General features: G+C 71.3%; 101 protein-coding genes (1 of these 101 cut by a window edge). 46 read left to right on the top strand and 55 right to left on the bottom strand.

Translation table 11 applies throughout. From position 1 onward, the window contains the following. Positions 1-132: 132 nt before the first annotated feature. Complete coding sequence (locus tag FHU34_RS11790) at positions 133-765, top strand: DUF3159 domain-containing protein (protein WP_244311933.1); 633 nt, start codon at positions 133-135, stop codon at positions 763-765. Positions 766-1,087: 322 nt separating this feature from the next. Here the strand turns inward: FHU34_RS11790 and FHU34_RS11785 are convergent, their stop codons facing one another. After that, entirely contained in the window at positions 1,088-3,994 is a 2,907-nt protein-coding gene (locus FHU34_RS11785; RefSeq protein ID WP_145779991.1) for a glycoside hydrolase family 48 protein, read from the bottom strand. Between the two features lie 832 nt (positions 3,995-4,826). Between FHU34_RS11785 and FHU34_RS11780 the strand changes: the two genes are divergently transcribed. Next, the gene (locus FHU34_RS11780) at positions 4,827-6,170 is read left to right on the top strand and encodes a GH1 family beta-glucosidase (protein WP_145779990.1); all 1,344 of its coding nucleotides are present in this window, start codon (positions 4,827-4,829) and stop codon (positions 6,168-6,170) included. An 81-nt stretch (positions 6,171-6,251) separates the two neighbouring features. Here the strand turns inward: FHU34_RS11780 and FHU34_RS11775 are convergent, their stop codons facing one another. The 3 genes from FHU34_RS11775 to FHU34_RS11765 all read right to left on the bottom strand — a co-directional run bounded on the left by FHU34_RS11775 (position 6,252) and on the right by FHU34_RS11765 (position 10,726). Beyond that, a complete protein-coding gene (locus FHU34_RS11775; protein ID WP_088988684.1) occupies positions 6,252-6,674 on the bottom strand; it encodes a roadblock/LC7 domain-containing protein in 423 nt (140 codons plus the stop codon). After that, entirely contained in the window at positions 6,671-9,214 is a 2,544-nt protein-coding gene (locus FHU34_RS11770) for a sensor histidine kinase (RefSeq protein WP_167524801.1), read from the bottom strand. The genes FHU34_RS11775 and FHU34_RS11770 overlap by 4 nt, the downstream gene beginning before the upstream one ends. Positions 9,215-9,313: 99 nt before the next feature. Next, on the bottom strand, positions 9,314-10,726 hold the full coding sequence (locus FHU34_RS11765; RefSeq protein ID WP_145779989.1) for an FGGY family carbohydrate kinase: 1,413 nt from the start codon (positions 10,724-10,726) through the stop codon (positions 9,314-9,316). Positions 10,727-10,932: 206 nt separating this feature from the next. Here FHU34_RS11765 and FHU34_RS11760 point away from each other — a divergent pair, with 206 nt between their 5' ends. Further along, on the top strand, positions 10,933-12,855 hold the full coding sequence (locus FHU34_RS11760; RefSeq protein WP_145779988.1) for a chorismate-binding protein: 1,923 nt from the start codon (positions 10,933-10,935) through the stop codon (positions 12,853-12,855). Between the two features lie 85 nt (positions 12,856-12,940). Here FHU34_RS11760 and wrbA read toward each other — a convergent pair whose 3' ends face one another. The 4 genes from wrbA to FHU34_RS11740 all read right to left on the bottom strand — a co-directional run bounded on the left by wrbA (position 12,941) and on the right by FHU34_RS11740 (position 15,608). Further along, positions 12,941-13,558 carry an NAD(P)H:quinone oxidoreductase gene (gene wrbA, locus FHU34_RS11755; protein ID WP_145779987.1) on the bottom strand — a complete coding sequence of 206 codons (618 nt, stop codon included), beginning with the start codon at positions 13,556-13,558 and terminating at the stop codon, positions 12,941-12,943. Between the two features lie 299 nt (positions 13,559-13,857). Next, positions 13,858-14,226, bottom strand: a complete 369-nt coding sequence (locus FHU34_RS11750) for a DUF3037 domain-containing protein (protein ID WP_145779986.1) — start codon at positions 14,224-14,226, stop codon at positions 13,858-13,860. Further along, complete coding sequence (locus FHU34_RS11745; protein WP_145779985.1) at positions 14,223-14,984, bottom strand: HipA family kinase; 762 nt, start codon at positions 14,982-14,984, stop codon at positions 14,223-14,225. Before FHU34_RS11745 ends, FHU34_RS11750 begins: the two co-directional genes overlap by 4 nt. A 33-nt stretch (positions 14,985-15,017) precedes the next feature. Continuing rightward, a complete protein-coding gene (locus FHU34_RS11740) occupies positions 15,018-15,608 on the bottom strand; it encodes a TetR/AcrR family transcriptional regulator (RefSeq protein WP_145779984.1) in 591 nt (196 codons plus the stop codon). Between the two features lie 150 nt (positions 15,609-15,758). Here FHU34_RS11740 and FHU34_RS11735 point away from each other — a divergent pair, with 150 nt between their 5' ends. Continuing rightward, on the top strand, positions 15,759-16,709 hold the full coding sequence (locus FHU34_RS11735) for an alpha/beta hydrolase family protein (RefSeq protein WP_145779983.1): 951 nt from the start codon (positions 15,759-15,761) through the stop codon (positions 16,707-16,709). A gap of 54 nt (positions 16,710-16,763) precedes the next feature. Here FHU34_RS11735 and FHU34_RS11730 read toward each other — a convergent pair whose 3' ends face one another. Beyond that, positions 16,764-17,156, bottom strand: a complete 393-nt coding sequence (locus tag FHU34_RS11730) for a hypothetical protein (RefSeq protein WP_088988677.1) — start codon at positions 17,154-17,156, stop codon at positions 16,764-16,766. A gap of 169 nt (positions 17,157-17,325) precedes the next feature. Between FHU34_RS11730 and FHU34_RS11725 the strand changes: the two genes are divergently transcribed. Beyond that, complete coding sequence (locus FHU34_RS11725; RefSeq protein WP_145779982.1) at positions 17,326-18,435, top strand: winged helix DNA-binding domain-containing protein; 1,110 nt, start codon at positions 17,326-17,328, stop codon at positions 18,433-18,435. A gap of 11 nt (positions 18,436-18,446) precedes the next feature. Here the strand turns inward: FHU34_RS11725 and malQ are convergent, their stop codons facing one another. The 6 genes from malQ to FHU34_RS11695 form a co-directional block, all read right to left on the bottom strand. Beyond that, entirely contained in the window at positions 18,447-20,396 is a 1,950-nt protein-coding gene (gene malQ / locus FHU34_RS11720; RefSeq protein WP_145779981.1) for a 4-alpha-glucanotransferase, read from the bottom strand. 115 nt (positions 20,397-20,511) lie between these two features. Next, on the bottom strand, positions 20,512-21,720 hold the full coding sequence (locus FHU34_RS11715; protein WP_145779980.1) for an ABC transporter ATP-binding protein: 1,209 nt from the start codon (positions 21,718-21,720) through the stop codon (positions 20,512-20,514). Positions 21,721-21,730: 10 nt separating this feature from the next. Beyond that, a complete protein-coding gene (locus FHU34_RS11710) occupies positions 21,731-22,567 on the bottom strand; it encodes a carbohydrate ABC transporter permease (protein ID WP_088988673.1) in 837 nt (278 codons plus the stop codon). A 1-nt stretch (position 22,568) separates the two neighbouring features. Next, complete coding sequence (locus FHU34_RS11705; protein ID WP_145779979.1) at positions 22,569-23,525, bottom strand: carbohydrate ABC transporter permease; 957 nt, start codon at positions 23,523-23,525, stop codon at positions 22,569-22,571. Further along, positions 23,522-24,811, bottom strand: a complete 1,290-nt coding sequence (locus FHU34_RS11700) for an ABC transporter substrate-binding protein (RefSeq protein WP_145779978.1) — start codon at positions 24,809-24,811, stop codon at positions 23,522-23,524. Before FHU34_RS11700 ends, FHU34_RS11705 begins: the two co-directional genes overlap by 4 nt. A 379-nt stretch (positions 24,812-25,190) precedes the next feature. Then, positions 25,191-25,445: a flavin reductase gene (locus FHU34_RS11695; RefSeq protein WP_145785548.1), complete on the bottom strand. Its 255-nt coding sequence runs from the start codon at positions 25,443-25,445 to the stop codon at positions 25,191-25,193. A 278-nt stretch (positions 25,446-25,723) separates the two neighbouring features. Between FHU34_RS11695 and FHU34_RS11690 the strand changes: the two genes are divergently transcribed. Both FHU34_RS11690 and FHU34_RS11685 read left to right on the top strand, forming a co-directional pair. Beyond that, positions 25,724-26,524 (top strand): helix-turn-helix domain-containing protein, encoded by an 801-nt coding sequence (locus FHU34_RS11690; RefSeq protein ID WP_145779977.1) that lies wholly within the window; start codon positions 25,724-25,726, stop codon positions 26,522-26,524. Then, positions 26,518-26,700, top strand: coding sequence for a DUF397 domain-containing protein (locus FHU34_RS11685; protein ID WP_145785547.1), 183 nt, complete (start codon positions 26,518-26,520; stop codon positions 26,698-26,700). The genes FHU34_RS11690 and FHU34_RS11685 overlap by 7 nt, the downstream gene beginning before the upstream one ends. A 102-nt stretch (positions 26,701-26,802) precedes the next feature. Here FHU34_RS11685 and FHU34_RS11680 read toward each other — a convergent pair whose 3' ends face one another. Together FHU34_RS11680 and FHU34_RS11675 are read right to left on the bottom strand one after the other, a co-directional pair. Beyond that, a complete protein-coding gene (locus FHU34_RS11680) occupies positions 26,803-27,876 on the bottom strand; it encodes a hypothetical protein (RefSeq protein WP_145779976.1) in 1,074 nt (357 codons plus the stop codon). Next, entirely contained in the window at positions 27,873-28,214 is a 342-nt protein-coding gene (locus tag FHU34_RS11675) for a PadR family transcriptional regulator (RefSeq protein ID WP_145779975.1), read from the bottom strand. The genes FHU34_RS11680 and FHU34_RS11675 overlap by 4 nt, the downstream gene beginning before the upstream one ends. A gap of 37 nt (positions 28,215-28,251) precedes the next feature. Here FHU34_RS11675 and FHU34_RS11670 point away from each other — a divergent pair, with 37 nt between their 5' ends. From FHU34_RS11670 to FHU34_RS11660, 3 genes are all read left to right on the top strand, one after another. Next, on the top strand, positions 28,252-29,025 hold the full coding sequence (locus FHU34_RS11670; protein ID WP_145779974.1) for a VOC family protein: 774 nt from the start codon (positions 28,252-28,254) through the stop codon (positions 29,023-29,025). A 184-nt stretch (positions 29,026-29,209) separates the two neighbouring features. Then, positions 29,210-29,641, top strand: a complete 432-nt coding sequence (locus FHU34_RS11665) for a RusA family crossover junction endodeoxyribonuclease (protein WP_145779973.1) — start codon at positions 29,210-29,212, stop codon at positions 29,639-29,641. A gap of 47 nt (positions 29,642-29,688) precedes the next feature. After that, positions 29,689-29,964: a hypothetical protein gene (locus FHU34_RS11660; RefSeq protein ID WP_145779972.1), complete on the top strand. Its 276-nt coding sequence runs from the start codon at positions 29,689-29,691 to the stop codon at positions 29,962-29,964. A gap of 14 nt (positions 29,965-29,978) precedes the next feature. Here the strand turns inward: FHU34_RS11660 and FHU34_RS11655 are convergent, their stop codons facing one another. Next, the gene (locus FHU34_RS11655) at positions 29,979-30,770 is read right to left on the bottom strand and encodes a L,D-transpeptidase family protein (protein WP_145779971.1); all 792 of its coding nucleotides are present in this window, start codon (positions 30,768-30,770) and stop codon (positions 29,979-29,981) included. A 393-nt stretch (positions 30,771-31,163) separates the two neighbouring features. Next, positions 31,164-31,874, bottom strand: a complete 711-nt coding sequence (locus FHU34_RS11650; RefSeq protein WP_145779970.1) for an HAD family hydrolase — start codon at positions 31,872-31,874, stop codon at positions 31,164-31,166. Positions 31,875-32,043: 169 nt separating this feature from the next. On the opposite strand from FHU34_RS11650, the gene FHU34_RS11645 reads away from it, so the two are divergent. Then, entirely contained in the window at positions 32,044-32,667 is a 624-nt protein-coding gene (locus FHU34_RS11645; protein ID WP_145779969.1) for a hypothetical protein, read from the top strand. Positions 32,668-32,678: 11 nt separating this feature from the next. Here the strand turns inward: FHU34_RS11645 and FHU34_RS11640 are convergent, their stop codons facing one another. Beyond that, complete coding sequence (locus FHU34_RS11640) at positions 32,679-33,257, bottom strand: TetR/AcrR family transcriptional regulator (RefSeq protein WP_244311618.1); 579 nt, start codon at positions 33,255-33,257, stop codon at positions 32,679-32,681. Between the two features lie 210 nt (positions 33,258-33,467). Here FHU34_RS11640 and FHU34_RS11635 point away from each other — a divergent pair, with 210 nt between their 5' ends. Then, positions 33,468-34,652, top strand: coding sequence for a low temperature requirement protein A (locus FHU34_RS11635; protein WP_167524800.1), 1,185 nt, complete (start codon positions 33,468-33,470; stop codon positions 34,650-34,652). 10 nt (positions 34,653-34,662) lie between these two features. Here the strand turns inward: FHU34_RS11635 and FHU34_RS11630 are convergent, their stop codons facing one another. Beyond that, entirely contained in the window at positions 34,663-35,556 is an 894-nt protein-coding gene (locus FHU34_RS11630; RefSeq protein ID WP_145779966.1) for an RNA polymerase sigma-70 factor, read from the bottom strand. A gap of 195 nt (positions 35,557-35,751) precedes the next feature. Here FHU34_RS11630 and FHU34_RS11625 point away from each other — a divergent pair, with 195 nt between their 5' ends. Beyond that, positions 35,752-36,135, top strand: a complete 384-nt coding sequence (locus FHU34_RS11625; RefSeq protein ID WP_145779965.1) for a DoxX family protein — start codon at positions 35,752-35,754, stop codon at positions 36,133-36,135. Between the two features lie 20 nt (positions 36,136-36,155). Next, on the top strand, positions 36,156-36,458 hold the full coding sequence (locus tag FHU34_RS11620; RefSeq protein WP_145779964.1) for a hypothetical protein: 303 nt from the start codon (positions 36,156-36,158) through the stop codon (positions 36,456-36,458). A 21-nt stretch (positions 36,459-36,479) separates the two neighbouring features. On the opposite strand, the gene FHU34_RS34010 is transcribed toward FHU34_RS11620, so the two are convergent. Continuing rightward, on the bottom strand, positions 36,480-36,614 hold the full coding sequence (locus tag FHU34_RS34010; RefSeq protein ID WP_280116477.1) for a hypothetical protein: 135 nt from the start codon (positions 36,612-36,614) through the stop codon (positions 36,480-36,482). Positions 36,615-36,801: 187 nt separating this feature from the next. Between FHU34_RS34010 and FHU34_RS11615 the strand changes: the two genes are divergently transcribed. Further along, on the top strand, positions 36,802-37,206 hold the full coding sequence (locus FHU34_RS11615; protein ID WP_244311617.1) for a MerR family transcriptional regulator: 405 nt from the start codon (positions 36,802-36,804) through the stop codon (positions 37,204-37,206). An 18-nt stretch (positions 37,207-37,224) separates the two neighbouring features. After that, positions 37,225-38,277: an NAD-dependent epimerase/dehydratase family protein gene (locus FHU34_RS11610; protein WP_145779962.1), complete on the top strand. Its 1,053-nt coding sequence runs from the start codon at positions 37,225-37,227 to the stop codon at positions 38,275-38,277. 177 nt (positions 38,278-38,454) lie between these two features. Here the strand turns inward: FHU34_RS11610 and FHU34_RS11605 are convergent, their stop codons facing one another. Then, complete coding sequence (locus FHU34_RS11605; RefSeq protein ID WP_145779961.1) at positions 38,455-41,160, bottom strand: MGH1-like glycoside hydrolase domain-containing protein; 2,706 nt, start codon at positions 41,158-41,160, stop codon at positions 38,455-38,457. A gap of 42 nt (positions 41,161-41,202) precedes the next feature. Here FHU34_RS11605 and FHU34_RS11600 point away from each other — a divergent pair, with 42 nt between their 5' ends. The 12 genes from FHU34_RS11600 to FHU34_RS11545 all read left to right on the top strand — a co-directional run bounded on the left by FHU34_RS11600 (position 41,203) and on the right by FHU34_RS11545 (position 58,217). Continuing rightward, complete coding sequence (locus tag FHU34_RS11600) at positions 41,203-43,146, top strand: amylo-alpha-1,6-glucosidase (RefSeq protein ID WP_145779960.1); 1,944 nt, start codon at positions 41,203-41,205, stop codon at positions 43,144-43,146. A gap of 137 nt (positions 43,147-43,283) precedes the next feature. Continuing rightward, complete coding sequence (locus FHU34_RS11595; protein WP_208744964.1) at positions 43,284-44,618, top strand: glycosyltransferase family 4 protein; 1,335 nt, start codon at positions 43,284-43,286, stop codon at positions 44,616-44,618. A gap of 83 nt (positions 44,619-44,701) precedes the next feature. Then, positions 44,702-46,420 carry a serine/threonine-protein kinase gene (locus FHU34_RS11590; protein WP_244311616.1) on the top strand — a complete coding sequence of 573 codons (1,719 nt, stop codon included), beginning with the start codon at positions 44,702-44,704 and terminating at the stop codon, positions 46,418-46,420. A gap of 119 nt (positions 46,421-46,539) precedes the next feature. Continuing rightward, positions 46,540-48,177, top strand: coding sequence for a serine/threonine-protein kinase (locus tag FHU34_RS11585; protein WP_145779959.1), 1,638 nt, complete (start codon positions 46,540-46,542; stop codon positions 48,175-48,177). Between the two features lie 103 nt (positions 48,178-48,280). After that, a complete protein-coding gene (locus FHU34_RS11580) occupies positions 48,281-49,090 on the top strand; it encodes a metal-dependent hydrolase (RefSeq protein ID WP_145779958.1) in 810 nt (269 codons plus the stop codon). Then, a complete protein-coding gene (locus FHU34_RS11575; RefSeq protein ID WP_145779957.1) occupies positions 49,087-49,995 on the top strand; it encodes an amidohydrolase family protein in 909 nt (302 codons plus the stop codon). The genes FHU34_RS11580 and FHU34_RS11575 overlap by 4 nt, the downstream gene beginning before the upstream one ends. Before the next feature lie 229 nt (positions 49,996-50,224). Further along, positions 50,225-51,283: a LacI family DNA-binding transcriptional regulator gene (locus tag FHU34_RS11570; protein WP_244311931.1), complete on the top strand. Its 1,059-nt coding sequence runs from the start codon at positions 50,225-50,227 to the stop codon at positions 51,281-51,283. Positions 51,284-51,359: 76 nt separating this feature from the next. Beyond that, positions 51,360-52,664, top strand: coding sequence for an ABC transporter substrate-binding protein (locus FHU34_RS11565; protein WP_145779955.1), 1,305 nt, complete (start codon positions 51,360-51,362; stop codon positions 52,662-52,664). 67 nt (positions 52,665-52,731) lie between these two features. Further along, entirely contained in the window at positions 52,732-53,700 is a 969-nt protein-coding gene (locus FHU34_RS11560) for a carbohydrate ABC transporter permease (protein WP_145779954.1), read from the top strand. 1 nt (position 53,701) lies between these two features. Then, positions 53,702-54,589, top strand: coding sequence for a carbohydrate ABC transporter permease (locus tag FHU34_RS11555; RefSeq protein ID WP_145779953.1), 888 nt, complete (start codon positions 53,702-53,704; stop codon positions 54,587-54,589). Beyond that, positions 54,586-56,817 carry an alpha-xylosidase gene (gene yicI / locus FHU34_RS11550; protein ID WP_145779952.1) on the top strand — a complete coding sequence of 744 codons (2,232 nt, stop codon included), beginning with the start codon at positions 54,586-54,588 and terminating at the stop codon, positions 56,815-56,817. The genes FHU34_RS11555 and yicI overlap by 4 nt, the downstream gene beginning before the upstream one ends. Continuing rightward, positions 56,814-58,217, top strand: a complete 1,404-nt coding sequence (locus tag FHU34_RS11545) for a GH1 family beta-glucosidase (RefSeq protein ID WP_145779951.1) — start codon at positions 56,814-56,816, stop codon at positions 58,215-58,217. Before yicI ends, FHU34_RS11545 begins: the two co-directional genes overlap by 4 nt. Positions 58,218-58,312: 95 nt before the next feature. Here the strand turns inward: FHU34_RS11545 and FHU34_RS11540 are convergent, their stop codons facing one another. The 3 genes from FHU34_RS11540 to FHU34_RS11530 form a co-directional block, all read right to left on the bottom strand. Next, positions 58,313-58,792, bottom strand: coding sequence for a hypothetical protein (locus FHU34_RS11540; protein ID WP_145779950.1), 480 nt, complete (start codon positions 58,790-58,792; stop codon positions 58,313-58,315). A 108-nt stretch (positions 58,793-58,900) separates the two neighbouring features. Next, on the bottom strand, positions 58,901-59,494 hold the full coding sequence (locus tag FHU34_RS11535) for a nucleotidyltransferase family protein (protein ID WP_145779949.1): 594 nt from the start codon (positions 59,492-59,494) through the stop codon (positions 58,901-58,903). A 287-nt stretch (positions 59,495-59,781) separates the two neighbouring features. Next, complete coding sequence (locus FHU34_RS11530; RefSeq protein WP_145785545.1) at positions 59,782-61,449, bottom strand: bifunctional 3'-5' exonuclease/DNA polymerase; 1,668 nt, start codon at positions 61,447-61,449, stop codon at positions 59,782-59,784. A gap of 162 nt (positions 61,450-61,611) precedes the next feature. Between FHU34_RS11530 and FHU34_RS11525 the strand changes: the two genes are divergently transcribed. Further along, on the top strand, positions 61,612-63,342 hold the full coding sequence (locus FHU34_RS11525) for an ABC transporter ATP-binding protein (RefSeq protein ID WP_167524939.1): 1,731 nt from the start codon (positions 61,612-61,614) through the stop codon (positions 63,340-63,342). A gap of 50 nt (positions 63,343-63,392) precedes the next feature. After that, positions 63,393-65,090 carry an ABC transporter ATP-binding protein gene (locus tag FHU34_RS11520; RefSeq protein ID WP_244311929.1) on the top strand — a complete coding sequence of 566 codons (1,698 nt, stop codon included), beginning with the start codon at positions 63,393-63,395 and terminating at the stop codon, positions 65,088-65,090. A gap of 46 nt (positions 65,091-65,136) precedes the next feature. On the opposite strand, the gene FHU34_RS11515 is transcribed toward FHU34_RS11520, so the two are convergent. From FHU34_RS11515 to FHU34_RS11495, 5 genes are read right to left on the bottom strand one after another with little or no spacing between them, the layout of a single operon-like run. After that, on the bottom strand, positions 65,137-66,093 hold the full coding sequence (locus tag FHU34_RS11515; protein ID WP_145779946.1) for a carbohydrate ABC transporter permease: 957 nt from the start codon (positions 66,091-66,093) through the stop codon (positions 65,137-65,139). A gap of 12 nt (positions 66,094-66,105) precedes the next feature. Then, a complete protein-coding gene (locus FHU34_RS11510; protein WP_145779945.1) occupies positions 66,106-67,047 on the bottom strand; it encodes a carbohydrate ABC transporter permease in 942 nt (313 codons plus the stop codon). 32 nt (positions 67,048-67,079) lie between these two features. After that, on the bottom strand, positions 67,080-68,492 hold the full coding sequence (gene ngcE / locus FHU34_RS11505; RefSeq protein ID WP_145779944.1) for an N-acetylglucosamine/diacetylchitobiose ABC transporter substrate-binding protein: 1,413 nt from the start codon (positions 68,490-68,492) through the stop codon (positions 67,080-67,082). Positions 68,493-68,517: 25 nt separating this feature from the next. Continuing rightward, entirely contained in the window at positions 68,518-69,267 is a 750-nt protein-coding gene (locus FHU34_RS11500) for a sugar isomerase domain-containing protein (protein WP_091403970.1), read from the bottom strand. Beyond that, positions 69,264-70,217: a MurR/RpiR family transcriptional regulator gene (locus FHU34_RS11495; RefSeq protein ID WP_145779943.1), complete on the bottom strand. Its 954-nt coding sequence runs from the start codon at positions 70,215-70,217 to the stop codon at positions 69,264-69,266. Before FHU34_RS11495 ends, FHU34_RS11500 begins: the two co-directional genes overlap by 4 nt. A 206-nt stretch (positions 70,218-70,423) precedes the next feature. On the opposite strand from FHU34_RS11495, the gene FHU34_RS11490 reads away from it, so the two are divergent. Next, positions 70,424-71,410 carry an N-acetylglucosamine kinase gene (locus FHU34_RS11490; RefSeq protein ID WP_145779942.1) on the top strand — a complete coding sequence of 329 codons (987 nt, stop codon included), beginning with the start codon at positions 70,424-70,426 and terminating at the stop codon, positions 71,408-71,410. Positions 71,411-71,694: 284 nt separating this feature from the next. On the opposite strand, the gene FHU34_RS11485 is transcribed toward FHU34_RS11490, so the two are convergent. The 5 genes from FHU34_RS11485 to FHU34_RS11465 form a co-directional block, all read right to left on the bottom strand. Then, positions 71,695-72,600: a carbohydrate ABC transporter permease gene (locus FHU34_RS11485; RefSeq protein WP_145779941.1), complete on the bottom strand. Its 906-nt coding sequence runs from the start codon at positions 72,598-72,600 to the stop codon at positions 71,695-71,697. Beyond that, positions 72,597-73,505: a carbohydrate ABC transporter permease gene (locus FHU34_RS11480; protein WP_145779940.1), complete on the bottom strand. Its 909-nt coding sequence runs from the start codon at positions 73,503-73,505 to the stop codon at positions 72,597-72,599. Before FHU34_RS11480 ends, FHU34_RS11485 begins: the two co-directional genes overlap by 4 nt. A 68-nt stretch (positions 73,506-73,573) precedes the next feature. Then, positions 73,574-74,989, bottom strand: a complete 1,416-nt coding sequence (ngcE, locus tag FHU34_RS11475) for an N-acetylglucosamine/diacetylchitobiose ABC transporter substrate-binding protein (RefSeq protein WP_145779939.1) — start codon at positions 74,987-74,989, stop codon at positions 73,574-73,576. 330 nt (positions 74,990-75,319) lie between these two features. After that, the gene (locus tag FHU34_RS11470; protein ID WP_145779938.1) at positions 75,320-76,072 is read right to left on the bottom strand and encodes a hypothetical protein; all 753 of its coding nucleotides are present in this window, start codon (positions 76,070-76,072) and stop codon (positions 75,320-75,322) included. A 30-nt stretch (positions 76,073-76,102) separates the two neighbouring features. Beyond that, the gene (locus tag FHU34_RS11465) at positions 76,103-76,972 is read right to left on the bottom strand and encodes a hypothetical protein (protein WP_145779937.1); all 870 of its coding nucleotides are present in this window, start codon (positions 76,970-76,972) and stop codon (positions 76,103-76,105) included. 82 nt (positions 76,973-77,054) lie between these two features. Between FHU34_RS11465 and FHU34_RS11460 the strand changes: the two genes are divergently transcribed. Then, positions 77,055-78,008: a hypothetical protein gene (locus FHU34_RS11460; RefSeq protein ID WP_145779936.1), complete on the top strand. Its 954-nt coding sequence runs from the start codon at positions 77,055-77,057 to the stop codon at positions 78,006-78,008. 48 nt (positions 78,009-78,056) lie between these two features. On the opposite strand, the gene FHU34_RS11455 is transcribed toward FHU34_RS11460, so the two are convergent. Both FHU34_RS11455 and murD read right to left on the bottom strand, forming a co-directional pair. Further along, positions 78,057-78,875, bottom strand: coding sequence for a poly-gamma-glutamate hydrolase family protein (locus tag FHU34_RS11455; protein WP_145779935.1), 819 nt, complete (start codon positions 78,873-78,875; stop codon positions 78,057-78,059). A gap of 90 nt (positions 78,876-78,965) precedes the next feature. Next, positions 78,966-80,312 (bottom strand): UDP-N-acetylmuramoyl-L-alanine--D-glutamate ligase, encoded by a 1,347-nt coding sequence (gene murD, locus FHU34_RS11450; RefSeq protein WP_145779934.1) that lies wholly within the window; start codon positions 80,310-80,312, stop codon positions 78,966-78,968. 82 nt (positions 80,313-80,394) lie between these two features. On the opposite strand from murD, the gene FHU34_RS11445 reads away from it, so the two are divergent. Continuing rightward, complete coding sequence (locus FHU34_RS11445) at positions 80,395-81,738, top strand: MurL-like N-terminal domain-containing (protein WP_145779933.1); 1,344 nt, start codon at positions 80,395-80,397, stop codon at positions 81,736-81,738. Positions 81,739-81,834: 96 nt separating this feature from the next. On the opposite strand, the gene FHU34_RS11440 is transcribed toward FHU34_RS11445, so the two are convergent. From FHU34_RS11440 to FHU34_RS11430, 3 genes are all read right to left on the bottom strand, one after another. Then, complete coding sequence (locus tag FHU34_RS11440; RefSeq protein WP_450011817.1) at positions 81,835-83,550, bottom strand: PucR family transcriptional regulator; 1,716 nt, start codon at positions 83,548-83,550, stop codon at positions 81,835-81,837. Positions 83,551-83,657: 107 nt separating this feature from the next. Next, entirely contained in the window at positions 83,658-85,109 is a 1,452-nt protein-coding gene (gene argG, locus FHU34_RS11435) for an argininosuccinate synthase (protein WP_145779931.1), read from the bottom strand. Positions 85,110-85,155: 46 nt separating this feature from the next. Next, on the bottom strand, positions 85,156-85,977 hold the full coding sequence (locus FHU34_RS11430; RefSeq protein ID WP_145779930.1) for a TrmH family RNA methyltransferase: 822 nt from the start codon (positions 85,975-85,977) through the stop codon (positions 85,156-85,158). A gap of 118 nt (positions 85,978-86,095) precedes the next feature. On the opposite strand from FHU34_RS11430, the gene FHU34_RS11425 reads away from it, so the two are divergent. Next, positions 86,096-87,946 (top strand): thiamine pyrophosphate-requiring protein, encoded by a 1,851-nt coding sequence (locus tag FHU34_RS11425; RefSeq protein WP_145779929.1) that lies wholly within the window; start codon positions 86,096-86,098, stop codon positions 87,944-87,946. 13 nt (positions 87,947-87,959) lie between these two features. Here FHU34_RS11425 and FHU34_RS11420 read toward each other — a convergent pair whose 3' ends face one another. From FHU34_RS11420 to FHU34_RS11405, 4 genes are all read right to left on the bottom strand, one after another. Then, positions 87,960-90,158, bottom strand: coding sequence for a transglycosylase domain-containing protein (locus tag FHU34_RS11420; RefSeq protein WP_244311615.1), 2,199 nt, complete (start codon positions 90,156-90,158; stop codon positions 87,960-87,962). A 176-nt stretch (positions 90,159-90,334) separates the two neighbouring features. After that, entirely contained in the window at positions 90,335-91,102 is a 768-nt protein-coding gene (locus tag FHU34_RS11415; RefSeq protein ID WP_145779927.1) for a hypothetical protein, read from the bottom strand. 153 nt (positions 91,103-91,255) lie between these two features. Next, positions 91,256-92,362 carry an SPFH domain-containing protein gene (locus FHU34_RS11410; protein WP_145779926.1) on the bottom strand — a complete coding sequence of 369 codons (1,107 nt, stop codon included), beginning with the start codon at positions 92,360-92,362 and terminating at the stop codon, positions 91,256-91,258. 5 nt (positions 92,363-92,367) lie between these two features. Next, positions 92,368-92,841, bottom strand: coding sequence for an NfeD family protein (locus tag FHU34_RS11405; RefSeq protein WP_145779925.1), 474 nt, complete (start codon positions 92,839-92,841; stop codon positions 92,368-92,370). 112 nt (positions 92,842-92,953) lie between these two features. Between FHU34_RS11405 and FHU34_RS11400 the strand changes: the two genes are divergently transcribed. Next, entirely contained in the window at positions 92,954-94,267 is a 1,314-nt protein-coding gene (locus tag FHU34_RS11400) for a serine hydrolase domain-containing protein (RefSeq protein WP_145779924.1), read from the top strand. A gap of 155 nt (positions 94,268-94,422) precedes the next feature. Here FHU34_RS11400 and FHU34_RS11395 read toward each other — a convergent pair whose 3' ends face one another. Next, positions 94,423-95,235 (bottom strand): DUF3097 domain-containing protein, encoded by an 813-nt coding sequence (locus FHU34_RS11395; protein ID WP_145779923.1) that lies wholly within the window; start codon positions 95,233-95,235, stop codon positions 94,423-94,425. Between the two features lie 317 nt (positions 95,236-95,552). On the opposite strand from FHU34_RS11395, the gene FHU34_RS11390 reads away from it, so the two are divergent. Further along, positions 95,553-96,347: a hypothetical protein gene (locus tag FHU34_RS11390; RefSeq protein ID WP_145779922.1), complete on the top strand. Its 795-nt coding sequence runs from the start codon at positions 95,553-95,555 to the stop codon at positions 96,345-96,347. A gap of 266 nt (positions 96,348-96,613) precedes the next feature. Here the strand turns inward: FHU34_RS11390 and FHU34_RS11385 are convergent, their stop codons facing one another. The 4 genes from FHU34_RS11385 to fabG all read right to left on the bottom strand — a co-directional run bounded on the left by FHU34_RS11385 (position 96,614) and on the right by fabG (position 100,037). After that, a complete protein-coding gene (locus FHU34_RS11385; RefSeq protein ID WP_088988620.1) occupies positions 96,614-97,393 on the bottom strand; it encodes an HAD-IIA family hydrolase in 780 nt (259 codons plus the stop codon). Then, positions 97,386-98,438, bottom strand: coding sequence for a ferrochelatase (locus tag FHU34_RS11380; protein WP_145779921.1), 1,053 nt, complete (start codon positions 98,436-98,438; stop codon positions 97,386-97,388). Before FHU34_RS11380 ends, FHU34_RS11385 begins: the two co-directional genes overlap by 8 nt. A gap of 97 nt (positions 98,439-98,535) precedes the next feature. Next, positions 98,536-99,303: an enoyl-ACP reductase FabI gene (gene fabI, locus FHU34_RS11375; protein WP_088988618.1), complete on the bottom strand. Its 768-nt coding sequence runs from the start codon at positions 99,301-99,303 to the stop codon at positions 98,536-98,538. 29 nt (positions 99,304-99,332) lie between these two features. Beyond that, positions 99,333-100,037, bottom strand: coding sequence for a 3-oxoacyl-ACP reductase FabG (gene fabG / locus FHU34_RS11370; protein WP_145779920.1), 705 nt, complete (start codon positions 100,035-100,037; stop codon positions 99,333-99,335). Between the two features lie 154 nt (positions 100,038-100,191). On the opposite strand from fabG, the gene FHU34_RS11365 reads away from it, so the two are divergent. The 5 genes from FHU34_RS11365 (at position 100,192) to FHU34_RS32940 (ending at position 104,616) form a co-directional block, all read left to right on the top strand. Next, on the top strand, positions 100,192-101,421 hold the full coding sequence (locus FHU34_RS11365) for a sensor histidine kinase (protein ID WP_145779919.1): 1,230 nt from the start codon (positions 100,192-100,194) through the stop codon (positions 101,419-101,421). Then, positions 101,418-102,080 carry a response regulator gene (locus FHU34_RS11360; protein ID WP_145779918.1) on the top strand — a complete coding sequence of 221 codons (663 nt, stop codon included), beginning with the start codon at positions 101,418-101,420 and terminating at the stop codon, positions 102,078-102,080. Before FHU34_RS11365 ends, FHU34_RS11360 begins: the two co-directional genes overlap by 4 nt. A 99-nt stretch (positions 102,081-102,179) precedes the next feature. After that, positions 102,180-103,109, top strand: coding sequence for an alpha/beta hydrolase (locus tag FHU34_RS11355; protein ID WP_145779917.1), 930 nt, complete (start codon positions 102,180-102,182; stop codon positions 103,107-103,109). After that, positions 103,106-104,338, top strand: a complete 1,233-nt coding sequence (locus FHU34_RS11350; protein ID WP_145779916.1) for an acyltransferase family protein — start codon at positions 103,106-103,108, stop codon at positions 104,336-104,338. Before FHU34_RS11355 ends, FHU34_RS11350 begins: the two co-directional genes overlap by 4 nt. A 122-nt stretch (positions 104,339-104,460) precedes the next feature. Beyond that, on the top strand, positions 104,461-104,616 hold the full coding sequence (locus tag FHU34_RS32940) for a hypothetical protein (protein WP_167524799.1): 156 nt from the start codon (positions 104,461-104,463) through the stop codon (positions 104,614-104,616). A 69-nt stretch (positions 104,617-104,685) separates the two neighbouring features. On the opposite strand, the gene FHU34_RS11345 is transcribed toward FHU34_RS32940, so the two are convergent. Genes FHU34_RS11345 through FHU34_RS11335 form a run of 3 tightly spaced genes read right to left on the bottom strand, consistent with a single transcriptional unit; the run spans position 104,686 to position 107,719 of the window. Further along, positions 104,686-105,636 (bottom strand): VWA domain-containing protein, encoded by a 951-nt coding sequence (locus FHU34_RS11345; RefSeq protein WP_145779915.1) that lies wholly within the window; start codon positions 105,634-105,636, stop codon positions 104,686-104,688. Continuing rightward, positions 105,633-106,634 carry a DUF58 domain-containing protein gene (locus FHU34_RS11340; RefSeq protein ID WP_145785544.1) on the bottom strand — a complete coding sequence of 334 codons (1,002 nt, stop codon included), beginning with the start codon at positions 106,632-106,634 and terminating at the stop codon, positions 105,633-105,635. Before FHU34_RS11340 ends, FHU34_RS11345 begins: the two co-directional genes overlap by 4 nt. After that, positions 106,613-107,719, bottom strand: coding sequence for an AAA family ATPase (locus FHU34_RS11335; RefSeq protein WP_145779914.1), 1,107 nt, complete (start codon positions 107,717-107,719; stop codon positions 106,613-106,615). The genes FHU34_RS11340 and FHU34_RS11335 overlap by 22 nt, the downstream gene beginning before the upstream one ends. 241 nt (positions 107,720-107,960) lie before the next feature. Between FHU34_RS11335 and FHU34_RS11330 the strand changes: the two genes are divergently transcribed. From FHU34_RS11330 to FHU34_RS11320, 3 genes are all read left to right on the top strand, one after another. Next, positions 107,961-108,191, top strand: coding sequence for a hypothetical protein (locus tag FHU34_RS11330; protein ID WP_145779913.1), 231 nt, complete (start codon positions 107,961-107,963; stop codon positions 108,189-108,191). Positions 108,192-108,436: 245 nt separating this feature from the next. After that, positions 108,437-108,970 (top strand): PH domain-containing protein, encoded by a 534-nt coding sequence (locus FHU34_RS11325; protein ID WP_145785543.1) that lies wholly within the window; start codon positions 108,437-108,439, stop codon positions 108,968-108,970. A gap of 157 nt (positions 108,971-109,127) precedes the next feature. Beyond that, positions 109,128-110,552 carry a PH domain-containing protein gene (locus FHU34_RS11320; RefSeq protein WP_145779912.1) on the top strand — a complete coding sequence of 475 codons (1,425 nt, stop codon included), beginning with the start codon at positions 109,128-109,130 and terminating at the stop codon, positions 110,550-110,552. A gap of 127 nt (positions 110,553-110,679) precedes the next feature. On the opposite strand, the gene FHU34_RS11315 is transcribed toward FHU34_RS11320, so the two are convergent. After that, positions 110,680-111,747, bottom strand: a complete 1,068-nt coding sequence (locus FHU34_RS11315) for a phosphatase PAP2 family protein (protein ID WP_244311614.1) — start codon at positions 111,745-111,747, stop codon at positions 110,680-110,682. A gap of 138 nt (positions 111,748-111,885) precedes the next feature. On the opposite strand from FHU34_RS11315, the gene FHU34_RS11310 reads away from it, so the two are divergent. Both FHU34_RS11310 and FHU34_RS11305 read left to right on the top strand, forming a co-directional pair. Next, entirely contained in the window at positions 111,886-112,290 is a 405-nt protein-coding gene (locus tag FHU34_RS11310) for a thioesterase family protein (protein ID WP_145779911.1), read from the top strand. Further along, positions 112,287-113,117: an MBL fold metallo-hydrolase gene (locus FHU34_RS11305; protein WP_145779910.1), complete on the top strand. Its 831-nt coding sequence runs from the start codon at positions 112,287-112,289 to the stop codon at positions 113,115-113,117. Before FHU34_RS11310 ends, FHU34_RS11305 begins: the two co-directional genes overlap by 4 nt. A 5-nt stretch (positions 113,118-113,122) precedes the next feature. Here the strand turns inward: FHU34_RS11305 and FHU34_RS11300 are convergent, their stop codons facing one another. Continuing rightward, positions 113,123-113,354 carry the final stretch of an alpha-galactosidase gene (locus FHU34_RS11300; protein ID WP_145779909.1) on the bottom strand. Its footprint extends 1,595 nt past the window's final position, so 232 of the gene's 1,827 nt are visible here — the last part of the coding sequence; the start codon falls outside the window, past its right edge — the gene reads right to left on this strand; the stop codon is at positions 113,123-113,125.

Here is a 113,354-nt window from a genome sequence, read left to right as displayed (position 1 = left end):
GTGGGCGGAACACCGGAACGCGACAGCGGGCAGGCCGAGCCCGATCCGGAGCAGCGCGAGAGCGCCGGTCCGGGGCCGGCAGGGCCGACCGGGGCCGACACCGACCCGGGAGGGCCGGCGCGGGCCGAGTCGCTGACGGATCTGCTGGGCGGGCGACGCGGCGCCATCGACGCCACCCTGCCGCCGGTGGCGTTCGCCGCGGGCTGGTTGCTGGGCGGCGAGTCGCTGTGGGGTGGTGTCGGCGCGGCGCTGGCCGTGGGCGCGGTGGTGGCCGGCGTACGGCTGCGTCGGGGTGACCGGCCGCGATCGGTGTTGATCGGGCTGCTGGCGGTCTGCGTCGCGGCGTTGATCGCGGTGCGCACGGGCCGGGCCGAGAATTTCTTCCTGATCCAGGTGCTGTCCAACGCCGCGAGCGCTCTGGCGTGGGCGGTCAGCATCGTCGTGCGTTGGCCGCTGCTCGGCGTGCTGGTCGGCGCGGTGCTCGGCCAGCGCGCCCGGTGGCGACGCGACCCGGCGCTGCTGCGGGGGTACGGCCGGGCCAGTTGGGTGTGGACGGCTACCTACCTGCTGCGGGTCGCCGTGTTCGTGCCGCTCTATCTGGGTGGGCAGGTGCTCGCGCTGGTGGTGGCCCGGGTGGCGTTGACCTGGCCGCTGGTCGCGGCGGCGCTGGCGCTGAGTTGGGTGGTGCTGCGGCGCTCGCTGCCGACCGGGCACCCGGGTCTGCGTCATCCGGTCGCATCGGACCCGGTCGCGCCGCCTCGTTGACCCGAACCTGGCTCACGGAGCCGGGCGAATGGCGGGAAAGAAAGTGGAGAGGCCGCCACGGGGGGAGCGGCCTCTCCGGTGACGTACGTTACTCCGTCGTGGACTTCGGTGTGATCCCGTGAGGGCCCGAATTTCTGGGCTTTTTTGCAACTGGCTCCAGTCCGGGCGGTGGGGTGGGCCAGCCGATCCGCTGCGTCGGCCAGATGGCCGGCCCACCCCGGCCTGACCGTGGGTGTCAGGCCGTCCCCCGGTCGGGTCCGTCGTTCCCCGGACCCCGACCGAATCCCGGGGTGGGCGGTCCACGCCGCCCACCCCGGGTCGCTCAGCCGTTCGGGAACATGCTGCCGTAGTCGGCGTACGCCATGGCGACGTCAGCCTGTGCCCAGAACCGGTGGTAGTTGAACTCGGGCTCCGGACCACCGTTCAGGTACGCCTGCACCTTGGGCCAGTCCGGGTCGTTCTTGTAGAAGGACCGGATGTCGAGGAAGCTCTTGCCGGCGGCGATGGCGTCGCCGTTCGGCATCTTCCCGGTCCACCCCGACGGGACGTAGAGGCCCTGCCCGGTGGACGCGTTGTAGACGTCGTCGAAGCGCCGGTAGTCGCCACGCTTCTCGGTGGTGGAGACACCCTTGGCGTCACTGGCGGCCGACAGCGCGTCGAGCAGCCCCTTGGCGGTGTCCTTCGCCGCCACGTTGCCCGACTTGGCCGCGTACGCGATCAGGATCCGGGCGTAGGCGGCGGTGACACCGACGTCCTGGCCCTTGCTGATGACCTCGACGTGCAGGCCCGTGTTGGGCTGCGGGTTGGACGGGTTCCAGGTGGTCGGCTGACCGGTCCACGCCATGTCCGACGGGATCGACCAGTTGGTGCCGAGGGTGGTGTTGGCGATCGCCCAGGGCACCCACTTGTCCAGCAGCGCCTTGGCCTTCGCGTTGCCGGTCTGCTGGTACAGCTCGGCGATGCGCTGCATCGACCAGGCCTGCATGCCGAACCACTGGTTCGACGGCGGGTCGTTGTAGACCGGGTCGACGTCGTAGAACATGCCGTAGAAGGTGCTGGTGCCGGCCGGCGGCTGGGCATAGCTACCGTCCCAGCTGTTGGTGGCGCCACCGGCGATGCCGCCCTCGGCGGACTGCAACCAGGTGTAGAACTCCAGCTGCCGCTCGAAGCTCTTGGTCCAGTCGGCGACCGCTGTCGACGACTGCGGCTTGAGCTCCGGGGTGTTGGTCAGCGCCCAGGCCGCGAACGGGTTCTGGTAGCCGAAGTGGTTGTGGCTGGAGCCGATCCGCCAGGACCAGTTCTGGCTGGCGTCGTACGCGCCGCCCCAGGCGTAGTACCAGGACAGCAGGTAGTGCGCCGAGTCCTTGCCACTGCCGGCGGGGCAGGTGCTGGCCCCGACGCAGTTGCCGATCTTCTTGAAGTACTTGTCGAACATCGCGTACCGCAGGTAATCGCCCATCTTGGCGGCCTTGGTGATGGTGGCCGCGACGTCGGCCTGCTTGTTCTGCGCCTTCGACCAGGTCAGCGCCCAGTACGCGGCCTGCACGGCGCGGGCGTCGGCGTCCGGGGCGTTGGTGTACTTCCACTGCTTGGCGGGGGCGCCGGTGTCCTTGACGAACAGGTCGAGGTAGCCGTACTGACCGCCGTGCTTGAAGGTGTCGCAGGAGGGCTGCGGAATGGTTTCCCACACCGACTCCTGGGTGCCCCGCTGGAAGGTGTTGATGTAGGCCGGCTTGGTGGTGCCGTCACCGCAGCGGCCGAAGCCGTAGGTGTTGTCGACGTCCATCAGCCAGTGCATGCCGTAGATGTCGCCGGTGCCGTAGGTGGACTGCAACTCCGAGCGGAGCGGGTCCTGGCCGACCGAGACGTTCGGGTTCAGCGCCGATGGGTACTGGCTGGGCAGGTTGTACTCCGCGGCGTACTGCGGCGTCCCCGCGGAGCCGGCGGTCGGCTGGTCGGCGTGCGTGGGGATGATGTACTTCTCCATCACCGTCCAGGCGTTGTTGAACGGCGCCCAGTTCTGGGTGACCTTGCCGTAGTAGGCCTCCAGCCAGAGCCAGAAGCTGAACGCCTCCGAGGTGGTCTCGTGGCCGTGGTCGGGCGCCTCGACGATCAGCGTCTCCACCGAGTGGTACGGCACGCCCTCGGGGCTGAAGTAGCCCGAGTTCTTGATCTTGCCGTACTGCTCGAGGAACTTCGCGGTGTAGGCGTTGTCGCCGCCGGGGGTGTCATTGTCGATCTCGGTGGCGGTGACCGCCAGCGAGGCCAGACCGGTGGCGGCGGCGGTGATGGTGGCGGTGCCGCCGGCGGTGTCGGCGTCCTCCGCCGCGGCGACCGTGACGGTGACCCCGGTGTTCCAGTTGCTCGAGGTGAGCGTGGCGGTGGCCGGCGAGACGGTGATGTCGGTGTCGCCGGTGCGGGTGAGGGTGACCGGCACGCTGGCCGTCGGCGCGGCGCTGAGCTTCAGGTTGAAGGTGGCGGTGCCACCCTCGCTGACACTCACCGCGGACGGGGTGGCGACGAGCGTCGGGCCGGTGGCGGTGCCGACGGTGAACGCCTTCTCGTCGACCCCGATGCCGTTGGCGTTGTCGTACGCCTTGGCCTGGACGGTGTAGCTGCCGGCCGGCAGGTCCTCCTGCGTGTAGGCGTACGGCGCGGAGGTGTCCGTGTTGACCAGCAGGCCGTTGCGGTAGAACTCGACCTTGCTGATCGTCCCGTCCGGGTCGCTGGCGGTGGCGGTCAGCGGCACGTCGGCCGGCGCGGTGAACGGCCCGGTCGGCAGGCCGAGCGAGACGGTCGGCGGCTGGTTGGCCGGGGTGCCGTTGCAGGGGGTGCCGTTCAGGGTGAACGCGGTGGGCTTCGGGTTGCTCCCCGTGTGGGCGCCGTTGAAGCCGATGGTGGTGGAGGCCCCGGTGCCGAGGTTGCCGTTGTACGACTCGTTGGTCGCGGTGACCTGAGTGCCGGACTGGCTGTACCTCGCCGACCAGCCCTGGGTGACCCGCTGGCCGCTGTTCGGGAAGGTCCACTTGAGCGTCCAGTTGCTGATCGGATCGCCCAGGTTCTTGATGGTGACGTTGGCGGTGAAGCCGGTGTTCCAGTCGTTGGTCGCGTAGACCACGTCGCAGGCCGGGGCGGCCTGCGCGGCACCGGCGGGCAGGGTCACCCCGCCGACGGCGAGCAACGCGGCGGCGGCGATCGCCACGCGACGGCGTATTGCCAGTTGTCTCATGTGCGCGGTGTCTCCTCGGGCGAGGCCGGGATGATCCCGGCGAAGGCGCCGGCCCGCGAGGGTGGTGGTCCGCGGGGGTTGAGAGGCGCCGGGAAGGTGGTCTCCCCGGGCCCGGCCGGGGTGGGTCGGTGCGGCCCGCACGGGAAGGGGTCCCGCTGGCCGCGATGGGGTGACCGTGACCGGACGTGGTGCTGCCGGCTGCCCTCGGTGGACCCGCACTGACGCGATGTGGCTCCTGCCGCGTTGAATCGACAGTGTGCCATGGAAGCGCTCCCACAACAAGCCGGATCGGCTCCTTGTTTCGATCTTGTTTTGGGTCTTTCACAAAGGCGTGACGGGCGTTACAGTCGCAACATCGGTCGATGGGAGCGCTTCCATCGACAAGGTTCCAACTAGAAGATCACCGGCGTCGCCTCCGGGCGGGGCCGGGGAACCCGACCGATGGCCGACGACGGGCCAGCCCGGACGCCGTCGTCAGCCATCGTCCCGCCACATGGAGGGAGGTGGAACCAGAGCCACTCGCGTGGCCCGGCTCCCGCGCGACACGCATGGCAGGACCCAAATTCCGCTTGCGTGTGTGCAGTTACGGTGGGGACGGGGGTTGCCCTCCCCCGTCCCCACACTAAACCCCCGTACACGATAGGAAAAGAGGCCGACGGGACAGGCGCGGTGCGCCGCCCGGACGGCCTCGTTCGCTGCTCGGGGCCATACCCGCCGCCACCCCGCCAGCCCCGGCCGCCACGACGGTCGGATGACCGGCAGGCCGCGTCTGCCCTATCATGGGAGCGCTCCCGAATCTTCGGCGGTGGCCCCGTATCCATGAGGAGAATCCATGTCGATACCTAATGGGCCCGCCGGCCCGCTGCGCTTCCCGGACGACTTCGGCTGGGGCGCGGCCACCTCCGCGTACCAGATCGAAGGCGCCGCCAAGGAAGACGGGCGCGGCGAATCGGTCTGGGACACTTTCAGCCGCGTCCCGGGGCGCACCCGCAACGGCGACACCGGCGACGTGGCCATCGACCACTACCACCGGTACGCCGAGGACCTCGACCTCATGCGCGACCTCGGGTTGCGCAGCTACCGCTTCTCCATCTCCTGGCCCCGGATCCAGCCCGACGGCACCGGGACGCCCAACCAACGCGGCCTCGACTTCTACCGACGCCTGCTCGACGGCCTCCACGAACGCGGCATCACCCCAATGGCCACCCTGTTCCACTGGGACCTCCCCCAGGCACTTCAGGACGCCGGCGGCTGGGAGTCCCGCGACACCTCCCAGCGCTTCGCCGACTACGCGGACCTGGTCTTCCACGCCCTCGGTGACCGGGTGCCGGCCTGGCTCACCGTCAACGAACCCAAGACCGTGGTGCAGAACGGCTACCTCACCGGCCACCACGCCCCCGGCCGGCAGGACCCGGACGCCGCCTACCTGGTCGCCCACCACCTGCAGCTCGCGCACGGGCTCGCCGTCGCCGCGCTGCGGGCAAGCGGCAGCGACAGCCGGATCGGCCCCGCGTTCAACCTGCACCCCTGCTACCCCGCCGACGACTCCCCGCAGGCTGCCGCGGCCGCCCACCTCTACGACGGCTACGAGAACCGCCTCTACCTCGACTCCCTACTCAAGGGCAGTTACCCGGAGGACGTGCTGACCGACCTGGGCCCGCAGAGCCGGATGGCCCGGGGCATCCGCGACGGCGACCTGGCGATCATCTCCGCGCCCGTCGACCTGCTGGCCGTGCAGTACTACACGCCGATCTACGTCACCGCCGACGGCGGCACCGAACACCGCTGGGCGACCTCGGAGGCCACGTGGCAGCAGATCTACCCCGAGGGGTTGTACGACCTCCTGACCCGGATCACCCGCGAGTACGGCCCGATCCCGCTCACCATCACCGAGAACGGGCTCCCCACGCCGGACACGCTGGCCGCTGACGACACCGTCCAGGACACAGGTCGGATCAGCTTCCTGCGCGACCACCTCGCCGCCGCACACCGGGCCATCGCCGACGGCGTGCCGCTGGAGAGCTTCCACGTCTGGTCGCTGCTGGACAACTTCGAGTGGGACGCGGGATACGACCAACGCTGGGGCCTGGTCTACGTGGACTACGCGACCCAGCGGCGGGTGCTCAAGAGCAGCGCCACCTGGTACCGCTCCGTCATCGCCGACGGCGGCTTCTGAACGCACCGGCACCCGGACGACCGGGCCCGGACGGCTCGACTCGAGATGAGCCGGCGACCGTCCGGGCCTCGGCCACCGCACTCAGCGAGGCAGTGCCTGCTGCAACTCCGCCCGCAACGCCGGGGTGAGCATCTCCCCCGCCTGCTTGGCCAGCCGGGCCATCTCGTAGCCCACCACGCCGATGTCCGCGTCACCGGCGGCCAACGTCGCCAGGATCGAACCGTCGCGGATCTGCATCACCAGGAAGTAGCCGCGGCCCATCTCGACCACCGTCTGCTTGACGACGTCCCCGTCGAACATCGAGGCCGCGCCTGCGGTGATGCTCATCAGCCCGGAGGTCACCGCAGCGAGCTTGTCCGCGTTGTCACGCGGCAGATGGTCGGAGATCGCCACCAACAACCCGTCGGACGAGACCACCACCGCGTGCGCCACACCCGGCACCCGCTCCGCGAACGCGCTCACCAGCCAGCTCAGGTCACGCGCCTCCTGGCTCAACGTCGTCACTGTCGTCGTCCCCCTTCGTCGTGCCCCCCGGACGGTGGCACGGGTATCTCGGTGGTGTCCTCGGCCTCGGCGCGCCGCACTCCGCTGTAGAGCCGGGAGAGCATGCCGCCGACCGCCTCCGGGTCCGGGTCGGTGCGGGTCGGTGCCACCGTCGGTTGCGCCGAGCGGGTGACAGCGCTCAACTGTGCCATCGGCACCCGCACCGGCAGCCCTCGCTCGTTCGTACCGGCCGTGACCGGCACGGTCGGTGGCATCCCCGACGCGGGGACGATCGGCGCGGACGGGCCGGGGCCCTGCCGCGACCACCAGCCCCCGCCGACGTCCCGGCCGCCGGCCGGGGTCAAGACGTCCTCGGCGCGCACCGGCACCGGACGGGCCTGACGCGGCACGGCGGCGGCCGGTGGCCGACCGGCAACCGGCAGGTCCCGCGCCGCCATGCCCAGCCCGGAGGCGTGCGCCTCGGCGACGGCCCCGGGCTGCCGGACCACGCCCCGCGCCGCGCCCGTCGCCAGCATGCGGGCCGGCGCGGGCAGATCCGCCTGCACCGCGCCGGCCGGGGCGAGCATCGCCGCGGGCAACGCGAGCCGGGCGACCAGACCGCCCTGGTGGTCGTCCAACCTGACCCGTACGCCGAGCCGTGCGGCCAGGTGGCTGACCACGAAGAGGCCCATCCGCTCCACCGTCGCGACGTCCGCTGCCGGAGGGCTGGCCAGCACCGCGTTCGCCTCGGTCAGCGCGGTCGGGCTCATCCCCAGGCCACGGTCGGCGATCTCGACCAGAGCGGTGGCGGCGTCGACCCTCGCCGTCACCACCACCGTCGTGTCCGGACGCGAGAAGGCGGTGGCGTTCTCCAACAGCTCCGCCAGCATGTGCACCAACTCGCCGACGGCGTGCCCGACCACGTACACGTCGGCCACCGCGTCGATCCGGACCCGCTGGTACTGCTCGATCTCCGCGGCGGCGGCCAGCAGCACCGCGCCGAGGCCGACGGGCCGGTTCCACCGGCGGGTGGAGTCCGTGCCGGCGAGCACCAGCAGGCTCTCGTCGTTACGGCGCATCCGGGCGGCCAGGTGGTCGAGCTTGAACAGGTTCTCCAGCTGGTCCGGGTCGCTCTCCTCGCGCTCCAGGTCGTCCAGCAGCTCCAGCTGCCGCTCCACCAGCACCTGGCTGCGGCGGGCCAGGTTGACGAACATGGCGTTGACGTTGCGCCGCATGAGTGCCTGCTCGACGGCGACAGTGACGGCGCTGCGGTGCACCGCGACGAACGCCTCCGCCAGCTCGCCGATCTCGTCGAGCGAGCGGACCACCGCCGGCGCGACCTCGATGCCCGGCACACCGCCGGTGACGGCCTTCAGGCGGTCCAGGGCGTCCGGCAGCTCCACCTGCGCGATCCGGAGCGCCTGGCTCCGCAGCAACCGCATCGACCGGGCAACCGACCGGCCGACGAGCAGGGAGATCAGCAGGGCGACCAGCAGGACCGCGACGACACCGCCGACCACCAGCAGGGTGGTCCGTAGCTGCTCGCTGCTGGCGTCGTCGGCCTGTCGCACGGCGTCGTCCAGCACACCCGCCTCGAGCTGGCGCAGCAGCTCCTGACGCTGCTCGCTGGCCGACCACCACTGCTCCGAGGGCAGCACCTCCGGCGACGCGGTCCCGCCGGGCAGGCTGCGCTCCTCCAACCCGGTGGCGACCAGGAACGTCGGAGTGACGGAGGTTTCGTCGTACCGGCGGATCTGGTCGGATGTGGCAGCCACCCGGAACGCGCTGAGCGCGGTCAGCTGCTGGCCACGCAGATCACTGAGGATCACCCGGTCCTCGGTGCCGTACGTGCCGGCGCGACCGGCGGCGTAGAGCTGGGCTCGCACCCGGGAGGAGAGTTCCTTGACCCGGGCCAGTTGGACGTAGCGCAGCACCGCGTCGTTCAACGCCGACTGGCCCTGACCAGGGGTCGGCTCGGCGAGCAGGTCGAGCATCGCGCCGACAGCCCGGTGGTAGTTGCTCAGGATGGTCTCGTTGCTGAGCACCGCCGGCGGGATCGCCGGGCGAATGTCGATCACCTGGTCGTACGCCTCCAGTGCCTCGGAGAACGCGACCCGCCAGGAAGCGTCGGCGTCGGCCAGCGGCTCGGCCGCCCGGCTCAGGTCCACGATGGCCCGGTCGGTGGCCGTCTGCAACGGCTTCAGGTTGGCCGAGGCGGCCGCCCGGTCGCCGCCCCTGCGCAGTTCACCCAACTCGCCCGCCGTACGGTCGCGCTCCTGCTGGAGCTGGTGCACCGCCGCAGTGATCTGTCGGCCGATGCCGACCTGACGGGAGAAGTCGTTGAGCGCTGTCGTCCGCCCCACCAGGGCGCTGGTCTGCACACCGGCGAGCAGCAGGAACGCCATCGACGGAACCACCAGCACGGTGGCGAGCTTCGTGCTCATCCGCCAGTCGCGCAGCCGGAACGGAGACCGTCGCCGATGCGGCACCACCCGGACATCGAAGCGGCGCCGGCGATGGTTCGACACCGCGCCGTTCGCCGGCTCGGGACCTGCCGCCACCCTGCCTCCTCCGTGCTACCGCGTCCGCCGCGGTCCGGGGAGCGCAGTCCATCCAACCAGGCTTGGTTGGACTGTCAACGGTTTGGGCTGAGCGGTGGTTCAGGAAGGATACTGCGGGTGGGAACGTCCTGCCGTGGTCGGTAGTACCAGCTCGTCCGTCCGGCCGATGTCGGCGAGGCCGATCGCGTCACCGAACCGGCCGAGCGCCACCAGCGCCGCTCCGGTGGCACCGATTTCCGGGTTGCGTTGGTGCGAGACCGGTCGCGGTGCGAGCGCGGCGGCGAAAGCTTGCCGCCACCACACCGACGCCGCCACCGCACCCCCACCGAGCACCACACCCACCGGTTTGTCGATGGTGGACTCCAGCACCCCGAGATCCTCGGCGACCAGCTCGCACAGCCCCTGCATGAGCCCGGCCAGGATGTCCACCGCTGTGGTGCTGAAGCTGAGGCCGCGCAGCTCACCGGTGCCCGCCGGCGCCAGGCCGGGTGCCCGGTCACCGCCGAACCGGGGGTCTGCCGGTCGGCCACCGCCGGTGGGCACCAGCGCCAGCGCCGCGTCCAGCTCCGCACCCTGGGGCAACCGCAGCTCCCGGTCCGCCCAGGCGAACAGGTTGCCGCCACAGGCGTACGCCGCCCCCGTCACGACGTGGTCATGGTCGACCCGGTAACGCCAGAGCCGTTCGGGGAGCCGGGGCATCGGCTCACCGGCCGGGATCCGCTGCATGAGCCGTACGGCGGCGGAGGTGCCGACGGTGACGGCGGCCCGGCTCGGGTCGACGCAGCCCGACCCGACGTTCGACGCACCGCCGTCGCCGACCGGTGGCGACCAGCGGGCCTGGGCCAGCTGCGGCCAGCGCCCGGCCAGGTCGGCCCGGAGCCGGCCGTGCCAGTCCAGCGCGCCGAGGGACGGCAGGTCCTGCGGACGCGCCCCGGCCAGCGTCAGCGCCTCCTCGTCCCAGCGCAGGGTGCGCAGATCCAGCAGACCGGTCCCGGAGGCCTGGGAGATCGACATGGGCGCCGAGTCGAGCAGCTCGCCCAGCAGGTACTCGGGCAGACCGACGAACCGGGAGATCGAGGTGCCGGACCGCTCGCGCAACCAGGGCAGCCGCATCGACCAGTAGGAGCGGTGCCACCAGCAGCCGGTGCGCTGGTGGAAGCCGTCCGGGTCGGCCGGGCCCGCCGTACCGCCCACCGGCGCGGGCCGGGTGTCCAGCCACGTGATCACCGGGCCCAGCGGCGCGCCGTCGTGGGCCAGCGGGAGCACCGAGTGCCACTGCGCGGAGACCGCCACCAGGTCCACGTCGTGCAGGTGGCCCGCCTCGGCCAACTCGTCCAGGCACTCGACCAGCGAGGCGAGATAGTCGGGAGCGGAGAGCGTGCCGGTCCCGTCGTCGCCGATGGCGAGTTCGACCTTGCGCCGGGCCAGGGCGCCGGGCAGCGGTCGGGTGTCCCCGTCCAGCACCAGCCCTCGGACCGAGGAGGTGCCCAGATCGAGCGCGAGAATGTTCATCGCCGGTCAAGTTACCCGGTGCGAACCGGGCGACGGGCGCGTAAGGTGGATCACATGCTCGCGCATCTGACTAGTTGGTGGCCCGCCGACCCGGCGGCCACCTCCCGCGCGTAGCTCCATCCACGCGGCCGCCCTCCAGGCGGCTGCCGGATCTCCCGGCCGGATGACCGCCACAACGGCGGCGCCGAGCCCGACGGAGACTCCCGATGACCCACCTGACCGACCTGCTCACCGCCATCGGCCGCGGTGTCGACCCCGGCCCTTTCGCCCTGCTACGCCGTGAGGGCGCGGACGACCTGGAGCTGTTCACCGGCACTGTCGACACTGTCGAACGGCTCGCGGACATCCCGCTGACGCCGGGCACGTCGGGGCCGCAGACGCTGGCCCTGGTGCCGTACCGGCAGATCTCCGAGCGCGGCTTCGCCTGCGTCGACGACGGTGCCCCGTTGGAGTGCCTCCGGATCCGCGACCACGGACGGATCGCCCTGGCCGACGCCCTGGCCGTGCTGCCCGACGAGCAGGTCCGCACCGCCGACGCCGCGTTCGACATCACCGACGAGGACTACTCGCGGACCGTGCACCGGGTGCTCGCCGAGGAGATCGGCCGGGGCGAGGGCGCGAACTTCGTCATCCACCGCACCATGCACGCCACCGTGCAGGGTCCACCGCTGGTGGCGGCGCTGGCCGCGCTGCGCCGGCTGCTGGTCGCCGAACGCGGCGCGTACTGGACGTTCGTGGTGCACACCGGCTCCCGGACATTGGTCGGCGCGAGTCCCGAACGGCACGTCAGTGTCGACGACGGGCTGGTGATGATGAACCCGATCAGCGGCACCTTCCGGCGCGCCGGCGACACCCCGGACCGGGAGGCGCTGCTGCGTTTCCTCGCCGACCCGAAGGAGGTCGAGGAGCTGTACATGGTCCTCGACGAGGAGCTGAAGATGATGGCCACCGTCGCCGAACACGGCGGCCAGGTGATCGGCCCGTACCTGAAGGAGATGTCACACCTGGCGCACACCGAGTACCTGCTCGCCGGGCAGAGCACCCGGGACGTGCGGGAGGTGCTGCGCGAGACGATGTTCGCGCCGACCGTCACGGGCAGCCCGATGGAGAACGCCTGCCGGGTGATCGCCCGACACGAACGCCGGGGCCGGGGCTACTACTCGGGCGTGCTCGCCCTGGTCGGTCACGACGAGGCCGGCCGGCAGACACTCGACGCCCCGATCCTGATCCGTACCGCCGAGATCTCCCCCGCCGGTCGGCTGCGGGTGCCGGTGGGCGCCACGCTGGTGCGGCATTCGACGGCGGCCGGTGAGGTGGCCGAGACGCACGCCAAGGCCGCCGGTGTGCTGGCCGCCCTCGGCCTCGGCCCGGCGGCGCCCGACCGCGGGCGCGAGCCGGTCGCGCGGCTGGCCGACGACCCGGAGGTACGCGACGCGCTGGCCAGGCGCAACGCGCCGCTGGCACGGTTCTGGCTGGACCAGCGGTCACCGGACGCACCCAAGCTTCCCGGGTTGGTGGGTCGGCGCGCGTTGATCGTGGACAACGAGGACACCTTCACCGGGATGCTGGCCCACCAGCTGGGCGCGTTGGGTCTGGAGGTGACCACACGGCCGTGGCACGCCAGCGGCTCCGTCGACGGGTACGACCTGGTGGTGGCCGGCCCCGGGCCGGGTGACCCGGGCAGTCCCGACGAGCCGAAGATGATGGCGGTACGCGAACTGCTGAACGGGTTGCTGGCGACCGGTCGTCCCACCCTCGCGGTGTGCCTCGGGCACCAGGTGCTGTCCGGGTTGTTGGGGCTGCCGCTGCACCGCAGGGACGCGCCTTATCAGGGGTTGCAGCGGGAGGTGCCGCTGTTCGGCGGGACCCGGCGGGTCGGGTTCTACTCGACGTTCACCGCGCTTGCGGAGGCCGACCGGCTGGACACCGCGTACGGGCCGGTGGAGCTGGCCCGGGACCTGGGTGACGGTGCTGTGCACGCCCTGCGGGGGCGCGGCTTCGCCGGGGTGCAGTTCCACCCCGAGTCGGTGCTCAGCCCGGACGGGCTCGCTGTGCTGACCGAGTTGTTGAGTGATCTGCTGCCGGCGCCGCGCCCGGACGAGCTGTCCGCGACGGGCGGACGCGCATAGTCGTTCCGCCTCGGGGTAGGGCTGGATCGACCGGTGGCACGGACGGGCCGAGAGCCCCCGCCCGCGCCACCGGTCGCTTCCGCCGTCAGCTGCCCAGGCCCGCCTTCAACGCGGCCCCGAGCTGCACCGCCCGCCGGGCGGTGAGCGCACAGGCGCCCAGCGCCACGGCGTCCGGGGCGATCTCGCCGTTGTTGCTCGTGTGCGAGGGGCCGTAGGGGTTGCCGGCGATGAACTGGCTGGTGTCGGTGTAGCCGGGGGTCACCACGACACCGCCCCAGTGGTAGAAGACGTTGAACAGCGAGGTCAACGTGGTCTCCTGCCCGCCGTGCGAGGTCGCCGTCGAGGTGAAGGCGGAGTAGACCTTGTTGGCCAGCGCGCCCTGGGCCCAGAGCGGGCCGGTGGTGTCGATGAACTGCTTCAGCTGGGCGGCGATCATGCCGTACCGGGTCGGCGCTCCGAGGATCACCACGTCGGCCCAGGCCAGGTCGTCGATCATTGCCTCGGGTACGTCCTGGGTTTCCAGGTGGTGGGCCTGCCAGCCGGAGTTGGAGCGGATCGCCTCGTCCGGCGCCAGCTCGCGAACCTTACGCAGCCGCACTTCGGCTCCAGCATCCCCGGCGGCCTCGCACACGGCCTGCGCCATCTGGTACGTGATGCCGGTAGCGCTGTAGTAGATCACCGCTACCTTGGTCTGGGCAGCCATCAGATGTTTCCCCTAACTCGTCTCGGGTCAGCTCCCGCGACTACCCGATGCGCGCGCTCTCTAACGACAACGCGCGAGGGTTCTCACCGATCGATCCGCCGGGCTCAAGTTTTCCGCAACTTCCGGGTGGTTACGGCCCCGCGCCGCACGCGGGCAGCGATCCTGATGTCATCGGTGCCGGCGGCAACGAGCCGCCGCCCCGCACCGAGCACCTGAACGGGGGATCGCGCTCCGCCGGCAACGGCGCTGGCGTAGCGCGATCAGGGGTCGTCGGATGTGCTCGGTGCCGCGAACGGCAGTCAGTGGACCAGGGTCGCCATCAGCCGCTCCAGCTCGGCCGCCGGGTCGGCGGTGAGCCCGGTGTGCACCGGCCCCGCCTGAATCATCGTGCTGCGCGGTGCCACCAGCCAGTGGAACCGCTCGCCGAGTCGCATTCGGGTCGCCGGCCCGTCACCGGAGCAGGTCCGGTCCCAGGAGCCGAGCGCGGCGGCCACCGCGGGCAGGTCGACGTCGGGGGCCAGTGCGCGCACCCGGTCGGCGTCCAGGTGCGTACGCGCCCCCAGGAAGTCGCGCTGCTGGCAGTAGAGCAGCACCCCGACGTTGATCTGCTCACCGCGCTCGATGCGGGGCACCAGCCGGATCAGCGCGTACTCGAAGGGTTGCCTCATGCCGCACCTCCCTGCGGCAGCCAGTCGGCCGTGTTGGCGACCCGGGCGGACAGGTGGTTGCGGTAGGCGGCTCGCGCCTCGTCGGCCGTCTCGAAGTCGGCAGCCGTCAGCCACTCGTCGGGCACCAGGGCCAGTACCTCGGTGAGCAGGTCCGGGGTGACCCGCGGGGCCAGGTCGGCGTCGGCTTCGGCGAGCCCGTCGGCGTACGGGGCGAGCACGTGGTCCTCGGCGCCACGGTAGGCACGGTGCACGGCGGCTTCGGCGCGCGGCCAGTTGTGGTGGAAGTAGAGCGAGGCGCCGTGGTCGATGAGCCACAGCTCCCGATGCCACACCAGCAGGTTGGGGTTGCGCCAGCTCCGGTCGACGTTCTCCACGTACGCGTCGAACCAGAGCACTCGCGACGCCAGCTCCGGGTCGACGGGGTGCGCCACCGGGTCGAAGCCCAGCGCCCCGGGAAGGAAGTCCATCCCCAGGTTCGCGCCGCCGCTGTTGCGCAGCAGTTCCTGCACCTCCTGGTCGGGTTCGGCCCGCCCGATCACCGGGTCGATGTCGAGCACCACCAGCGGCGGTACGCGAAGCTCCAGACGGCGGGCCAGCTCACCGCAGATCACCTCGGCGACGAGCGCTTTGGGCCCCTGCCCGGCGCCCCGGAACTTCGCCACGTACGTGCCGAGGTCGTCGGCCTCCACGACGCCCGGCAGCGAGCCGCCCTCGCGTAGCGGGGTGACGTAGCGGATCGCGGTGACCTGGCGGAGCACGTGATCAACCCTACTGTGAGCGTCGTTGTCGGATCACCGTGGTTGCTGGAGACCGCGTAGGAGCAGGTCGACGAGCCGGCGGGGGTCGTACGCCGGGTCGTTGTTCCGGCCGATGCAGAGGTTGCCGATGCCGCGCATCAGCTCGTAGGGGCCCGTGCCGGGGACGATCTCGCCCGAATCGACAGAGGCGTCGAGCAGTTGCGCACAGACCGGCACGAGCCGGTCGACGAAGTAGGTGTGCAGCGCGTCGAAGCCGCCGGTGTCCGATTGCAGCGCGTTGGCCAGCCCGTGCTTCGTCACCAGGAAGTCGGTGAAGAGGTCGACCCACTGGCGGAGTGCGGCCAGGGGTGAGGCGGCGTTCGCCAGCAGGGTCGGGCCGGCCTCGGCGCAGGCCTCGACCTGGTGGCGGTAGACGGCGACGACGAGGTCGGCCCGGGTCGGGAAGTGCCGGTAGATCGTCCCGATGCCGACTCCGGCCCGGGCCGCGATCTCCCGGATCGGCGCTTCGACACCGGAGGTGACGAACACCGCGGCGGCGGCGGCGAGGAGCGTCTGCTGGTTGCGCAGCGCGTCGGCCCGTTTGCCACGGGCCGGCACCTCCGGGGACTGACTCGTCGCCGACACCAGCTCTCCTTCACCCAGGCGATTGGAAAACGGATCAGCGTTCCGTATATTAGTGGAACAGCGATCCGATTCGACTGTAGCGGAAGCCTGCGGCTCAGTGCCCGGCGCCAGCCGCCCCGACACCACATCAGCAACCCGGGAAGGCAACCCATGAACGCACCGACTCTCGCCGCCGACACCGTCGGCACCCCGGTCCTCTCCGTCAGCCCGATCGTGCTGCCGACCCCCGACCGCCCCGTGGACCTGCGGGTACGCGTCTCCGCGCCGATGACCGGCACCGAACTGCCCATCATCCTGCTCTCGCACGGCCACGGACTCTCGAACAACCTCTCCTCGCTCAACGGCTACGGGCCCCTCGCAAACCACTGGGCGGCACACGGCTTCGTGGTGATCCAGCCCACCCACCTGGACTCGAAGACCTTGAGCCTCGATCCCGGTGACCCCGAGGCCCCGCTCTACTGGCGATCGCGCGCTCGGGACATGACGCGCATCCTCGACCAGTTGGACACGATCGAGGCGGCCGCGCCACACCTGCGCGGGCGCCTGGATCGGGGCAGGGTCGCCGTGGTCGGGCACTCGATGGGCGGGCACACCGCCGCCCTGTTGCTGGGCGCTCGGCTCACCGACCCCCGGGACGGGACGCCCGTCGACCTGGCCGAGCCCCGGATCAGCGCCGGGGTGCTCCTCGCCGCGCCGGGTGGAGGCGGCAACGCGCTCAGCGACGTGGCAAGGAGCTACGGATTCTTCGAAACCACGGACTTCTCCACGATGACGACACCCGCACTCGTCGTGGCCGGCGACAAGGACACCTCCGAACACCTGACAGTGCGGGGCGCGCAGTGGCACGCCGATCCGTACGTCCTGTCGCCCGGCCCCAAGGCGTTGCTGACCCTCTTCGACGCAGAGCACTGTCTCGGCGGGATCTCCGGATACGACGCGGCCGAGACCACCGACGAGAACCCACGGCGGGTAGCAGCGGTCGCCGCGCTCGCCGGGGCGTACCTGCGCAGCACGCTCTACCCCGGGGACCCCGTGTGGCAGGCCACGTGTGACGCGCTGACCTCGGGAGCCGACGCGGTCGGAAGGGTCGAGTCGAAGTAGGGCACCGGGTGGGGGCCAGCGGCACGCCCTGGCCCCCACCTCACCGGGTCGATGTCAGTCGAGCTTGTCGCGCAGCTTGTCGACCTGGGTCTGAAGGCGGTCCACCGCGTTCTCGTTGTTGACGAACGTGGTGATCCCCGCGGCCAGACCCAGCCCGATCAGCACGGCCAGGATGCTGAGCACCAAGCCTCCGATCGACACGCCACGACCGGTGACCCCGGGTCGGCGCGCCATCTTGAGGCCGACGATGCCGAGGATGATCCCGATGATGCCGAGCACCAGCCCCAGCCAGGCGAGGATCGCCGTCAACACGCTGAACAGACCGGCCACCCCGAACACCAGGGCGAAGGTCGCCGCGGCGCTCGTCTTCGCGTGGGCGTCCCCCCGATGGCTCCGGGACCCGGCCGTTACGCCGGCGCCCCGGGCCGGCTCGCTTGCGGCAGTCATGAGGCTCCCCTCCGTACGCGCGGCGCGCGCACTGTCGGGTGACCGCCTTCCCACCGGTTCGGCCGTTATGCCACCCCACCGGGGCGTGCTGCTGACGGAGTGCCGCCACGGGGACGCCGCTGTCGGACGGTTGTCCTACCCTGGCGCGACGGCCCGGGAGAGGAGTTCGATGAGCGGGGAACTCACGGCATCCGAAGCGCTCGGTCTACGGATGACGAGCCTGCTGCTACGCCCGCACCCGAGCATCCGACCCGGCACCGTCGCCGACGTGGTGCAGTGGTTCGGCGCGATGCAGGCGCAGGACCTGGCGAGCGGCCTGTGGTCGCTGGGTGCCCGGCTGCCCGGGCAGAGCGTCGCCGACGTGCAGGCGGCGTTGGAGCGGCGCGAGGCGCTGCGCACCTGGCCGATGCGGGGCACCGTGCACCTCGTCCCGCCCGCCGACGCCCGCTGGATGCTGGAGCTGACCGGCGTACGCTCGCTCTCCGGCTCGGCGACCCGGCGGGCGCAACTCGGTCTCACCGAGGCCGACGAGGGCCGCGCGATGGACGTGCTCGGCGAGGCGCTGGCCGGCGGCGGCCGACTCACCCGCGCCCAGTGCCTCGCCACCCTGCGCGAGGCCGGCATCGGCACCGACGGGCAGCGCGGTTACCACCTGCTGTGGTCCGCCAGCGTGCGCGGGGTGACCTGCGTGGCCCCGAACGTCGGCACCGAACAGACCTTCGCCCTGCTCGACGAGTGGGCGCCCGAGTCACGCCAGCTGCAACGGGACGAGGCACTGGCAGTGCTCGCCCACCGGTACGTCCGTGGCCACGGGCCGGTCACCGCCCGCGAGTTCGCCGGCTGGAGCGGCCTCACGCTGACCGACGCGCGGCGCGGCCTGGCCGCCGCCGAGAGCGCACTGACCACCGTACGGGTCGACGGCGAGCCGATGTACGTCGAAGCGGCACTGGCCGACCTGCCGCGTGTTCCGCTGGACGACCTGCTGGTGCTGCCCGGCTTCGACGAGTACCTGCTCGGCTACCGGGACCGCCGGCTGATGCTCGACAGTGCCCACCAGCAGGCCGTCGTGCCGGGCAACAACGGCATCTTCCAGGCCACTGTGGTCCGTGCGGGTCGGGTCGTCGGTGTGTGGAAGCGCAAGATCGGCCGCACCGCGGTAACCGTGACCGTCCAGCCCCTCACGACGCTCGACGCCGCCGCGCGGGCCCGGGTGGAGGAGGCGCTGGGGCGGTACGCGGACTTCCTCGGGCTGCCTGCGCGCGTCGACTGGCTGGCGTGACCTGAGCGACGTCAGTCCTGGTCGGCCCGTTGCGGGCGGGCGGTGGTGAGCAGGTCGACGATCCGGGCCACCCGGGGGTCCGTGCGGATCTCCGCGACGGTCGCCGGCAGCGGCAGCCGCCAGTTCGGGTACTCGTCCACGGTGCCCGGCATGTTGGGCTGGCGCACCTCGCCCAGCACGTCGTAGAGGGAGACGCCGAGCAGCCGGGTGGGGCTGGCCGCGAGCGCCGCGTGCATCGCCACCACCACGTCGTCGTCGGATGTCGCCGCCGGGTCGGGCAGCAGATTCTCCGCGCGCAGCATGTCCAGCAAGCGCTTCCGGTCCGTGGCGGCCCGAGCCCGTTCCACCGCCACGTCGGTGTCGAGCAGCTTCAACTCGTCGCGCACCCGCACGTGTTCACCGGTCAGGAAGCCCGGCGCGGTGGGCAGGTCGTGCGTCGAGATCGTGGCCAGCGCGTTGCGCGGCCAACGGGCCGGCGGGACGAACGCGCCGTCGTCGTCGCGGGCGAACCACAGCACCGTCGATCCGAGCATGTTGCGCCCGCGCAGCCCTCGGGTCACCGCCGGTTGGACGGTGCCGAGGTCCTCACCGACCACCACCGCGCCGGCCCGGTGCGCCTCCAACGCGAGGATGCCGAGCATCGCGTCGGCGTCGTAGCGCACGTAGGTGCCCTCCGCCGCCCCGGCGCCCGGCGGCACCCACCACAGCCGCCACAGACCGGCGACGTGGTCGACCCGCAGGCCACCCGCGTGCCGCAGGGTGCGGCGCAGCATGTCCCGATAGGCGGCGTACCCGGTGGCGGCGAGCCGATCCGGCCGCCACGCGGCGAGCCCCCAGTCCTGGCCGAGCTGGTTGAAGTCGTCCGGTGGCGCGCCGACCCGCACGCCCTGGGCCAGGACGTCGGCGAGCTGCCAACCGTCCGCACCGCCGGGGTCGATGCCGACTGCCAGGTCGTGCACCACGCCAACCGGCATCCCGGCCGCCCGGGCCGCCGCCGTGACGGCGTCGAGCTGCTCGTCGCACAGGTGCTGCAACCAGGCGTGGAAGTCGACCCGGTCGGCGAGCTGCCGGCGCTGCTCGGCGACCGCCGGGGAATCCGGGTGGTGCAGGTCCTCCGGCCAGGCACGCCAGTCTTTGCCGTGCCGCTCGGCGAGCGCGCACCAGGTGGCGAAGCTGGCCAGCGCCGGGTCCGCGCCGAGGTCGACCGGCTGGGCGTACGGGTGCAGCAACTCCAGTGCGTGCCGCTTGGCGTCCCACACCTGGTCGTAGTCGATCAGCTCGCCGCGGTCGGGGCGCAGGGCGTCCACCACCGCACGGGTCGCCGGGTCGGCCGCCCGGTACGCGGCGGTGTCGCTGACCCGCAGGTAGAGCGGGTTGACGAAGCGTCGACTGGCCGGCGAGTAGGGCGATGCGGCGACCGGGTGCGCCGGCCCGACGGCGTGCAGCGGGTTGAGCAGCACCAGCCCCGCACCGGTCTCACCGGCCCAGGTGGTGACGTCGGCGAGGTCACCGAGGTCACCCATGCCCCAGGAGCGTTCCGAGGTGAGCGCGTAGAGCTGGAGCATCCAGCCCCAGGTGAGCGGGGGCACCGGCAACCGGCGGGGCACCACCACGAGCGTCACCTCCCGGTCGGCGCAGGCCAGCCGGTGCCAGCCCAGTGGCAGGTCCCCCGGCAGCTCGCCGTCGACAGCGCGTCGACCGCCGTCCTCAAGGGTCACCACGCCTGCGCCGGGCAGCGCCCGGGTCCTGCCGTGGGCGAGCACCACCGTCGGCGGCAGCGCGTCCCGGTCGACCGCGCGGGCTGCGGCGAGCGCGTCCGCGATGGCCGTCGGGCTGGTGGCGTCCACGCCGAGCACACCCACAACGGTCTCCGGTGCGACATCGACGCGGCGGTGCCGCCAGTCCTCGTACCAGGTGGACACGCCGTGCGCGTTTGCCAGCGCGGCCAGTCGTCGGTTCATCCCGCTCCCCCGCCTTACGACGCGACCTCCGACCACCTTGCCACGACCGGGCCTGCGGCGCAGGACAGGGCGAGGGCCGGCGGGTGAACCCGCCGGCCCGTCGGTCTGGACGCCGTCAGTCGCCGAGCGCCCCGGCAGCCCGACCCTCGCGCAGGGTCAGGTTCCGTCCGGTGGACGGGTCGAACAGGTGAATCTTCTCCAGGTTGAACCAGACCCGCCGCGACTGCCCCTCGGCGACAGCGGACTCCGCAGACAGCCGGGTCACCAGGTTGCCACCAGCACCGGCGAAGTCGGCGGCACCGGCGTCGGCGGCCAGTTCCTCCAACTCGGCGGCGCTGGCCTTCTCCCCCTCGACGGTGAAGTAGACGTACTTGTCCGAGCCCATCGACTCGACGATGTCGACAGGCGCCTCGAACTCCATGCCCCGACGGCGGGTGTCGTCGTCGACCAGTTCGGCGTCCTCGAAGTGCTCGGGGCGGATGCCGAGGATCAGCTCGCGGGGCGCGTCGGCGGCCTCCAACTCCCGGCGGACCCGGTCGCCGAGCGGCACGTCCCCCAGGGCGGTGTGCAGGCTGCCGTCCTGGACGGCGGCGTGCAGGAAGTTCATCGACGGGGAGCCGATGAAGCCGGCAACGAAGAGGTTGCGGGGGTGGTCGTACAGCTCCTGTGGCGGCCCGACCTGCTGCACCGCACCACCCCGCATGATCACCACGCGGTCGCCGAGGGTCATCGCCTCGGTCTGGTCGTGGGTGACGTAGACGGTGGTGGTGCCGAGCTGCTTCTGCAACCGGGACACCACTGTGCGCATCTGCACCCGCAGCTTGGCGTCGAGGTTGGACAGCGGCTCGTCCATCAGGAACGCCTTCGGCTGACGGACGATCGCCCGACCCATCGCGACCCGCTGACGCTGGCCACCGGACAGGTTCGCCGGCTTGCGGTCCAGCAGTGCTGTCAACTCCAGCACCTTGGCCGCCTCGTCGACCTTCTGGTTGATGGTCTCCTTGTCCATCTTCGCCAGCCGCAGCGGGAACGCCATGTTCTCCCGCACCGTCATGTTCGGGTACAGGGCGTACGACTGGAACACCATGGCGATGTCCCGGTCCCGGGGAGCCTTGTCGTTGACCCGCTGCCCGGCGATGCGCAGCTCGCCGGAGCTGATGTCCTCCAACCCGGCGATCATGTTGAGGGTGGTGGACTTTCCGCAGCCCGAGGGGCCGACCAGGATCACGAACTCACCGTCGGCGATCTCCAGGTCGACGTCCTGCACGGCGACGGTCCCGTCCGGGAAGCTCTTGCTCACCTTGTCCAGCACGATGTCAGCCATGACTACTCACCTATCCCTTGACTGCGCCGGAGGTCAGACCGGACACGATGCGACGCTGGAAGAAGAGGACGAACAGGATGATCGGCACGGTGATCACCACGGCGGCGGCGCAGATCGCCCCGGTGGGGTCCTCGAACTGCGACGCGCCGGTGAAGAACGACAACGCTGCCGGCACCGTGCGGGACCGCTCGGTGGAGGTCAGCGAGATGGCGAACAGGAAGTCGTTCCAGCAGAAGATGAAGACCAGGATCGCCGTGGTGAACAGCCCGGGCGCGGCCAGTGGCGCGATCACCCGCCGGAACGCCTGCCCCTGGGTGGCGCCGTCCATCTTCGCTGCCTTCTCCAGGTCCCACGGGATCTGTTTGAAGAACGCCGACAGGGTGTAGATCGCCAGCGGCAGCGCGAAGGTGATGTACGGCAGGATCAGCCCGGGCCAGGTGTCGAAGATCCCCAGCTGTCGCTCGATCTCGAACAACGGCGACACCAGTGACACCTGCGGGAACATCGCGATCAGCAGGGAGATGCCGACCAGCAGTTTCTTGCCGGGGAAGTCCAGCCGACTGATCGCGTACGCGGCCATCGCACCGAGCACCACCGCGATCAGCGTGGCGATCAGGGCGATGCCGATGGAGTTGACGAGGGCCCGGACGAACTGGTCGGTGTCGAAGATCGTCCGGTAGTTGTCGAGCGTCCACTCTCGTGGGATGAAGTTCCCGTCGGTGAGGGTGGCCGGCGTCTTGAACGACAGCGACGCGATCCACAGCACCGGGACGAGCGCGAAGACGACCACGAGGACGTCGAGCAGACCCCAGCGCAGCTTCGCCCTGCCAGTGGTTTCGACAGACATGTCAGCGCCTCTCCCCGTCGTCGCTGCCGGGGGCAGCGGTGCCGAACAGCTTCACGAAGACGAACGCGATGATCGCCACGGTGATGAAGATCAGGACCGACATCGTCGAGCCGATGCCGAGGTTGAGGCCCCGGAGCAGGTTGTTGTAGGCGAGCATCGACACCGACGACGTCTCGTTGCCTCCGGCGGTGAGCACGTAGATGTTGTCGAAGACCCGGAACGCGTCCAGGGTGCGGAAGAGCAGGGCGACCAGGATCGCCGGCTTCATCACCGGCAGCATCACCTTGGTGAACTTCTGCCAGGCTGTCGCACCGTCGGTCGAGGCGGCCTTGAGCAGGTCCTCCGGCACCAACGCCAGCCCGGCCATCAGCAGCAGCGCCATGAACGGCGTGGTCTTCCAGATCTCGGCGAGCATGATGATCGCCAGCGAGCTGGCCCGCTCGGTCAGCGGGGCGCCGTCGCTGAACAGGTCGGCGAGGTAGCCGGTGCCGGGCGTCCAGGCGTACCGCCAGGAGAACGCGGCGACCACTGTGACGATCCCGTACGGGATGAGCGCCGAGGTCCGGACCAGGCCGCGCCCGACCAGGGTGCGGTGCATGATGATCGCCAGGCCCATCCCGAGCACCAGTTCCACGGCCACGGTGACCACCGTGATCAGCGTCGTCACCCCGAACGCGGTCCACCAGAACTCGTTGGTGAGCACCGTGACGTAGTTCTCCAGCCCGATGAACTCCCGTTGGTCGGGGAAGCGCAGGTCGAAGCGCTGCAACGACAGCCAGACCGAGTAGATGATCGGGTACGCGGTCACCAGGACCATGACCAGAGCGGCGGGCGCGCAGAGCAGCCAGCCGAGCCGTCGTTCGGCCTTCTTGTTCGCGCTCAGCGGCGCCTTGCGACGGCTGCCGCGTTGGGCGGGCACTGTGGGTGTCGTGGTCTTCTCGACGGTGTCCGCGCTCACGGCAGCACCCCCTTCGACTGGAGGGCGTCGGCGATGGCCTTGCGCAGCTCGTCGGCGGTCTGCTGCGGGCGGATCCCCGACGGCGGCGACAGGATCGCCGACATCACTGTGGAGATGCTCTGGTAGGCGGGGGTGAGGGGACGCGTCGCCGGGTCCTTCAGCTCCTCCAGGATGGTGTCCTTCATCGGGTACGCCTCGGTCATCTCCGGGTCGTCGTAGACGGCCTCGATGGTGGGCGGCACGCCGTCGTTGATGGCGGAGAACTTCTGGTGTTCGGCGCTGCGGATGCACCGGGCCGCCTCGAAGGACAGCTCAGGATGCTTGGAGTAGGAGCTGACCGCCAGGTTGACGCCACCGATGGTGACCTTGCTGGGGGTGCCCTCGTCGATGCCGGGGATCCGCGCCCAGCCGACCTGCTTGGCCAGGTCCGGGTTCGCCTCCTGAAGCGCCGGGTAGACGAACGGCCAGTTCACCTGGAACGCGCCGGCGCCGGACTGGAACTCCAGCCGGACCGGGTCCTCGGTGGCGTTGCTGAACGACGGCGAGGTCACGCCCGACGTGGCGAAGCGCTTGAGCTGCTCCAACGCCCGGACCGCGCCCTCGTCCATCGCCGCCTTCGAGCCGTCGTCGGTGAGGATCTTCCCGCCGGCGCTCTCGGCCAGGGTGTTGTAGAGGACGACCAGGCCCTCGTACTGGGCGCCCATGGTGAGCACCTGGTACGGCTTGCCCTGGTCCTTGAGCTGCTGGGCCGCGCTGATCATCTGGTCCCAGGTGGTCGGCGGCTGCGGCACCAGGTCCTTGCGATACCAGAGCAGCTGGACGTTCGTGTTCTTCGGGGCCGCGTACAGCTTGTCCTTGTAGCGGGCGGTCTCCAGCGGCCCGGCGAGGGTGCCCTGCTCGGCCTCGGCCTTGTCCTGGCCGGTCCACTCCCGGATCCACTTGGCGCTGGCGAACTCCTGGGTCCAGGTCACGTCCAGGCCGAGCACGTCCATGCCGGTGTCCTCGGCGGCGAGCCGGCGCACCATCTGCACCCGCTGGTCGTCGGCCTGCCGGGGCAGCACCCGGTAGGCGATCTCGTACCGTCCCTGGGCCTGCGCGTTGCAGTCGTCGACGACCTTCTGCAGGTTCTGCTCGGGCGGGTAGTACAGGTTGATGGTCGGTGTGCCGACACCACCGTCGTCGCTGCCGCACGCGGCCAGCGGTGCGGCGAGCGCCAGCGCGGCGGCCGCCGCCCCGAGCCGCACAGTCGGCCGGCGTCGGTGTCGAGCCGCTTCGGGGTCCGTCATCGCCCTCCCCCTCTCTTCGGCGAAACCGGGGAGGGGCATCCGTGCCCCGGCGCACGGCGAGACGGTTCCGAGCCGGTGAGCTGCGAAAACTCCGGCGCGGACGCTCTGTAACGGCTACTCTGCCCCGCCCGTGAAGTCGCGAAACCTGGCTGTCACAGCGAGCATGCGCACCGCCACCGGCCCTCTGTGCCCCACGCCCCGACGCCGCTTGATCGACTCGGCCGCCCTGGGCCGGCCACACCACGAGGGCATGATCAACTCGACTTCCTGGAAGGCGCGCTATCACCGTGCTAAGGAGGCCCGCCTTGCAGAAAGCGGAGTCGATCAGACCCGCCTGACGGTTGATCCATTGCTGGGATCGTCCACGGCGGGCCGAGCGTCAGCCCCGGGACCTGGCCCAGGAGAGGAAGCGCTCGGTCATCCGGATCGGCGGATGATCCGGGTGGAGTTGGGTGAGCTGGTTCGTCGCCTCGTGCATCAGAGAGCCGAGGTAGATCAGCAGTGCGGTCCGCTCGGTCCGGTACTCCGTCAGCAGAGCGAGCTTGGCCGGTTGGCAGGGCCACTCGATGCCACAGTTCCGGCACCGCCACAGCGGGCGCATGGCAACGTGCGGGACGGGCGGCCGGACCACCATCACCGCCACCGCGCCGAGGGCGCCTTGACTATCGGGGTGAGCACAGTGACCTCCTCGGGGGCGGGGAAGGGGCCGCTCCCGCAAGGGGGAACGGGAGCGACCCCGGGTGCAGGGCCCACCGCCGCCATTCCGGCCACCGGCGGACCCGCCACTGGTGACAGTCTGGTGATGACGCGACTACCGTCGATACGTGCTCGCGCCATCCGTGCAGCTCAGCGGTCCAGGTGAGCACTCATGAGGGACACGCCGAGCCAGACTGAGCGAAGGTTGGGGAACCGATGGGGACTGTCACCGACTACGTGCTGGAGGAGTTGCGTCTGCTCCGGGCGGCAACTGGGCTCAGTCAGGACGACTTCGGCCGGGGCATCGGTTATTCGGGTTCACACGTCAGCTCGGTGGAGACCGGCGGGCGGCCACCCACGAAGGAGTACATGAGGGTTGTCGACACCCACCACCAGACCGGCGGGCGCTTCCTGCGCATGCTGGAGGGGTTGGCCCGGCTCGACGCCGAGCCGGCCTGGTTGCGCGAGTGGATCGAGTTCGAGCGGGAGGCGACGACGCTGCGCTGGTTCGAGTTGGCGTACGTGCCGGGCCTGCTCCAGACCGAGCGGTACGCTCGCGCGACGCTGGCCGGTGGCCGTTTCGACGCCGAGGACGTGGACCGGATCGTCGCCTCCCGGCTGGAGCGCCAGGCGATCCTGCACCGCCCGCGCCCGCCGCAGCTCATCGCCGTGCTGGACGAGGCGGTGCTGCGCCGGCCGGTGCTCGACCAGCCGGGTCTGATGGTCGAGCAGTGCGAACACCTCGCCCAGTTGACGGCGGCGGAGCATATCCAGGTGCACATCGTCCCGACGGATGCTGGGATGTATCTGGGAATGGGCGGCCAGTTCATCATCGCCGAGATGCCCGACGGCGAGCGCGTGACCTATGCCGACAACCAGCTCACCGCGCAGATCGTCGATGCACCGACCGACGTCGCTAAGCTGGCGAAGACGTGGGAGATCGTGCGAAACGAGGCGCTCCCCCGCCGGCAGTCAACCGAGCTGATCAAGGAAGTGGCGAAGTCATGGGCATGCTGACCCCACAGTGGCGCAAGTCGACCCGGTCCGGTGGCAACGGCGGAGCCTGCGTCGAGGTCGCCGACAATCTGCCGACCGTGGTCCTGGTGCGCGACACCAAGGACCGCGACGGCGGCACCCTACGCATCGACCCGGCGGCCTGGAAGGCCTTCGTCGGGTACGCCAAGCAGCACTGACCACAACCGACGAGAAGGCCCCACCCGGAGGGCCTTCTCCTCGCATCCCCCGGGCTCGATCACGCCCTACCGGCCCGGGAGCCGGACAACAGCGGCGGAGTTTCAGCTCGCTACCACCGCTGTCCGCGTTCCCGGCTGGGCGCCGGGGCGGGCGAGCCGGATCGCGGCGCCCGCGAGCACGACCCCGGCGATGGTCAGGGCGAGGATCTGCCAGGCCGGCCCGAACGGGTAGTAGGCGCCGGGGGTGAACGCGCTGTGCACGGTGAAGACCGGGCCGACGTCGCCGTGGTCCCGGAAGGCCCGCAGCACATTGCCGTAGAGGGCTGCCGCTGGCAGGGCGAGCGCGATCAGTGCCCCGACCCAGAGCCCGGCGGCGTTACGCCGCCGTTCGGCCGACGCCTCCACGATCCGGTACGCGAGGGCCGCTGCGATCAGCCATCCGACGAGGAGTCCGAGCACGGTGCCCGTCACGATCAGCGGCAGGAACGATGCTCTGCTCTGCGACCAACCGATGACGTGGACAGAGCCGCGGTCGGCGGTGAGGTAGGCCCGCACCTGGAGTGTCAACCCGCCCGAGCTGGCGCTGAACGTCGAGTTGCGCATCGGGAGGTCGACGCGGGATCTGGTGTCGGGGTTGAACGTGACCGCCCGCCCGTCGATCGGTGCGATGTCGGAGACCGACCACCCGTCAGCCGCGAACCGCTGCCGAGCCTGCTGGGCGTCCCAGGTGCCGCCGACAACGGTGGTCGTCGAGATCGATCCTTCCTGCCACGGCGACGGGATGCGCATCTGGACGGTGTCACCGGTGGATCCGCTGGCCCGCTCGGCCAGGGCGGCGATCGCGGCGTCGTCGGGCAGGTCCGCGAACGTCTGCGAGCCCGCCCATGACCCGGCGGCCGCACCGAACGCACCCATCGTCAGGGCGAGGAGGACCGCCGCGATCACCGGGAGTGGCCCGCGCGCGGGCAGCCGGAGCCGCTGTCGCAGGCCGCTGGCGACCAGGTGCAGGGCCTCGCCGGGCCGGGGGCGGCGCTGGCCGGGGACCGCCATCTCCAGGAGCGTGGTGATCATCTCGGAGCCGTACCGCCGCCGGTGCCGGCCCGGGTACGCGAGCAGCAGCTTTCGGTAGTGGCGTTCGAGACTGCCCTCGTCGCTCGACCACACGGCGGCGGTCACGCGATCACCGTGCCAGAGTCCAGGGCACCGCCGAGGCGCTTGCCCAGCTGGGTCTCGGCCGCCGTGGCATGCCGACGCAGTCGCTCGGCCCGGGCTCGCAGAGCGACCGCCCCTGCCTCGGTGAGTCGGTAGTAGCGGCGCAGCCGCCCGTCGACGACCTCCTCCCGGTCGACCTCGATCAGGCGTTGCTCGACCAGGCGGTCGAGTGCGCCGTAGAGGGTGCCGGGCCGCAGCTTCACGTCGCCCGCCGACAACTCCTCGACCGCCTGGACGACCCCATAGCCGTGCAACGGCTGCCCGGCCAGAGCGGTGAGGATGAGGAAAGTGGATTCATGCATGCCTGGATAGTACGTGCGACGTTATATAACGGCAAGGATGACGTTCAGCGCGCGCGCCCAGCGGCTCCTGCCGGACAGGTGCGCACGGACCAGGCATGATGGAGCGGTGCTGGCCCGATTCAAGGACCTCTGCCTGGACGCCGCCGACCCGCTCGCACTCGGCGGCTTCTGGGCCAGGATGCTCGATGGTGATGTGGCCGACGCCGGTGACGACGACACCCGTGTGGACCCTCGCTCAGCCCGCTCGAACGCCGAGTCGATCTGGGTGAACAAGGTGCCCGAGCCCCGGGTCGGCAAGACCCGCGTACACCTGGATCTGCGGTTGGCCGACGCGGGCCCGGTCGCGCTGCTCGCGGACGGCGCCCGACTGGTCCGCGAGCCGAGCGGTGAGGCGACCTGGTGGGTGCTGGAAGACCCGGAGGGCAACGAGTTCTGCGCGTTCCCGGCCCGGGAGGGCACCCGGCCGGGCCCGTTCGAGCTGGTCGTCGACTCGACCGACCCGGTTGCGCAGGCGACCTGGTGGGCCGGGGTGGTTGGCGGCACCGTCGAGGACGAGGGGACCTACGCGGGGGTGGTCGGCGCGTCCGGGTTCCCCTGGGACTACTGGGTGTTCGCCGAGGTGCCCGAGCCCAAGACGGTCAAGAACCGGCTGCACTGGGACGTCGACCTGGTCGACCCGGAGCCGACCGCGCTGCTCGCCGCGGGCGCGACGCTGCTGAGCGAGCCTCTCGACGAGGCGCACTGGTGGTGGGTGCTGGCCGACCCGGAGGGCAACGAGTTCTGCGCATTCGCACCGCGACCAACCGGGTGAACGACCGACTACCCAGCGCGGGCGGCGTCGACTAGCGTTTTCCTAGCGCCGCAGCCAGCGCGTTCGCCGCCGCCGTCGACACGCCTCGGCCGACCCCCACCTGCCCGATCGGTTGGTAATCGCGGGAACGTCGCACCGCCGCTCCCCCGGTTCGGCAGGATCGTCCCAACGAGGAGGTGCCGTCGTGCAGGACACCCGCGCTCTCGCCCTGACATTCGAGGTGAGCGGCCTGCCACCGGTCAAGACCGAAGCGTTGTCCATCTTCGCCGCCGGGCATCGCCAGGCGACGAGGGTCCGCACCCTGCTCCAGGCCGCTCTCACGGCGGCCCAGCGCACCGGCTGGACGCCGTTGCCCGGGCCGGTCGAGGTCGACCTGGTCCTGCGATGCCCGCCCGGGCACCGTACGGTCGACGCCAGCACCCTGCTCGGCGGCGTCTGCGCCGTCCTGCAGGACAAGAAGCGGGTGTCGTCCATCGGCCTCAGCCACCTCGGCGTCCTGGTGGACGTCGCCCTCTACGACGACGACCGGCAGATCCGCCGACTGTCGTACCACGAGGAGCCGGCGGAGGACTTCTCATACCAGGTGCGGGTCGCCGCCGTACCGAACGGGGTTTGACCGACGTCCGCGGTGGGGTACCGCGGACGCCGACGAAGGGAGCACCGATGTCGGAGCCACATGTCACGCTCGACCCACGCGGGCTCGACCCTGTGCAGCAGAAGCTGCGCGGCCCGCTGGAGGAGCAGCTGACCTCGGCGCTTCAGGCCGCCACCGACCGGGTCCGTGCCGACTACTCCGGCGAGCCGGTCGAGCAGGTCTGCCAACGACTGTTGGAGGAGACCCGCTCCGGGTTGCATCCCGACATCGCGGCCGGGTTCAACCCGGACATGGACGAGTTCTGCCGGGTGGCGGTGGCGATCGTCCGACGTGAGGCGTCCTGAGTCGCCGACAGCTCTCAATACCGGCCGAGCTGGGCGTACGGGCTGAGCACGATCCGGGGCGAGAGCGCCGGGTCGAGCCAGGTGAGCACGTCGACCAGGTGGTCGCGGGCCAGCGAGACGCAGCCGGCGGTGGCGTTGCCGCCGCTGGTGCTGAACTGGTGCAGGAAAATGCCGCTGCCCGCGTTCGGCACCGGCGTCGCCACGTTCGGCGGCATGTTGTAGGTGATCACCGCGAAGTGCGTGTACGCGGGGGTCTCCTGCCACAGCGCCTCGCTGGCCCCGCCCGGGTTCGTCGAACTGTGCTGGAAGGTGTTGTAACGCGCCGACGACGGGTTCTCGTTCCACCAGTCACCGCTGACCAGCCGGTGGTACGGATAGCGCACACCGGGGTTGGCGGCGATGCCGTACATGGTCGGGCCGATCGAGTAGACCCCGGTGGGAGTGGTCGGCACCCCCTCCACGTGGTTGTCGCTGAACCCCTTCGAGCCGATCCGCGCGGGCAACGGCGACGAGGCGGGCTGCCAGCGACCCCGGACCTTCACGTACGCCTCGAGGGTGGCGTACGTCGTGGTGTAACTGGTCGCGCCCACCACGATCACCTGCCTGGTCTGCGTGGGCAGGGTGGTCAGGCGGGCGGCCAGGTTGCGGCGTGGCACCGTCGAGCGGGCGCGGCGCGGAGCCGGCACGGTGGCCCCCCACGTCGGGGCCGGCGGCCTGGTCGCGCCGAGCGCCGGCGCGGTCGGGATGAGCACGGCCGGCGCGGTGAGGCCCGCCGCGGCGCCCAACAGGAGAGATCTGCGCTTCATTCCGCCATCCTGACCGTCGGCCCGGCTCGTGTCTGCCCCACGCGCCGGAGGTGGTGTGTGCGTGGTCGGGTCAGGACCGGGTCCGCAACTACCCGGCCCTGACCCCCGGCCGTCCGATGGGTGAGCGGACAGCTCCGGCACCTCGTCGCCCAAGCGTGCACGGGGCGAGCCGCCGCTCTGCACTCAGCTCCACGGTGCCCACCGACCCAAGGCCGGCGCGCCGGCATCCCCGGTGGGGCCGGCAGCGCCGGCACAGGTTAGGCGGGTCACGGCGGGCCGGACAAGCCACGACCGACCTCCGGCGGCGGTCTGACGTCACGCTGAAAAAACGGCATCTCGACGTAACGAGATGATTATCGCCGGCGCTGTCGTGGTTCTGGACGGCTGCGGCGGTCAGAAGTGGCGGAGCAGGTCGCGGAACGCGGCCAGCCGCAGGACGCCGTCGTCGGTCGGGTCCAGCTCGTCGTCCTCCAGCACCCAGGTGTTCTCGTTCGGGATGAACACCGCGTTCAGCCCGGCCGCCCGCGCCGGCAGGATGTCGGACTTCGGGGAGTTGCCGATCATCCATGCGGTGGACGGATCGAAGCCGTGCTCCCGGACCAGCCACCGGTACGTCTCGGCGTTCTTCTCGGGCACGATGTGCGCGGCCCCGAAGTGGTGCAGCACGCCGCAGGCGTCCAGCTTGCGTTGCTGTTCCTCCCGGTCGCCCTTGGTCAGCAACAGCAGCTCGTGCCGGCTGGCCAGGTCGTCGAGCGCCTCGGCCACCCCGGGCATCAGCTCGACCCGGTGTTCCACGAGCGCCACGGCCAACCGGTCGATCTCCAGCCGCTCGGCCTCGGTGGCCGGCCGTGCGCGCAGCCGCTCCAGACACTCCCCCAGGCTGCGCAGGAAGACCTTGCTGCCGTACCCGTGCGCCACCGCGTTGGCCCGCTCGATGTCGTCGAGGACGGCGCGCAGCGCGGCCCGGTCCAGTGTGGGGTGGTCCAGCCAGGACAGGAAGTCGTCGATCACCCGCTCGAAGACGACGTTGTTCTCCCACAGGGTGTCGTCCGCATCAAAGATCAACACCTTCGCCTGCCGCCGCGCCGCCGTACCGTCCGTCATCCCGGGTCCCCCTCATGTTCAGAGCCGCACAGCCCGAGGGGCAGGATAGGCGCGAGATGGACGCCCATGTTTCCCATTTTCGCCGAACGATCTCGGCGTGCCGGCCGTCTCCAGTCAGGTAGCAACGATCGTCCCGGCCCGACAGGTTCGACCACCCGAGGAGTACGGCGTGTTCACGATGAGAGTGGTCATCGGCGCGGCACTGCTGGCGTGCACCGGCGCGCTTGTGGCGTGCGGCACCGACACCGCCAGGAAGCCAGGTGCCGCGGCGGGTACACCAACGCCCTCCGCCCCTGCGGCGGGCATGCCGCCATCGTCGTCGGCTCCGCAGGTCGACCCGCTGCTGTCTGGCAAGCGCGAGTTCACGATCGTGCGAGTGCAGGGATCCGGTAGCGAGCTGGAACTCAGCGGTCGGCTCGAGGAGGGCGGTGACACCGGCGGACGCGTCCTGTTCGCGTTGACCCCGATCGGCGGCGACCGGTACGTGTTCAAGGCGTTCGGTCCGCGGGACGACCACCCCGCCAACGACGAGCCATCCTGCTGGCAGGTCAACGGCCTGGACATCGAGCCCGAGCTGACCATCCAAGCCGCCGTATGCGACGAGGACGACCCGATCCAGCGGTTCACGATCACCGCCAAGGGCGACGGCACGTACGCGATCGGCAGCGAAACCCGCTTTCTCCAGCACGCCCCGGGCAACGGTCTGGTCCTCAAGGAGTTGGGCAACGCGTCACCGGGCAGCACCTTCCGGTTCGTCGACAAGGGTCCGGCGGACCGCCAGCCCGTCAACTGACCGCCTGGTCGTCACGGCCACCGCAACAGCCGTTGAGCGATCAACGACTCCCGCTCCTCCTGCCCGTCGGGTCGGAGTCGCCCACCGCGGGTCAGCATCACCACGCCGTGCAGCAGGCTCCATCCCACCTCGGCGAGGGTGTCCGGGTCCCGTCCCTCGGCCAGGGGTGTCAGGGCCGCCCGCAGCTCGGCGAAGACCGCCCGCGGCGCGGCCGGCACACCATCCGCGCCGAGCGCCAGGTCGGGGGTCAGCGCGAGCATCGCGTCGTAGACCTCCGGATTCGTGTACGCGAAGTCGAGGTACGCGGTCGCGACCGCCGGCCAGGCACCGTCGGGGCTGTCCACCGCTTCGGCGTGTGCCTCCGCCAGATCGGCGGCCAGGTCGGCGAACGCGCACACAGCGACGGCGGCGAGCAACGCCTCCAGGTCGGCGAAGTGTCGGTAGACGTCGCCGATGTCGATCCCGGCCCGTTCGGCGAGCCGGCGGGTGCTGACTCCCGCCCAGCCCTCCGCCTCAGCCAACTCACGCGCGACCGTGACGAGAAGGTCACGCCGGTCCTGTTCGGTGGCCTTCTCGGCAGGTCCGGGCACGCCCACGAGCGTAAGCCCGCACCCCTCCGGTAGCCGCGTGGTGACAGATTGGTGACTGTCCGGCGCAGGCTCGGGCCGGTGGTGAGCTTCGGTCCCGGTACGCCACAGCCGTCCTCGTGGCTCGTTAGGCCAGGGGATCATCCGCGACGGGAGGCACATGGTGGTTCGGCGGCACCGAGCCGTGGCAGGTCGATGAACGGGAAACGGCGAATGCCACTGGTTCGCGGCGAAGCCACTCTCCAGCGGGCGACATTCCTGGAGCTCTTCCTCGACCTGGTCTTCGTCTTCGCCCTCACCCGCATCTCCGGACGCGTGATCGACGACTTCACCGACGGCCAGCGTGGCGTTCTCGCGGGTCTCGGTCAGGCGCTTCTGCTGTTCCTGGCGCTCTGGGCCGTCTGGTCGTTGACCGTCTGGTCGACCAGCTGGCTGGACCCGGAGGCACCGGTGGTCCAGACCGTCATCGTCATCACGATGCTCGGCGCCATGACGATGGCCGTCGCGGTGCCCGACGGCTTCGGCGCGCGGGCACCGCTCTTCGCCATCACCTACGTGTGTCTCCAGATCGGGCGCGTGGTCTATTTCCACCTCGCCGCACACGGCCAGCCCGATCCACGGCAGACCCTCCGCGTCCTGATCTGGTTCGGTCTGAGCGCGCCGCTCTGGGTCGTCGGTGGCCTGGCCGACGACGGCACGATCCGAGGATCACTCTGGTCGATCGCCCTGCTGATCGACTACGGCGGGCTGGCCCTCGGCTGGCCGACTCCCCGGATCGGCAGGCAACGGATCGGCGGCCGGATGATCGCCGCCGAGCACCTGTCCGAGCGGTACCAACAGTTCCTCCTCATCGCGATCGGTGAGGCGATCTTCGTCATCGGGGTGGCGTTCAGCAGCAGCGAATTCCACGTCAACCAGGCCGCCGGCTTCGTTCTCGCACTGGCGAGCACCGTCCTGCTCTGGCGGATCTACTTCCACGTCGCGGGAAAGGTGCTGGACGCCGCCGTCGGCCGCTCCCGTCACGCCGATCGACTCGCCACCGACATGGCGTTCGCCCACCTCACCATGATCGCGGGAATCGTCCTCACCGGCGTCGGCTTCGAACTGTTCATCACCGAACCCCTCGGGCACCTCCCGGCGGCCTGGCTCATCGCCATCCTCGGCGGTCCGGCGCTCTTCCTCGCCGGACGATCGGCCCTCGAATACCAGGTCTTCGGTCGGGTCTCCCGGTCCCGGCTGGCCGGCCTCCTCGCCCTCGGCCTGCTGGTGCCGGTCGCCGTGCACCTCGACCCGCTCACCGCCGGGGCGGCCGCTGCCGTGGTGCTCCTCGGCGTCGCGGGCGCGGACGCACGACGCTCCCGCCACCGGTCGCCGGAGACGCCCACACCTCCGTACTAGATGCCCGTCCTCAACGGCGCAGGCTCGTCTCACGCTGCATGTGCGACAACTTCTCCGGGTTACGCACGGCGTAGAGCGCACTGACGAGACCGTCGTCAATGCGCAGCGCGACCACCGTGTCGATCTCGCCGTCGAACCGGAGCACCAGCGCCGGGTAGCCATTGACCTGGGCTGGCCGCAACGACATGGCGGCGGCCCTGGCCTCCGTGCTGGCCAACAGCCGGGCCACCTTGTCGGCCCCGACGACCGGCCGCAGCATCGCCTGTTTGATCCCGCCGCCGTCGCCCAGGAACACGGCGTCCGGCGCGAGAACGTCGAGCAGGCCCTGCACGTCGCCGGTCTCCACGGCCCGTCGGAACGCGTCGAGCGCGCGCCGGGTCTCGGTCGGGGAGACCGTCCCGCGAGGCCGACGTGCGGCGACGTGCGCCCGCGCCCGATGGGCGATCTGGCGGACGGCGGCCGCACTCTTGTCTACAGCTTCGGCGATCTCGTCGTAGCCAAGGTCGAAGACCTCGCGGAGGACGAACACCGCCCGCTCGGTCGGCGCGAGCGTCTCCAGCACCAGCAGCATCGCCATCGAGACACTCTCGGCGAGTTCGACGTCGTCGGCGACGTCGGGCGCGGTCAGCAACGGCTCGGGCAACCAGGAGCCGATGTACGACTCCCTGCGCCGCCCAACCGTCCGCAGCCGGTTCAGCGACTGGCGGGTGGTGATCCGGACCAGGTACGCGCGCTGGTCCCGCACCGCCGAGAGATCCGCGTCCGCCCACCGCAGCCAGGTCTCCTGGAGTACGTCCTCAGCGTCGGCGGCCGAGCCGAGCATCTCGTAGGCGACCGTGAAGAGCAGGTTCCGGTGGGCGACGAACGCGTCGACGGCGGGGCCCGCCCGGCCGTCCTCGGTCATGGCTTCGCTCCCCAGGTCTGGAATGTGCCCACCACGTCTGGCTCCAGTCTCGTCGATCCCGATGGCATCGCCCACGAGACACCGGTCCCGTGCCGTCTGTGACACCGGGCAGGCGTGGGCCGCGTCACCCCGGCACCTCCGTCACAGCGAGCGGGTCGGCGGTGTCTCGTGGTCGACCAAGACGAAAGGAACCTCATGAACCTGGCACTGTGGATCGCGGCCGGACTGCTGGCCGCAGTCGCCCTGGCCGGCGGCGTCACCAAGACGTTCGTACCCAAGGAGAAGTTGGCGGCTACCAACGGCGGCGGGTGGACCGCCGACGCCAGCGTGGGCTTCGTCAAGACCCTCGGGATCCTCGAAATCCTGGCCGCGGTCGGCCTGATCCTGCCCGCCGTGCTCGACATCGCACCGGTGCTGGTGCCGGTGACCGCCCTCTGCTGGGTCCTGCTGATGGTCGGCGCCATGATCACCCACCTGCGCTACAACGAAGCGAAGTTCATCGTGGTGAACCTGCTCTACCTCGCGGTGGCCGCCTTCGTCGCCTGGGGTCGGCTCGGACCCGAGCCCTTCGGAGGCTGACCGGATGTCATGATCTGTCGATGTCCCCATGGGAGGTCGTCACGCGCGTCATGGTGCCGATGCTTCTCGTCTTCTGGGCCGGATTCATGTTCGTCGGCGTGTTCTCCGACCGGCCCGAGACGTTCTCCCGGCCGCGCGGCTGGCAGTGGGCGTGGGTGGGTCTGTGGCTGATGACGGCTGGCGAGGCGGCGTTCGGTGACGATCGACCATGGGTCGAGCGGGCGTGGAAAGGTGTCGTCGCACTGCTCCTCGCCCTCGCCGTCGCCGTCGCGGCAGTCCGCCGTCACCGGTGGAAGGCCAGGCAAGCGGAGGCGGACGGCTGACGTGCCCCGGCGGCTCGGCGATCAGCGGTCCGACAGCGCCTTGATGCCATGGGTCGTGAGCAGCGCGGGCATCGGGTCGACGAGGTGCCGCCGCCGGGGTCGCCAGATGCGGCCAGCGCCCAGCCGCACCACCGACCCGACCCGCAAGATCCGCACAATTTCGCTGATGTTGCTGCCTGCAGCCGTCTTGAGGCAGCAACATCAGTGAAGTCGCGCGGATCTTGCTCGTTGTCGCTCCGATCACATCGTTTGACTTGAAGCGCTTGAAGTTGGGGACGCTTCAGCCATGGCAGCGACGAAGGCGGATCGGGAGCGGACAGAACCGCCCCTGACTATCCAGGAGATGGCCCAACGGTCGGGCTTCAGTGAGCCGACGCTGCGGTATTACGAAAAAATCGGCCTGCTCGGCCCGGTCCCGCGCGACGACAGCAGCGGTCACCGCCGCTACCACGCCGCGCTCGCCGAACGCGTCGACGCCCTGGCCTGCCTTCGGTCGTCCGGGATGAGCGTCGCGGAGATGCGCCGTTACCTGACGCTGCTCGACGAGGGCGGCCGCGCGGCGGCTGCCGAACAACGTGACCTCTTCGCCCGGCACGCCGACCGGCTGTCCGGGGAGATCGAGCGCCTACGGGTACGGCAGGCCTACATGCACAGCAAGGCGGACATGTGGGACGCGCGGTACCGGGGCGACACGGATGCCGAGGAGCGCGCGATCGAGCAGGTCGAGCACGTACTTCGACGTTTCTGAGCAACGATGGGACAAACAATGCCGAACGACATCCAGCTTCACTCCACCGACGACGCCCTGGTGTTGGTGACCGGTGCCACCGGCCACGTCGGCGGGTACTCCGTCGCCCGACTGCTCGATGAGGGCTACCGGGTGCGGGTCAGTGTCCGCGAGGCGGGCCAGCGCGACGAGGTGCTCGACCGGGTTCGACAGGCCGGCGTGAACCCGGACGGCCGGGTCGAGTTCCGGGCTGCGGCCCTGTCCGCCGACGAGGGCTGGGCCGAGGCCACCGACGGGGCACGGTACGTGCTGCACCACGCATCGCCGTTTCCGTTCACCCCACCTGAGGACGACGACGAGGTGATCCGGCCCGCCCGCGACGGGGCGCTGCGCGTCCTGCGGGCCGCCCGCGAGACCGGGGTACGACGGGTGGTCCTGACCTCGTCGTACGCGGCGGTGGGTTACACGGTGAAGCCCGACGGTCGGTACAGCGAAGCGGACTGGACCAACGTGGACGACGACATCCCGGCGTACCACCGGTCGAAGACACTCGCCGAGCGCGCGGCGTGGGACTACGTCCGGGAGAACGGCGGGGTCGAGCTGAGCGTCGTCAACCCGACCGGCATCTTCGGGCCGCTGCTGGGGCCACGGGTCTCCGCGTCGACCGGCCTGGTGCAGGCGTTCCTTAACGGAGCGATGCCGGTCGTACCCCGGATGTACTTCGGGGTGGTGGACGTCCGCGACGTGGTCGACCTGCACCTGCGCGCGATGGTGCACCCGGACGCCGCCGGCGAGAGGTTCATCGGTGTCGGGGGCCCACCGATCAGCTTCCTCGACATGGCACAGATGCTGGCGCGGCACCTGCCGAGCCTGGCCGACCGGGTGCCCGCGCGGGAGCTCACCGACGAGGAGGTCCTACGGGCCGCCGCGACCGAACCGGCCCTGCGCGAGGCCGCCGCTCTTCGGGGCCAGGTCCCGGTGATCAGCAACGACAAGGCGCGTACGGTGCTCGGCTGGCGCCCCCGCCCGGTGCAGACCACCATCACCGAAACGGCCGACAGCCTCATCAAGCTCGGCCTGGTCGCCCCCTGACCCACCCGGGCCACCCCGCGCGCAGAACGCACCGCGCACCCGCACGCGCCCCCACGCCCCACGCATGATCGTGCTCGATCCAGGATGTAGTGGCCTCCTGCTCCGGTCGACACCACTACAACAAGGATCGAGCGCGATCATGCCGCTCACCGCCCGCAAGATCCGCGTGCGGGGACCTTAGCGGCGCAACGTGAGGATCAGGTCGGCCACCAGGGCGGTCCAGCCGGTCTGGTGCCAGGCGCCCAGGCCGGCCCCGTTGTCGCCGTGGAAGTACTCGGGGAAGGCGATCAGGTCGCGCCAGTCCGGTTGGGTCTGGAACATCTGCGCGGCGCCGTAGATCGGCCGGCGACCCCAGTCGTCCTGAGTGAACAGCGAGATCAGCCGGGCGGAAAGGTCGTCGGCGATCTCGTCCAGGGTGCGCTTCACGCCGGAGCGGGTCGGGTACTCCACCTGGAGGTCGTCGCCGAAGAACGCCGCGTAGTCACGTAGCGCGCTGATCAGCAGAAAGTTCGTCGGCATCCAGATCGGACCGCGCCAGTTCGAGTTGCCGCCGAACAGACCGCTCGTCGACTCGGCCGGCTCGTAGCCGACGGAGAACTCCTGCCCGCCGAGGGTGACCGAGAACGGTTTGTCCAGGTGCGCGCGGGAGAGCGTACGCAGGCCGAAGTCGGAGAGGAACTCGTCGGGGTCGAGCATCCGGGCCAGGAGCCGGACCACCTGCTCCGGGCCGACCATGGACAGCAGCCGTTGCTGCCGGCCGTCGGGGCCCAACCGACGGGTGCCGATCACCTGGGCGTACTCCGGGCGGTTGGTCAGGAACCAGCGCAACCGCGCGCCCAACTCCGGCAGACGGTGCAGCGTCTTCGCGGTGAGCCGGGTGGTGGCGGCCAGCGGCAGCAGCCCGACCACCGAGCGGACCTTCAGCGGCACCTTCGTACCGTCGGCGAGGCGCAGCACGTCGTAGAAGAAGGCGTCCTCCTCGTCCCACAACCCCTGCTCGTACGCGGCGGCGGCGATGTACGCGAAGTGCTCGAAGAACTTGGTGGCGGTGTCCACCCAGGTCCGGTCGTGTTCGGCGAGCACGATGGCCATGTCGAGCATGTTCAGCGCGTACATGCCCATCCAGCCGGTGCCGTCGGACTGCTCCAGCACACCGGCCACCGGCAGCGCCGCCGAACGGTCGAACGGCCCGACGTTGTCCAGCCCGAGGAAGCCGCCCTCGAAGACGTTGTTGCCGCCGGTGTCCTTGCGGTTGACCCACCAGGTGAAGTTGAGCAGCAGCTTGTGCATCACCCGGGCCAGGAACTCGTAGTCCCGCCCGCCGTCGATCTCGAACACCTTCAGCGCCGCCCACGCGTGCACGGGCGGGTTCACGTCACCGAACGCCCACTCGTACGCCGGGATCTGCCCGTTGGGGTGCAGGTACCACTCGCGGAGCAGGAGCAGCAGTTGGTCCTTGGCGAAGCCCGGGTCGACCCGGGCGATGCTCACGCAGTGGAAGGCCAGGTCCCAGGCCGCGTACCACGGGTATTCCCAGGGGTCGGGCATGGAGATGACGTCGAAGCTGGTCATGTGCCACCAGGCGCTGTTGCGCCCGTGTCGGCGGCCGGCCGGCGGGGTGGAGCCGGGGTCTCCTTCGAGCCAGCGTTTGACGTCGAAGTGGTAGAACTGCTTGCCCCACATCAGTCCGGCGATGGCCTGCCGTGCCACCAGCGCCTCGTCGGGGGTGGCGGCCGGCGGGATGATCCCGGCGAAGAACCTGTTCGCCTCGGCCCGCCGCGCCCACACCACGGCCTCGAATCCGGCGCTGAGGTCGGCCGGGGGCGGCGGCGCGGCGGCCGGGGGCGACGCGGTGCGGGTCAGCCGCAGCCGGATCTGACGCTGCTCGCCGGCCGGCACGTCGAGCACGTAGTGCAGCGCGCCCTTGGTGCCCTCCCGGTCGGGGTTGACAGTCGCCGCGCCGTTGACGACGTGGTCGTTGATGCCGTCCTTCGGGTACGGGGAGCGGCCGGGTAGGCCCCAGAGACGTTCGGCGTTGGTGTCGTTGTCGCAGAGCAGAGGCACCGGGCCGCCGTCGCCTTCGAGCAGCAGTTGGCCGAGCACCCGGTGCTCGCCGACGAGCCGGGTGCCCTGACCGGTGATCCGGGGGATCCGGTCGCCGCCGGGCAGGCCCCACGCCCAGGTGTTACGGAACCACAGGGTGGGCAGGACGTGCAGGGTGGCCGCCTGGTCGCCCCGGTTGGCGACGGTCACCACCATGCAGATGTCGGTCGGGGACGCCTTGGCGTAGTCGACGGTCACCGCCCAGTACCGGTCCTCGTCGAAGATCCCGGTGTCCACCAGCTCGTACTCGGTGTCGTCGCGGCCTCGCAACGCGTTCACCGCGACGAGTTCGTCGTACGGGAAGGCGGCCTGGGGGTAGTGGTAGCGCCAGCGCATCCAGGAGTGCGTCGGGGTGCTGTCGAGATACCACCAGTACTCCTTGGCGTCCTCGCCGTGGTTGCCGCCGTCGCCGCCGAGGCCGAACATCCGCTCCTTGAGGATCGGGTCCTTGCCGTTCCAGAGCGCGAGAGCGAAGGCGAAGGTCTGTCGGTCGTCACAGACGCCGGCCATTCCGTCTTCATTCCACCGGTAGGCTCTGGACCGCGCGTGGTCATGCGGGAAGTAGTCCCAGGCCGTACCGTGCTCGCTGTAGTCCTCCCGTACCGTCCCCCACGCCCGTTCGGACAGATAGGGACCCCATGCACGCCAGTCCTGCTCCCCCGAGTCGGCCTGGGCGAGGCGGAGCCGCTCAGCGTCGGGTGGCGAGGCGTCGGAGGACGATCGGTCAGTGATCACGTGCACATCCTTGACGTCGCCGCGGTACTTGACCACAGCGGCCATTCTCGTCGTGGCGTGTTACACCTCGCCGCAGGTGGAGGAAAGTTGATCGACATGCGCTTCGGCCCCCAGGTCTGCGGCGATCTGACCAGCGCCGCGAGCCGGGAGTGGCTGGTCCCCGACGGCCTGGGCGGATATGCGATGGGCACTGTCGGCGGGCTCCGGACGCGCCGCTACCACGGCTTGCTGGTGGTTCCCGGCGAAACGCCGGCGTCCCGCCAGGTGGGACTGGTCAGCCTCGACCCGGCGGTCACAGTGCCGTCCGGCGCGCGGGTGCGGCTCGGCGCGCACGAGTGGTCCTCCGGCGACGTGGACCCGCGTGGCTTCGAGCTGTTGGAGCGCTTCGACCTGGTCGACGGGCTGCCCCGGTGGCGGTGGCGGATCGGCGCCGTGGTGATCGAGCGGGAGGTGGCCATGCTGCCCGGCCGCTCCTGCGTGTCGGTGGTGCACCGGCTGGTCGCCGGCGGACCCGTCCGGCTGGAACTGTCGGCCGCCTGCACCTGGCGCGACGCACACGGCGAACGGCGGGCCGACGGCCCGGTTCCGCAGGTCGAGGCGGTGGCCGACGGCGCGGTGGTGGAGGGCGCGTACCGGCTGTCCGGGCCGGGCTGGGCGCCCGAGGGGCAGTGGTGGCTGGGCGTACACCACCGTGAGGAGGCCAATCGGGGCCTGAACCCGGACGAGGACCTGTGGTACGCGGGGCGGTTCGTCGGCGAACTGGAACGCCCCGGCGACACGGTGTCGGTGCGGGCGTGGGCCGGTCGACTCGACGAGGAGCCGCCGCCGGCCACCGAGATCGTGGAGACGGCCCGACGGCGCAACCGGCAGGTGGTGGCGGCGGCGAAGCCGGCCGACCCGGTCGAGGCGACGCTCACGCTGGCCGCGGACGCGTTCGTGGTGCGCCCCGGCGGGCGAGCCGTCGACGTGGTGGCCGGCTATCCGTGGTTCGGCGCCTGGTCGCGGGACACGATGATCTCCTACGAGGGGTTGTTCCTCTGCACGGGTCGCGCCGACGAGGGCCGGGAGCTGCTGCGGGCGTACGCGGCGACGCTGTCCGAGGGGATGCTCGCCAACACGGCCGACACCGGTCGGGTGGAGTACAACACCGTCGACGGCACGCTGTGGTTCCTGCACGCGGTGAGTCGGCACGTCACCGTCACCGGTGACACCGACCTGGGTGACGAGCTGCTGCCCGCGTTGGGTCAGGTGGTCGACGCCCACGTGGCCGGCACCCGGTACGGGATCTCCGTCGACCCGGCCGACGGGCTGCTCAGTCAGGGCGCCCCCGGCACCGCGCTGACCTGGATGGACGCCCGGGTGTACGGGGTGCCGGTCACCCCGCGTACCGGCAAGCCGGTCGAGGTCAACGCGTTGTGGATCAACGGGCTGGCCGGGCTCGCGGAGCTGACCGAGCTGTCGGGGCGGGACGCGGACGAGCTGTGGCGACGGCACGGGCAGGCCACCGCCTCGTTCCGGGAGCGCTACCCCGCACCGACCGGCTGGCTGCACGACGTGCTGGACGCGCCCGCGCCGGCGTACCCGCTGGGCGGGGCCGCCCTGCACGACGACGACGCGCTGCGCCCCAACCAACTACTGGCCTGGTCGCTGCCGTACGCGCCGATGGACCCGGACGAGAGCACGTTGCGGCGCATCGGTGACGGGTTGCTCACGCCGCTCGGGCCGCGCAGTCTCGCCCCCGATGCGGCGGAGTTCGTGGGCCGGCACCGGGGTGGTCCCGCCGAGCGCGACGGCGGCTACCACCAGGGCACGGTCTGGCCGTGGCTGCTCGGGCCGTACGTGGACGCGTGCCGCAGGGGCAAGATGTCGGTCGATGACGTGTTCGTTGGTATCGAGGCCCATCTGACCGAATATGGGCTAGGCTCGGTTAGCGAGACGGCCGACGGCCTCGCGCCGCACGCCGCGACCGGCTGCCCCTTTCAGGCGTGGTCGGTGGCCGAGCTGCTGCGGGTGCGCCGAAAGAGCCAGTAGCGCTTTACACGACCGCAACGGTGGTGTCTCCGCTGGTTATCTCGATCCCGGCAGGATTGGCCCCGATCCAGACGCGACGGCGACACCGGCTCCGGTGTCGGTCGGCGCGCGCCCGGGGACAACTCAAAGGGGGCCGCATGTCACCCGACGCCCACGTGATCGACATCCACCCCGCCCGGCAACTGCGGGTGCTGATGCTCTCCTGGGAGTACCCGCCGGTGCTCGTCGGCGGCCTCGGCCGTCACGTGCACGCCCTCTCCGTCGCCCTCGCCGCCGCGGGCCACGAGGTCACCGTCGTCACCCGCCACTCCGAGGGCGCACCCCTTGAGGAGTACGCCGACGGCGTGCGCATCCTGCGCGCCCCCGAGGACCCGGTCACCTTCCCCCTCGCCACCAGCAGCCTGCTGGCCTGGACCATGGCGTTCAACCACACCCTCACCCGCGCCGCGCTGCGCGCCACCGAGGCCGGCACCTACGACGTCATCCACGCCCACGACTGGCTCGTCGCCCACACCGCCGTCACCCTGGCCGAGCACCTGGACCTGCCCCTGGTCACCACCATGCACGCCACCGAGGCGGGCCGGCACCAGGGCTGGCTGCCGGAGGAGATGAACCGCACGATCCACGGCGTCGAGCACTGGCTCAGCGGCGCCTCCATCCGGGTGATCGCCTGCTCGGGGTACATGCGCGAGCAGGTCACCACGCTGTTCGACGTACCCGCGACGCAGGTCGACGTGGTGCCCAACGGGGTGGACGACCGGGCCTGGCGGGCGCGACCACGGGCGGTCGCGTCGGCCCGCGCACGGTTCGCCGCGGACGGCCCACTGGTCGGGTACGCCGGGCGACTGGTCTACGAGAAGGGCGTCCAGCACCTGATGCACGCGGTGCCCCGACTACGTAAGGAACACCCGGGGCTGCGCGTGGTGATCGCCGGGGACGGCCCGTACCGCGCCGAGTTGGAGGCCCAGGCCCGACGACTGGCGCTCAGTTCGACGGTACGGTTCACCGGTTTCCTCGACTCCAACCAGCTGCCGGCGATGCTCGGGGCCACCGACGCGACGGTGGTGCCCAGCCTCTACGAGCCGTTCGGCATGGTGGCGCTGGAGGCGGCCGCCGCCGGCGCACCGCTCGCGGTGGCCCGCACCGGCGGGCTCGCCGAGATCGTCGAACCCGGCGTCACCGGTGTGACGTTCCCGCACAGCGACCCGGACGCGCTCGCCGGCGCGGTCGGCCAACTGCTCGGTGACGAGGTCTTCGCCCGGCGGGTGGCGCGCCGCGCCCGCACCATGGTCGGCCAGCGGTACGGCTGGGCCAGCATCGCCGCCCGTACCGCCGCGAGTTACGCCGCCGCCCGACGCGAACACGGCCCACTGCAGGCCCGCCGGGCCGCCGCCCGACTGGCGGGCGGCAGCTCCCGGATCGCCATCCCGGAGGGCAATCTGCTCGCCCGCCTCGACCCCGCCGCGTGCTGAGATACGTCGGACGAGCTATAGGTAGCTTCCGATCCGCTGGTTAGGGTGTAGCCCGGACAGCGGTTGAGGAGGAGCGTGCGCAGGTGCTGATCGCTGGTCGGTACCGGCTGCTCGACCTGGTCGGCCGTGGGGGTATGGGTCGGGTGTGGCGCGCCCACGACGAGATGCTGCACCGTGAGGTCGCGGTCAAGGAAATCGTCCCCCCGAGTTGGCTGGCCGACCACGAACGGGACGAGCTGCGCTCGCGCACCCTGCGGGAGGCACGCGCCGCGGCCCGGCTCAACCATCCCGCCGTGGTCCGGCTCTACGACGTCATCCCGGTCGAGGGCAGCCCGTGGATCGTGATGGAGTACGTCCCGTCGCGCACCTTGCAGGACGTGCTCGACGCCGAGGGCCCGTTGAAGCCGGCGCGGGCGGCACGGATCGGCCTGGCGGTGCTCGACGCGCTGCACGCCGCGCACACCGCAGGGGTGCTGCACCGCGACATCAAACCGCAGAACGTGCTCGTGGCACACGACGGGCGGGTGATGCTCACCGACTTCGGGTTGGCCACGTTCGACGGCGGCGACGGCGTGATGACCCGCCCCGGCATGGTCTTCGGCTCCCCGCAGTACGTCGCCCCCGAGCGAGCCGCCGAGGGGGTGTCCACGGTCGCCGCCGACCTGTGGTCACTCGGGGCGACCCTGCACGCCGCGGTGGAGGGTCGCTCCCCGTACGCCCGCAGCACCGCAATGGCCACCCTGAGCGCACTGGCCGCCGGACCTCCGGACCCGGCTCCGCACGCCGGGCAGCTCGCGCCGGTGCTCGACGGGTTACTGCGCCGCGACCCGCGCGACCGCCTCGACCACGACGCGGCCCGCCGGCTGCTCACCGCGGCGGCGACCGACCGCCCCGAACCACCGCCGGTGTCCGAAAGACCGCCGGTGCCGGACCGGCCGGCCTCCACACCGGGCCTGGTGGCGGTGCCCGCCGTCGTCCAGGGCGGCGACGAGCAGGACCCCACCGTTCCGCTGCCCGACCCGAATCACCGCCCGAGCGAACCGACCACCACCGCGCCGGCACCGGGGCGGGCGGGTCGAGGGCGTACCACCCGTCGGCTGGCGTCGGTCGCCGTAGCGCTGCTGGTGGCCGCCGCGGCCGGCGTCGGCGCCACGCTGGCCCTCACCGACGACGAGCCCGGCGACACCGGGGGCTGGTCCTCCCAGCAGCCGCAGAACGGTCCACCCGACGGTGGCGACCCGGGCGGCCCCGGCCCCGACCGGCCCGGCCCGCCGCCCGGTGGGCGGGACGTCCCTCCGCCACCGTTCGCGTGTGTCCGCCCGCATGTCGTCGGTACGCCGGTACGGGCCGGCACCCCGACCTCTGGCGAACGGTTCCGGCCTCCGCCCGGTTGGATCTGGCACGCCGACAGCAGTGGCTTCCGGGTCTCCGTGCCGGCGACCTGGTACCACTCCCGCGACGACGGGGTGACCTGCTTCCAGGATCCGGCGACCGGCCGGGCCTTCAGCGTCGACGGGGGCAGCACCGCCGACCCGTTGGCCCGGCTGCGCGCGACCCGCGACGCGGCCATCTCAGCCGGGGCACTTCCGCAGTACGAGGAGATCCGGCTCGCCGCGACCGAGGACGGGGCGGAGTGGGAGTGCCGCTGGAAGGCTCCGTTCGGCAGTCAGTGGCTGCACGCTCGGCAACAGGTGATCGGAGGTAGCCGCTGGACGCTCGGCTGGATCGTCCACGACGAGGACTGGTCCGGGGCCGCAGCCGACTGGGAACACGTCCGAAATAGTTTCCGACCACCCCCCTGACCTGCGCCGTATGGTCATGATCCGGACTACTGTCCGGCGTGGATCGAGGCCGCTCAGCGGATGAGAAATGCCGCCACGGTGGCTATCGTGTAACTCGGGGTGACCGAGGGGGAGCGACCGTGCAGCAGTTGCTGATCGCGGGTCGGTACCGGCTGCTCGACCTGGTCGGCACCGGCGGAATGGGCCGGGTGTGGCTTGCGCGGGACGAGATGCTGCATCGCGACGTGGCGGTGAAGGAGATCGTGCCGCCGTCCTGGCTGGCCGAATCCGAACGCGAGGAGTTACGGCTGCGGACCCTGCGGGAGGCCCGTACCGCGGCTCGGCTCAACCACCCCAACGTGGTCCGCATCTACGACGTCGTGCACGACCGGGAAAGCCCCTGGATCGTGATGGAGTACGTGCCGTCCCGGTCGGTACAGCAGATCATCAGCGCCGAAGGGCCCCTGAGCCCGCAGCGCACCGCCCGGATCGGGCTGGCGGTGCTCGCCGCGCTGCGGGCCGCCCACGCCGCCGGGGTGCTGCACCGCGACGTGAAACCGCACAACGTGCTGGTGGCCGACGACGGTCGGGTGGTGCTCACCGACTTCGGGCTGGCCACCTTCGACGGCGGCGAGGGGGCGATGACCGGGCCGGGCACGGTGCTCGGCTCACCGCAGTTCGTCGCCCCCGAGCGGGCCCGCGAAGGGGTGTCGGATCAGCGCACCGACCTGTGGTCGCTGGGCGCGACGCTCTACGCGACGGTCGAGGGGCAGTCACCGTACGCTCGGTCGAGCGCGATGGCGACGCTCAGCGCGCTGGCCACCGAGCCACCGGACCCGATGCGACGGGCCGGAGCGCTGCGTCCCGTCCTCGTCGGCCTCCTCCAGCGCGACCCGTGGCGGCGGCTGACCGCGGCGGAGGCGGAATCCCTGCTGCACCACGCGGCGGCGCAGGTCGACGAGCCCACGGGTCCGCCACTGTCCTCGGCGGTGGCGGCGGTACGCAGCGCGGGTCGTGCCCACGCTCCCGCCCCGGTGGACGTGGCCGGATACCTCGACCCCCCGACGATGTCGGCGACCGAGCCGACGAGTCGTCCCCGCCGATCGCGGCGGCACCTGCTCGCCCTGGGGGGCGCCGCCACGGCTCTGCTCGTCGCCGGAGGCGTCGCGGTTGCCCTGGTCAACCGCCACGACGAACGGACACCACCGTCCGGCTCCGGCGGGGGTGTGTCGACCACCCGACCGGCCGCCTTCGCCTGCTCCACACCACCTCCGCCGCCGCCCACCTCGACTCCGGTGGCGTCGGTCGCGCCGCCCGCCGAGGCCCGGTACCGGCTGCGCGAAGGCTGGACCTGGCACGACGACCCGACCGGCTTCCGGATCGCCGCACCGATCGGCTGGGCGCGCTGGACGGAGGGGTCGGTGACCTGCTTCCGGGAATCCGGCGGGGCTCGGGTGCTCAGTGTCGAGTCGGGGCCGGCGCGGGCCGACCCGGTGGCGTACTGGAAGGCCGAGGAGGCGCGACTCACCACCGGCGACGCGCTGCTGCCCGCCTACCGCAAGGTGGACATTTCCGCGATGGACATCTTCGAGGGCGGCGCCGTGTGGGAGTGCGGCTGGGAGAACGCCGCAGGCGAGCAGGTGCACAGCTTTCGGTTGCTGGCCAACACCTCGGGCGAACGTTCCTACACCGTCTCGTGGTTGACAAAAGAGTTCGACTGGCAGGTCAACGCGGCATACTTGCCGATGATCCGGCAGAGCTTCACCCCCGCCCTCTGACAACGTCCGATGTGGACCTTCCGGGTGATGCCCCTGCGACGCCCCCGCTGACTACAGTGGCGTAGTTTTGGGCGCTCAAGATCCCTGGGGAGGGTGAGCCGAGATGATGGGTCCGCAGCACGCGCTGTCCGGCGCGGCGGTGTGGTTGGCCGGGTCCTGGGCGTTGGAGCAGTTCGCCGACTACCACCAGTCGCCGCTTGCGTTGGCGGTGGGCACGGCGGTGTGCGCCGGTGGCGCTCTCTTTCCCGATCTCGACATGTCGGGCAAGGTGACCAAGAACCAGGGTGGGGCCACCGTGGCCCGTACCTTCGGGGTCTTCTCACTCTTCGCCGCCGAGGTGATGGAGAAGATCTCGCTCGGGGTCTACTACGCCACGAAGCTCAGCAGGGACCCCCGCCGCAACAACGGGCACCGCACGCTGACCCACACGCTGCCGTTCACAGTGCTGGTCGGCTGGGGCACCACGGCGCTCTGCGCCGCGTACGGCAAGTGGGCCGTCATCACCATCCTGTTCTTCATGTTCGGCCTCGCGCTGCGCGGGCTGTTCGACGAGTGGGCGGAACGCGCCGGCTGGGTCATCATCACCCTCGCCTCCGCCGGGGCTGCCTGGTTCACCTTCGCCAACCTCCCCGGTGGTCGCGGTTATCCGCTGATCGGTACGGCGCTGGGGGTGGGCTGCTTCGTGCACATCCTCGGCGACATGATCACCCGGGCCGGGGTGCCGATCCTCTGGCCTATCCCGATCAAGCGGCGCATGTGGATGATGATCGGTCTGCCAAACAAGATCGCCCTGCGGGTCGGCAGCAAGGCCGAGGTCGTCGGGATGCGCATCGCACTGACCGTCATCTCGGCGCTCGCGACCCTCGGCCTGATCGCGCCGTCGGTGCTGAGCCGGTTCGACATCGAGATATGACCGACCCGGCAGCGCAGCTGCCACCGGCCGAGGACGCGCGCGTGCCCGAGTTTTGGGGCGCGCTCGGCCTGCCCGGTCTCGCCGACGTGCACGTGCACTTCCTGCCGCCGCGCCTGTTACGCCGCATCTGGGAGTACTTCGACGCGGCCGGGCCGCTGGTCGGCACCGATTGGCCGATCCGCTACCGGTGGAGCGACGCCGAGCGGGTCGCGCACCTGCACCGCCTGGGGGTGCGGGCCTTCAGCGCGTTGGCGTACGCGCACCGGCCGTCCATGGCGGCAGACCTGAACCGGTGGACGTTGGACTTCGCCCGGACCACCCCGGGCTGTCTCCCCTCGGCCACCTTCTTCCCCGAACCGGACGCCCCCGCGTACGTGGAGGCGGCACTGACCGCCGGAGCCCGACTGTTCAAGGTGCACCTGCAGGTCGGCAACTTCTCGCCCACCGACCCCGCACTGGACCAGGTGTGGGGGACGCTGTCCGACGCGGGCGTGCCGGTCGTGGTGCACGCCGGCCACGCTCCGGTGGGGACTGCGCACACCGGCCCGGACCCGTTCGCCGCGCTGCTCGCCCGCCACCCCCGGCTGAACGCGGTGGTCGCACACCTCGGTGCCCCGGACTACCGGGCCTTCCTGGACCTCGCCGAGACGTACGAGCGGGTTCGGTTGGACACCACGATGGTCTTCACCCCGTTCTTCGAGCAGGTCGTTCCCTTCCCCGCCGACGAACGGCCCCGGTTGCGCGAGTTGGGGCTGGCCGGCAAGGTGCTGCTGGGCAGCGACTTCCCCAACATCCCCTACCCGTACGCCGACCAACTGACCGGCCTGGCGCGAATGGACCTGGGCGACGACTGGCTGCGCGCGGTCTGCTGGGACAACGCCGCCACCCTCTTCGACCTGACCTGACCCGCGCCGGGCGACAGGCGAGGAAGATCCGCGCAACAACCCCGATGTTGCTGCCTGCGGCGCCCTGCCTGCGGCCGCGCCCTGGCGGTCCGAAAGCTTTTCGACATCTCCTATTGACGTCCTCGTAACGGGTGGCCTAGCGTCCTGTCGAACCGCTTAGTCGAAACGCTTCGACACCGCTGCGGGAGCGATCCCACGCCTGGCCGGAGGAGGTGCTCGGGTGGCCACCATGCACGACGTCGCCCGCCTCGCGCAGGTCTCGGTCAGCACCGTCTCGTACGTGCTCACCGGCACCCGGCCGATCTCGCAGGCCACCCGCAACAAGGTGCTCGCCGCGATGGCGGAGCTCGACTACCAGCCCAACGCGATGGCCCGCGGTCTGGCCAGCCGACGCAGCCGCATCCTGGGCCTGCTGATGCCGATGGACGAGCGCGGGCTCGGTGCCACCGAGACCGCTTTCGTCACCGGCGCCGCCGCCGCGGCCAGCTCGGCCGGCTACCACCTGGTGCTCTCGCCGGTCGGCGGCGGCGATCTCGAAGACCTGCGCCGGCTGGCCAGTCAGCGGATGCTCGACGGTGTCGTGCTGATGGAGGTCCAGCTGGCCGACGAGCGCGTCACAGTGCTTCAGGAGACCGGTGTGCCGCTGGTGTTGATCGGCCGTACCGCCGACACCAGCACCCTCTCCTACGTCGACATCGACTTCGACCAGACGGTGCGGGAGGCGGTCGCACACCTGGTCGGCCTGGGGCACCGGCGGATCGTCTACGTCAACCACTCTGCTGCCACGCTCGCCAGTGGCTACGGGCCCGCGTTGCGTACCCGGGATGCCTTTGTGGCGGCGATGACCGGGCACGGCCTCGACCCGGTGATGATCGCGGCCGAGGACAGCGCGGCCGGCGGGCGGGCCGCGCTGGCCGCCGCGTTCGCGCAGGCACCGGAGCTGACCGCCGTGCTGGCCATGAACGAGACCGCGATCTTCGGCATCCTCGGTGAGCTGACCGGCCGTGGCCTGTCGGTGCCGGGCGACGTCTCGGTCGTCTCGATGGTCACCTCGCCGCAGGTCGCCGAACTGGCCACCCCCGCGCTGACCGCGATGACGTCACCGGGGTCGGCGCTCGGTCGGATCGCGATCGAGGCGCTGGTACGCCACCTGGACGGCCCTGCCGCCGAGCGCCATCCGGACGGCTCCGCCGTCGAGCGTCACCAGCAACTGCTGCCGTGCGCGTTGGAGGTCCGGGGGTCGACCGCCCCTCCACGAAGCCGCCGACCCGTGAGGGCTGATCAGTAAACGGCCCGCCGCCGCGCTGCAACGCGACGACGGGCCTCGTGAAGTACCGGCTAGATACTCAACGAGGAGGATGCTAATGCAGCGATTCCACCGGCTCGTCGCCGCGCTCGCCCTGGCGGCGACCGCGACGACCACCGTGGCCGCGTGCGGTGGTGGTGACAACGCGGACGACAGTGACGCCAAGGTCCTCAAGCTCTGGCACTACGAGAGCGAGAACAGCGCGATGGGGGTCGGCTGGGACCGGGCGATCGAGATCTTCAAGTCCGAACATCCGGGTGTCGAGGTGCGCTTCGAGCGCAAGGCGTTCGAGCAGATCCAGCAGAACGCTGGCATGATCATCAACTCGTCCGAAGGCCCGGACATCATGGAGTACAACAAGGGCAACGCGACCGCCGGTCTGCTCTCCTCGCAGGGGCTGCTCACGGACCTGAGCGCCGAGGCCGACAAGCACGGCTGGGCCGGCAAGCTCAGCCCCAGCCTCCAGACCACCGCCCGCTACAGCGACAAGGGCGTAATGGGTTCGGGCAAGTGGTTCGGTGTGCCGAACTACGGCGAGTACGTCACCGTCTACTACAACAAGGACCTGTTCCAGAGCAACGGCGTCGCGGTGCCGACCAGCATGGCCGAGATGACCGCGGCGATGGACACCTTCGTCGGCAAGGGCGTCACCCCGCTGGGCATGGCCGGCGCCGAGTACCCGGCCGGGCAGCTCTTCTACCAGCTCGCCCTCGCCAAGGGCGACCGGCAGTTCGTGGACAACTACCAGCTCTACAAGAACCCTGTCGACTTCAAGGCCGACCCGCTGAGGTACGGCGCGGAGACCTTCGCCGAGTGGGTGAAGAGGGGATACGTCGCCAAGGACTCGGCCAGCCTCAAGGCCGAGGACATGGGCACCGCCTTCATCGCCGGCAAGGTTCCGATGATCGTCTCGGGTAGCTGGTGGTACGGCCGCTTCAAGACCGAGATGAAGGCCAACTGGGACACCTTCCTCTTCCCCGGCAACACCCTGCAGGCCGGCTCCTCCGGCAACATCTGGGTCGTCCCGGAGAACAGCAAGGCCAAGAGCCTGGCGTACGACTTCATCGACATCACCCTGCGTCCGGAGATCCAGGACCTGATCGGCAACAACGGTGGTGTCCCGGTCGCCGCTGACGCCTCGAAGATCACCGACCCGAAGGACCGCAAGCTGATCGAGGACTTCAACACGGTCAGCAAGCAGGATGGGCTCGCCTTCTACCCGGACTGGCCGGTCCCCGGCTACTACGACGTGCTGGTCTCCGGCTTCCAGGGCCTGATCAACGGCTCCAAGTCGCCCGACCAGGTTCTCGACACGATCGCCAAGCCGTACGCCGATGGCGTCAAGGAGATCACCGGCAAGTGACACGGCGAGCGGCGGGCGCGACCGGCACCACCGACGCGCCCGCCCGCCCCGCCGGGAAGGATCTTCCATGGCAGTCTCCGAGACCGTCGCCGCCACACCACCGGCCGCGACGCCCACCCCGCCCGCGCCCAGCCGCAGACGACGCGGACGCAACGCGGCGTACTGGCTCTACCTGCTCCCCGGGGCGACGCTCTTCGTCCTGGTCATCGGCGCACCACTGGTCGGCACCGGCTACCTGTCGTTGACCAAGTGGTCCGGCGTCGGCGACCCCCGATGGGTCGGCCTGGACAACTACCGGCAACTGCTCCAGGACGACGTGTTCTGGGCGTCGTTCCGCAACACCGTCGCGATGATCGTCGCGATGGTGGTGGTGCCCACAGTGCTCGGGCTGCTCCTCGCCGCTGTGCTCTTCGACGTCATCGGCCGCCGGTTCAAGCCCCGCACCGCCGCCGCGCTGCGGGCCGCGTTCTACCTGCCGCAGGTGCTGCCCGTCGTGGTGGCCGGCATCGTCTGGGGTTGGATCCTCCGCCCGGACGGCGCGTTCAACAGCCTGCTCGACGCGGTGGGTCTCGGCGCGTTACGCCATGACTGGCTGGGCGACCCCGACACGGCCCTACCGGCCGTGATGGCGGTGATGATCTGGGTGCAGATCGGCTACCCGGTGGTCGTCTTCATGGCGGCGCTGCAACGGGTCGACCCCGAGTTGTACGAGGCGGCCGAGGTCGACGGCGCGAACTGGCTCCACCGGTTCCGGGCCATCACCCTCCCGCAGATCCGGCCGGAAACCTTCGTGGTGGCGCTGACCTGCACCATCGCCGCGCTGAAGGTGTTCGGGCCGATCTTCGCCCTGACCCGGGGCGGCCCGGAGAACGCCACGAACGTTCCGTCCTACTTCGCGTACTACACGTTCTTCAAGAAGCTCCAGGTCGGCTACGGCTCGGCGATCTCCACGGTACTGACGCTGATCATCGTTGTGGTGGCAGTGCTCTTCATCTGGATGCAGGCTCGCAGCGAGCGCCGGGACCGGGGGTTCTGACATGGCCGTCACGCTCACACCGATCCCCGCGCCGACGAAGCAGGCCCGGCCCGTCCGCGACCGGCACCACCGCGGCCTGAGTCGTTGGGTGGTGCTCGCAGTGGTCACGCTCGGCGCGCTGGTCATGCTGGTGCCGTTCGCGTTCATGCTGCTCAACGCATTCAAGTCGCCCGGTGACTACTCGTCGGGCGGGCCGCTGAGCTGGCCGACGGAGTTCTACACCAAGGGCCTACGGACGTACTGGAACGCTGTCGACTTCCCGCTCAAGCTCTGGAACTCGGCGCTCATCGCCGGCTCCGTGGCGGTGCTCGGCGTGGCCGTGTCGCTGCTCAACGCGTACGCCCTGGGTGTCGGCCGGGTCCGTGGCCGGCTCTGGATCGTCGGTCTCTTCCTGCTGGCCAACATGCTGCCGCAGGAGGCGCTGATCTACCCGCTGTACTACGTGGCCAAGGAGGTCGGGCTCTACAACACCCGACTCGCCGTGATCATCATCTTCACCGTCATCCAGAGCGCGTTCGGCACGTACCTGCTCGCCTCGGTGCTGGGCACGTTCCCGCGCTCGCTGCTGGAGGCCGCCGCGCTGGACGGCGCCGGCAAGTGGACGGTGCTGTGGCGGGTGGTCTTCCCCAACCTGCGGCCCACCCTCGCGGTGCTGCTCATCTTCTTCTTCATCTGGACCTGGAACGAGTTCCTCATCCCGCTGGTCATGCTCATCGACAACCAGACGCAGACCATCCCGGTCGCGCTCGCCTCGCTCCAGGGCGACCGGCTGATGGACGCTCCGACCACCAACGCCGGCGCGCTGATCAGCCTGGTGCCGGCCATCCTCTTCTTCCTCATCTTCCAGCGCACCCTGGCGCGCGGCATCACGGCAGGAGCCGAGAAGTGAAGTTCACCGACGGGTACTGGCAACTGCGCCCCGGTGTCAGTGTCCTGCGCCCCGGCACCGTGGAGTCGGTCGAGCCGGACCAGCGCGGTTTCACCGTCTTCGCACCGACCGGTCGGATCACCGGACGCGGCGGCACCCTCAACCGGCCTCTGGTCACCGTCCGCTTCTTCTCCCCCGCCCCCGGCGTCATCGGGGTGACCATCGCCCACCACACCGGCGGGCTGCCCCGCGAACCGCACTTCGGGCTGAGCACCGGCGACACGCACCCGGTGGCCGTTGACGTCACCGGGCTCAGCGCGACGCTGACCACCGGTGAGCTGACCGCGCGGGTCGCGCTCGTCGACGGGTGGCGGGTCGACTTCCGGCACGGCGACCGGCTGCTCACCGCGTCCACCGAGCGCAGCATCGGCCTCGTCACCGACGCCGAGGGCCGGCCGCACGTGCACGAGCGGCTCGCGCTGGGTGTCGGCGAGACGGTGTACGGGTTGGGCGAGCGCTTCGGTCCGTTCGTGAAAAACGGGCAGACCGTCGACATCTGGAACGCCGACGGCGGCACCGCCAGCGAGCAGGCGTACAAGAACGTGCCGTTCTACCTGAGCAGCGCCGGCTACGGGGTGTTCGTGGACCACCCGGAGCACGTGTCGTTCGAGGTCGGCTCCGAGGTCGTCACGCAGACCCAGTTCAGCGTCGAAGGGCAGTCGCTCACCTACTACGTCATCGACGGGCCCAACCCGAAGGACGTGCTGCGTCGCTACACGGCGCTCACCGGCCGCCCGGCCCGCATCCCCGCCTGGTCGTACGGGTTGTGGCTGTCCACCTCCTTCACCACCTCGTACGACGAGAAGACAGTCACCGAGTTCGTCGACGGGATGGCCGAACGTGGGCTGCCGCTGTCGGTGTTCCACTTCGACTGCTTCTGGATGCGCCAGTTCCACTGGGTCGACTTCGTCTGGGATCCGGCGACCTTCCCCGACCCGGAGGGGATGCTGCGCCGGCTGCGCGAGCGCGACCTCAAGGTCTGCGTGTGGATCAACCCGTACATCGCCCAGCGCTCGTACCTCTTCGAGGAGGGGCGGCAGGCCGGTTACCTGGTGCGCAGGCCCGACGGCTCGGTCTGGCAGTGGGACAAGTGGCAGGCCGGCATGGCGCTCGTCGACTTCACCAACCCGGACGCGGTCCGCTGGTTCACCGGCAAGCTCAAGGTGCTGCTCGACATGGGCGTGGACTGCTTCAAGACCGACTTCGGCGAGCGCATCCCGACCGATGTGGTGTGGCACGACGGTTCGGACCCGCAGCGGATGCACAACTACTACTCCTACCTCTACAACAGGGCGGTCTTCGAGCTGTTGGAGGCGGAGCGCGGCAAGGGCGAGGCGGTGCTGTTCGCCCGCTCGGCCACGACCGGCGGGCAGCAGTTCCCGGTGCACTGGGGCGGTGACTGCGAGTCGACGTTCTCCGCGATGGCCGAGTCGCTGCGCGGAGGGCTGTCCCTGGCGTCGTCCGGTTTCGGTTACTGGAGCCACGACATCGGCGGCTTCGAGGGCACCCCCGACCCGGTGGTGTTCAAGCGGTGGGTTGCCTTCGGGTTACTCTCCTCGCACTCCCGGCTGCACGGCTCCGGGTCGTACCGGGTGCCGTGGGCGTTCGACGACGAGGCCGTCGACGTGCTGCGGCACTTCACCCAGCTCAAGCTCCGCCTGATGCCGTACCTGGCGGCCGCCGCGCAGGAGGCGCACCGCGACGGTACGCCGATGATGCGGCCGATGTTCGTGGAGTTCCCGGACGACCCGGCCACCGCGTACCTGGACCGGCAGTACATGCTCGGCCCCGACGTGCTGGTCGCCCCGGTGTTCAGCGCCGACGGCGACGTCACCTACTACGTGCCCGCCGGCACCTGGACGCACCTGGTCAGCGGGGCGCAGGTCATCGGCCCGGCGTGGGTCACCGAGAAGCACGCGTTCGACAGCCTTCCCGTGCTGGCCCGGCCCGGCGCGGTCATCCCGTTCGGCGCACGCGACGACCGACCGGACTACGAGTGGGCAGACGATGTGCGGCTACGGCTGTACGCACCGGGCGAGGGGCAACGGACCCGGGTACGGGTACCGTCACCCGGGCACGGGCCGGGCGCCGAGTTCGACGTGCGCTACGAGGACGGGACGGCCAGTGCCGCACTGGTCGCCGGTACCTCGACGGGCTACATCTGCGAGATCCAGGGGACTGAACGATGACGCAACACCACTTCCCGGAGAGCTTCGTCTGGGGATCGGCGACGGCGGCGTACCAGATCGAGGGCGCGGCCAACGAAGACGGGCGCGGGCCGTCGATCTGGGACACCTACAGCCACACACCGGGTCGGACGCTGAACGGCGACACCGGCGACGTGGCCGCCGACCACTACCACCGGTGGGCCGACGACCTCGGGCACATCGCCGACCTCGGGCTCGACGCGTACCGGTTCTCCATCGCGTGGCCGCGGGTGCAGCCCGGCGGCTCGGGCCGGTTCAACCAGGCCGGCATCGACTTCTACTCCCGGCTGGTGGACGGGCTGCTGGAACGTGGCGTCCGCCCGGTGGCGACGATGTACCACTGGGACCTGCCGCAGGAGTTGGAGGACGCCGGCGGCTGGGCGGCGCGGGAGACCGCGCTGCGCTTCCAGGAGTACGCAGCGGGCATCGTCGGCGCGCTGGGCGACCGGGTGCACACCTGGACGACGCTCAACGAGCCCTGGTGCTCGGCGTACCTGGGCTACGCCTCGGGCGTGCACGCGCCCGGCCGGACCGAGCCGGCGGCGGCGCTGGCCGCGGTGCACCACCTGAACCTCGCGCACGGCCTGGCCGGGCGGGTGATCCGGGAGCTGGCCCCGGCCGCCGAGCTGTCGGTGACGCTGAACCTGCACGTCATCCGGGGGGCGTCCGAGTCGGAAGCGGACCAGGACGCGGTGCGCCGGATCGACGCGTTGGCCAACCGGGCGTTCCTCGGCCCGATGCTCGACGGGGCGTACCCGGCAGACCTGCTGGCCGACACCGCGGCCGTCACCGACTGGTCGTTCGTCCGTGACGGTGACGAGAAGCAGATCGCGGTGCCGCTGGACGTGCTCGGGGTCAACTACTACTCGAGCACCCTGGTCCGGGCGTGGGACGGGGTGTCTGCCCGCTCCGACGCCGACGGGCACGGCGCGTCGACCTCGACGCCGTGGGTCGCCGCGGACAACGTCGACTTCCTGCCGCAGCCCGGCCCGTACACGGCGATGGGGTGGAACATCGACCCGCCGGCGCTGACCGAGCTGCTGCTGCGCCTGCAGCGCGAATACCCGAACCAGCCGATGATGATCACCGAGAACGGCGCGGCGTTCGACGACGAGGTGTCGGCCGACGGCCGGATCCACGACGACCGGCGGATCGACTACCTGCGTCGGCACATCGGCGCGGTGGCCGACGCTCGCGCGGAAGGCGCTGACGTCCGGGGCTACTTCGTCTGGTCGCTGCTGGACAACTTCGAGTGGGGCTACGGCTACGACCGCCGCTTCGGCATCATCCGGGTCGACTACGACACCCAGGTACGCACCTGGAAGGACAGCGCCCACTGGTACCAGCGCCTCGCCGCAACCGGCCAGCTGCCGGACGCCTGACGGTCACCGGAGTTGCTCGTCTGCCCAGCGGGCGAGCAACTCCGGCCCTCCTCGACGCCCGGGCACTTCGGCTGCGGGGCGTGACCGATCGACGGTCAGCCCACCTCTGGTGCCAGCCCGACCGCAGGGGCGCGCCACCGCCGGGCCATCCAACCGACCCCTTCCGCGGTGAGCGCGTACAGGACGACCGGGGCGAGAACGAGGAGCGCGGCGACGCCCGCCACCACTGGCACGTAACCGGCGGGCACCTCCGTGAGGACGGCACCGACCACTGCGTACCCGATGGCCAGGACGACAGCGACGATCGTGGACAGCGCCACCACCCGGCCGGTCCCCCGCCGCCGGCCGACTGCCTGCCCGAACGCCACAGCCGGCAGGAAGAGCAGGGGAAGCAGGGCCACGCCGGCCACCGCCGCTGCCAGCGCGAGCATCGGCCCGGCCAGCGGACCGCCCAGACCGGACCCGGTGACGACCGCGAACACCAGCAGACCGAAATAGCCCACTACCGACTGGGCCACGAAGGTCAGCCAGGCGGCCGCCATCCCCGCCAGGTGGCGAGCGATACGAACAACCATGGGGTCCGCCCTCCCGATTCCGACAGCGGCGCGGCTGTCCACGGTCGGAGGCTACGTGAGGTCACGCTTCTGGGTTGCCCCGTCCCCGCCTCGCCCTCTCGGATCCGCTCAGACGCCCACGCGCTGCGGCGGAACGGTGAGCCCGTAGAGCTCCATCAGCTCCGGCGTGTCGACCCGGCTGCCGTCGGCCACCGAGTCGCAGGCGATGTCGACGATCTGGTCCTTGTGCGCCAGCAGGTACGGCCGCGCGCCGACGTCGGCGCTGGCCAACGTGGCGATGCCGGGCCAGTGCCGGCGACCGAAGAGCATCGGGTACCCGCGCAACCCGTCGTAGGTGGCGCAGACCAGCACGTCCGGGTACGGCAACGCGGCCACCCGGCTGACCGCCGTGGCGGTCAGACCCGGCATGTCGACCGGGACCACCACCACCGCCTCGATCCCCTCGTCACCCATGGCGGCCAGGCCGGCCCGGATGGACGAGCCGACCCCGGTGCCCCACGCCTTGTTGATCACAACGGTGGCCTTGTCCAGGTCGGCGGCCTCCTGGACCTGCTCCGCGGCGGCGCCCAGCACGACCACGATCTGCTCGCAGCCCGCCTCGGTCATCGTGTCGATCATCTGGTTGACCAGGGGCTTGTCCCCCTGGCGCAGCAGCGCCTCGGGACCACCGATCCGTCGTCCCCCGCCCGCTGCGATGATCATTCCTGCGATCCGGTTCAGCTGCGCCCCCTCTGGCACGGGACGACCGTTACCGATCCGCCCCTTCCTACGGACACTGCAACGAGGACGGCCAGCGGAGGGTGGCGGGGCGAAAAGGAGAAATAGCACAACCGTTACACATTGGAGCACCCGCGACGGTGGGCGGGCGGTTCGATCGACTCCAGGTCGCCGATGTGGCGGTATGCGGGCGGCGGGATACCACCACATCGCCGAAGTGGCGCACGGGCGATCCCGACACGCGTCGATCGCGGGCGGGTCAGCGCCGTCGGTCAGGTGGCGTCGGCGTAGCAGTCGACAACTGACAGGTCCAGCGGAAACCGCACCGGCGTCGCACCGAAGAGCAGCGCGGAGGCCCGCTCGCCGGACCGCGTGACAGCCTCGGCGACCGCCGCCGCCTGCTCGGCGGGAGCGTGCACCATCACCTCGTCGTGCTGGAAGAAGACCAACTCGGCATCGGTGCCGGTCAACTCCGTCCGCAGCGTGGCCAGCAACGTGGAGGCCCACTCGGCGGCGGTGGCCTGGATGACGAAGTTGCGGGTGAAACGACCCCGGGACCGTGCCGCGCGAGCCCGCGGACTCTGCGGATCGGCCGCCCCTTCCGGATCGGAGGACGCGTCGTCGAGATCGCCGAAGCCGGCCGAGCCGGGCGGGCACGTCCGCCCGAGCCACGACCGCACCAGCCCACCCGTCTCGCCGGTGCGGGCCGCCGCCTCGACGTAGCCGAACGCGGTCGGGTAACTGCGCTTCAGCACCGCCAGGGCGGGCACCGCGGCACCGCCGGTCTGCCCGTACATGGCACCCAGCAGCGCCACCTTGGCGCGGGGCCGGTCGCCGCCGAACGAGTCCCGGGCCAACGCGGCGTAGAGGTCGCCGGCACCACCCGCCGCTGCCAACCGGTCGTCGCCGGACACCGCGGCGAGCACCCGAGGCTCCAACTGGCCGGCGTCGGCGACCACCAGTCGCCAGCCCGGATCGGCCACCACCGCCCGTCGGATCACCTTCGGGATCTGCAGCGCGCCACCACCCCGGGTGGCCCACCGGCCGGAGACGACGCCACCCGGCACGTACTCCGGTTGGAATCGGCCGCCCTGCACCCACTGCTCACGCCAGGCCCAGCCGTGCGCCGTCCAGATCCGGTAGAGCTCCTTGTATTCCAGCACCAGCGGCACCGCCGGATGGTCGACGCCGCGCAACACCCAGGCTCGGGTGTTGGGCAGCTCCACCCCGGCCCGGGCGAACGCCTTCAGCAGCTCCGCCGGGGAGTCGGCGTGCAGGTGGCGTACGCCGAGCGCGTCGGCGATCCGGGCGGCCAACTCGGCGAGACGACGTGGCGGGCCACCCACCGGAGACGGCTCACCCAGCAGCTCGTGCAGGATCTCGTCGTGCACGTCGGCCCGCCAGGGCAGCCCGGCGAACCCCATCTCCACAGCGATCAACGCGCCGGCGGACTCGGCGGCCACCAGCAGCCGGAACCGACCGGGATGCTCGGTGGTGGCGATTCGGGCGAGCTGGTCGGCGTACACCTTGGTCAGTGCCTCGATGCCCGGGCCCGGCGGGCCGGGCATCGTGTCGAAGAGCGCGCCCTGCCCGTGCCCGGGTGGCGCGGCGGTGCGCGGCGGCGGGTCGGGCGGCACCACCGCACCGGTCAGCCGGGCCCACGCGGCGGCCAGCGAGCGGGGCTCACCCCAGCGGCCCGCGTGCCCCAGCAGCAACGCCTCGGTCAACTCCACGTCGTGACACCTGTCGACCCGGACGCCGGCGCGCAGCAACGCCGGGTAGACCGACGCGGAGCCGGGCCAGACCCAGCGTGGGTGGTCGGCAGCCTCGCGGGCGCTGACGGCGGCGGCCAGGTCGGTGACGACCTCGGTCGGGCCGACCGGCCGACCGGCGGAATCCAGTGGGCACAGCACTCCCCCACCCCGCTCGTCGGAGACCATCGCTACCAGCACGAACGCGATTCTGCCTCTCCCCTGCGACAGGAACGGAGGCGCACCTCACCCGTTTCGGGTCGGTGGGGTGTCGGGCCCTGTCGGTAGCGTGACCTGGTGCCTCCGCAGATCCCGCATCCCGATCCAGGCACTCCGGACACCCGCGGTCCGATGCGATACCTGTGGTGGCTCACCCGCCGCCAACCCTGGCGGGTGCTGCGCGGCAGTCTGCTCGGCACGGCCTGGATGATCGGGCTGTCGGCCCGGCCCTACCTGATCGCCCGCGCCGTCGACGACGGTCTCCGCGCCCGCGACACCCGGGCGCTGGCGTTCTGGGTCGCGGCCATCGTCGTCGCGGGGGTGGTTCTCTCATTCCTGGGCATCATGCGGCACCGCACGATGACCTTCATCCGGGAGGACGCCAAGGCCCGTTCCGCCGAGGTGCTGCTGCGCCACCTGTCCCGGATCGGCTCGGTGCTGCCCCGCCGGGTCGCCTCCGGCGAGGTGTCCACCATCGGCGGGTCCGACATCGACTGGACGGCACAGGTGCTGACGCTGACCGGGCCGGGCGTCGGAGCAGTCGTCGCCTACGGGGTCATCGCCGTGGTGCTCTGGTCGATCTCCCCGATGCTCGCGCTGTGCGTGCTGGTGGGGGTGCCGGCGGTCGGGCTGGTCGTCGGGCCGCTGCTGCGCCGCCTCGAACGGGCGGAGTCGATCTACCGGCGGCAGCAGGGCGCGCTCACCGCCCGGTCCGGTGACATCGTGGCCGGGCTGCGGGTGCTCGCCGGGGTGGGAGGTCGGGGCCTGTTCGCCAGCCGATACGCGGCCCGATCCCAGGAGCTGCGCGCCGAGGGCTACCGGGTGGGCGCTGTCATCAGCTGGATCGACGCGGCGACGGTGGCCATCCCCGGGCTGTTCCTGGCAGCGGTGGTGTGGCTGACGGCTCGGATGGCGGTGACGGGTGACGTCACGATCGGGGAACTGGTCGCCGTCTACGGCTACGTGGCGACACTGATCGTGCCGGTCTGGTTCCTGCTGGAGGGCAGTCACCAGCTGATCCGGGGGCGGGTCGCCGCCCGACGGATCATCGGCCTGCTCAACGTGACCTCGGACGACGTCGGCGGCCCGGGTCGCCGGTGGTCGGGCCCGGTGCCCGAGGCACGCCAGCCGGAAGCCCTGGCGGCACCGGCCGGCCCCGCCGACCTGTACGACCCGGTGACCGGGCTGACCGTACGCGCCGGCCGGCTGACCGGGGTGGCGGCCGACGACCCGGCGGCGGCCGTGGCACTGGCCGACCGCCTCGGCCGGTACGTGGTCAGCGACACCACCTGGGGTGGCGTGCCGCTGGCCGGGGTCGCCCTGGACGAGGTCCGCTCCCGGGTCCTGGTCGCCGACCACGACTCGTACCTCTTCGCCGGGACACTGCGCGACATCTTGCGCGGCGGGGCCGCCGACGGTGACGACCCTGTCGACGCGGCAGTGCGGACGGCCTCGGCCGAGGACGTGGTCGATGCCCTGCCGGCCGGGCTGGACACCCCGATCGACTCCCGGGCCCGGACCCTCTCCGGCGGTCAACGCCAACGGGTCCGCCTCGCGCGCGCCCTCCTCGCCGAGCCGGAGGTGCTGATCCTCGTCGACCCGACGTCGGCGGTGGACGCGCACACCGAGGCGCGGATCGCCGAGCGGTTGCGGGTCGCGCGGGCCGGGCGGACGACAGTGCTGATCGCCACGTCACCGCTGCTGCTCGGCCGGGCCGACCTGGTCGCGCACCTGAGCGGCGGCCGGATCACCGCCACCGGCAGCCACACCGACCTGCTCGACTCCGACGCCGACTACCGGCACCTGGTGGCCCGGGGCAGCGACGAGCCCGAGCCCGCCGACACCGAGGAGGCGTACCGGTGAGCCGGCTGCCGGTGGCCGACCGAGTCACCGTACGCCGGGCGTTGCGCGACATGATCGGCCGGCACCGGCGCGCGGTAGGGGTCGTGCTGGCGCTGCACAGCGCCGCCGCGGTCGCCGGGCTCGCCCCGCCGTGGCTGCTGGGCACCATCGTCGACCGGGTCACCGCCGGCGCGGGCGTGGCCACCGTGGACCGGCTGGCGCTGGCCATCGCCGGCTGCGTCGTGGTCAGCGCGCTGCTTTCCCGGTACGCGCAGTACGCCGGTCACCGTTTCGGTGAGCGCGCCGTCGCGGAGCTGCGCGAGGAGTTCGTCTCCCGGACTCTCGGGCTGCCGGTCTCGGTCGTCGAGCGCGCCGGCTCCGGTGATCTGGCCACCCGCAGCTCGGTCGACGTGGCGACGGTCGGGACGACGGTCCGGGACGTGGTGCCCACCATCGTCATCGCCTCGGTGCAGTTGACGTTGCTGTTCGGTGCGGTCTTCCTGCTGCATCCGCTGCTCGGGCTCGCGGCGTTGGCCGGGCTCCCGACGATCGTGGCGGTGACCCGCTGGTACCTGCGGCGGGCCAGCTCCGCGTACCTCACCGAGGGCGCGGCGGCGGCCGAGTTGACCGAGACGCTCACGACCACCGCCGAGGGCGCCCGCACGGTGGAGGCGCTGCGGCTGACCGACGACCGGGTCCGGCACGGCACCGACCGGATCACCCGCGTGTGGCGGGCCCGGCGGGCCACCCTCGCGCTGCGTACGGTGTTCTTCTCGATCGTCGAGGCCAGCTACCCGCTGCCGGTCGCCCTGGTGCTGCTCGTCGGCGGCTACCTGCTCTCCCGGGACATGGTGTCGCTCGGCGCGGTGGTCGCCGCCGCGCTCTATCTGCAACAGGCGATCGATCCGTTGGACCGGCTGTTGCAGTGGACGGAGCAGGCACAGCGGGGCTTCGCATCGTACGCCCGGGTGCTCGGCGTCGGCCTGGTCCCGGCGGAGCCGCCGGGCCGGACGGCCACGTCGCGGGGCGAGCGGCTCGTCGTCCGCGGTGCGCGGTTCTCCTACTCCGGCGGAGCGGACGTGCTGCACGGCATCGACCTGGAGGTGCAGCCCGGTGAGCGGCTGGCCGTCGTGGGTCCGTCGGGCGCCGGCAAGTCCACACTGGCCCGGCTGCTGGCCGGGATCGACGCGCCCCGGCAGGGCGTCGTCAGCATCGGTGGCTGCCCGGTCACCGACCTCGACCCGGCCGAGCGTCGCCGCCGGATCGCCCTGGTCACCCAGGAGCACCACGTCTTCATCGGCTCGGTACGCGACAATCTGTCGTTCGCCGCGCCGGACGCCTCCGACGAGCAGATGCGGGCCGCGCTCGGCACCGTGGGCGCCGACTGGTTCGCGGAGTTGCCGGAGGGTCTGGACGCCACGCTCGGCGACGGTGGCCGCCAGCTCGGCGCGGCGGAGGCCCAGCAGCTCGCGCTGGCTCGGCTGGTGCTGGCCGACCCGCACACGTTGATCCTCGACGAGGCGACCGCCGCGCTCGATCCGACCACGGCGCGTCGTACCGAGCGGGCTCTGGCCGCCGTGCTGGTCGGGCGGACAGTCATCGCGATCGCGCACCGGCTCAACACCGCGCACGACGCCGACCGGGTGGCAGTGCTGGCGGACGGCCGGATCACCGAGATCGGCAGCCACGACGACCTGGTCGTGGCCGGCGGGGCGTACGCCGACCTGTGGCGCTCCTGGCACACACCGTCCGACGAGCACCGGAGATGACGAAGGGGCCCCTCGCAGGCGAGGGACCCCTTTCTCGTCCGGGTGGTTACTTGCCGACCCCCGCGGTGAGGCCGGACTGCACCTGCCGCTGGAAGATGATGTAGACCACGAGCACCGGGAGCATCGCCATGGTCACCCCGGCGAACAGACCGGACCAGTCGGACTTGTAGCCCTGGTTGACCGAGAGTTCGATCAGGCCCTGGGCGATCACCTGGTTCTTCGGCTCCCCGGCGACCGACTGCATGAGCAGGGTCGGCAGGTACCACTGGTTCCACTGACCCAGCACGTTGAAGATGCCGATGCTGATCAGACCGGGCTTGGACATCGGCAGCATGACGCTGAAGAAGAGCCGGCTGTGCGACGCGCCGTCGACCATGGCCGCCTCGGCGATGGTGTTGGGCAGCGTCCGGAAGAACGAGTGCATGAAGAAGACGGTGAACGACAGCGACCACGCCACGTACACCAGGATCAGCATGAGGTGCTTGTTCGGGCCGAGCAGCGGCAGGTGGACGCTCGTGTTGTAGACGCCCTTGAACAGCGGTACCGCGGCCAGGTAGACCGGCAGGGTCAGACCGGAGAGGAACACGTAGTAGATCAGCCGGTTGCCCCGGAACTCGTAGCGGGCCAACGCGTACGCGGCCATCGAGCCCAGCAGCATGGTCAGGGTGACACTGCCGGCCAGCACCAGCACGGTGTTGAGGAAGAACGACCCGAGGTGCCCCGCGCCCCAGGCCCGGCTGAAGTTGTCCCAGTTGAGCTTGGCGGGAATCAGGGACAGGGGCTGGCGGATGACCTCCGAGTCGGTCTTCAGCGCCGACATCACCACCCACAGCAGCGGGTAGATCACCATCACGGCCCAGACCAGCAGGAAGATGTGGGAGAAGCCGTTGAAGAACTTGCCGCCGAGCCCCTCCGAGGCGGACTTGCCGCCCTTCCCACCCTCGGGTGCGGTGTTCGGGTTCTGGTCAGGCCGGGTCAGACCATCGTGAGTCGCCGTGCTCATCGTCCAGCCTCCTCAGTACTCGATACGGTCGCGACGGGTGATCCTGAGCTGCGCCGCGGCGAGCAGGATCGTGAAGATCGCCAGGGCGACACCCATCGCGCAGGCGTAACCGAACTGGCCCTTCTGGAACGCGGTGAAGTTGAGCACCGACGCGAAGATCTCACTGGCGTGGTTCGGGCCGCCCTGGCTGGGCGTCATGACGAAGACCAGGGCGTACATGTCCAGCGCGATGAAGCCCAGGTAGACCCAGGCGACCGAGACGGTGTCACGCAGCAGGGGCAGCGTGATCTTGAAGAAGGTGTGGAACCGGCTGGCCCCGTCCAGGAGGGCCGCCTCGTAGATGTCCTTCGGGATGGACTGCATCGCCGCCGAGAAGAGCACCATGTAGAAGCCGGCCCCGCTCCAGACCGCGATCAGCAACAGCCACCAGAGCACCGCCGGCACGCCGAGGAAGGGCTCCGGGTCGGCGGTGAAGGCGATCGGGTTGTCCGCGTCGACCAGACCAAGCTTGATCATCAGGCCGTTGATCAGGCCCTGACCGTCGCTGCGGTAGATCTGCTGCCACATGACGGCGATGACCACCAGCGACAGCACCTGCGGGAAGAAGAAAATAATCTTGTAGATCCCGGAGCCGAACACCCCTCGGATGCCGGCCCTGTCCTCACGTCCACCCACATTGAGCAGGAACGCGAGGAACAGGGCCAGCGCGATGGTGAACAGCGGCACGGTGATCAGGAAGAAGACGTTGTGCCAGAAGGCCTTCCTGATCAACTCATCCGACAGCAGCCGGACGTAGTTGTCCAGACCGACGAAGTTCTGGGTGTCCGAGTAACCACCCCAGTCGGTCAACGAGTATCCCGCCGCCTGCACGAAGGGCCACACCACGTAGAAGAGGTACAGCGCAAGCGGCAAGGCCAGGAAACCCGTGACGAAACGCGCAACACCGTGCCGCATGGTCACTCACTTCTCTAGCTGATCAGGGCCTGTCAGGCGGTACGGGTCTGCTTCTTGATCGAGGAGTCCTTCGCGACCTTGTCCGCGGCCGCCTGCATCTTGTCGACAAACTGCTGCGCGGTGAGACGCCCCGCCATCAGCTCCTCGGACAGGTTCTGGCTCTCCTTGTCCAGGTCGGCGTAGAAGTCCCAGATCTTGACCGAGATGAGGTCCGACGTGGCGTTCTTCATCAGCGTGTTCGCCGAGGCGAGCGCCGAATCCTGCACGTTGTCGCCGGAGCCCTTGGTCGAGGCGAGCGACTTGGTCAGCTCCGCGAACTTCGCCGAGCCGGCCTTGGAGAGGATGGCCCGCAGGAACTCCTTCGCGGCCGCCTTGTTGGGCGCCTTGCTCGGCACCACGAAGCCCTCGCCGGAACCGGCGAACACGTCCTTGGCGGCCTTGTCGCCCGGCTTGGTCCAGTAGTCCGACAGGGTCATCTCGAAGCCCGGCGGGATGGTCGCGGCCATCTCGTTCTTGAGCCACGTGCCGACCTGGATGAAGGCGGCCTTGCCGTCGAGCCAGGCCTGCTGCGACTGGGTGTGGTCGAGCTTGCCCGGCAGGAGCAGCTTGTCCTTGACCAGCTTCTCCCACGGCTCCAGCGCCGCGACGATGCCGTCGGCCTTCCAGGCGTTGTCCTTGAGGTTGTCGATGTCGATGATCGGCTGCTTACCAACGGCCTTCCAGATGCTGGCCATCAGCGCCCAGCGCGGGTAATAGCCGTGCGTGGCGTCGTGCACGTACGGCGCCATGCCCTTGGCCTTGATCTTCGGCGCGAGGGCGAAGAAGTCGTCCCAGGTGGTCGGCGCCTGCCAACCTTCGCGCTTGAACAGCGCACCGTTGTACCAGTTGCCCCAGACCGTGAAGGCCACGTTCACGACGTAGAACTTGCCGTTCTGGGTGCCGTCGGTGACCGTGCCCGGCAGCAGCGTGTCGGCCACCGTGCCCTCGCCGTCCCAGGCCGGGGCGGTGAGCAGGTCGTCGAGCGGCTCGATCGCACCCTCGTTGATCAGCGTGCTGCGGTCCATGATGTCCGCACCCGAGTTCATCACCAGGTCACTCGGCTGGGTCGCCATCTTCGGCTGTTCTTCGGTCTTGATCTTCTGGGTGGAGCTCATGTTGACGGTGATGTTCGGGTGCTTGGCGTTGAAGAGGACCTTGTCCTCCTTGGCCCACTGGTCGCCCAGACCGCCGTTGAAGACGACCACCTTGACGGCGCTGCCGTCCTTGACGCCGAACGGGTTGTCCTTGCTCTTCGCGGCACCGCTGTCTTCGGACTTGGACGGCTCGCTGCCGGCACAGGCACTCAACATGCCCGCCGCCGGAACGGCGAGCAGACCAGCCGCCGCGGCGCGCTGCAGCAGGGTCCGACGGCTCAGGTCACCGATGTTCTCGGGGGAATCCGACATCTTTGACTCTCCTTGTGGTGTCGGGTCAGGCGGTTCGCCGGAGGCGCCCGGCGTACCGCGACTCGAGGGCGAGGTTGTGCTCGTCCCCGCCGGGGACGTTGGCGGAGAGGTAGATAGGGGGTACCTCCCCGGCCTGGTGGAACCGTCGTACGACCTCCGCGGTCAACAGCTGCGCCAGCAGCGCCGTGGTGACCGAGGAGACCGCACAGACCGCGCCGCCGCCCTCGAGCGGCAGCAGTGCATCGCCGTACGGCGCGCCGTTGTCCAGCACGACGTCAGCGAGGTCGGCGAGCCGATGCCCGGACGGGTGCCGTGGGGCGACCCGTGCGGTGTGCTCGACCGAGGTGACCGCGATCAACGGGTGACCGCGCTCGGTGACCAGCGCCGCCAGCTCGACCACCGAGCCGTTGATGCCGGATTGGGATGCCACCACGAACACGTCCCGCGGCTGGGGCGCCGCGAGCGCGTAGATCTGGTGGGCGATGGAAGGGTCGCGTTCCAGCTTGGGATCAGCGAGCACGTCACGCGGGGCGTCGCCGTGCATCACCAGGTCCCGTACCGACAGCCGATTGGTGGGGACCAACCCACCGGCCCGGGCCACCAACTCGGCGGCGAACGCCTCGGAGTGCCCGGCCCCGAACGCCTGGAGCACCCCACCGTCGCGCAGGCTGTCGGCGATCAGGTCGGCGGCCCGGGTGATCCCGTCGGCCTCCGAGTCGAGCAGCCGGTCGAGCACCGGGCGGACGGCGTCCGCGTACCCCTGGGCGCTGATCATGACACGCTTCCCTTCGCTGCCTTGTGCCCGTCGACGGCCTGCGCGGTACGCCGGAAGGCCGCGTGCGCGCGGTCGTGCGTCCGTTGGGCGACGGCGATGTAGAGCAGGTCGAGCACGACGAGTTGCGGGTGCCGGGCGGAGAGCGCGTCCGGTCGGAACGTCGTCGCCTGGCTGGCGGTGAGCAGCACGATGTCGGCCAGCTCGGCCAACGGTGAGCGGGGGAAGCCGGTGAGCGCGAGCGTGGTGGCGCCCCGGCTGCCCGCCTCGGCGAGCATCTCGATCGTCTCCCGGGTCTGCCCGGTGTGCGAGATGCCGAGCGCCACGTCCCCGGAACGCAACAGCGCGGCGCTGGCGAGGCCCTCGTGCACGTCGTTCCACGCCCACGCGGCCACGCCGATGCGGTGCAGGCTGAACTGCATCTCCTCGCCGACCAACGCGCTGCCGCTGGCGCCGAAGATGTTCACCCGGTTGGCGCCCGCGATGGCCACCGCGGCCCGCTCCACCTCGGCGAGGTCGAGCAGGGTGGCGGTGTCGTGCATGGCCCGGGTGTCGGCGGCCATGATCTGGTCGAGCACCCGGGCGAGTGGGTCACTCGGCTGGATCTCGCGTCCGATGTCGACGGTCCAGCCGGCCGAGCGGGCCCGACCGGTCTCGGAGGCGATGCCCAGCCGCAGGTCGGCGTACCCTTCGAAGCCCATCGCCCGGCAGAACCGGGTGATGGTCGCCGGTGAGGTGCCGCTTCGCTCGGCAAGCTCCACGATGGTGGATCGGGCGGCGGCCTCCGGGTCGCTCAGCACGTGCTCGGCGACCCGGCGGAGCGCGCCGGTCAGCTCGCCGAGTCCGTTGCGGACGCGGGCCAGCACCCCGTCGGAGGCGGAGCTCCTGCGGTCGACCACGTCAGCGTCGACCACCGCGGTCCCCGCGGCGGTGTCCACCTCGTGATCAACCATGGGTCGCCTCACCTTTCCGAAAAGACTGTTAACTGTTAGTGGTAAAAGTTCTTACTGAAGGCCCCTCTGTGTCAAGACTGTGGGCGAAGTTTTCAAACTGTTACCTGGCGCACAAGCCGCCGCGCCCGCCAGATCTTGCCCAGCGCGACGGGGCCGACCAGCATGAACAGTCCCGATCGTCGTCCAGCGCAAGGAGACCCGTGCCGATGTCCGACACCGTCGTGGTCGGCCTCGACATCGGCGGTACGTCCACCCGGGCGACCGCCCTGACCCTCACCGGGCAACGCGTCGGCACCGGCCGCGCCGGCGGCGGCAACCCGACCAGTCACGGCGCACAACGCGCCGCCGTCGAACTGCTGACCGCACTCCGCGCGGCCCTCGCCGACCTCGACCCGGCCCGGGTGGTCGCCGGCACCATCGGCCTGGCCGGCGCGGCCCGACTACTCGCCGATCCCGCCGGGCGCGCCGCCTTCGACCAGGCCTGGCACGACGCCGGCCTGCGCTGCCCGTACGCCGTGCACGGCGACGCCCTCGTCGCCTACGCCTCCGGCACCGCCGAACCGGACGGCACGGTGCTCATCGCCGGCACCGGTGCGATCACCGCGCAGGTCCACGACCTGCGCCTCGACCGGGTCGCCGACGGTCACGGCTGGCTCCTCGGCGACGCGGGGTCCGGCTTCTGGCTCGGTCGCGAAGCGGTACGCCGACTGCTCGCCGACCTGGATTCCGGCCACGATCCCGGCCCGCTGACCACGGCGGTGCTCGCCGAACTGATGGGCAGCACCGAGATCGCCGCCCGCCCACGGGACACCGTCGACGCCACGATCCAGGCCGTGACCCGCCGACCCCCGGTCGAGCTGGCCCGGCTCGCGCCGCTGGTCGTCGACGCCGCCACCCACGGCGAGCCGATCGCCAGCGCGCTGATCACCGAGGCCGCCGCCCACCTGGCCGAGAGCGTGGGCCGCATCCGCCCGGCCGGCGCGGTGACACCTGTCGTGCTCGGCGGCGGACTACTCACCGCGAACACCCCACTCGCCGCCGCCGTCCGTATGGAGATCGCCCGACAGTGGCCGGACGCTCCCGTGCGCACCGCCGGTGACGGGGCCGCCGCCGCAGCCTGGCTCGCCGCCCGCGACCTGCCCGAGGTCACCGACCCGACCGCCCTCCACGCCCGCCTCTTCCCGACAAGCTGAGGCACCCCGACCCGCCGCCGGACGTCGCCGGGGCTTGCCCCTGATCATGATCGTGCTCGATCCAGGATGTAGTGGCCTCCCGCCGCAAGGAGGGGACTACATCCAGGATCGAGCGCGATCAAGGGCCGCCCGCCGCTCGACACCCGTCCCCCAGGCGACTGAGGCACCCGACCCGCCGCCGGACGGCCACGATCCGCGCACTATCGGTGAAACTGCTGCCTCGGCACGCCCTGAGGCAGCAGTTTCACCGAAGTTGCGCGGATCTTGGGGCGGGGCGGGGGGGGTTACTTGAGCTGCCCGGCGGTTAGGCCCGCCTGCACCTGACGCTGGAACGCCACGTAGACCGCCAGCACCGGCAGCACCGCGATGCTCAGCCCGGCGAAGAGCCGCGCGTAGTCGCCGGCATAGCCCTGGCTCACCGAGAGCGCGAAGAGCCCCTGCGCCAGCATCCACTTGGAGTCGTCGCCCTGCATCAGCACCTGCGGCAGCAGGAACTGGTTCCAGTGACTGAGGAAGTTGAAGATCGCGACGCTGATCAATCCCGGACGCGCCATCGGCAGCATCACCCGGAAGAAGAGCCGGAAGTGCCCGCAGCCGTCGACCATGGCGGCCTCGGCCACCGTGGTCGGCAGGGTCCGGAAGAACGCGGTCAGGAAGAACACCGTGAACGGCAGCGAGTACGCCGCGTACACCAGGATGAGCCCTTTCCAGGTGCCGAAGAGGCCGGCGTTGCGGACCACGAAGAAGAGCGGCACCAGGGCGAGGAACACCGGGAACATCAGGCCGCCGACGAACAGGTAGTAGACGACCTGGCGGCCGCGGAACTCGTAGCGGGCGAAGACGTACGCGGCGGTCGCGCCCATCAGCATGGTCAGGGTCACCGAGCCGGTGACCACCACCAGGCTGTTGAGGAAGTACCGGCCGATGTGCGCGCCCGTCCAGGCCCGCGCCCAGTTGTCCAGGTGCAGAGTCCCGGGGAGCCCCCAGGGGTCGGCCAGGATCTCCCCGTTCGTCTTGAACGAGCTGACGAACATCCACAGCAACGGCAGTACGGTGAGTAGGCCCCAGAGCAGCAGGAAACCGTGCGAGAGCGTGTTTCCGATGCCGAGTTCCCGGCGCACCGGACGATCCCGGCCGGCTGTCGACGTGGGCGTGGGGCTGGGCTTGGTGGGCTGATCAAGAGTGGTCACGAGTACTCGATCCGATCGCGCCGGCCGACCCGCAGCGACAGCACTGCCACAGTGAGGGTCAGGAAGAACATCACCACGCCGATCGCCGAGGCGTAGCCGAACTTGGTCTCGCTGCCGAAGGCGGTGTCGTACATCCGTACGCCGATCACGTCGGTGGAGAAGTTCGGGCCTCCGTTGGTCATCAACTGCACGAGGATGAACCCGTCCAGGGCGAAGATGGCCAGGTAGACCCAGGCGACCTGGATGGTGTCCCAGAGCAGCGGCAGCGTGACGCGGCGCAGCGTGGTGAACCGGGACGCCCCGTCGAGCAGCACCGCCTCGTAGATCTCCTTCGGCACGGCTGACATCGCGGCCCCGAACAACACCACGTAGAAGCCGACGTTGCTCCAGACCATCACCGCCAGTACGCACCAGAACGCGGTCGCGGGGTCGCCGAGCCAGGTTGGCGCGGGCAGCCCCACCGCGCGCATGACTCCGCTGAGCAGCCCCTGGTTGGGGTGGTACACCTCCTTCCACAGCAGCGCGATGATCACCACGGAGAGCACCTGCGGGAAGAAGTACACGGTGCGGTAGAGCGCTCCGCCGCGTACCCCGGTCACGCCGGCACGGCCCTTGCGCCCACCGAGGGCGAGCATGCTGGCGAAGAAGAGCCCGAGCAGGATGGTCAGCACCGGCACCAGGCCCAGCAGGATCGCGTTGTTCTTCAGCGCGTTCCACACGTAGCCGTCGTGCCACAGCGTCCTGAAGTTCGCCAGGCCCACCGGGTTGGCCTCGGCGGAGTAGCCGAGCCAGTCGGTGGTGGAGATCTGGAACGCCTGCAGGTACGGCGAGACGACGAAGAACACGTACAGCAGCACCGGTGGCACCAGGAACACGACGATCAGCGGCCACTTGCCATGTCTCACGAGGAGGACCTCTTCCGTTGGGGTGCGGCCGGTGGGGTCGTCAGCTCCCCCACCGGCCGGTCGGGCCGTCAGACCGCTCGCTTGTACTTTTTGATCGAGCTGTCCTGGGCGATCGAGTCGGCACCCTTCTGGCACTGGTCGAGGAATTCCGCGGGGCTCGTCCGGCCGCTGAAGAACTCGCCGCACGCGGCGTCGACGAGGTTGCGCTCCAACTTGCGGTAGTAGTTGTTGTAGACCCAGTTGAAGCCGTTGGCGCCGGACGCGTCGAGGGCCTTGACGACGCTGTTCAGCCCGTACGGCAGTTCGACGCCCTCGGTGGCGCCGGCGACCACGGTGAGGCTGGCGACCTTCTTCGTGAAGTCCTGGGCGCCCTTCTTGGACAGCATGGTCCGGAAGTACTCCAGGCCACCGGCGCGGTTGCGGGCCTTGGCGGGCACCATGAACGGTTCGCCGGCGGTGCCCCGGATCGCCTCGAACGGCAACTTGTCACCACTGCCCAGGCTCGGCGTCGGCGCGATGGTCATGTTGAACCCGGCCGGGGTGACGTCCTTCTGCTCGCTCTCCAACCAGGAGCCGCAGGAGATGAACGCTGCCTTGCCCTGGCACCAGGCGGTCTGCGACTGCTTGTGATCCAAACCGGACGAGCCGTCCAGGATGTACCTGTCCTTGACGATCTGGTGCCAGGCGTCGGCGGCGGTCCGCATCGACTCGGACTTCCAGGCGTTCGGTTCCAGGTTGTCGATGGCTGTCGCGACCGACGGGCCGCCGAGCTTGATCGCGGTGGCGATCACCGGCCAGCTCATGTAGCGCGGGTGTAGACCGGCGTACGTCCACGGGGCGATGCCGGCGGCCTTGATCTCCTTGCAGAGCGCGATGTGCTGGTCCCAGGTCTTCGCGTACTCCCAGGAGCGGTCGGCGAACAGCTTGTTGGAGTACCAGATGCCGTAGGCGGTGTACGTGTAGTTGAGGACCAGGAACGCGCCGTCGTACGAGCCGACCTCGACAGCGCCGGGCAGCAGGGTGTCCCGGACCGTCTTGCCGGGGATGTCGAGGCTCGGCGCGTCGAGCAGCTCACCGAGGTCGGCGACAGCTTTCTGGCTGACCAGTCCGTTGAAGTCGATCTGGCCCGCGCCGGAGTTGTTGACCACGTCCGGCGGGGTGCCGTCGACGAAGCGGGGCTGGAGGGTCTTGCTGATCTCCTGGGTGGCGGAGTGCTTGACCTTGGCCTTCGGGTACTTCTCGGTGTACATGGCCTCGTGGGCCTTGGCGTACTCCTCGCCGAACCCGCCGCCGAAGATCACCACCTCCAGTGGGGCGTCCTCCTTCACGCCGAGCGGGTTCTCGGCGCTCTTCGTGCCCTGGTAGGTGCCGGCGTCGCTCTTGTCACCGCCGCCGCTGGTGGCGCAGCCGGCCAGCAGACCGGCGGCGGGGGTGGCCAGCACGCCGGCGGCAGCGGTACGCCGCAGGATGTCACGCCTGTTCATGGATTCTCCTCGGGTCGGGTCGGGCGGGCCGCCGGTGTCAGGGGGAAGGCGACCGCCGCGCGAGGCGCGTTGATTCTCTTCAGTTCATGCTCTGTTGCTGAAGAATTTCTACGACAGCCGGGCCTGGACTTCAAGTCCTGTCTGTCGAACCGTTATCGCCACCAGCGGCCAACGAGGTGCCGACGCCCCCCTTCGCGCCAGCCGACCAGCCGCACCCCGGCCGGCCGGGAGCAGCGCGTCGAGGGGTCCCACACGTCCACCAAGGCCATGGTCGTTATCGGACACAGTCGCGACCGTTCGCGGTGGATCGCGTACCCCGTCGGCCCCGACTCAGCGTCGGCGGCCTGGACCGGTCGGCCCTACGGACGGCAACGGCAGGTGCAGCGCGGCGGCGACCACCGCGAAGGCCGCCCAACCGGCACCCAGCGCCACGGTCGGGGAGACATCCTGAAAATAGTGGTACGCGGTGAGGAAACCGACGAGCGCGAGACTGTTGCGGGCGAAGTGCCGGCTGAACTCGACCAACTGACGGCGGGCCTCGACAGCGACCAGCACCCCCGAGTACGGGAAGGTCACCACCATGCCGCGCAGCACGGCACCGAGAAGCGTGGTGAGGACCGCCCCAACGAAGATCACCACCAGCTTGAGCAGCGGCGGCAGCCCATCCCGTCGGGCGTCCACGGAGGGCCGTGCATCCGCGGGGGCGGGTCGCGCGGGGGCACGTCGGCGCAGCAGCAGCATCGCCGCCAGCCACAGCACGAGCGTGCCGGCGAGCGCCGCCCCGAACGGGATGCCGACGGCCAGCAGGCCGGCGCTGAGCGCTACGTAGACGGCGATCCCCGCGCCGTCGGCGAGCAGGATCGGCCACCGCAGCCGCTGATAGGTGAACGCCACGGTGACGAAGAAGAGGTTGAGCCCGAGCACACCGACCACCTGCGCGCCCTCCACCCGGTGGCCGCTGCTGACCAGGGCGAGAGTCATCGGCAGCGGCAGGCTGTAGACGAGCGCTCGGAGCCGGACCGAACGGATCAGGCTGACCGCCCAGACCACTGCCGTCACCAGCAGGACCCCACTCCACGTCATGGCGCACCCGCCTCCGCCCCGCGAGGGCCGTCAGTCCTGAAAGGTCGCGGCGCTCGCGCAGAGGTCGAACACACGGGTGAGCCGGGCGACGTCCGTCCGGTTGACGGAGAACTGGTTCTCGCCGATCTCGCCGTGGGCGGTCATGCGGGCCTCCCAACAACTCGACAGGTCCCACAGCGTCAGGTTGACGTGCAGTTGAGGGCTGACCACACCGAGGGGCAGGAGGCCCACCCGGGCTCCGGCGGCGCGCTGCTTCTCGACCAGGGCGGACAGCTCCTCGGTCAGGTTGGCGTAGACGAAGACCCGGGTGACCTGGACGCCCCGTTGCAGGGCCTCCACGTTGGCCTCCCAGTAGCGCCGGCCGATCTCACTGCGCCACCAGCTCAGCTCCCCGCTCACCCGGGGCATCACGTTGGTGAGGCCGTCCAGCCGGTGCAGGCAGGTGCGGGTCGCGCCGGCCAGGTCCTCGTCCTCGTCGCCCCGCCGGACGATCCGACCGTACGCGAGCTGCTCGGCCTCCAACCGGAACTGCTCGTACCGCCGCTGCGCCTCCACCGCGACCCGGGTGCCCGCGTGCTGCTCGGTCGCGTCCCGGATGGCCCCGGCCAGCTCCGTCGTGGTCTGCGCGAGCCAGGGCGGACCCTCCAGCAGGGTGCGCAGGTGGAACCGGCGCTCCGCGCGGGCCAGCGAATCCACCAACAGCGAGATGGTGATGCCCATCAGGCCGGCCAGCAGCGACTCCACGCCGGAGGCGGCGTTGCTGAGGTCGAGCGCGATGCTGAGGGTGATCGACAGCGTGATGCCGACCAACGCCACCGGGTCGGTGTGCGTCACCAGTCGGAGAAAGCCACCGGAAGAGGTGCTGCCACGTGCCCGCAGACGGGCCGCGTCACGGGTCATCGAAATCCCCCAATCAGCCGCTGCCGCCAGCGTAAACACCAGCTACAACAGCCCGTGGCGGCACACCGGTAGCATCCGGCAGGTGCACAGAGCGGACGCATCTCCGACGGTCGCCGAGCGGATCACGCAGGACGTCCGGGCCTGGGTCTGCTCCACTCCGCTGCGCGGCCTGGTCCGCCACTTCGGCGGCGACTGGCCCGCCGACGACCTGGCCGAGGTGCTGCGGTTCCTGGACGACTTCTCCGCCCGACACTGGGATTTCCGGGGCGGTCGGGAGCGGCCCGACGCTCGCGAGCCCGACCTCGATCCAGCCACCACGGCCCTGGTCCTCGACACGGCCGCCGCGCTCGGGCTGATCCACCCGGTGCCGCCGGCCCGCCCGGCGTACGCCCACCTGGTGGTGCTCGGCGGCCTGGCGCACGCCTGTGTCCGCCGCGTCGGGTACGCCGCGCACCTGCTCCGCGCCGGCCTCACGGTGAGTGGTGAGGTCGCCGTGCTGGGCAGCTTCCGGCCGCTGTCGGACTGGGAACGCCGGACCCTGGCCGACGCGAGCCTGCCCGCCGACGCCACCGAGGTGGACGTGCTGGACACCGCCGTCCGGCGGGTGTTCGAGGTGGCCGCCCCGGCCGAGGAGGCCGGCGTCGACGCCGGCCACCCGCACCACTCCTGGTCGTCGCGGACCTACCGACCGGCAGGCCTCCCACCGGTACGGGTGCTGGCCGCGCCGTCCAGCGAACCGGACCGTCGACGGGCGCACACCGCCGACACGCAACGCTTCTGGGCCGGGCACGTCCAACTCGCCCCGGGCGACGAGGTGCTGACGGTCACCGCGCCGATCTACGTACCGTTCCAGCACTGCGACGCGCTGCGCACCCTGGCCGTGCCCTACGGCTGCGACATCGACACGATCGGGGTGGACCCGGCGGTGGCCGACCTGGCGGTCCTACCCGAGCAGACGCTCACCCCGGGCCGTTACCTCCAGGAGATCCGCTCGGCGATCCGCTCGATGCGCGCCCTGCACGACCTGGTGCGTTGAGCCCGACCCGCCCGCGCCGTGGGGTGCGGGCCGGCCGGGACCGGCGGCTCACACGGTGGCGCGCAGGGCGAGTGCCGTCCGGGTCGCTGCCACGAAGGACCAGAAGACCGGCCGGGTGCTGTTCCGACGCCCGGCCCGGGTGTTGTCGTCGAACATCGACACCCGCAGCGGGGTCGTCAGTTCAAGCTGCACGCCCGCCTTCGTCAGCGTCCGGTTGCAGATGTTGCCCGGGTGGGTGCCGTCGATCGCGTCGTTAGTGCCCTGGGCCACCTTGACGCCGACCTTCGCGAACTCCTGGCGCAGCAACTCGCGCAGCACGGTGTCCAGCCCGCCGATCAGCACTGCGGCGCTGCCGCTGGGCTCCCCGGCCTGGGCCTCGGTGCAGCCGTGCAGGGCGACCCCGTAGCGGGCTCCGCCGCAGATCGACTCCGCCCACGGGTCGTCGCAGTGGGTGGAGGTGACGTGCAGGGCGCCGTTACCGGTGCCGAGCAGCCCTTCGAACATCCAGTAGTCGTGTTGGCCGAGGCCGTCGCTGAGGGCCGCCCCGGTGCCGGGGTGGACACCGGCGACCGCGAGGCAGAGCTCGGAGGTGCCGGTCTCGATGCCACCACCGTGCGGCGCGATCACCGCCGCCTGCGGAAGGCCCACATCCACTGTCAGGTCGGTGTCGAGCACGCCCAGACGGCGGTATCGGCGGGCGTACTGGGTGCCTTCGGTCAAGGTCGGGTCGGCGTACAGCTCGGTGTTCGAGGCGTACCCGTCGGTGGTGGCCGCCCGAGCGGGAGTGCCGCCAGCCAGCAGGGTCGGGCCACCGACCGCCGCCGTCGCCAGCGCCGCCAGGACCGTTCGTCTCGAGGTAACCGCCATCGTCTCCCCGACGTGATCACCGAATGGTTGCGCAGAGATTAACCTCGGTGACGGCGGTGCGATGTCCCGCGTGGACGGTGGCGCGAGTGTTCACCGTGCGGTGTCGGCCACCGCCTGGGCGAAGACCTCGGAGCGGTGCTCGAAGTTGCGGAACCGGCCGTAGCTGGGCGCGGCCGGCGACAGCAGCACCACCCCGCCGACCGGGGTCACCTCCCGGGACAGCCGTACCGCATCCACCAGGTCGTCGACCAACTCGGTCCGTACCTTCGGCAGGTTGGCGAGCGCCTCGACGATGCGTACGCCGCTGTCCGGAATACCGATCACGGTCAGCTCCCGCTCGGCCAGGTGCTCGGCCAACGGCGTGTAGTCCAGCCCCCGGTCGTTGCCTCCGACGATCACCGTCAACGGCCGCCCGTCGTACGCGTCGATCGCGTGCATCGCCGCGTACGGGCTGGTGGCGAGGGTGTCGTCGACGAAGGTCAACCCGGACGGGTCGGTGATCTCGGTGAGCCGGTGGGCCAACCCCTGGAACTCGGCGACCGCGATGGCGAGGTGGTCCTTGCCGGCCACCACGTCGACGCCGAGCGCGTCGAGGACGGCGAGCGCGACGCACAGGTTGCCCTCGTTGTGCCGGCCGACCAGCGGGAGCACGGCACGCGGGAAGAGTGGCTGGTCACCGAGGTGGAACCACTGGGTGCCGTCGGCACCGGTGGCGACGTGAGTGGTGTCGGGGCGACCTGCCCGTACCACCGGCAACTCCCCCAACTCGGCGGCGAGCCTCGGGTCGCCACCGTTGACGACGATCGTCTGCGGGTCGTGGGCGAGCAGGTTGAGCTTGTCCCGGTAGTACTCCCGCTCCCCACCGTGCGCGTCCAGGTGTTCGGGGAAGAGCGCGGTGACCACTGCCACCCGTGGCGAGTCGGCGAGATCGCTGCACTGGTAGCTGGACAGCTCCAGCACGTACAGCTCCGCCTCGGGCAGGTCCAGGGTCGGCACCCCGATGTTGCCGCCGAAGACGTTCGGCCGGCCCATCGCGGTGAGCAGGTGACTGATCAGGCTGGAGGTGGTGCTCTTGCCCTTGCTGCCGGTGACCCCGACGGTGCGCGCGGCGTGGTCGGCCATCCACAGCGCGGTGCCCTGGGTCACCATGACCCCGCGTCGACGCAGTTCGACGAGCCACGGGTGGGTCTGGGGCACGCCCGGGGAGCGGACCACCACGTCCGCGGCGGCCAGCCGTTCGAAGCCCGCCTCGCCGGTCACCAGCGGCGCCGCCTCGGCCAGCGGGCCTTCCCAGGGCAACGACAGGAAGTTCGCGCTGTCGTCGACGGCGACCAGGTCGGCCGGGCCGTGGGCGGCGATCGCGGTCACAGCGGCCCGACCTTCCCGCCCGGTGCCCCAGACGGCGACGGTACGTCCGCGCAGGTCAGACAGGCGCACTGGGCTCTCCTCGGGGGTCACGGTGGCGGAAGGGCAGGCCCGGTCCGGACACGGCCGGACGAACCAGGGCCTAGTATGGCGTGTGCCTAACGAGCAGCTACGGCGGATGGACGCCTTCACCTTCCCGTCCTACTCGATCGACTTCGCCACCGGCGAGGTGTTGTTCGACTACGCCCTGACCGGTCCTACCGGTGAGCAGCGGTTCACCGAGGTGATCACCCTTCCGCTGCCGGCGGAGCCACCCTCGGACGAGACCGTGGCGACCCTCGACCGGGTGCTGGAGGTGCTGCACCTCGTCGCCGGCGTCAGCTACTACAAGGCCGCCGCGCCGCCCCGGCTGGTGCTGCCGGCGCCGCTGGGCGCGGCCGTCGTCGACTACGTCACGGCCGTCTACACCAAGGGCCTCGCGGAGTACGCGTACCGCAACCAGCTGCCGCACGTGCTCCAGCTGCGCCCGGAGGTGCCGGCCGGCTCGCCGGAGCCGCCCCGGGTGTACGACGACTCCGACCGTCGCCCTCTCTCGGCGGTCGGCGGCGGCAAGGACTCGATCGTCAGCCTGGAGGCGCTGCGTCGCGCCGAACTGGACCCGGTGCCGTTCTCGGTCAACCCGAACCACGTGATCGTGGCGGTCAACGAGGCGTCCGGGCTGACCCCGCTGGCCGCCCGGCGGCGGATCGACCCGGTGTTGTTCGACCTCAACAAGGCCGGCGCCCTGAACGGGCACATCCCGGTCACGGCGATCAACTCGCTGATCGCGGTGGCCACCGCCGTGCTGCACGGGCTGGGCCCGGTGGTGATGTCCAACGAGCGTTCGGCGTCCGACCCGAACCTGGTCTGGGACGGCCACGAGATCAACCACCAGTGGTCCAAGGGTGTCGAGGCGGAAGGGCTGCTGCGCTCGGCGCTGGCCGAGCACGCCGGCCTGACCGACCCGTACTTCTCGCTGCTGCGGTCACTGTCGGAGCTGCACATCGCCCGGCTGTTCGCCGAGATCACCAGGTACGACGACGTGGTGACCAGTTGCAACGCCGCGTTCAAGCTGCACGACGCGAGCGAGCGCTGGTGCCGCGACTGCCCGAAGTGCCGTTTCGTCTTCCTGGCCATGGCGCCGTTCATGTCGCGGGAGCGGGTCACGCACATCTTCGGCGGTGACCTGCTCGCCGACCCGGAGCAGATCCCCGGCTACCGGGAGCTGCTGGGCGTGGACGGGCACAAGCCGTTCGAGTGCGTGGGCGAGGTCGAGGAGTCGGTGGTGGCTCTCGGTCTGCTCGCCGAGCAGGACCAGTGGCGCGACGCCCCGGTGATCCGCGCCCTGGTGGAGGCGGTCCCCGCGACAGCCTGGTCCGCGGTGGCGACGACGGACGTCTTCACCCCCGGCGGCCCGAACCACATCCCCCCAACCTACGCAAAAACCCTAAACCTCTAACCCCGGCCCGCCCGGCCCCGGTGATCATGAAGTTGTTGCCACTCGCATCGGCGTGTCATGGCAATAACTTCATGATCAACGCCGGGGTGGGAGGGGTCAGGGGGTTCGGACTGCTTCCAGGGCCAGCAGGGCCACGTGCAGGGACAGGCTGGCCTCCACCGAATCCAGGTCGACGTCGAGGATGCGGGCGATGCGGGCCAGGCGTTCGTAGAACGCGGGCCGGGACAGGTGGGCGGCGGCGGCGCCCGCGGTCTTGTTGCGGCCCTGTTCGAGGTACGCGCGCAGGGTGTCGAGCAACTGCTCCCGGGGGTGTCGGGCGTCGTACTCCAACAGCGCGCCGAGTTCACGTTCCACGAAGGTCTGCAGGCGGGGCTCGTCGCGCAGCAGGTGCAGCAGCCCGGCCAGGCCGACGTGCGGGAGACGGAAGATCGGCAGGTCCCGCCGGTCCCGGCGGGCGGCCTCGGCGATCTGCCGTGCCTCGACCAACGAACGTCGGGCCTCCCGCAGGCTCGCCACCCCGGAACCGGCGGCCACGATCACCGCGCCCGCCCCGACACCCCGGGCCGGGTCGGCACCGGATGTCGCCCGGGCCGTGCCGGAGTCGAGGCGTACCCGACGGAGTGTGGTGGCGAACGCGGACAGCGCGCGGTCCTCGGCGGCCGGGTCGGTCAGAGCCAGCAGCACGCCCACCGAGTTGTCGTCGACAGCGCTGGTCAGCGCGGTCAGCTTCGCCTCCCGCAGCGCCTGACCGACCGCCTCGGAGAGGTCCCGCAGCCGGGCCTGACCCGCCTCCGGGCCGTTCTCCCCAACCAGGTCCTCGGCCCGGTGTCGGACCATCACGCCGACCAGGTGCCGACGGTCGAGCACCACACCGAGTGCCTTGGCCCGCAGCGCGACCTCGTCCACCGGCCGGGAGTGGTCGAGCAGCGCGGTGAGCAGGGTGCGGTGGATCTGCCGCTCCAGCCCTTCGGCGTCACGCCGGATCAGCCGACCCAACGCGAGGGTGGACGCGGCCCGTTCGAGGAGGATGGTGAGCCGGGTGGGCGGGCCGGCGGTCGGCTCGCCGGACTGGGCGCTGGGAACGTCGCCGCTGGCCGGCCAGCGCAGCAGCAGCCGCCCCCAGTCCTGACCTCGCGCGCCGACGGCGGTGACCAGCCAGCCGCTGTCCGTGTCGTACGCGGTGCGCCCGGTCAGCGGGATCCGCCGGGAGTGCTGCTCCCAGCCGTCGAGCAGCAGTTCGGCGCTCTCGCCCGCCGGGTCGTACCCGAGCACCTGCCGGGAGAGGTTCTCCAGGACCACCGGGCACCCGGACAGTTCGGCGGCCTGCCGGATGACCTCGGCGGTGTCGGCGCCCTCGACAGACAGGTCGTTGAAGCGCTGGTGGATCTCCTCGGTGGCGCGCAGCTCGGTGAGCTGCGCGTCGACGATCAGCGCGTGCACCGCCTCGGTGATCCGCACGAACGGGGTGGCCCGACGCAGCTCCACCAGGGGAAGCCCGCGCCGCTCGGCGGCGGCGACCATCACCCGGGGCACCCCGGTGAGGTAGCGGCGGCCCAGCTCGACGACGAGTCCGGAGACGCCGACGTCGGCGAGGTCGCCGATGAACGCGCGCAGGCCCGCGTCGTCGCCGGGAAGACCGATGCCCGTGGTGAGCACCAGCTCGCCGCCGCCCAGCAGGGTGGCGATGTCCGGCACCTCGGCGATGTGTATCCACCGGACCGGCCGGTCCAGCCCCGCGTCTCCGGCGACCACGCGCGGCGCGCCGTGGCGGACGGGGTCCAGGGCGAGGACCTCACGGACGGTAGGGAACACGGCCGCCACGCTACCGTCCGTGACGCCGGATCTCGAACAGCGGCCGGCGACGCGCGCCGGGGCGGCGGCGTGGGCCTGCCCCGGCCTGGCGGCGTGGTAGGACGGACTCAGTCGACGCCGAACTCCATGGCGGCGCGGTCGAGCGCCTCGTCCTCGGCGGAGGCGACACCCCGGGAGGCGATGGCTTCCGCTCCGCCCTCCGGCATCGCGCCGATCAGCCCGGTCGAGGCCGCCTGCGCGGCGCCGATCACCCGCTGCGGGGCCGCGCCGCCGACCATGCCCAGGGAGGCGTACTGCTCCAGCTTCGCCCGCGAGTCGGCGATGTCCAGGTTGCGCATGGTGAGCTGGCCGATCCGGTCCGACGGGCCGAACGCCGAGTCCTCGGTGCGCTCCATGGACAGCTTGTCGGGGTGGTAACTGAACGCGGGACCGGTGGTGTCGAGGATCGAGTAGTCCTCACCCCGGCGCAGCCGCATCGTCACCTCGCCGGTGACGGCGGTGCCGACCCAGCGCTGCAGCGACTCGCGCAGCATCAGCGCCTGCGGGTCCAGCCAGCGGCCCTCGTACATGAGTCGGCCGAGACGGCGACCCTCGTTGTGGTAGTTGGCCAGGGTGTCCTCGTTGTGGATGGCGTTGACCAGCCGCTCGTACGCGTAGTGCAGCAGCGCCATGCCGGGCGCCTCGTAGATGCCCCGGCTCTTGGCCTCGATGATCCGGTTCTCGATCTGGTCGGACATGCCCAGGCCGTGCCGGCCGCCGATGGCGTTGGCCTCCAGCACCAGGTCGACGGCGCTGCCGAACTCCTTGCCGTTGATCGTCACCGGGCGGCCCTGGTCGAAGCCGACGGTGACGTCCTCGGTCGGGATCTCCACCGACGGGTCCCAGAAGCGGACTCCCATGATCGGGTTGACCGTCTCGATGCCGGTGTCGAGGTGCTCCAGGGTCTTCGCCTCGTGCGTGGCGCCCCAGATGTTGGCGTCGGTGGAGTAGGCCTTCTCGGTGCTGTCCCGGTAGGGCAGGCCGCGCTCCTGCAGCCACTCCGACATCTCCTTACGCCCACCCAGCTCGGTGACGAAGGCGGTGTCGAGCCACGGCTTGTAGATCCGCAGCATCGGGTTGGCCAGCAGGCCGTACCGGTAGAACCGCTCGATGTCGTTGCCCTTGAACGTCGAGCCGTCGCCCCAGATCTGGACGTCGTCGGAGATCATCGCCCGCACCAGCAGCGTCCCGGTGACGGCCCGGCCCAGCGGGGTCGTGTTGAAGTACGCCCGCCCGCCGGAACGGATGTGGAACGCGCCGCAGGTCAGCGCGGCGAGGCCCTCCTCGACCAGGGCGGCGCGGCAGTCGACCAGGCGGCCCAACTCGGCGCCGTAGCTGAGCGCGCGACCGGGCACCGAGGCGATGTCGGGCTCGTCGTACTGGCCGATGTCGGCGGTGTAGGCGCAGGGAATCGCGCCCTTGTCGCGCATCCACGCGACAGCTACAGAGGTGTCGAGGCCGCCGGAGAAGGCGATGCCGACACGTTCGCCGGTGGGCAGGGAGGTGAGAACCTTGGACACGGGGAAAATTATGCAATAGAACGTATGGCCATGCAAGTCGAAGCGGTTACTCGCTGTCGCTCGGCGGGTCGTCGCGGCCCAGCTCCCAGAACGCCACCGCCGCCGCGGCGGCCACGTTCAACGAGTCGACCCCACGTCGCATCGGGAGGACCACCCGCACGTCGCTGGCCGACTGGGCCGCCGCCGTGAGGCCGGGGCCCTCCGCACCGAGCAGCAACGCCGCCCGCTCGCGCTGCGCCGGGGTCAACCGCTGCATGGGTACGGCATCCGGCGCGGGCGTCATGGCGAGCACTGTGAAGCCCGCGTCCCGTACCTGGTCCAGGCCCGCCGGCCAGCGATCGAGCTTGGCGTACGGCACCGCGAACACCTCCCCCATGCTGACCCGAACACTGCGCCGGTACAGCGGGTCGGCGCAGGTCGGCGACAGCAGCACCGCGTCGATGCCGAGCGCGGCGGCACCCCGGAAGATCGCCCCGAGGTTGGTGTGGTTGTTGACGTCCTCCAGGATCACGATCCGGCGCGCGGCGGCGAGCACCTCGGCCGCCGTCGGCAGCGACCGGCGGTGGAACGACGCCAACACCCCACGGTGTACGTGGAAACCGGTGGCCTGTTGCAACACGTCAGGCGTCGCGGCGTAGACCGGCGCCTCACCGGTGTCCAGGTCGGCGAGCTGGTCGACCCGCTTGGCGTCGACGAGGTACGACCGGGCCGGGTAGCCGGCGCGCAGCGCCCGGCGCAGCACCAGCTCCCCCTCGGCGATGAACAGTCCGTGCGGCGGTTCCCAGCGGGTGCGCAGCTCGACGTCGGTGAGCGCTCGGTAGTCGGCGATCCGGTCGTCGTCAGGGTCGGTGATCTGGTGGACGGTCACCCGACGATTCTGCCGGACGGCGAGCCTCCCACTCCGACGCCTGCCAGGCGGGGTGTTTTGTCCGGAGACGAAGGGGAATGACCGGGACAGCAGGGATCCGACGGGAAGGACCAGCCAGGTGAGCACGGACCACACGGCACCGCACCAAGCGGGCGCTCTGCCCCGGCACCCGACCGTCGCCGACCACATCGTGTCACGACTGTTCAGCTGGGGTGTGCATCGCTACTTCGGCTACCCCGGCGACGGCATCAACGGCATGACCTCCGCGCTGCAACGCACCAACGAGCGCGCCCAGTTCATCCAGGTACGCCACGAGGAGACCGCCGGCTTCGCCGCGTCCGCGCACGTCAAGTACGGCGGCGGGCCGCTGGGCTGCGCCCTGGTCACCAGCGGACCCGGTGCCATCCACCTGCTCAACGGCCTGTACGACGCGAAGCTCGACCACCAGCCGGTGGTCGCCCTGGTCGGGCACACCGCGACCACCGCCGAAGGTGGCGGCTACTACCAGGAGGTCGACCTGCTCGCCCTCTACAAGGACGTGGCGGCGGCCTTCCTGGCCCAGCTCGACCACCCCGCGCAGGTCCGGCACCTGGTCGACCGCGCGTGCCGCACGGCGCTGGCCCGACGTACCGTCACCGCCCTCGTCCTCCCCCTGGACATCCAGGACGAGCCGGCAGTAGTGGACCCGCCGCACGCGCACGGCTACTACCAGACCAGCAACGCGCCGAGCAGCACGCCGACAGTGCCGCCGGAGGCGGACGTACGCCGAGCCGCCGAGGTGCTGCGCGGCGGGCAGCGGGTCGCGATGCTGGTCGGGCAGGGCGCGCTCGGCGCGCGTGACGAGGTCCGCGAGATCGCCGACCGGCTCGGCGCCGGCGTGGCCACCGCCCTGCTCGGCTTCACCGCCGTCGACCACCGCGAGCCGTGGGTGACCGGCGCGATCGGGCTGCTCGGCACCCGACCGAGCTGGCAGCTCATGACCGGGTGCGACCGGCTGCTGATCGTGGGCAGCAACATGCCGTACTCGGAGTTCTACCCGCCACCCGGACAGGCCCGTGCGGTGCAGATCGACCTGGACGGCACCCAACTCGGGCTGCGGTACCCGACCGAGGTGAACCTGACCGGCGACGCCCGCCCCACTGTGCGGGCGCTGCTGGACGAGCTGGGCCCCGGCCCCGCGCCGACCGCCTGGCGGGCGGAGATCGCCGAGGCGACCTCGGCCTGGCGTCGGGTGCAACGCGACCTGGCCGAGCAGGCCGCCGACCCGGTGAACCCGCAGTTGCTCTTCCACACCCTCAACGAACGACTGCCCGACGATGTGCTGCTCGCCGTCGACTGCGGCACCACCACCGCCTGGTACGCCCGGCACATCCAGGTCCGCCCCGGGATGCTGGCCAGCCTGTCCGGCACGCTGCTGTCCATGGGCGGTGCCATGCCGTACGCGCTGAGCGCCAAGTTCGCCCACCCGGACCGGCCGCTGGTCGCGCTGATCGGCGACGGTGCCATGCAGATGAACGGTGTCAACGAGCTGATCACCGTGGCCAAGTACTGGCGTAGCTGGGCCGATCCCCGGTTCGTGGTGCTGGTGCTCAACAACCGGGACCTGGCGTTCGTCAGCTGGGAACAGCGCTCCACCGAGGGGACGCCGATGTTCCCGGACAGCCAACAGCTGCCGGACATCGCCTACCACCAGTGGGCGGAGGTGCTCGGGCTGCGCGGCGAGCTGGTCGACTCACCGGAGCAGCTGCCCAGCGTGTGGGACCGGGCGCTGTCCGCCGACCGGCCGGTGGTGATCAACGCCCTGGTCGACCCGGCCGAGTTGATGCTCCCGCCGCACTTCACCGCCGAGCAGGCCCGCAAGACCGCGGCGGCGGTGCTGCGGGGCGACACCGACTGGGCCGGAATCGTCCGCCGCGGCCTACCGGCCACCCTGGCCAGCTACCGCCCCCGCCGCCGCCGCGACCGCTGACCCCCGGGTGGGGTCAGCCTCGGCGGTTCAGCCAGCGTTCCAGCGGCGACAGGCGGTCCTCGTTCTGGTTCTGCGGGGTCTGCGGGACAGCCGGGCGCTCGACCGGGCGGCGGGGATCGCCAGCGAGCTCCTTGCTGGGCGCTGCGAACGCCTTCTCCGGCTGGCCCTTGACGGCGGTGGCGATGACCCGGGCGACCGCGTCGATCACCTTGGTCTGCACCGCGGAACCCACCGAGTCGGCCGGGTCGTCCGGGTTGGCGGCGATGCCGGCCACCGCGACCTGCGGGGTGAAACCGACGAACGTCTCGGTGGAGTTCTGCTCCGAGCTGCCCGTCTTACCCGCCACCGGCCGGCCGTCGAGGATGCCGTTCACACCGGTCGCGGTGCCACCGTTGCACTGCCCGAACGCGGACTGCTGACCCACCGGGCAGCGAGCGGCATCGGTCGCGGCACGGGCCACGTCGGGGTCGAGGACCCGCTTGCAGGACGGCTGACCGACCGGCACCTTCGCACCGCTCGCGTCGGTCACCGAGACCACCGGCACCGGCGTGCAGTAGGTGCCCTCGGCAGCCACCGTGGCGTACGCGTTGGCCAGGTCCAGCGGGGTGGTGGCGGCCACGCCGAGGGTGAACGAACCCCAGTTCGCGGCGTTGTTCTTAGCGAAGGCCGCGTCCGAGTCGGCGCGGAAGGTGATGCCCAGCCGCTGCGCCATCTCGACCACCTTGTCCTGGCCGACCTGCTCGGCCAACCAGACGAAGTAGGTGTTCACCGAGCGGCCGAAGCCGTCCCACATCATCCGGTACCCGTCCATCCAGTCCGGGTTGGCGTTCGCCGGGCACCAGCGGCCGTCGCAACTGCCCGGCCCCTCGGCGGCGTACCGGGTGGGCAGCTTGGCCGGCGCGTCGAAGCCGGTGGAGAGGGTACGGCCCGACTCCAACGCGGCGAGCATGGTGAACATCTTGAACGTCGAACCCGCCTGGTACCCGTCGACGCTGGCCCCGCCGGAGATCAACGGGTTGACGGTGTTCGGGTGGTTCGCCTGCCCGGCCGGGTTGTCGGCCAGGCTGTAGTGCCGGTTGACCGCCATCGCCAGCACCTGCCCGGTGCCCGGCTGGACCGCCGCGATCGGCAGGGCGCGCTTGTTGTCGTACCCGTAGACCTTGGTGGCCTGCTGCTGCGCGGTGGCCTGGATCTTCGGGTCCAGCGTGGTGACCACTGTGTAGCCGCCCGAGCGCAGGGCCTGTTCGCGCTCTGCGACGGTGGCACCGAACGCCGGCTGGCTCCGCCACCACTGACGCAGGTAGTCGCAGAAGAATCCCCAGTCGTCGTGGCCCTGGGAGACAGCGGTGCAGCCGTTGGGCTGGGCGGTCGGGTGCAGGGTCAGCGGCTCCGCCTTGGCCTGGGCGGCCTGCGCCGCGGTGATCGCGTTGGTGGCGACCATCGAGTCCAGCACGTACGACCGGCGGGCCAGCGCCTCGTTCTTGTCCCCGTCGATCGGGCTGTACGCGTCCGGGGACTGCACCAGGCCGGCGAGCAGGGCCGACTCGGCGAGGGTCAGCTGTGCCGGCGGTTTGCCGAAGTACCGCTGGCTGGCCGCCGCGATCCCGTACGCGCCGGAGCCGAAGTAGGCGATGTTCAGGTACCGGTCGAGGATCTCGTCCTTGCCGAGGCTCTTGTCCAGCGCACTCGCGTACTTGATCTCCTGGATCTTGCGGCCCACTGTGGGGTCGGTGGCGGCGGCGCGCTCCTCGGCGGTGCGGGTGGGGTCGGTCTTGAGCACGTTGCGGACGTACTGCATGGTCAGCGTCGAGCCACCCTGCTCGGTGCCGCCGCCCTTGACGTTGGCCACCAGCGCCCGGGCGAGGCCGCGCAGGTCAGCGCCACCGTGGTCGTAGAAGCGCCGGTCCTCGGCCGCCACGATCGCCTGCCGCATCACCGGGGCGATCTCCGACAGGGGGACGTCGGTACGGTTCACGTCGTAGAACGTGGTGATCAGCGTCTTGCCGTCGTTGGCGTAGAGGTACGAGCGCTGCGGGGTGGCCGGGGTCTTCAGTGAGGCCGGCAACGCGGCGTACGACCCGAGGGCGGCGCGGGCGCTGAGCCCGAGCAGCAGGTTGCCCGGGAGCGCGGCGACTGCCAGGACAAGCCCGGCCAGCACGCCGGCGAACAGCACGGTGAACAGCCGCGACAGCGGCGAGCGGGAGGCGGCCATGCTCCCCAGGATTGCCACAAAAAACGCCAACCGGCCAGCCCCGCAGCAGGATTGTCAGCAACTTCACGGCCCCCCACCAGCCAACCCCCACCCTCCTACCTCGGTGATCATGAAGTTATCGCCGCGACACGCCGCCGTGGAGGGCAATAACTTCATGATCAACCGGGAAAGAGTGGTCAAGGGGCTGGGGTGCTCAGGCTGGCGCTGGCGGCGTCTCGTGCGGTTTCACGGGGCATCAGGCGGCCGGAGCGGTAGCCGATGCCGATGCCGGCGATCAGCACGAAGATCGCGCCGAACGTCTGGAGCGAACCGATCAGGGCGCCACCGAGGCCGAGAAGCGGCGCAGCGATGATCAACATGACGCCGTCGCCGAGGCTGAACGTGCCCGAGCGCGCCACCGCCCACCCGGTGAGGAACCAGCCCACGCTGTAGAAGGTCGCCCCGAGCAGGACCAGCGACCGTGCGGTGGTGCCGAAGACCGGCGTCTGCTCGGCGAGCCCGGCGAAGGGCAGCATCAGCACCGTGCCGGCGATGCTGACCAGCAGCCCGGCGGCGGCCACCCGGCGGCTGCGGGTCGCGGCGAGCAGCCCGGCGAGGGCCAGCAGCGCGAGCAGGCCGAGCCACACCGCGGCCACCCAACCGATCAGGTACACCGCCCGACCGTCGGCCGGATAGGGGTCGTTGCCCACCCCGCCGTCGCTGGCCATCGCCACCGCGCCGTAGAGGATGGCGTACGCGGGCAGCAGCCACACGGCGGCCCGCGCGAACTTCCGCACCGACCAGGCCCAACTGGCGTTCGTGGCCGGAGCGCCAGGGGTCGGCTCGCCAACGAAGGGCAGTACGCCGAAACCGCCACCGGTGCGGCGGGAGCCCAGCGGTGCGATCGGGTCGTGCGCGCCGCGCACCGGGGCCGAGGACCACATCCGCTTCGCCGGATCCTTCATGCGTCACCTCGCTCGTCCACGAGCGGTGCGAGACGCGCCGGGGCGCCCCGATTGCCTGGTCACCACCCGTCCTAGGACCGATCGTGGCAGGCGTCGGAGCGCCCCATGAGCATTTCTCGTATTAACGGTGCATTGCCGGCCTGTGTACCCGGATCAGCCGCGCTCGCGCTGGTCGGCCGGGTCCTCGACCAGACTCAGCGGAGACACCGGCTCCGGTGCCGGCAGCCCCTGCGGCTTGTTGCCGCCGGTGGCCTGCGCCTCGGCGACGCGTACCTCGTCGTGGATCTGCTGGGCCGCCGCGGCTGCGGCCTGCGCGGCCTCCGCGGCCTCGCGCTCCACCTGGCTCGCGTGGTCCGCGGCCTCCGGCGCGGGAAGATCCCCCACCATCTGGCTCAACCCACCGAGGGCGCCACCCATCCCCTCCAGGGCCTTGGTCAGCTCGGCCGGGACGATCCAGACCTTGTTGGCGCTGCCCTGGGCGATCTGCGGGAGGGCCTGCAGGTACTGGTAGGCGAGCACCTTCTGGCTCGGGTTCGCCTGGTGGATCGCGTCGAAGACCGTGCGGATCGCCTTCGCCTGACCCTCGGCCTGCAGGATGCGGGCCTGCCGGTCACCGTCGGCGCGCAGCACCGCCGACTGCTTCTCACCCTCGGCGGTGAGGATCTGCGACTGCTTGTGCCCCTCGGCGGTCAGGATCGCCGCGCGACGGTCCCGCTCGGCGCGCATCTGCTTCTCCATCGAGTCGCGGATGCTGGCCGGCGGCTCGATCGCCTTGATCTCCACACGGGTCACCTTGATGCCCCAGCGGCCGGTGGTCTCGTCCAGCACACCGGACAGGTGCCGGTTGATCTCGTCGCGGCTGGTCAGCGCCCGCTCCAGGTCCAGCGAACCGATCACGTTACGCAGCGTCGTGACGGTGAGCTGCTCGATGGCCTGCAGGAAGCTGGAGATCTCGTAGGTCGCGCGAACCGAGTCGACCACCTTGAAGTAGAGGACCGTGTCGATCGAGACCACCAGGTTGTCCGAGGTGATCACCGGCTGCGGCGGGAAGCTGACCACCTGCTCCCGCATGTCGACCTTGGTACGAACCGCGTCGATGAACGGCACCAGCAGGTTGAGGCCAGGGCTGAGGGTGCGCTTGTACTTACCGAGCCGTTCCACCACGTCCTGGCGCTGCTGCGGCACGATCCGCACCGCCTTCGCCAGCGTTATCACGGCGATCAACGCCACCGCGATGATCAGCACCCCAATGACTGTCATCCCGTTCACCCTCTCGCTTCCGGCAGCTCGCCGGGGGAAGAAACATCGTCCTGCCACACCAGGGCGGTCGCGCCCCGGACCTTTATCACCCGAACCCGTTGACCGGGGTCGTGAACCTGCGTCGTGTCGTACGACCGGGCGGTCCACAGCTCGCCGTCGATCTTGACGAGACCGTGCTCGGCGTCCACCCGTTCCAGCACCAGTGCCGTGGAGCCCTCGATCGCCTCCACGCCGAACGGCTGCTCGCCGTTGTCCAGCGCGGACCGTTGGTGCCGCCGGATGACCGGCCGGGCCACCACCAGGCTCAACGCCGACACCACAGCGAAGACCAGCGCCTGCACCGCCACCGGCGCGCCCAGAGCGGCGGCCCCGGCGGCGGCGAACGCACCGACCCCGAACATGATCAGGAATAGCGTCGTCGTGAAGATCTCGGCGACCGCCAGCAACACACCCAATACGATCCACACCACCGCGTCCACCCCACGATCGTGACACGCAAATGCACGCGCGGCCTCCCCGCGAAGATCAGTAGGCTCGGCGGGGCCCTCTCTGACCCTGATCCGGGCGCCCGACCGACCCGAGGAGACCCCGTTGCCCCTGCTGCCCGAGACCGCCCGACAGATCGACGACCAGGTCGCCCAGGCACAGCGTGACGGGCACGCCCCGTCGCTGGTGGTGGGCGTCGTCCGCGACGGCACCCTGACGCACCTGGCCACCGCCGGCGAGCACCCCCGCCCGGACGTCGACCTGCAGTACCGGCTTGGCTCGATCAGCAAGACGATGACCGCGACCCTGATCATGCAGCTGCGCGACGCCGGCCGGCTCACCGTCGACGACCCGCTGGAGAAGCACCTACCGGGCACCGGCCTCGGCACGCTAACAGTGCGCCAACTCCTCGGGCACGCCAGCGGCCTTCAGCGCGAACCCGACGGCGACTGGTGGGAGCGGACCGAGGGCGTCGACCTGCCCACCCTGCTCGCCGGGGTCACCGCCCACAAGATCGCCTACCCGCCGCACGCCACGTACCACTACTCCAACCTGGCGTACGGACTGCTCGGCGGCGTGCTCGAAGCGCTCACCGGAACACCCTGGGTCGACCTGCTCGGCCAGCGGATCCTCACTCCGCTGGGCATGGCTCGCACCACGTACGACGCGACCGAGCCGTACGCCCGCGGCTACGTCGTACACCCCTGGCACGACACCCTGCGCGAGGAGCCGCGCACCGACACCGGCGCGATGGCCCCCGCCGGGCAGCTCTGGTCCACGATCGAGGACCTGGGCCGGTGGGCCGCGTTCCTGGCCGACCCCGACCCGTCGGTGCTGGCCGCCGACACACTGACCGAGATGTGCTCCCCCGTCGTCATCAGCGACCACGAGGCCTGGACCCACGGGCACGGCCTCGGCCTGGAGCTGTTCCGGGAGGGCAACCGGGTGTACGTCGGACACGGCGGATCGATGCCCGGCTACGGCGCCTCGCTGGCCGTGCACCGGCCCAGCCGTACCGCCGTGGTCGGCCTGGTCAACGCGTACACCCTGCGCAACGTTCACCTCGGCGCGCTCGGACGACGGCTGCTCACAGTGGTGTTGGACGCCGAACCCGCGCCGGTCGCCCCCTGGCTGCCGGCCACCACCCCGCCGCCCGCCGAACTCGCCGAGCTGACCGGCCGCTGGTGGTGGATGGGCACCACCATCGAGGTGTACGCGGACGCCAACGGCGACCTGCGCGCCGGCCCGGTCGGCGCACCGAACCTCCACTTCGTCGCCGAGGGCCCCGACCGCTGGCGTGGACGGGCTGGTGGACAGGACGGCGAGATCCTCACTGTGCACCGCGACGAGCAGGGCCGGGCGGTCGCGCTGGACGTCGCCACCTTCGTCTACACCCGCACCCCCGACCAGGAGCCCTGAGAGCACGCCGCCCAGCCCACCCTGCGCCCACCCTGCCTCAAGATCCGCACAACATCAGGGATGTTGCTGCCTCCGCACCCGATGAGACAGCAACATCAGGGAAACTGCGCGGATCTTGGGCCGGGGGGCGGGCGGGCGGGGGCGGGGGCGGGGGGTCAGGCTGGCTCGGTGACGAAGTCGATGAGGCGTTCCATGGCGTTGATCAGCGGGGTTTCCACGTCGGCGAAGCTGTTCACCCGGGACAGGATGTGCCGCCACATGTCGGCCGGCTCGGCCACCCCGAGGGCCGCGCAGACCCCCTCCTTCCACGGCCGCCCCGGCGGCACCACCGGCCACGCCGCGATGCCCAGCGCTGCCGGCTTGACCGCCTGCCAGACGTCCACGTAGGGGTGGCCGGTCACCAGCACGTACGGCGAGGTCACCCGGGCCACGATGCGGCTCTCCTTGCTGCCCGGCACCAGGTGGTCGACGAGTACGCCGAGTCGGCGGGTCGGGGCGGGGCCGAAGTCGCGTACGTCGGCGTCGAGGTCGTCGATGCCGTCCAACGGCTCCACGACGACGCCCTCGATGCGCAGGTCGTCGCCCCAGATCCGCTCGACCAGCGCGGCGTCGTGGATGCCCTCCACCCAGATGCGGCTCGACTTGGCGACCTGGGCCCGGACGTTGTCCACCGCCACCGAGCCGGACGCCGTGCGTCGACGGGCCGCCGGCACCGGAGCGCGGGTGGGCCGGCGCAGGGTGACCGGACGACCGTCGAGCAGGAACGCCGCGGGTAGCAACGGGAAGTTGCGCCGTTTGCCGTGCCGGTCCTCCAACACGACCGCGCCGGCTTCGAAGCCGACCACCGCGCCGCAGAACCCCGAGTCGGCGTCCTCGACCACGAGGTCCGGTTCGGCGTCCACCTCGGGGGTGACCTTCCGCCGCCGCCAGTCCCCCGCCAACACGTCTTCGCCGTATCGCCCCGCCATGTCGATCACGCTAACTCCCCGACTTCCACCCCACCTCCCGACACACCGCCCCCAGACTCCCCACCACACCCGGCACCGATGCTGCCCGCACAGCCCCGGCCTCGCCGATCATGGAGTTGTGGTGCTCCACAAACCCGCGCAAGAGCCGGGTATCGCCCACCACAACTCCATGATCGACGCAGACGGGGGGCGGATGGCGGGGCGGGCGGAGTTTGGGGCGGGGGCAGGGAATGGGGTGAAGGGAGCAGTTCGGGGCAGGGCGGGCGGCCGGAGCGGCAGTCGAGACACGGCCGGTGGTGACCACGTACCCTTTCGGCATGTCCACCCCCGCAACGGGCGCGGCCACACTCGCGCCGCGCCGGTCGAGCCGGTTCGTTGCCTGGGTGCGCGCGTGGCGCGCCGGGTTGGTGCCGTACGACGAAGTCGCCGACGCCATCGCCGGCGACGAGGAGCACCTCGTCGCGGACGCCCCGGGCACCTGGACCGACGTCCCGCTGGGCGCCGCGCTGCCCACCCTGGCCAAGCTCTCCCCGGACGAGATCCGCCTGGTGCTGCCCGCGCCGGGCGACCCCCGGGGGTTGCCCGGCCCCGGCGACTTCGCCGGGGCGGCCCTGGTCACCGGGGAAGCGGTGGTGGCCGGCGGGCTGGGGTTGATCCCGGAGGTGCGCTCACACACCTCCGGCTCGGGGGACTGTTTCGAGACGGTGCTGTGGCGGGTGTACCCGCTGCCCGCCAACGCCCCCGCCGCGTCACTCTCGTTGCCCGGCGCCGCCGAGGCGGAGGCCGAGCTGGCCGCCGCGCTCGCCGAGACGACTGCCGCGTTGACCCGCCTCGACGTGGCCCAGTGGCGGCCCGAGCTAGCCGGCGCGCTGGCCGCGCTGCGCCGCCCCGACGGCGCCACCGACCTGCCGCCGGGCTTCGACCCGCGGGCCCGTCGGCTCTTCGCCCGGGCTGCGGTGCTCGACCGGGTGCTCGCGCTGGCCGGGCACGCCGCACCCGGGGGCGCGATCAACAACTACGAGGCCCAGCAGCGCGACGCCGCGCTTCGTCCGCTCACCGCTGCCTGCCGGCAGGCGCTGGTGGCAGCCTGCAACGCCCCACTCCGCCCCTGACCGGTCACCCGCGCCAGCGGTAAGGCCGCGTGCCGGGGCCCTACGCGCCACACCGCCCGCCGCAGGGTGGACGCGCGCGGGTCCGGAACCGCTGCGCCTCGACCGCCGGGATCCGCTGCGCGCCCACCCTCCATGATCGCGCTCGATCATGGAGGTAGTGGCCTCCGGCGCGGACGGTGACCACTACATCCTGGTTGCAGCGCGATCATCGGGGGCAGCGCGCAACGCGACCAGCAGGCAGCAGGCCGCCCGCGCAGGCCGGCCGGTCAGATCTCGTCGAGCAGGTCCGCGACGGAGTTGACGATCCGGGACGGGCGGTACGGGTAGCGCTCCGCCTCGGTACGGCTGCTGATCCCGGTCAGCACCAGGATCGTCTCCAGCCCGGCCTCCAGGCCGCACAGGATGTCGGTGTCCATCCGGTCACCGATCATCGCGGTGCTCTCCGAGTGCGCGTTGATCGTGTTGAGGGCCGAGCGCATCATCATCGGGTTGGGCTTGCCGACGAAGTACGGCTCCACCCCGGTGGCCTTGGAGATCATGGCGGCGACCGAGCCGGCGGCGGGTAGCGCGCCTTCCACGGACGGGCCGGTCACATCGGGGTTGGTGCAGATGAACCGGGCACCGTCGTTGATCAGGCGGACCGCCTTGGTGATCGCCTCGAAGCTGTAGGTACGGGTCTCGCCGAGCACCACGTAGTCCGGGGCGAAGTCGGTGAGCACGTAGCCGACCGCGTGCAGCGCCGTGGTCAGTCCGGCCTCACCGATGACGTACGCGGTGCCGCCCGGCCGCTGGTCGGCGAGGAACTGGCCGGTCGCCAGGGCGGACGACCAGATCGACTCCTCCGGCACGTCCAGCCCCATCCGGCTGAGCCGGGCCGTCAGGTCACGCGGGGTGTAGATGGAGTTGTTGGTCAGCACCAGGAACGGCTTGCCGGAGGCGCGCATCCGGTTGATGAACTCCGGCGCGCCGGGCACCGGCTGGCCCTCGTGCACCAGCACGCCGTCCATGTCGGTCAGCCAACTCTGCACGGGCTTACGGTCATGCATCGGTTCCCCCAGCAGGCGTCGGGCGACGGGTCGGCACACAGCAGACGGTCGGGCAGGTGTCCCACATCGGCAGCTCGCCGAGGCGGCGGCGCAGCTGCGCGCCGTCCGGGTCGGTCCGCTCGGTCACCAGTTCCCGCACCATGGTCACGAAGCGCGGATCGATGCCGGGGGTGTCGGCCCGGACGAAGTCCAGGCCGAGCTGCTTGGCCGTCTCCAGTGCCTCGGTGTCCAGGTCCCACACGACCTCGAGGTGGTCGGAGACGAACCCGATCGGGCTGACCACCACGCCGGTGGTGCCATCCTGCGCGAGGGCGGCCAGATGGTCGTTGATGTCCGGTTCCAGCCACGGCACCTGCGGGGGGCCGGAGCGGCTCTGCCAGACCAGGTCGTACTCCAGGTCCGGTGCGGCGGCAGCGGCGACCAGCCGGGCGGTCTCGTGCAGCTGCGCCTCGTACCGGCCGCCGTGCGGGCCGGCGTTGGCCGCCATCGAGGTGGGGATGGAGTGGGCGGTGAAGACCAGCCGGGTGGTGGCCCGCTTCGCCGGGTCGAGCTGGCCCAGGGCCGCCCGGACCGCGTCGGCGTGTGGCTCGACGAAGCCGGGGTGGTCCCAGAACTGGCGCAGCTTCTCGATCACCGGGGCGTCCGGGCCGACGGCGGCGCGGGCGGCGGCGATGTCCTCCTGGTACTGCCGGCAGGACGAGTAACCGCCGTACGCGCTGGTGACGAAGGCCAGCGCCCGGGTGACCCCGTCGTCGCGCATCTGGGTCACGGTGTCGGCGAGCATCGGGTCCCAGTTCCGGTTGCCCCAGTAGACCGGTAGGTCGACGCCGTGCGCGGCGAAGTCGGCGCGGACCGCCGCCAACAGGTCCCGGCACTGCTGGTTGATCGGGGACACCCCACCGAAGTGCTGGTAGTGCTCGGCGACCTCGGCCAACCGCTCGGGCGGCACGCCTCGGCCGCGGGTCACGTTCTGCAGGAACGGCATCACGTCCTCGGGCCGTTCCGGCCCGCCGAAGGACACCAGCACCACCGCGTCGTACGACATGGGGTCATTCTCGCCCCTGGGCCGGGACGGCCCGGCGACGCCCCCTGCCCGGCCCGCGTGGATCACACGAACGGGACCGGGGGCAGCGCCGGGGATGTCAGGCGCCGATGGCGTGGTAGCCGCCGTCGACGTGCACGATCTCGCCGGTGGTGGCCGGGAACCAGTCGGAGAGCAGCGCCAGGCACGCCTTCGCGGCGGGCTCCTGGTCGGTGAGGCTCCAGCCCAGCGGGGCACGCTCGGTCCAGGCGTCCTCGAACTGGTCGAAGCCGGGGATCGACTTCGCGGCGATGGTGCGCAGCGGCCCGGCGGCGACCAGGTTGCTGCGGATGCCCTGCTTGCCCAGGTGCAGGGCCAGGTACCGGGACGCGGACTCCAGGCCGGCCTTGGCGACGCCCATCCAGTCGTAGACCGGCCAGGCCTTCGTCGCGTCGAAGGTCAGGCCGACCACCGCGCCGCCGGGCGACATCAGCGGCAGCGCCGCCATCGCGAGGGACTTGTACGAGAAGGTGGAGACGTGCAGGGCCGTCGCCACGTCCTCCCACGGCGCGTCGAGGAAGCCGCCGCCGAGGCAGCTCTGCGGGGCGAAACCGATCGAGTGCACGACGCCGTCGAGGCCGTCGACGTGCTCGCGTACCCGGTCGGCGAGGCTGGCCAGGTGCTCGGTGTTGGTGACGTCGACCTCGATCACCGGGGCCGGCTCGGGCAGCCGCTTGGCGATCCGCTCGACCAGGGAGAGCCGACCGAAGCCGGTGAGCACGACCTGCGCACCGTTCTCCTGGGCGAGCTTCGCCACCGAGAAGGCGATCGAGGCGTCGGTGATGACACCGGTGACGAGCAGCCGCTTACCGGCGAGCAGTCCGGACATCCGGGGGTTCCTCCGTACGTAGATGGGGGTCAGTGGCCCATGCCGAGGCCGCCGTCGACCGGGATCACGGCGCCGGAGACGTACCCGGCGCTGTCGGACGCCAGCCAGGTGACCACCCCGGCGACCTCGTCCGGGCTGGCCATCCGACCGGCCGGGATCGACTTGCGGATCTCCGCCTTGCGGTCCTCGGACAGGCCGGACGTCATGTCGGTGTCGATGAAGCCGGGCGCCACCACGTTCGCGGTGATGTTGCGGCTGCCCAGTTCCCGGGTGATCGAGCGGGCCACGCCGACCAGACCGGCCTTGCTGGCGGCGTAGTTGACCTGCCCGGCGCCACCGGCCAGACCGACCACCGACGAGATGAAGATCATACGGCCCCACTTGGCGCGGAGCATCTTGCCAGAGGCGCGCTTGGCGACCCGGAACGCGCCGGTGAGGTTGGTGTCCACCACACCGGTGAACTGCTCCTCGGTCATCCGCAGCAGCAGCGTGTCGGCGGTCATGCCGGCGTTGGCGACCAGCACCTCGACCGGGCCCAGCTCGGCCTCGACGGCGTCGAACGCGGCGTCGATGGAGGCGGCGTCGGTGACGTCGGCGCGTACGCCGAACAGCCCTTCGGGTGCGTCGCCGCTGCGGTGGGTGACCGCCACCCGGTCGCCCTGCTTGGCGAAGGCCTGCGCGATGGCGAGGCCGATCCCCCGGTTGCCCCCGGTCACCAGCACGGTACGGGCCACTGTTCCCCCTTGCTCAGCTGATCTCAGTCGCAGGCGAGCCTAGGCGTTACCCGCAGGTAAGCGCTAACGGGAGCCGTGTCACACCGGGGTACGACACCGGGATCAACCCCTGGTGGCACGCCTGGTGGCGGGGTCGGCCCGTAGCCTCCGGGTGGTGAACCGGCGACCGATCACCGTGGCCCTCGGGGCCCTCCGGCAGACAGTGCTGGGCCGGGACGCCCCGCCCGGTCGACAGCTGCTGGCGCGTTGGCCCGGCCCGGCCCGCTACGCCGCCCCGGTCGGCCTGCTCGCCGCGCTCGGCCTCTTCCTGATCACGCTGACCGTGGAGAGCGACTGGGGCCTGCCGCCGCCGGTCGCGCTGCTGTTCGCGGCGATGACTGTGGCGCCGTTGCTGGTGCTGCCCCGGCGTCCGCTGCTGGCGTGGCGGCTGACGGTGCTGGCCCTGCTGATCTGCACGTTCAACGCGCCGGCCGATCAGGCCTGGCCGTGGACCCCACCGCTGGCGCTCGGGTCGATCGCGGTGCTGGCGGTGGTCGTCGCGCGGGTCGACCGGCCGGTGCTGGCCTGGGTGGTGGCGATCAGCACGGTGCCGGTGTTCACCCTGGTCCACCCCGACAACCGGGTGCCTGTCCTGCTGATGCTCGGCGCGTTCGCGATCGTCGGCGACCTGTTCCGGCGCAACCGGCTGTCCCGGCGCGAGCTGGCCGCGCAGACCGAGCGCAACGAGCGGGAGCAGGAACGCCGGGCGGTGCTGGAGGAACGCACCAGGATCGCCCGGGAGCTGCACGACGTGGTGGCCCACCACATGTCGTTGATCGCGGTGCAGGCGGAGACGGCCCCGTACCGGCTGACGGACGTGCCGGCCCCGACGGCTGCCGAGTTCGTCGCCATCGCCGCCTCGGCCCGCGACGCGCTGACCGACATGCGGCGACTGTTGGGGGTGCTGCGCAGCGAGACGACCGGGCCGGAGACCGCGCCGCAGCCGGACCTGACCGACCTGGGCGCGATGGTCGACGCGGCACGCCGGGCCGGGCTGCCGGTCACCCTGGACGCCGGGCCGGCGGACGACGGGCAGGTGCCCGCGCCGGTCGGGCTGGCCGCGTACCGCATCGTGCAGGAAGGCCTGGCCAACGCGGCCCGACACGCGGCCGGTGCCGCGGTGCGGGTCACCGTCCGCGTCGGTCCTTCCGGCCTGAAGGTACGCGTCGAGAACTCCCCGGCCGACGCCCGGCCGACCGCCGAGGGCGACCCCGGGCACGGCCTGACCGGTATGCGGGAGCGGGCCACCTCACTGGGCGGTACGTTCACCGCCGGGCCGCTGCCCGACGGGGGTTACGCGGTGGCGGCCGAGTTGCCGTACGACGCTGAGGGCGGGGACCGATGATCCGGGTGCTGATCGCCGACGACCAGGCGATGGTCCGACAGGGCTTCGGTGCGCTGCTCGCCGCCCAACCGGACCTGCTGGTGGTGGGGGACGCCGCCGACGGCGCGCAGGCCGTCACCGCGGCCCGCCACCTCGACCCGGACGTGGTGCTGATGGACGTGCGGATGCCAGTCATGGACGGGCTGGCCGCCACCCGCAAGCTGCTCGGTGACCGCTCGGCGCAACGACCCCGGGTGCTCATCCTCACCACCTTCGACCTGGACGACTACGTGTACGAGGCGCTGCGCGCCGGGGCCAGCGGTTTCCTGCTCAAGGACGCTCCGGCGGCCGATCTGGTGCAGGCGGTGCGGGTGGTGGCGGCCGGGGACGCGCTGCTCGCCCCGGCGGTCACCCGCCGGTTGATCGCCGAGTTCGCGGCCCGACCGGAGCGCCGCCGTCCGCGCCCCACCGACCTGGCCGGGCTCACGCCGCGCGAGACCGAGGTGCTGCGGTTGATCGCCCGGGGCCGCAACAACACGGAGATCGCCGCCGACCTGGTGGTGGCCGAGCAGACAGTGAAGACACACGTCGGGCGGATCCTGGCGAAGCTGGGGCTGCGCGACCGCGTCCAGGCGGTGGTGCTGGCGTACGAGACGGGTCTGGTGGCCGCCGGGGAGTAGTCCCGTGGAGCCAGTCCGCAGACGGCTCCCCGGGATGACGACCGAGCGCCGGCCGCCCGCGCACTCTCCCTCCGGACGACATTCCGGAGGGAGAACGTGATGCGACGACGAGGTGCCAGTCGGGTGGCGGTGGCCGCGCTGCTCGGCGTGAACCTGGTGCTGCCGACCCGACCCGAGCCGGTCGCGGCGGCGGGGTTCGTCGAGGCGTACCCCGTCACTGCGGCGGCGATGCGCGCGGCCGGCCCTCCGTACGCGGACTGGGCGGCCGGCGGACGCCGGTTTTTGACGTTCGACACGCGTGGCGACGGCCGCGCGGTCGAGGTGTTCGGCGACCTGGCCGGCGCGGATCGGATCGCGGTGCTGGTGCCGGGGGTGGGGAGCACCCTCGCCGACTTCGACAGGAGGTTGGGCGGGGTGGCTCGCCGCGCGCCGGCGGTGCAGGCCGGGCAGCTGTACCGGGAGCTGCGGGCGACCGAACCGGCGGCGCGGGTGGCGGTGCTGGCCTGGTTGGGTTACGACCCGCCGGACGGGGTGCTGACCGCGGCCGGTGGCGGCAGCGCCCGACGCGGCGCGGCCGGGTTGGTCGTGCTGCTGCGGGAACTGGCCGCTCGACGTCCGGCGGCGACGATCACGCTGGTCGGGCACAGCTACGGGGCGCTGGTGGTGTCGCTGGCGGCGGCCGACGCCCCCGCCCAGGTCACCGACGTGGTCACTCTCGGCGGTGTCGGCGCCGGAGTGCAGCACGCGGACGATCTGCCCGGCCGGCGGCGGTTCTGGGCGGCGGAGGCGCCGAGCGACTGGATCCGCCGGGTGCCGTCGGTGCGACTGCTCGGCCTGGGTTTCGGCCGTCGTCCCGGCGACGAGGCGTTCGGTGCGCGCCCTCTCCCGGTGGGCGGGGTGGCCGGGCACGACGGTTACCTCGCGCCCGGCAGCGCCACGTTGGTCGCGGCGGCGACGGTGGTGCTCGGCGGCTCCGACGCGGTGGTGCTCGGCACCGTCGGCTCCGGCCGCAGCGGGGACGCCCGGTGAGCCGGGACCGTGCCGTCGACGCGTTGCGGGCGTACGCGATCGGCGGGGTGGTGCTGGGGCACTGGCTGGTCACCGGTCTGGTGCTGACCGGTGACGGTGGGCTGCACCAGGCCAGCCCACTGACCGCCCTGCCCGGTCTGTCCCCGGTGACCTGGGTGTTGCAGACGCTCGGGCTGTTCTTCTTCACCGCCGGTTTCGGGTCGACCCGGTCGTTGGCGAGCCATCGGGGACGGGCGGGCGGTTGGCTGGCCCGTCGGCTGCGCCGGCTGCTGCTGCCGACGGTGGCGCTGCTCGGGGTGGGCGCGGCGGTGCTGCTCGCCGCCACCGTCACCGGGACCCCGGACGACATGCTCTCCGTAGCGCTCCGACTCGCTGTCAGTCCACTGTGGTTCCTGGTGCCACTGGTGTTCCTGGTGGCGGTGACCAGCCCACTGCGCGCCGCCGTACGGCGCTGGGGGGTGGCACGGATCGCCGCCCCGGCGGTGGCGGTGGTCGCGGCGGTCGACCTGACCGCGCGCCTGCTACCGGCCGGCACCGACCTGCCACCGGTCACCGTGCTGGCGGCCTGGGCGGTGCCGTACCTGCTGGGGGTGGCGCACGCCGACGGGCGGTTGGGCGGCCGGCGGGTGGCCGGCGCGCTGGCGGCCGGCGGGGCCGCCGCGCTCGGGGCGTTGCTGGCGCTGGGCTATCCGGTGAGCGCGGTCGGGGTGCCCGGGGCCGGGGTGTCCAACCTGAACCCGCCGTCGCTGCTGGCGGTGGCGCTGGCGGTCACCCAGGTCGGGTTGGGTCTGCTTGCTCGGCCGACGCTGGAGCGGCTGCTGACCCGGCCGCTACCGGGCCGAGCGGTGTCCGAGGTGAACCAGCACGCGGTCCGGATCTACCTGTGGCATCAGCCGGTCCTGGTGGCGGTGACCGCGCTCACCGCGCGCGGCGGGCTGACCCTGCCGGGGCTGCACACCGCACCGGACAGCACGGGCTGGGTGCTGGCGCGTTTCGGCTGGCTTCCGCTGCTGGCCGCGGTGCTGGTCACCGTGGTGCGCACAGGACGGCCACGGGCGTCGCGACGACCGGGCGGTGGAGGGGTTGCCGGCCGGTCGGCCGAGTACGCTTCGGCGGCGTCGCCGGTGTACGATCATCGACGTTCCGGCCCGCCCGACTTGCAGGAGGTGATCGCTGTGCGAGATAGCGATCCTCCCAGTCGTGGCCGGGCCGATGGTCAGTCCCGCTGAGCCACGACTCAGTCTGGTGAGCTGACCCCGCTTCGTTCCCGACCACCTCGGTCCACGCCGAGGTGTGTGCCGCGCCGCCCGACTCCGGGCGGTCGCCGGGAGCAGCCCGGTCACGACTTCGTGTGCGCGTCCCCACCCCCTGCGGTCCGCCCCCGCATCGCGGACCGTCCAGCCGCCACCCGGAGCCGTCCATGAGCCGCTACGTCGCCCCGCTGGGCTTCACCCTCGCCGCCGTCTGGGTGGCCGTCGTCTTCGTCCTGGCCGGCGGCGGTCACTGACCCGCTCGGCACTCGTTCCGGTCGTCCACCCCCGGCGGCCGGCGGCGCTGCCCGCCGCCGGCCCACCGCTCAGAGCATCCGGGACGACCAGAGCAGGCTGAGCGCACCGGCGCAGAGCGCCAACAGCAGCGCGATCCCCGCATACCACTGGGTCACCTCGCGGGGCTCGGTGCGGAACCCGATCGAGCTGCCCATGTCCTGGTAGACCTGCTTCAGCTCGCTCACCGACGCCGCCTCGTAGAAGTAGCCCTCGGTGGTCTCGGCGAGGTCGGCGAGCGCCAACCGGTCCACCGGCACCCGCTGCAACTGCCCGCCGATGTCGACCTGACCGGTGTCGGTGCCGAACGCGATGGTGGAGACCGGGACGTTGGCCGCCTGCGCGGCCGCCGCGGCCTCCTCCACCGCGCGCCCGGAGGTGCGGAAACCGTCGGAGAGCAGCACGATCCGGGCCGGCGGGATGCCCGCCGCGCCGTCGGCCGGGACCGACCGGATCGCCTCCAGGCAGGTGAACACCGCCTCGCCGGTCGCTGTCGCCTCGGCCAGCACCAGCCCGTCGATGGCACTGGTCACCGCGTCCCGGTCCTTGCCCGGCGGCACCAGCACGTTGGCCGCCTTGGCGAACGACACCAGGCCCAGGTTGTAGCTCTCCGGCAGCTCGCCGACGAACTGCTTGGCCGCCTCCTGGGCCGCCTCCAACCGGTTCGGCGCCACGTCGTCGGCCTGCATCGACAACGACACGTCGATGGCGAGCATCACTGTGGCCCGCTCCAGCGGCTCCTTGGTGTCCACCGCAGGCCGGGCCAACGCGGTGGCCAGCACCAGCAGGCAGAGCAGGAACGCGGTCGCCGGGACGTGCCGACGCCAACCCAGCCCCTTCGGGGCCAGCGTCCGCAGCAGGTCCACGTTGGTGAACCGCATCGCGTACGCCCGGCGGTGCAGCTGCCGCCAGATATAGAACGCGGCGAGTGCGAGCACCGGCAGCACGGCCAGCAGCCACCACGGTTGCATGAAACGGATCATCGTGTCGTCCCCCTGGTGCGGGCGTGCCGCTGCGCGGCCACGAATCGCACCATGTCCAGCAGCCAGTCTCGGTCGGTACGCAGACGCAGGTGGGCCGCGCCGGCGCCGCGCAGCGCGGCGGCGATAGTGGCGCGTTGGGCGGCGGCGGCATCGGCGTAGCGCTGCCGTAGCCGAGGGTCGGCGGTCTGCACCTCGTGCAGCTCGCCGCTCTCCGGGTCGACCACCGGCAGCACACCCACGTCGGGCAGCTCCAGCTCCCGCGGGTCGACCACCTCGATCGCCAGCACGTCGTGGCGGACCCGCAGCTTGCGCAACGGCCGGGCCCACTGCTCGGGCGGCGCGAGGAAGTCCGAGACCACCACCACCACTCCGCGCCGTCGAGGCGGGCGGTTGAGCATCTCGATCAGGGCGCCCAGGTCACCACGGCCGGGCTGGATGGTGGTGCCGGCGACGGTACGCAGCAGGCCCTGCGCCTCCTTGCGACCCGAGCGGGCCGGCAGACGGGTGAGCACTCCGGGCCCGGCCGGCGGCGGTGCGCCCCGCCAGCGTCGGGCCGGCACGGGAGCGCCGCCACCGGTGCCGATCACGGCGCCGATCCGGTTGCCACCGCGTACGGTCAGGTGGGTGATGGCAGCCGCCGCGGCGACCACCACCTCGCGTTTGAGCCACTGCCCGGTGCCGAAGTCCAGGCTGGCGGAGAGGTCCAGCGCCAGCCAGGTCTCCAACTCCCGGTCAGCCACCGTACGCCGTACGTGCGGGGTGGTGGTCCGGGCGGTGACCGGCCAGTCCATCCGGCGCACGTCGTCGCCGGGGCGGTACTCCCGGGACTCCCCCGCCTCGCTGCCCGGCCCGGGGAGCAGACCGGCGTAGTCGCCCTGGAGCAGACCGTCGAGCTTGCGGGTGACCAGTAGTTGAAGCCGGGACAGCACGGCCTCGCTCCGGTCGGCGAGGGGGGCGGGACGAGGGGTGGGTGAGGTCACGGGCGCTGCCCGGGCCAGCCAGCGCCCGGCGGCGGCACTGTCGACGACGGGGTGGCCTGCTGTCGGGGTGCGACCGCCGGCAGGGGGATCGTCGACATCACCCGGTGCACGATGTGGTCGGCGGGCACGTCGTCGGCGAGCGCGTCGTAGCTCAGCACCAACCGGTGCCGCAGGATGTCGGGCGCGATGTCCTGCACGTCCTGCGGCAACGCGTAGTCGCGCCCTCGCAGCAGCGCCAGCGCGCGGGTGGCCCGGACCAGGCCCAGGGAGGCGCGCGGGCTGGCACCGTACTGGATCAGTTGCGCGACGTCGGGCATGCCGTGCTCGGCCGGGGCGCGGGTGGCCAACACCAACCGGACGGCGTAGTCGACCAGGGCGTTGTGCACGAAGACCTGGTCGGCCTTGCGTTGCAGGGCGATCAGGTCCGGGGTGTCGAACACCGCTGTCGGCTCCGGCGGGGCAACGCCCATCCGGTAGACGATCTCCCGTTCCTCCGCGTCGGTCGGGTAACCCACCACGATCTTCATGAGGAACCGGTCGCGCTGCGCCTCCGGCAGCGGGTAGACGCCCTCCTGCTCGATCGGGTTCTGAGTGGCCATCACCAGGAACGGGTCGGGCACCCGGTGGCTCTCCCCACCGATGGACACCTGCCGCTCGCTCATCACCTCGAGCAGCGCGGACTGCACCTTCGCCGGGGCCCGGTTGATCTCGTCGGCGAGAAGGAAGTTGACGAAGACCGGGCCCAGCTCGACGTCGAACTTCTCGCTCGACTGCCGGTAGATCCGGGTGCCCATGATGTCGGCCGGCACCAGGTCCGGGGTGAACTGCACCCGGGCGAAGGACCCGCCGACGACCTTGGCGAGGGTCTCCACGGCCAGGGTCTTGGCGACCCCGGGCACCCCTTCGAGCAGGCAGTGACCACGAGCGAGCAGCGCGACGAACATCCGCTCGACCATCCGGTCCTGCCCGACGATCACGCGTTTGATCTCGAACAGCGCTTTCTCCAGCAGAGTGGCGTCCTGCGCGGGTGTGGTCACCGGCGCGGGCGTCTGTGGTGCCGCCCCGTTCGGCGTCGGGGCGTCGGGCATGGTCGGCTGGGCCACCGGTCCTCCACAGCATCATTCGGTCGTCGCGGCTGGTGCGGTATCAAGACTCGCATGCCTTGCTGAGTGTCGAGGTGGGGAGAAGCCGATTTTCGCCGCGCCGTCCCCGACGGCCGAACCGCGCAACGCGGGTGTGCACGGATCGGCCCGCCGCGTGTACGATTCATCCCGTCGCCGGGCGGCTCCCCCCGTGGTCGCCCGGCGCTCAAACTTCCCGTCCCGCCGCCCTAGACTGGCCGGGATGAGCATCCCCTCCCCCGCCGACGAGGCCCTGGTCTGCTCGGCCCGGGGTTGCCGGGCCGTCGCGGTCTGGGCCCTGAAGTGGAACAATCCCCGGCTGCACGACGCCGATCGGCGCAAGACCTGGCTGGCCTGCGCCGAGCACCGGGGCAGCCTCGGTGACTTCCTGGACGCTCGCGGCTTCCTGCGTGCCGTCACTCCGGTGCCCGGATCGCCTACGCTCGACACGTGAGCGGCGACCCACCGGCTTCCCCCGGCCCCACCTCCCCGTCCTGGCCGCCCACCCCGGCCTCCGCACCACCCGGCGTCGAACCACCGCCCGGTGCGTTCCCGGCACCCGGCACGCTCGGCCCGGAGCCCGTCGCGCCCGACGTCTCGTCGCCCGCACCGCTGCCGCCGGGCGCGCTGCCGCCGCCTGGTCACCGCCCGGCGCCCGACGCCGACCAGCGCGCCCCCGACCTGCCCCCACCCGGCCTCCTGCCGGCCGCTCCCGAAGCGTCCAGCCCTCTGTTGGCGGCGGGGCGAGGGCCACTGGATCCCTGGCCGAGCACTGTCAACTGGCAGCCGATCTCCACCGACCTGATCTGGGTGGAGCTGATCCGGTTGGCGGTCGTGGTCGCCATCGGGCTGGCCGTGACGGCGGTGGGCTGGGCCCTCAGCGGCCACTGGCTGTTCGGGCTCGCCGTCGCCGTCGTCGCGCTGCTCGGCGGGTGGCGAGCCATCGCGATCGTCCGCGCGGTGCGAGCCTGGGGGTACGCCGAGCGGGAGAACGACCTGCTGGTCCGACACGGGCTCCTGGTCCGGCGGCTCTCCATCGTTCCGTATTCGCGAATGCAGTTCGTCGACGTCAGCGCCGGGCCGTTGGAGCGCGCCTTCGACCTGGCCACCGTGCAGTTGCACACGGCCGCGGCGGCGAGCGACGCCCGGGTGCCCGGGCTGCGGCCGGCGGAGGCGTCCCGGCTACGCGACCGGCTCACCGCGCTCGGCGAAGACCGGGCGGAGGGCCTGTGAGCGCGAGGAGTGAGCCGGGGTTGCGAGCCCCGCAGTCGCAAACGAAAAGCGGCCCTGTGAGCGCGAGGAGTGAGCCGGGGTTGCGAGCCCCGCAGTCGCAAACGAAAAGCGGCCCTGTGAGCGCGAGGAGTGAGCCGGGGTTGCGAGGGCCGGCCCGATGAGCGACGGGCCCGCCGAGCCGAGCACCGTGCCACCCACCAGCCCGACGCCGCACGAGCCGATGCCACCGGCCGCGTGGCCGGCACCGGCGGGCGGTGGCGAAGGCGAGCCCCGGCAGCGACTGCACCCGCTCAGTCCGGTCCTGCACGGCGCCAAGTCACTGGTCGTGGTGATCGCCGGGTTGTCCTGGTCGACGCTGTCCCGGGTGGGCTTCGGCTGGTTCGCCGCCATGGTGGCGGTGCTCGCGCTCGGCGCGACAGTGTTGTCGGTGGTGAGCTGGTACAACACCGGCTACCACGTGGTGGGCCGCGAACTCCGGGTGTACGAGGGGCTGCTCTGGCGTCGTACCCGGGCCATCCCGTTGGAGCGTCTGCAGGCCGTCGAGGTGGTCCGGCCACTGCTCGCCCAGCTCACCGGCCTGGCCGAGCTGCGGCTGGAGGTGGTCGGTGGCGGCAAGACGGAGGCGCCCCTGGCGTACCTCGGGGTGACCGATGCGGCCCGGCTGCGCGACCGGCTGCTGGCGTTGGCAGGGCGGGTGGCGCAGGCACCGGAGCCGGAGGACGCGACGTCCGCGGTGGCTCCGGGAGCGCCGGCGCCGACGGTGGCCGCCCCGGGCCGGCCACTGCACGCGGTACGCAACCAGAGCCTGCTGATCAGTCAACTGCTCACACCGCAGGCGTTCCTGCTTCCGTTCGGTGTGGCGTTCGTCGTGATCCAGTTCCTCACCGCGGGGTCGTGGTCGTTCGTCGCGGTGGCGAGCACGCTGACCGCGATGGCAGGTGTGCTGCTGCAACCGGTGCGCCGGGTGCTCGACGACTGGAACTTCCGGCTGGCCCGCGACGGCGGCACGTTGCGGGTGCACAACGGCCTGTTGGAGACGCGTTCGCAGACCGTGCCGCTGGCCCGGGTGCAGACAGTGCGGGCCACCTGGCCGCTGCTGTGGCGGGTCAACGGCTGGCTGCGGCTGCGGCTGGAGGTGGCCGGGTTCTCCGTCGCGGAGGCCGACGACCGCAACCGACCCGACCGGCTGCTGCCGGTCGGTGACCTGCCGACCGCGACGATGATCGTCGCGGAGGTGCTTCCGGGGGTACGCCTCGACGCCCTGACGCTGAGCCCTCCGCCGACCCGGACCCGGTGGCTGCACCCGCTGGGCCGTCGCGCCCTCGGTGCGGGGCTGTTCGAGGAGGTGTTCGCCACCCGCTCGGGGCGGCTCACCCGCCAGTTGGTGATCGTGCCGTACGCCCGTATCCAGAGCGTGCGGGTGGTGCAGGGGCCGATCCAGCGCCGCCTCGGGTTGGCTTCCGTGCACGCGGACACGGCGGGCGGTTCCGGCGCCACCGCCCAGGACCGCGACCTGGCCGAAGCCTGGGCCCTGGCCGCCGACCTGAACCAGCGTGCCCACCAAGCCCGCCACCGCCCCTAAACCCCACCCCCGCGCCCCGCGCCCCGCGCCCCACCGCCCCACCGCGTTGATCATGAAGTTATTGCCCTCCCGACCGGCGTGTCATGGCAATAACTTCATGATCGACGGGGGGCCGGGGTGGGGGCGGTTAGTGGTCGGCGGGGACCTGGGGGGTGGTTGGTGTGCGGGGGGACGGGGGTTCGTTGGGTGGTGTCTCGGGGTCGGCGGTGTGCTCGGGGGGCGGTGGCGTTCCGGCCTTCGGGTGGCGGGCCCGCCAGGCGGCCCAGCCGCGCTCGGCCAAGCCGACCACCAGGAAGGTCAACCCCACGTACGCCCAGCCGACCAGCACGTCGATCACGTAGTGCTCACCCGAGTAGACCAGGGTGAAGGTCATCGCCAGCGGATACGCGAGCAGCAGCGGCCACCAGCGACGGCGGGTGCTGGTGAGGAAGAACAGCACGACGAACAGCGCCCACGCGGTGTGCAGCGACGGCATCGCGGCGACCGGGTTGGAGGCGATCTGGCCGGCGTTGAGGACGTTGCCGGCGCCGTGCATGCCGAACGCCTTCCAGCCCCGGGTGGAGATCCGGGCGACCTCGGTGAGCAGCCCGTTCTGCGCGGCCCACCAGGGCGGGGCGGCCGGGTAGAGGAAGTAGGTGACCAGGCCGGCGGCGCAGAGGAAGCCCCAGCGCCGCATGTACGCGGCCCAGCGGTGCCGGTCGCGCAGCCAGAGCACCGCGGCGGCGGCGAGCGCCACCACGAAGTGGGAGAAGTACACCCAGCTCGCCGCGACGTCCCACCAGTGCACCTGCGGGTGGTAGAGGTGCTGCTGCAACCAGACGGTGGGCACCTCCCCGCCGGTGGCCCAGCCGAACATGAACCGGTCGGCGACGATCAACTCCATCGCGTGCGGGGTAGCCCCGTTGTCGGCGAACCCCCGCGAGAGGTTGTAGACGACGAACAGCAGCACCACCGGCACCCAGTCCCGGGCGAAGCGCAGGTGACTGCGCCACGGCCGCTCGCTGTTCCAGGCGATGGTCGCCAGCCAGATCCACACGAAGGCGTACGCGGGGTCGGTGGGCAGCCCGATGGCCAGCCACGCGGCGACGAAGGCGACCGCCCAGACGGTCATGGCGACGACGCGCCGACGACCTCCGTCCGGGGACGCGGGCGGGTCGGTCCGGGCGGGGGGCTGGGGGTCAGTCACGACGGCCATCGCCGTCAAGGTTAACGACGGGTACGGCATCGACCGACGGGGACCACCCGGCGGGGCCGCGCACAGGTGGGAGACGGTGGGTGTCGGGATCACCGGGCGCGTGCTCGACGGGCTCGGCGAGCACCTAGGCTGACGACCATGCAGGAGCAGCCCGAGCCGGCCTTCGCGCCGGGTCTGACCGCCCAGGTCGAGTTGACGGTCACCGACGCGGACACCGCCCAGGCGGTGGGTTCGGGGGACGTACCGGTGCTGGGCACTCCCCGGGTCCTCGCGCTCGCCGAGGCGGCGACCGTCGCGGCGACGGCGACCGGGATGCCACCCGGGTCGACGACGGTGGGCACCCGGGTCGAGTTGGAGCACCTGGCGCCGACCGTGGTCGGCCGGACGGTCCGGGCGCAGGCCCTGCTGGCGACCGTCGACGGTCGCCGGCTGTCGTTCGAGGTCACTGTCAGCGACGGTGACCAGACGGTGGCCCGGGGTCGGGTCGACCGGATCATGGTGGACCGGCAACGTTTCGTCGAACGCGCCGGGCGGGTGTCATGACCGCCGGTTTCGTCGAGGTCGCCGACCGGGTGCACGTGAGACGCGAGCCGATGCTGCGGGTCAACGTCACACTGGTCGTGGGCGACGACGAGGCCCTGCTGGTGGACACGCTCTCGTCGGCCGCGCAGGCCACCGACCTGGCCGCCGCCGTGCGGGCGGTCACCGACCGGCCGTTGACGCTCGTCAACACCCACCACCACTACGACCACTGCTTCGGCAACGCCGTCCTGGCCGGCGAGCCACCCCGCCCGGTGTACGCGCACGAGCTGGCCGTCGCGGCCCTGCGCGACGAGCCGGAGCGGCTGCGCCGGGAGGCGTACGAGGAGGTGCGGACGGAGCACCCGACGCTAGCTGCCGAGCTGGCCGACACTCCGCTGCTCGCCCCGACGCACGCCGTGCAGACGGAGACGACACTCGACCTGGGCGGCCGGCGGGTGCTGCTGCGGCACCCGGGCCGGGGGCACACCGAGGCCGACCTGGTGGTGCACGTGCCGGACGCCGACGTGCTGGTGGCCGGTGACCTCGTGGAGCAGAGCGGCCCGCCCGCCTTCGAGGACTCGTACCCCCTGAAGTGGCCGGACGCGGTCGCGGACCTGTTGCGGCTGACCACCGCGCGCACCGTGGTGGTGCCGGGTCACGGCGACCCGGTGGACGTCGACTTCGTCCGCGCCCAGCACGCCGAGCTGGCCAGGTTGGCCTGGCTGATCCGGGCCGCGCACACCGGCAGCGCCCCGCCGGAGCGGGTCGCCGCCGAGGCGCCCTTCGGTGCGCGCGCCGCCCTGATCGCCGCCCGGCGCGGCTACCTCGAACTCGACGGCGAGGGCTGACCAGCCTAGGCCGAGGTACGCCGCCACTGTTGCTGGTTGCCGGTGCCGCACGTCCACTGCACGACTCGGGCACCGTCGGTGGTGGCGGCGTTGAGGACGTCCAGGCACTTGCCGCTGTGCCGGGCGACGAGCTGCACGTAGCCCGTGCCGAGGTCCTGCACGCGCCACTGTTGGTTGGTGCCGCCGTTGCAGGTCCACTGGGTCACGCGGACCCCGTCTGCGGTAGCCGTCGCGCCG

The sequence above is a fragment of the Micromonospora taraxaci genome, from assembly GCF_007830095.1.
GTDB lineage: Bacteria > Actinomycetota > Actinomycetes > Mycobacteriales > Micromonosporaceae > Micromonospora > Micromonospora taraxaci.
This window is presented reverse-complemented; position numbering and strand designations above follow the sequence as displayed.

What these genes read in the sequence shown, in the direction of transcription:
- FHU34_RS11715 (WP_145779980.1), bottom strand. Translation starts at nt 21,720, where the DNA reads ATGGCTGACATCGTGCTGGACAAGGTGAGCAAGAGCTTCCCGGACGGG.
- FHU34_RS11345 (WP_145779915.1), bottom strand. Translation starts at nt 105,636, where the DNA reads ATGATCCGTTTCATGCAACCGTGGTGGCTGCTGGCCGTGCTGCCGGTG.
- FHU34_RS11410 (WP_145779926.1), bottom strand. Translation starts at nt 92,362, where the DNA reads ATGACAGTCATTGGGGTGCTGATCATCGCGGTGGCGTTGATCGCCGTG.
- malQ (WP_145779981.1), bottom strand. Translation starts at nt 20,396, where the DNA reads ATGAACCGACGACTGGCCGCGCTGGCAAACGCGCACGGCGTGTCCACC.
- FHU34_RS11560 (WP_145779954.1), top strand. Translation starts at nt 52,732, where the DNA reads ATGGCAGTCTCCGAGACCGTCGCCGCCACACCACCGGCCGCGACGCCC.
- FHU34_RS11470 (WP_145779938.1), bottom strand. Translation starts at nt 76,072, where the DNA reads ATGACGTGGAGTGGGGTCCTGCTGGTGACGGCAGTGGTCTGGGCGGTC.
- FHU34_RS11625 (WP_145779965.1), top strand. Translation starts at nt 35,752, where the DNA reads ATGAACCTGGCACTGTGGATCGCGGCCGGACTGCTGGCCGCAGTCGCC.
- FHU34_RS11540 (WP_145779950.1), bottom strand. Translation starts at nt 58,792, where the DNA reads ATGGTTGTTCGTATCGCTCGCCACCTGGCGGGGATGGCGGCCGCCTGG.
- ngcE (WP_145779944.1), bottom strand. Translation starts at nt 68,492, where the DNA reads ATGTCGGATTCCCCCGAGAACATCGGTGACCTGAGCCGTCGGACCCTG.
- ngcE (WP_145779939.1), bottom strand. Translation starts at nt 74,989, where the DNA reads ATGAACAGGCGTGACATCCTGCGGCGTACCGCTGCCGCCGGCGTGCTG.
- FHU34_RS11710 (WP_088988673.1), bottom strand. Translation starts at nt 22,567, where the DNA reads ATGTCTGTCGAAACCACTGGCAGGGCGAAGCTGCGCTGGGGTCTGCTC.
- FHU34_RS11395 (WP_145779923.1), bottom strand. Translation starts at nt 95,235, where the DNA reads ATGGCGGGGCGATACGGCGAAGACGTGTTGGCGGGGGACTGGCGGCGG.
- FHU34_RS11510 (WP_145779945.1), bottom strand. Translation starts at nt 67,047, where the DNA reads ATGCGGCACGGTGTTGCGCGTTTCGTCACGGGTTTCCTGGCCTTGCCG.
- FHU34_RS11655 (WP_145779971.1), bottom strand. Translation starts at nt 30,770, where the DNA reads ATGAAGCGCAGATCTCTCCTGTTGGGCGCCGCGGCGGGCCTCACCGCG.
- FHU34_RS11635 (WP_167524800.1), top strand. Translation starts at nt 33,468, where the DNA reads ATGCCACTGGTTCGCGGCGAAGCCACTCTCCAGCGGGCGACATTCCTG.
- FHU34_RS11420 (WP_244311615.1), bottom strand. Translation starts at nt 90,158, where the DNA reads ATGGCCGCCTCCCGCTCGCCGCTGTCGCGGCTGTTCACCGTGCTGTTC.
- FHU34_RS11530 (WP_145785545.1), bottom strand. Translation starts at nt 61,449, where the DNA reads ATGGTCTCCGACGAGCGGGGTGGGGGAGTGCTGTGCCCACTGGATTCC.
- FHU34_RS11750 (WP_145779986.1), bottom strand. Translation starts at nt 14,226, where the DNA reads ATGAGGCAACCCTTCGAGTACGCGCTGATCCGGCTGGTGCCCCGCATC.
- FHU34_RS11545 (WP_145779951.1), top strand. Translation starts at nt 56,814, where the DNA reads ATGACGCAACACCACTTCCCGGAGAGCTTCGTCTGGGGATCGGCGACG.
- fabI (WP_088988618.1), bottom strand. Translation starts at nt 99,303, where the DNA reads ATGTCCGGACTGCTCGCCGGTAAGCGGCTGCTCGTCACCGGTGTCATC.
- FHU34_RS11690 (WP_145779977.1), top strand. Translation starts at nt 25,724, where the DNA reads ATGGGGACTGTCACCGACTACGTGCTGGAGGAGTTGCGTCTGCTCCGG.
- FHU34_RS11765 (WP_145779989.1), bottom strand. Translation starts at nt 10,726, where the DNA reads ATGAACATTCTCGCGCTCGATCTGGGCACCTCCTCGGTCCGAGGGCTG.
- FHU34_RS11500 (WP_091403970.1), bottom strand. Translation starts at nt 69,267, where the DNA reads ATGATCAGCGCCCAGGGGTACGCGGACGCCGTCCGCCCGGTGCTCGAC.
- FHU34_RS11760 (WP_145779988.1), top strand. Translation starts at nt 10,933, where the DNA reads ATGACCCACCTGACCGACCTGCTCACCGCCATCGGCCGCGGTGTCGAC.
- FHU34_RS11570 (WP_244311931.1), top strand. Translation starts at nt 50,225, where the DNA reads ATGCACGACGTCGCCCGCCTCGCGCAGGTCTCGGTCAGCACCGTCTCG.
- FHU34_RS11575 (WP_145779957.1), top strand. Translation starts at nt 49,087, where the DNA reads ATGACCGACCCGGCAGCGCAGCTGCCACCGGCCGAGGACGCGCGCGTG.
- FHU34_RS11490 (WP_145779942.1), top strand. Translation starts at nt 70,424, where the DNA reads ATGTCCGACACCGTCGTGGTCGGCCTCGACATCGGCGGTACGTCCACC.
- FHU34_RS11310 (WP_145779911.1), top strand. Translation starts at nt 111,886, where the DNA reads ATGCAGGAGCAGCCCGAGCCGGCCTTCGCGCCGGGTCTGACCGCCCAG.
- FHU34_RS11630 (WP_145779966.1), bottom strand. Translation starts at nt 35,556, where the DNA reads ATGACCGAGGACGGCCGGGCGGGCCCCGCCGTCGACGCGTTCGTCGCC.
- FHU34_RS11580 (WP_145779958.1), top strand. Translation starts at nt 48,281, where the DNA reads ATGATGGGTCCGCAGCACGCGCTGTCCGGCGCGGCGGTGTGGTTGGCC.
- FHU34_RS11360 (WP_145779918.1), top strand. Translation starts at nt 101,418, where the DNA reads ATGATCCGGGTGCTGATCGCCGACGACCAGGCGATGGTCCGACAGGGC.
- FHU34_RS11305 (WP_145779910.1), top strand. Translation starts at nt 112,287, where the DNA reads ATGACCGCCGGTTTCGTCGAGGTCGCCGACCGGGTGCACGTGAGACGC.
- FHU34_RS11610 (WP_145779962.1), top strand. Translation starts at nt 37,225, where the DNA reads ATGCCGAACGACATCCAGCTTCACTCCACCGACGACGCCCTGGTGTTG.
- FHU34_RS11385 (WP_088988620.1), bottom strand. Translation starts at nt 97,393, where the DNA reads ATGCATGACCGTAAGCCCGTGCAGAGTTGGCTGACCGACATGGACGGC.
- FHU34_RS11685 (WP_145785547.1), top strand. Translation starts at nt 26,518, where the DNA reads ATGCTGACCCCACAGTGGCGCAAGTCGACCCGGTCCGGTGGCAACGGC.
- FHU34_RS11465 (WP_145779937.1), bottom strand. Translation starts at nt 76,972, where the DNA reads ATGACCCGTGACGCGGCCCGTCTGCGGGCACGTGGCAGCACCTCTTCC.
- FHU34_RS11700 (WP_145779978.1), bottom strand. Translation starts at nt 24,811, where the DNA reads ATGACGGACCCCGAAGCGGCTCGACACCGACGCCGGCCGACTGTGCGG.
- FHU34_RS11390 (WP_145779922.1), top strand. Translation starts at nt 95,553, where the DNA reads ATGTCCACCCCCGCAACGGGCGCGGCCACACTCGCGCCGCGCCGGTCG.
- FHU34_RS11315 (WP_244311614.1), bottom strand. Translation starts at nt 111,747, where the DNA reads ATGGCCGTCGTGACTGACCCCCAGCCCCCCGCCCGGACCGACCCGCCC.
- FHU34_RS11695 (WP_145785548.1), bottom strand. Translation starts at nt 25,445, where the DNA reads ATGGTGGTCCGGCCGCCCGTCCCGCACGTTGCCATGCGCCCGCTGTGG.
- FHU34_RS11330 (WP_145779913.1), top strand. Translation starts at nt 107,961, where the DNA reads ATGAGCATCCCCTCCCCCGCCGACGAGGCCCTGGTCTGCTCGGCCCGG.
- FHU34_RS11380 (WP_145779921.1), bottom strand. Translation starts at nt 98,438, where the DNA reads ATGTCGTACGACGCGGTGGTGCTGGTGTCCTTCGGCGGGCCGGAACGG.
- FHU34_RS11355 (WP_145779917.1), top strand. Translation starts at nt 102,180, where the DNA reads ATGCGACGACGAGGTGCCAGTCGGGTGGCGGTGGCCGCGCTGCTCGGC.
- FHU34_RS11615 (WP_244311617.1), top strand. Translation starts at nt 36,802, where the DNA reads ATGGCCCAACGGTCGGGCTTCAGTGAGCCGACGCTGCGGTATTACGAA.
- FHU34_RS11650 (WP_145779970.1), bottom strand. Translation starts at nt 31,874, where the DNA reads ATGACGGACGGTACGGCGGCGCGGCGGCAGGCGAAGGTGTTGATCTTT.
- FHU34_RS11455 (WP_145779935.1), bottom strand. Translation starts at nt 78,875, where the DNA reads ATGGCGGTTACCTCGAGACGAACGGTCCTGGCGGCGCTGGCGACGGCG.
- FHU34_RS11495 (WP_145779943.1), bottom strand. Translation starts at nt 70,217, where the DNA reads ATGGTTGATCACGAGGTGGACACCGCCGCGGGGACCGCGGTGGTCGAC.
- FHU34_RS11595 (WP_208744964.1), top strand. Translation starts at nt 43,284, where the DNA reads ATGTCACCCGACGCCCACGTGATCGACATCCACCCCGCCCGGCAACTG.
- FHU34_RS11525 (WP_167524939.1), top strand. Translation starts at nt 61,612, where the DNA reads ATGCGATACCTGTGGTGGCTCACCCGCCGCCAACCCTGGCGGGTGCTG.
- FHU34_RS11520 (WP_244311929.1), top strand. Translation starts at nt 63,393, where the DNA reads ATGATCGGCCGGCACCGGCGCGCGGTAGGGGTCGTGCTGGCGCTGCAC.
- FHU34_RS11535 (WP_145779949.1), bottom strand. Translation starts at nt 59,494, where the DNA reads ATGATCATCGCAGCGGGCGGGGGACGACGGATCGGTGGTCCCGAGGCG.
- FHU34_RS11605 (WP_145779961.1), bottom strand. Translation starts at nt 41,160, where the DNA reads ATGGCCGCTGTGGTCAAGTACCGCGGCGACGTCAAGGATGTGCACGTG.
- FHU34_RS11785 (WP_145779991.1), bottom strand. Translation starts at nt 3,994, where the DNA reads ATGAGACAACTGGCAATACGCCGTCGCGTGGCGATCGCCGCCGCCGCG.
- FHU34_RS11675 (WP_145779975.1), bottom strand. Translation starts at nt 28,214, where the DNA reads ATGCATGAATCCACTTTCCTCATCCTCACCGCTCTGGCCGGGCAGCCG.
- FHU34_RS11730 (WP_088988677.1), bottom strand. Translation starts at nt 17,156, where the DNA reads ATGACTGCCGCAAGCGAGCCGGCCCGGGGCGCCGGCGTAACGGCCGGG.
- FHU34_RS11670 (WP_145779974.1), top strand. Translation starts at nt 28,252, where the DNA reads ATGACGTTCAGCGCGCGCGCCCAGCGGCTCCTGCCGGACAGGTGCGCA.
- FHU34_RS11320 (WP_145779912.1), top strand. Translation starts at nt 109,128, where the DNA reads ATGAGCGACGGGCCCGCCGAGCCGAGCACCGTGCCACCCACCAGCCCG.
- FHU34_RS11780 (WP_145779990.1), top strand. Translation starts at nt 4,827, where the DNA reads ATGTCGATACCTAATGGGCCCGCCGGCCCGCTGCGCTTCCCGGACGAC.
- FHU34_RS11515 (WP_145779946.1), bottom strand. Translation starts at nt 66,093, where the DNA reads ATGAGCACGGCGACTCACGATGGTCTGACCCGGCCTGACCAGAACCCG.
- FHU34_RS11735 (WP_145779983.1), top strand. Translation starts at nt 15,759, where the DNA reads ATGAACGCACCGACTCTCGCCGCCGACACCGTCGGCACCCCGGTCCTC.
- FHU34_RS11725 (WP_145779982.1), top strand. Translation starts at nt 17,326, where the DNA reads ATGAGCGGGGAACTCACGGCATCCGAAGCGCTCGGTCTACGGATGACG.
- FHU34_RS11660 (WP_145779972.1), top strand. Translation starts at nt 29,689, where the DNA reads ATGTCGGAGCCACATGTCACGCTCGACCCACGCGGGCTCGACCCTGTG.
- FHU34_RS11565 (WP_145779955.1), top strand. Translation starts at nt 51,360, where the DNA reads ATGCAGCGATTCCACCGGCTCGTCGCCGCGCTCGCCCTGGCGGCGACC.
- wrbA (WP_145779987.1), bottom strand. Translation starts at nt 13,558, where the DNA reads ATGGCTGCCCAGACCAAGGTAGCGGTGATCTACTACAGCGCTACCGGC.
- FHU34_RS11415 (WP_145779927.1), bottom strand. Translation starts at nt 91,102, where the DNA reads ATGAAGGATCCGGCGAAGCGGATGTGGTCCTCGGCCCCGGTGCGCGGC.
- FHU34_RS11555 (WP_145779953.1), top strand. Translation starts at nt 53,702, where the DNA reads ATGGCCGTCACGCTCACACCGATCCCCGCGCCGACGAAGCAGGCCCGG.
- FHU34_RS11620 (WP_145779964.1), top strand. Translation starts at nt 36,156, where the DNA reads ATGTCCCCATGGGAGGTCGTCACGCGCGTCATGGTGCCGATGCTTCTC.